103 protein-coding genes (2 of these 103 cut by a window edge) are annotated in these 115343 nt (G+C 72.7%); 65 read left to right on the top strand and 38 right to left on the bottom strand.

Features of this window, described 5'->3' with window-relative positions; all coding sequences use genetic code 11:
- The 3 genes from IE118_RS20415 to xseA all read right to left on the bottom strand — a co-directional run.
- On the bottom strand, positions 1-15 hold the start of the coding sequence (locus tag IE118_RS20415) for a malonic semialdehyde reductase (protein WP_189559405.1). It extends 576 nt beyond the left edge of the window; the window shows 15 of its 591 coding nt (coding positions 1-15); the start codon lies at positions 13-15; the stop codon falls past the left edge of the window.
- 132 nt (positions 16-147) lie between these two features.
- A complete protein-coding gene (locus IE118_RS20410) occupies positions 148-411 on the bottom strand; it encodes an exodeoxyribonuclease VII small subunit (protein WP_189559404.1) in 264 nt (87 codons plus the stop codon).
- 10 nt (positions 412-421) lie between these two features.
- Complete coding sequence (gene xseA, locus IE118_RS20405; protein WP_189559403.1) at positions 422-1630, bottom strand: exodeoxyribonuclease VII large subunit; 1209 nt, start codon at positions 1628-1630, stop codon at positions 422-424.
- Positions 1631-1695: 65 nt separating this feature from the next.
- Here xseA and IE118_RS20400 point away from each other — a divergent pair, with 65 nt between their 5' ends.
- Positions 1696-2721 (top strand): 4-hydroxy-3-methylbut-2-enyl diphosphate reductase, encoded by a 1026-nt coding sequence (locus tag IE118_RS20400; RefSeq protein WP_189559402.1) that lies wholly within the window; start codon positions 1696-1698, stop codon positions 2719-2721.
- Positions 2722-2791: 70 nt separating this feature from the next.
- Complete coding sequence (ppgK, locus tag IE118_RS20395) at positions 2792-3538, top strand: polyphosphate--glucose phosphotransferase (protein WP_189559401.1); 747 nt, start codon at positions 2792-2794, stop codon at positions 3536-3538.
- A 14-nt stretch (positions 3539-3552) separates the two neighbouring features.
- Here ppgK and IE118_RS20390 read toward each other — a convergent pair whose 3' ends face one another.
- Positions 3553-4158 carry a DUF6542 domain-containing protein gene (locus IE118_RS20390; protein ID WP_189559400.1) on the bottom strand — a complete coding sequence of 202 codons (606 nt, stop codon included), beginning with the start codon at positions 4156-4158 and terminating at the stop codon, positions 3553-3555.
- Between the two features lie 183 nt (positions 4159-4341).
- Between IE118_RS20390 and ychF the strand changes: the two genes are divergently transcribed.
- Positions 4342-5430: a redox-regulated ATPase YchF gene (ychF, locus tag IE118_RS20385; protein WP_189559399.1), complete on the top strand. Its 1089-nt coding sequence runs from the start codon at positions 4342-4344 to the stop codon at positions 5428-5430.
- Positions 5431-5758: 328 nt separating this feature from the next.
- Here the strand turns inward: ychF and IE118_RS20380 are convergent, their stop codons facing one another.
- A complete protein-coding gene (locus IE118_RS20380; protein ID WP_189559398.1) occupies positions 5759-6244 on the bottom strand; it encodes a MarR family winged helix-turn-helix transcriptional regulator in 486 nt (161 codons plus the stop codon).
- A gap of 147 nt (positions 6245-6391) precedes the next feature.
- On the opposite strand from IE118_RS20380, the gene IE118_RS20375 reads away from it, so the two are divergent.
- From IE118_RS20375 to IE118_RS20355, 5 genes are all read left to right on the top strand, one after another.
- Complete coding sequence (locus tag IE118_RS20375; protein WP_189559397.1) at positions 6392-7549, top strand: PP2C family protein-serine/threonine phosphatase; 1158 nt, start codon at positions 6392-6394, stop codon at positions 7547-7549.
- 153 nt (positions 7550-7702) lie between these two features.
- Positions 7703-8587, top strand: coding sequence for an STAS domain-containing protein (locus IE118_RS20370; RefSeq protein ID WP_189559396.1), 885 nt, complete (start codon positions 7703-7705; stop codon positions 8585-8587).
- The gene (locus IE118_RS20365; protein WP_189559395.1) at positions 8584-8991 is read left to right on the top strand and encodes an STAS domain-containing protein; all 408 of its coding nucleotides are present in this window, start codon (positions 8584-8586) and stop codon (positions 8989-8991) included. Before IE118_RS20370 ends, IE118_RS20365 begins: the two co-directional genes overlap by 4 nt.
- Positions 8988-9434 (top strand): ATP-binding protein, encoded by a 447-nt coding sequence (locus IE118_RS20360; RefSeq protein ID WP_189559394.1) that lies wholly within the window; start codon positions 8988-8990, stop codon positions 9432-9434. The genes IE118_RS20365 and IE118_RS20360 overlap by 4 nt, the downstream gene beginning before the upstream one ends.
- 282 nt (positions 9435-9716) lie before the next feature.
- Complete coding sequence (locus tag IE118_RS20355) at positions 9717-10910, top strand: PP2C family protein-serine/threonine phosphatase (RefSeq protein ID WP_189559393.1); 1194 nt, start codon at positions 9717-9719, stop codon at positions 10908-10910.
- 59 nt (positions 10911-10969) lie between these two features.
- On the opposite strand, the gene IE118_RS20350 is transcribed toward IE118_RS20355, so the two are convergent.
- Entirely contained in the window at positions 10970-11467 is a 498-nt protein-coding gene (locus IE118_RS20350) for a MarR family winged helix-turn-helix transcriptional regulator (protein WP_189559392.1), read from the bottom strand.
- Positions 11468-11919: 452 nt separating this feature from the next.
- On the opposite strand from IE118_RS20350, the gene IE118_RS20345 reads away from it, so the two are divergent.
- From IE118_RS20345 to IE118_RS20310, 8 genes are all read left to right on the top strand, one after another.
- The gene (locus tag IE118_RS20345; protein WP_189559391.1) at positions 11920-13500 is read left to right on the top strand and encodes a S8 family peptidase; all 1581 of its coding nucleotides are present in this window, start codon (positions 11920-11922) and stop codon (positions 13498-13500) included.
- 87 nt (positions 13501-13587) lie between these two features.
- Complete coding sequence (locus IE118_RS20340; protein WP_229846872.1) at positions 13588-14793, top strand: DUF4190 domain-containing protein; 1206 nt, start codon at positions 13588-13590, stop codon at positions 14791-14793.
- A 147-nt stretch (positions 14794-14940) separates the two neighbouring features.
- Positions 14941-15693, top strand: a complete 753-nt coding sequence (locus IE118_RS20335; protein WP_189559389.1) for a GntR family transcriptional regulator — start codon at positions 14941-14943, stop codon at positions 15691-15693.
- Between the two features lie 377 nt (positions 15694-16070).
- The gene (locus IE118_RS20330) at positions 16071-16259 is read left to right on the top strand and encodes an SPOR domain-containing protein (protein WP_189559388.1); all 189 of its coding nucleotides are present in this window, start codon (positions 16071-16073) and stop codon (positions 16257-16259) included.
- Between the two features lie 24 nt (positions 16260-16283).
- Positions 16284-16697 (top strand): (deoxy)nucleoside triphosphate pyrophosphohydrolase, encoded by a 414-nt coding sequence (locus tag IE118_RS20325; RefSeq protein WP_189559387.1) that lies wholly within the window; start codon positions 16284-16286, stop codon positions 16695-16697.
- A 177-nt stretch (positions 16698-16874) separates the two neighbouring features.
- Positions 16875-17282: an ATP-binding protein gene (locus IE118_RS20320; protein WP_189559386.1), complete on the top strand. Its 408-nt coding sequence runs from the start codon at positions 16875-16877 to the stop codon at positions 17280-17282.
- A 267-nt stretch (positions 17283-17549) separates the two neighbouring features.
- Positions 17550-20174, top strand: a complete 2625-nt coding sequence (locus IE118_RS20315) for a SpoIIE family protein phosphatase (protein ID WP_189559385.1) — start codon at positions 17550-17552, stop codon at positions 20172-20174.
- A gap of 141 nt (positions 20175-20315) precedes the next feature.
- Positions 20316-21467, top strand: coding sequence for a glycoside hydrolase family 18 protein (locus IE118_RS20310; RefSeq protein WP_189559384.1), 1152 nt, complete (start codon positions 20316-20318; stop codon positions 21465-21467).
- Here IE118_RS20310 and IE118_RS20305 read toward each other — a convergent pair.
- The 4 genes from IE118_RS20305 to IE118_RS20290 are packed head-to-tail and all read right to left on the bottom strand — an operon-like array spanning position 21454 to position 25338.
- Complete coding sequence (locus IE118_RS20305; RefSeq protein WP_189559383.1) at positions 21454-22218, bottom strand: succinate dehydrogenase/fumarate reductase iron-sulfur subunit; 765 nt, start codon at positions 22216-22218, stop codon at positions 21454-21456. The two genes, IE118_RS20310 and IE118_RS20305, sit on opposite strands and share 14 nt — an antisense overlap.
- The gene (locus IE118_RS20300; RefSeq protein WP_189559382.1) at positions 22215-24149 is read right to left on the bottom strand and encodes a fumarate reductase/succinate dehydrogenase flavoprotein subunit; all 1935 of its coding nucleotides are present in this window, start codon (positions 24147-24149) and stop codon (positions 22215-22217) included. Before IE118_RS20300 ends, IE118_RS20305 begins: the two co-directional genes overlap by 4 nt.
- Before the next feature lie 15 nt (positions 24150-24164).
- On the bottom strand, positions 24165-25001 hold the full coding sequence (sdhC, locus tag IE118_RS20295; RefSeq protein WP_189559381.1) for a succinate dehydrogenase subunit SdhC: 837 nt from the start codon (positions 24999-25001) through the stop codon (positions 24165-24167).
- Positions 25002-25044: 43 nt separating this feature from the next.
- Positions 25045-25338: an Rv0250c family protein gene (locus IE118_RS20290; protein WP_189559380.1), complete on the bottom strand. Its 294-nt coding sequence runs from the start codon at positions 25336-25338 to the stop codon at positions 25045-25047.
- A gap of 290 nt (positions 25339-25628) precedes the next feature.
- Here IE118_RS20290 and IE118_RS20285 point away from each other — a divergent pair, with 290 nt between their 5' ends.
- Positions 25629-27899, top strand: coding sequence for an ABC transporter family substrate-binding protein (locus tag IE118_RS20285; RefSeq protein ID WP_189559379.1), 2271 nt, complete (start codon positions 25629-25631; stop codon positions 27897-27899).
- Between the two features lie 71 nt (positions 27900-27970).
- Here the strand turns inward: IE118_RS20285 and typA are convergent, their stop codons facing one another.
- Positions 27971-29878: a translational GTPase TypA gene (typA, locus tag IE118_RS20280; RefSeq protein WP_189559378.1), complete on the bottom strand. Its 1908-nt coding sequence runs from the start codon at positions 29876-29878 to the stop codon at positions 27971-27973.
- A gap of 442 nt (positions 29879-30320) precedes the next feature.
- Here typA and IE118_RS20275 point away from each other — a divergent pair, with 442 nt between their 5' ends.
- The 10 genes from IE118_RS20275 (at position 30321) to IE118_RS20230 (ending at position 42339) form a co-directional block, all read left to right on the top strand.
- Positions 30321-31367: an ABC transporter permease gene (locus IE118_RS20275; protein ID WP_189559377.1), complete on the top strand. Its 1047-nt coding sequence runs from the start codon at positions 30321-30323 to the stop codon at positions 31365-31367.
- A 100-nt stretch (positions 31368-31467) separates the two neighbouring features.
- Positions 31468-33270, top strand: a complete 1803-nt coding sequence (locus IE118_RS20270; protein WP_189559376.1) for an ABC transporter substrate-binding protein — start codon at positions 31468-31470, stop codon at positions 33268-33270.
- 104 nt (positions 33271-33374) lie between these two features.
- On the top strand, positions 33375-34352 hold the full coding sequence (locus tag IE118_RS20265; RefSeq protein WP_189559375.1) for an ABC transporter permease: 978 nt from the start codon (positions 33375-33377) through the stop codon (positions 34350-34352).
- A gap of 10 nt (positions 34353-34362) precedes the next feature.
- Positions 34363-35424, top strand: a complete 1062-nt coding sequence (locus IE118_RS20260; protein ID WP_189559374.1) for an ABC transporter ATP-binding protein — start codon at positions 34363-34365, stop codon at positions 35422-35424.
- A 15-nt stretch (positions 35425-35439) separates the two neighbouring features.
- Positions 35440-36558: an ABC transporter ATP-binding protein gene (locus tag IE118_RS20255; protein ID WP_189559373.1), complete on the top strand. Its 1119-nt coding sequence runs from the start codon at positions 35440-35442 to the stop codon at positions 36556-36558.
- A gap of 184 nt (positions 36559-36742) precedes the next feature.
- A complete protein-coding gene (locus tag IE118_RS20250; RefSeq protein ID WP_189559372.1) occupies positions 36743-38371 on the top strand; it encodes a peptide ABC transporter substrate-binding protein in 1629 nt (542 codons plus the stop codon).
- 6 nt (positions 38372-38377) lie between these two features.
- Positions 38378-39301, top strand: a complete 924-nt coding sequence (locus IE118_RS20245; RefSeq protein WP_189559371.1) for an ABC transporter permease — start codon at positions 38378-38380, stop codon at positions 39299-39301.
- Entirely contained in the window at positions 39294-40274 is a 981-nt protein-coding gene (locus IE118_RS20240) for an ABC transporter permease (RefSeq protein WP_189559370.1), read from the top strand. Before IE118_RS20245 ends, IE118_RS20240 begins: the two co-directional genes overlap by 8 nt.
- 6 nt (positions 40275-40280) lie before the next feature.
- Positions 40281-41255, top strand: coding sequence for an ABC transporter ATP-binding protein (locus IE118_RS20235; RefSeq protein ID WP_189559369.1), 975 nt, complete (start codon positions 40281-40283; stop codon positions 41253-41255).
- Complete coding sequence (locus tag IE118_RS20230) at positions 41248-42339, top strand: ABC transporter ATP-binding protein (RefSeq protein WP_189559368.1); 1092 nt, start codon at positions 41248-41250, stop codon at positions 42337-42339. The genes IE118_RS20235 and IE118_RS20230 overlap by 8 nt, the downstream gene beginning before the upstream one ends.
- 101 nt (positions 42340-42440) lie before the next feature.
- Here IE118_RS20230 and IE118_RS20225 read toward each other — a convergent pair whose 3' ends face one another.
- Positions 42441-44579, bottom strand: a complete 2139-nt coding sequence (locus tag IE118_RS20225) for a S9 family peptidase (protein ID WP_189559367.1) — start codon at positions 44577-44579, stop codon at positions 42441-42443.
- Between the two features lie 175 nt (positions 44580-44754).
- Here IE118_RS20225 and IE118_RS20220 point away from each other — a divergent pair, with 175 nt between their 5' ends.
- Together IE118_RS20220 and IE118_RS20215 are read left to right on the top strand one after the other, a co-directional pair.
- Complete coding sequence (locus tag IE118_RS20220) at positions 44755-44949, top strand: hypothetical protein (protein ID WP_030860044.1); 195 nt, start codon at positions 44755-44757, stop codon at positions 44947-44949.
- A 221-nt stretch (positions 44950-45170) separates the two neighbouring features.
- Positions 45171-46610 carry an amidase gene (locus tag IE118_RS20215; RefSeq protein WP_189559366.1) on the top strand — a complete coding sequence of 480 codons (1440 nt, stop codon included), beginning with the start codon at positions 45171-45173 and terminating at the stop codon, positions 46608-46610.
- 52 nt (positions 46611-46662) lie between these two features.
- Here IE118_RS20215 and IE118_RS20210 read toward each other — a convergent pair whose 3' ends face one another.
- The 3 genes from IE118_RS20210 to IE118_RS20200 are packed head-to-tail and all read right to left on the bottom strand — an operon-like array spanning position 46663 to position 49673.
- Entirely contained in the window at positions 46663-48546 is a 1884-nt protein-coding gene (locus tag IE118_RS20210) for a hypothetical protein (RefSeq protein ID WP_229846871.1), read from the bottom strand.
- Positions 48547-48570: 24 nt separating this feature from the next.
- Complete coding sequence (locus IE118_RS20205; RefSeq protein WP_189559365.1) at positions 48571-48792, bottom strand: DUF397 domain-containing protein; 222 nt, start codon at positions 48790-48792, stop codon at positions 48571-48573.
- Entirely contained in the window at positions 48789-49673 is an 885-nt protein-coding gene (locus IE118_RS20200; protein WP_189559364.1) for a helix-turn-helix domain-containing protein, read from the bottom strand. The genes IE118_RS20205 and IE118_RS20200 overlap by 4 nt, the downstream gene beginning before the upstream one ends.
- A 155-nt stretch (positions 49674-49828) precedes the next feature.
- Between IE118_RS20200 and IE118_RS20195 the strand changes: the two genes are divergently transcribed.
- From IE118_RS20195 to IE118_RS20180, 4 genes are all read left to right on the top strand, one after another.
- The gene (locus IE118_RS20195; protein ID WP_373303205.1) at positions 49829-50290 is read left to right on the top strand and encodes an ATP-binding protein; all 462 of its coding nucleotides are present in this window, start codon (positions 49829-49831) and stop codon (positions 50288-50290) included.
- A gap of 84 nt (positions 50291-50374) precedes the next feature.
- A complete protein-coding gene (mshB, locus tag IE118_RS20190; RefSeq protein WP_189559363.1) occupies positions 50375-51238 on the top strand; it encodes an N-acetyl-1-D-myo-inositol-2-amino-2-deoxy-alpha-D-glucopyranoside deacetylase in 864 nt (287 codons plus the stop codon).
- Positions 51239-51255: 17 nt separating this feature from the next.
- Positions 51256-51648, top strand: coding sequence for a DUF6113 family protein (locus IE118_RS20185; protein WP_189559429.1), 393 nt, complete (start codon positions 51256-51258; stop codon positions 51646-51648).
- Positions 51649-51842: 194 nt separating this feature from the next.
- Complete coding sequence (locus IE118_RS20180; RefSeq protein WP_189559362.1) at positions 51843-54044, top strand: hypothetical protein; 2202 nt, start codon at positions 51843-51845, stop codon at positions 54042-54044.
- Between the two features lie 194 nt (positions 54045-54238).
- Here the strand turns inward: IE118_RS20180 and IE118_RS20175 are convergent, their stop codons facing one another.
- The gene (locus IE118_RS20175) at positions 54239-55093 is read right to left on the bottom strand and encodes a transglutaminase-like and tetratricopeptide repeat-containing protein (RefSeq protein ID WP_189559361.1); all 855 of its coding nucleotides are present in this window, start codon (positions 55091-55093) and stop codon (positions 54239-54241) included.
- A 17-nt stretch (positions 55094-55110) separates the two neighbouring features.
- A complete protein-coding gene (locus tag IE118_RS20170) occupies positions 55111-56124 on the bottom strand; it encodes a GNAT family N-acetyltransferase (RefSeq protein WP_189559360.1) in 1014 nt (337 codons plus the stop codon).
- A 140-nt stretch (positions 56125-56264) separates the two neighbouring features.
- Here IE118_RS20170 and fdxA point away from each other — a divergent pair, with 140 nt between their 5' ends.
- Positions 56265-56582 carry a ferredoxin gene (fdxA, locus tag IE118_RS20165; protein WP_004926152.1) on the top strand — a complete coding sequence of 106 codons (318 nt, stop codon included), beginning with the start codon at positions 56265-56267 and terminating at the stop codon, positions 56580-56582.
- 105 nt (positions 56583-56687) lie between these two features.
- Positions 56688-57785: a bifunctional succinyldiaminopimelate transaminase/glutamate-prephenate aminotransferase gene (locus IE118_RS20160; protein ID WP_189559359.1), complete on the top strand. Its 1098-nt coding sequence runs from the start codon at positions 56688-56690 to the stop codon at positions 57783-57785.
- Between the two features lie 157 nt (positions 57786-57942).
- On the opposite strand, the gene IE118_RS20155 is transcribed toward IE118_RS20160, so the two are convergent.
- Together IE118_RS20155 and IE118_RS20150 are read right to left on the bottom strand one after the other, a co-directional pair.
- Positions 57943-58272, bottom strand: a complete 330-nt coding sequence (locus IE118_RS20155; RefSeq protein WP_189559358.1) for an ATP-binding protein — start codon at positions 58270-58272, stop codon at positions 57943-57945.
- 138 nt (positions 58273-58410) lie between these two features.
- Positions 58411-59427, bottom strand: coding sequence for a heavy metal transporter (locus IE118_RS20150; RefSeq protein WP_189559357.1), 1017 nt, complete (start codon positions 59425-59427; stop codon positions 58411-58413).
- An 83-nt stretch (positions 59428-59510) separates the two neighbouring features.
- On the opposite strand from IE118_RS20150, the gene dapE reads away from it, so the two are divergent.
- Both dapE and IE118_RS20140 read left to right on the top strand, forming a co-directional pair.
- On the top strand, positions 59511-60590 hold the full coding sequence (dapE, locus tag IE118_RS20145; RefSeq protein WP_189559356.1) for a succinyl-diaminopimelate desuccinylase: 1080 nt from the start codon (positions 59511-59513) through the stop codon (positions 60588-60590).
- A gap of 140 nt (positions 60591-60730) precedes the next feature.
- On the top strand, positions 60731-61489 hold the full coding sequence (locus IE118_RS20140; RefSeq protein ID WP_189559355.1) for an LOG family protein: 759 nt from the start codon (positions 60731-60733) through the stop codon (positions 61487-61489).
- Positions 61490-61564: 75 nt separating this feature from the next.
- On the opposite strand, the gene folP is transcribed toward IE118_RS20140, so the two are convergent.
- Positions 61565-62425: a dihydropteroate synthase gene (folP, locus tag IE118_RS20135; RefSeq protein WP_189559354.1), complete on the bottom strand. Its 861-nt coding sequence runs from the start codon at positions 62423-62425 to the stop codon at positions 61565-61567.
- Between the two features lie 134 nt (positions 62426-62559).
- On the opposite strand from folP, the gene IE118_RS20130 reads away from it, so the two are divergent.
- Complete coding sequence (locus IE118_RS20130) at positions 62560-62922, top strand: DivIVA domain-containing protein (RefSeq protein WP_189559353.1); 363 nt, start codon at positions 62560-62562, stop codon at positions 62920-62922.
- The gene (locus IE118_RS20125) at positions 62919-63509 is read left to right on the top strand and encodes a DNA-3-methyladenine glycosylase I (protein WP_189559352.1); all 591 of its coding nucleotides are present in this window, start codon (positions 62919-62921) and stop codon (positions 63507-63509) included. Before IE118_RS20130 ends, IE118_RS20125 begins: the two co-directional genes overlap by 4 nt.
- A 163-nt stretch (positions 63510-63672) precedes the next feature.
- Here IE118_RS20125 and chcB read toward each other — a convergent pair whose 3' ends face one another.
- Positions 63673-64476 (bottom strand): 2-cyclohexenylcarbonyl CoA isomerase, encoded by an 804-nt coding sequence (gene chcB, locus IE118_RS20120; RefSeq protein ID WP_189559351.1) that lies wholly within the window; start codon positions 64474-64476, stop codon positions 63673-63675.
- Between the two features lie 379 nt (positions 64477-64855).
- Between chcB and IE118_RS20115 the strand changes: the two genes are divergently transcribed.
- Positions 64856-65023 (top strand): DUF3117 domain-containing protein, encoded by a 168-nt coding sequence (locus IE118_RS20115; RefSeq protein ID WP_003966491.1) that lies wholly within the window; start codon positions 64856-64858, stop codon positions 65021-65023.
- 109 nt (positions 65024-65132) lie between these two features.
- On the opposite strand, the gene IE118_RS20110 is transcribed toward IE118_RS20115, so the two are convergent.
- On the bottom strand, positions 65133-65831 hold the full coding sequence (locus tag IE118_RS20110; RefSeq protein WP_306430398.1) for an O-methyltransferase: 699 nt from the start codon (positions 65829-65831) through the stop codon (positions 65133-65135).
- 276 nt (positions 65832-66107) lie between these two features.
- Here IE118_RS20110 and sigE point away from each other — a divergent pair, with 276 nt between their 5' ends.
- The 5 genes from sigE to IE118_RS20085 all read left to right on the top strand — a co-directional run bounded on the left by sigE (position 66108) and on the right by IE118_RS20085 (position 71224).
- The gene (gene sigE / locus IE118_RS20105; RefSeq protein ID WP_189559350.1) at positions 66108-66767 is read left to right on the top strand and encodes an RNA polymerase sigma factor SigE; all 660 of its coding nucleotides are present in this window, start codon (positions 66108-66110) and stop codon (positions 66765-66767) included.
- On the top strand, positions 66764-67687 hold the full coding sequence (locus tag IE118_RS20100) for an anti-sigma factor family protein (RefSeq protein WP_189559349.1): 924 nt from the start codon (positions 66764-66766) through the stop codon (positions 67685-67687). Before sigE ends, IE118_RS20100 begins: the two co-directional genes overlap by 4 nt.
- A 101-nt stretch (positions 67688-67788) precedes the next feature.
- A complete protein-coding gene (locus IE118_RS20095) occupies positions 67789-69672 on the top strand; it encodes a trypsin-like peptidase domain-containing protein (RefSeq protein WP_189559348.1) in 1884 nt (627 codons plus the stop codon).
- A gap of 191 nt (positions 69673-69863) precedes the next feature.
- Entirely contained in the window at positions 69864-70301 is a 438-nt protein-coding gene (locus IE118_RS20090; protein WP_189559347.1) for a sec-independent translocase, read from the top strand.
- Positions 70302-70549: 248 nt separating this feature from the next.
- On the top strand, positions 70550-71224 hold the full coding sequence (locus IE118_RS20085) for a hypothetical protein (protein WP_189559346.1): 675 nt from the start codon (positions 70550-70552) through the stop codon (positions 71222-71224).
- 74 nt (positions 71225-71298) lie between these two features.
- Here the strand turns inward: IE118_RS20085 and IE118_RS20080 are convergent, their stop codons facing one another.
- From IE118_RS20080 to IE118_RS20070, 3 genes are read right to left on the bottom strand one after another with little or no spacing between them, the layout of a single operon-like run.
- A complete protein-coding gene (locus tag IE118_RS20080) occupies positions 71299-72432 on the bottom strand; it encodes an Mrp/NBP35 family ATP-binding protein (RefSeq protein ID WP_189559345.1) in 1134 nt (377 codons plus the stop codon).
- A gap of 43 nt (positions 72433-72475) precedes the next feature.
- Positions 72476-73084: a DUF1003 domain-containing protein gene (locus tag IE118_RS20075; protein WP_189559344.1), complete on the bottom strand. Its 609-nt coding sequence runs from the start codon at positions 73082-73084 to the stop codon at positions 72476-72478.
- Positions 73074-74360 (bottom strand): magnesium transporter MgtE N-terminal domain-containing protein, encoded by a 1287-nt coding sequence (locus IE118_RS20070; RefSeq protein ID WP_189559343.1) that lies wholly within the window; start codon positions 74358-74360, stop codon positions 73074-73076. Before IE118_RS20070 ends, IE118_RS20075 begins: the two co-directional genes overlap by 11 nt.
- 215 nt (positions 74361-74575) lie before the next feature.
- On the opposite strand from IE118_RS20070, the gene IE118_RS20065 reads away from it, so the two are divergent.
- Positions 74576-75349, top strand: a complete 774-nt coding sequence (locus IE118_RS20065) for a hypothetical protein (protein ID WP_189559342.1) — start codon at positions 74576-74578, stop codon at positions 75347-75349.
- Here IE118_RS20065 and IE118_RS20060 read toward each other — a convergent pair whose 3' ends face one another.
- Both IE118_RS20060 and IE118_RS20055 read right to left on the bottom strand, forming a co-directional pair.
- Positions 75350-75865 carry a hypothetical protein gene (locus IE118_RS20060; RefSeq protein WP_189559427.1) on the bottom strand — a complete coding sequence of 172 codons (516 nt, stop codon included), beginning with the start codon at positions 75863-75865 and terminating at the stop codon, positions 75350-75352.
- A gap of 43 nt (positions 75866-75908) precedes the next feature.
- Complete coding sequence (locus IE118_RS20055; protein ID WP_189559341.1) at positions 75909-77030, bottom strand: magnesium and cobalt transport protein CorA; 1122 nt, start codon at positions 77028-77030, stop codon at positions 75909-75911.
- A 505-nt stretch (positions 77031-77535) separates the two neighbouring features.
- On the opposite strand from IE118_RS20055, the gene IE118_RS20050 reads away from it, so the two are divergent.
- The 4 genes from IE118_RS20050 (at position 77536) to IE118_RS20035 (ending at position 80801) form a co-directional block, all read left to right on the top strand.
- Positions 77536-78120 (top strand): suppressor of fused domain protein, encoded by a 585-nt coding sequence (locus IE118_RS20050; RefSeq protein ID WP_189559340.1) that lies wholly within the window; start codon positions 77536-77538, stop codon positions 78118-78120.
- Between the two features lie 111 nt (positions 78121-78231).
- Complete coding sequence (locus IE118_RS20045; protein ID WP_189559339.1) at positions 78232-78873, top strand: DUF6758 family protein; 642 nt, start codon at positions 78232-78234, stop codon at positions 78871-78873.
- 305 nt (positions 78874-79178) lie between these two features.
- Positions 79179-80036, top strand: coding sequence for a PHP domain-containing protein (locus IE118_RS20040; protein ID WP_189559338.1), 858 nt, complete (start codon positions 79179-79181; stop codon positions 80034-80036).
- 159 nt (positions 80037-80195) lie between these two features.
- On the top strand, positions 80196-80801 hold the full coding sequence (locus IE118_RS20035; protein ID WP_189559337.1) for a MarC family protein: 606 nt from the start codon (positions 80196-80198) through the stop codon (positions 80799-80801).
- Between the two features lie 123 nt (positions 80802-80924).
- Here the strand turns inward: IE118_RS20035 and IE118_RS20030 are convergent, their stop codons facing one another.
- On the bottom strand, positions 80925-81077 hold the full coding sequence (locus IE118_RS20030; RefSeq protein ID WP_189559336.1) for a DUF8834 family protein: 153 nt from the start codon (positions 81075-81077) through the stop codon (positions 80925-80927).
- Positions 81078-81295: 218 nt separating this feature from the next.
- Here IE118_RS20030 and IE118_RS20025 point away from each other — a divergent pair, with 218 nt between their 5' ends.
- The gene (locus IE118_RS20025) at positions 81296-82198 is read left to right on the top strand and encodes an NYN domain-containing protein (RefSeq protein ID WP_189559426.1); all 903 of its coding nucleotides are present in this window, start codon (positions 81296-81298) and stop codon (positions 82196-82198) included.
- On the opposite strand, the gene IE118_RS20020 is transcribed toward IE118_RS20025, so the two are convergent.
- Both IE118_RS20020 and IE118_RS20015 read right to left on the bottom strand, forming a co-directional pair.
- Complete coding sequence (locus IE118_RS20020; RefSeq protein WP_229846869.1) at positions 82195-83055, bottom strand: alpha/beta fold hydrolase; 861 nt, start codon at positions 83053-83055, stop codon at positions 82195-82197. The genes IE118_RS20025 and IE118_RS20020 overlap by 4 nt on opposite strands.
- Before the next feature lie 127 nt (positions 83056-83182).
- A complete protein-coding gene (locus tag IE118_RS20015; RefSeq protein ID WP_189559334.1) occupies positions 83183-85753 on the bottom strand; it encodes a DEAD/DEAH box helicase in 2571 nt (856 codons plus the stop codon).
- Between the two features lie 479 nt (positions 85754-86232).
- Between IE118_RS20015 and IE118_RS20010 the strand changes: the two genes are divergently transcribed.
- Positions 86233-86988, top strand: coding sequence for a ferritin-like domain-containing protein (locus IE118_RS20010; protein ID WP_189559333.1), 756 nt, complete (start codon positions 86233-86235; stop codon positions 86986-86988).
- Between the two features lie 57 nt (positions 86989-87045).
- On the opposite strand, the gene IE118_RS20005 is transcribed toward IE118_RS20010, so the two are convergent.
- The 4 genes from IE118_RS20005 to IE118_RS19990 all read right to left on the bottom strand — a co-directional run bounded on the left by IE118_RS20005 (position 87046) and on the right by IE118_RS19990 (position 88929).
- Entirely contained in the window at positions 87046-87315 is a 270-nt protein-coding gene (locus tag IE118_RS20005) for a hypothetical protein (RefSeq protein ID WP_189559332.1), read from the bottom strand.
- Positions 87316-87488: 173 nt separating this feature from the next.
- A complete protein-coding gene (locus IE118_RS20000) occupies positions 87489-87716 on the bottom strand; it encodes a DUF3107 domain-containing protein (protein WP_019522837.1) in 228 nt (75 codons plus the stop codon).
- Between the two features lie 143 nt (positions 87717-87859).
- Positions 87860-88504: a TetR/AcrR family transcriptional regulator gene (locus IE118_RS19995; RefSeq protein WP_189559331.1), complete on the bottom strand. Its 645-nt coding sequence runs from the start codon at positions 88502-88504 to the stop codon at positions 87860-87862.
- A gap of 197 nt (positions 88505-88701) precedes the next feature.
- Positions 88702-88929 (bottom strand): Rv3202a family protein, encoded by a 228-nt coding sequence (locus IE118_RS19990; RefSeq protein ID WP_189559330.1) that lies wholly within the window; start codon positions 88927-88929, stop codon positions 88702-88704.
- Between the two features lie 229 nt (positions 88930-89158).
- On the opposite strand from IE118_RS19990, the gene IE118_RS19985 reads away from it, so the two are divergent.
- The 7 genes from IE118_RS19985 to moeZ all read left to right on the top strand — a co-directional run bounded on the left by IE118_RS19985 (position 89159) and on the right by moeZ (position 97882).
- Complete coding sequence (locus IE118_RS19985; protein WP_189559329.1) at positions 89159-90214, top strand: alpha/beta fold hydrolase; 1056 nt, start codon at positions 89159-89161, stop codon at positions 90212-90214.
- An 8-nt stretch (positions 90215-90222) separates the two neighbouring features.
- The gene (locus IE118_RS19980; RefSeq protein ID WP_189559328.1) at positions 90223-91785 is read left to right on the top strand and encodes a DUF3152 domain-containing protein; all 1563 of its coding nucleotides are present in this window, start codon (positions 90223-90225) and stop codon (positions 91783-91785) included.
- Between the two features lie 192 nt (positions 91786-91977).
- Positions 91978-93636: a DUF3492 domain-containing protein gene (locus IE118_RS19975; RefSeq protein WP_229846868.1), complete on the top strand. Its 1659-nt coding sequence runs from the start codon at positions 91978-91980 to the stop codon at positions 93634-93636.
- Positions 93633-94751, top strand: a complete 1119-nt coding sequence (locus IE118_RS19970; RefSeq protein ID WP_189559326.1) for a hypothetical protein — start codon at positions 93633-93635, stop codon at positions 94749-94751. Before IE118_RS19975 ends, IE118_RS19970 begins: the two co-directional genes overlap by 4 nt.
- 135 nt (positions 94752-94886) lie before the next feature.
- Positions 94887-95906: an NAD-dependent epimerase/dehydratase family protein gene (locus IE118_RS19965; protein ID WP_189559325.1), complete on the top strand. Its 1020-nt coding sequence runs from the start codon at positions 94887-94889 to the stop codon at positions 95904-95906.
- Positions 95894-96640 carry a spherulation-specific family 4 protein gene (locus IE118_RS19960; RefSeq protein ID WP_189559324.1) on the top strand — a complete coding sequence of 249 codons (747 nt, stop codon included), beginning with the start codon at positions 95894-95896 and terminating at the stop codon, positions 96638-96640. Before IE118_RS19965 ends, IE118_RS19960 begins: the two co-directional genes overlap by 13 nt.
- A 63-nt stretch (positions 96641-96703) precedes the next feature.
- Positions 96704-97882: an adenylyltransferase/sulfurtransferase MoeZ gene (moeZ, locus tag IE118_RS19955; RefSeq protein ID WP_189559323.1), complete on the top strand. Its 1179-nt coding sequence runs from the start codon at positions 96704-96706 to the stop codon at positions 97880-97882.
- 71 nt (positions 97883-97953) lie between these two features.
- Here moeZ and IE118_RS19950 read toward each other — a convergent pair whose 3' ends face one another.
- The 3 genes from IE118_RS19950 to IE118_RS19940 form a co-directional block, all read right to left on the bottom strand.
- Positions 97954-99450, bottom strand: a complete 1497-nt coding sequence (locus tag IE118_RS19950; RefSeq protein ID WP_189559322.1) for an alpha/beta hydrolase — start codon at positions 99448-99450, stop codon at positions 97954-97956.
- A gap of 145 nt (positions 99451-99595) precedes the next feature.
- Positions 99596-101143, bottom strand: coding sequence for an alpha/beta hydrolase (locus IE118_RS19945; RefSeq protein WP_189559321.1), 1548 nt, complete (start codon positions 101141-101143; stop codon positions 99596-99598).
- 81 nt (positions 101144-101224) lie between these two features.
- On the bottom strand, positions 101225-103990 hold the full coding sequence (locus IE118_RS19940; protein ID WP_189559320.1) for a lysylphosphatidylglycerol synthase transmembrane domain-containing protein: 2766 nt from the start codon (positions 103988-103990) through the stop codon (positions 101225-101227).
- 186 nt (positions 103991-104176) lie between these two features.
- Between IE118_RS19940 and IE118_RS19935 the strand changes: the two genes are divergently transcribed.
- The 5 genes from IE118_RS19935 (at position 104177) to nudC (ending at position 114588) form a co-directional block, all read left to right on the top strand.
- Positions 104177-104563, top strand: a complete 387-nt coding sequence (locus IE118_RS19935; RefSeq protein WP_189559319.1) for an MGMT family protein — start codon at positions 104177-104179, stop codon at positions 104561-104563.
- A gap of 257 nt (positions 104564-104820) precedes the next feature.
- The gene (locus tag IE118_RS19930; RefSeq protein ID WP_189559318.1) at positions 104821-108207 is read left to right on the top strand and encodes an ATP-dependent helicase; all 3387 of its coding nucleotides are present in this window, start codon (positions 104821-104823) and stop codon (positions 108205-108207) included.
- A gap of 198 nt (positions 108208-108405) precedes the next feature.
- Positions 108406-112068, top strand: a complete 3663-nt coding sequence (locus tag IE118_RS19925) for an ATP-dependent helicase (protein ID WP_189559317.1) — start codon at positions 108406-108408, stop codon at positions 112066-112068.
- A gap of 10 nt (positions 112069-112078) precedes the next feature.
- Positions 112079-113491, top strand: a complete 1413-nt coding sequence (locus IE118_RS19920; protein WP_189559316.1) for a dipeptidase — start codon at positions 112079-112081, stop codon at positions 113489-113491.
- 152 nt (positions 113492-113643) lie between these two features.
- A complete protein-coding gene (gene nudC / locus IE118_RS19915) occupies positions 113644-114588 on the top strand; it encodes an NAD(+) diphosphatase (RefSeq protein WP_229846867.1) in 945 nt (314 codons plus the stop codon).
- A 91-nt stretch (positions 114589-114679) separates the two neighbouring features.
- On the opposite strand, the gene IE118_RS19910 is transcribed toward nudC, so the two are convergent.
- Positions 114680-114937: a mycoredoxin gene (locus tag IE118_RS19910; protein WP_189559314.1), complete on the bottom strand. Its 258-nt coding sequence runs from the start codon at positions 114935-114937 to the stop codon at positions 114680-114682.
- Positions 114938-115176: 239 nt separating this feature from the next.
- Between IE118_RS19910 and IE118_RS19905 the strand changes: the two genes are divergently transcribed.
- Positions 115177-115343, top strand: partial view of an ATP-dependent DNA helicase UvrD2 gene (locus IE118_RS19905; protein ID WP_189559313.1) — the 5' portion only. It continues 2041 nt past the right edge of the window; only the first 167 of its 2208 coding nucleotides appear in the window; its start codon is at positions 115177-115179; its stop codon lies off the right edge, out of view.

Here is a 115343-nt window from a genome sequence, read left to right as displayed (position 1 = left end):
GAGAACGAGAGACATGGGTGAACCTTTGCGGTGGTGCGTCGGCCCGGGACTCCGTGTGGGGACCACGGACCTGTTGACGCACCCGACCGTACGCCCGGGAGGTTCAATGTTCAACTAAAAGCGGAACGGGGTGATCCGTTTCACGGATCAGCCCTCGCGGCCGTCCTTCCCGTCGCCCTCCCCGGCCTCCTCCGCCAGCGCCGCGTCCAGCCGCGCCCGCGCCCCCTCCAGCCAGCGCCGGCACACCTTGGCCAGCTCCTCGCCCCGCTCCCACAGCGCGAGGGACTCCTCCAGCGATGTGCCGCCCGCCTCCAGCCGCCGCACGACCTCGATCAGCTCGTCCCGCGCCTGCTCGTACCCGAGCGCCTCGCCCGCCACCTGCTCGGACCCCGTCTCCGTCTTGCTCGTCATTCCGCCCACCCTACGCATCGACCCGGACAGTGAACTCGCCCTCGGAGACCCGCGCCCGCAGGGTCTCACCGGCCTCCACCTCGCCCGGAGCGCGCACCGCGTGCCCGTCCGGCCGCTGGAGCACCGCGTACCCGCGCTTCAGGGTCGCGGCGGGGGACAGGGCCACCACCCGCGCGTGCGTGTGGGTCAGCTCGGACCCGGCCCGGTCCAGCTGGTGCCGCAGCGAGCGCCGCGTCCGCTCCAGCAGCGCCGTGACCTCCTCCGCCCGGGCCTCCACCATCCGGTGCGGGTCCTGTATCGCGGGCCGGGCCAGCGCGTGCGCCAGCCCGCGCTCCTCCCGCTCCAGCAGCGCCCCCACGCAGCGCCGCGCGCGGTCGCGCAGCATCCGCACCCGCTCGTACTCCTCACCCACGTCCGGCACCACCTTCTTGGCGGCGTCCGTCGGCGTGGAGGCGCGCAGGTCGGCGACGTGGTCCAGGAGCGGATTGTCCGGCTCGTGCCCGATCGCCGAGACGACCGGCGTACGACAGGCCGCCACCGCCCGCACCAGCTGCTCGTCGGAGAAGGGCAGCAGGTCCTCCACGCTGCCGCCGCCCCGCGCCACGATGATCACGTCCACGTCGTCGACCGCGTCCAGCTCCTTCACGGCCTGGACGACCTGCGGCACCGCGTGCACCCCCTGCACCGGCACGTTGCGCACCTCGAAGCGCACGGCCGGCCAGCGGTGCCGCGCGTTCTCCAGCACGTCCCGCTCGGCCGCCGAGGCCCGCCCGCAGACCAGGCCGATCAGCTGCGGCAGGAACGGCAGCGGCTTCTTGCGCTCCGGCGCGAAGAGGCCCTCCCGCGCGAGGGACTTCTTCAGCTGCTCGAGCCGCGCCAGCAGCTCACCCACCCCGACCGGCTTGATCTCGGCGGCGCGCAGCGACAGCTGCCCGCGCGGCGCGTACCACTCAGGCTTGCAGTGCACCACCACCCGGGCGCCCTCGCTCACCACGTCCGCGACCGCGTCGAACACCTGCCGGTAGCAGGTCACGCCCACGGAGATGTCGTACGAGGGGTCGCGCAGCGTCAGGAAGACGACCCCGGCGCCCGGCCGCCGCGACAGCTGGGTGATCTGCCCCTCCACCCACACCGCGCCGAGCCGGTCGATCCACCCGCCGATGAGCCGCGACACCTCCCCGACCGGGATGGGAGCTTCCGCAGACGTGTTGACAGCCATGCCGCGAGCGTAGTGCGCCGCACCGACAACCCACCGCGACCGGGCCCCGGGACGGGGCCCTTACGATGGGAGGCATGACCGCTTCGCCTGGCCGCCGTGTCCTGCTCGCCGCCCCCCGTGGCTACTGCGCGGGTGTGGACCGCGCCGTGATCGCCGTCGAGAAGGCCCTGGAGCAGTACGGGGCCCCCGTCTACGTCCGGCACGAGATCGTGCACAACAAGTACGTCGTGCAGACCCTGGAGAAGAAGGGCGCGATCTTCGTCGAACGGACGGAGGAGGTCCCGCCGGGCAACATCGTGATGTTCTCCGCGCACGGCGTCGCCCCCGTCGTCCACGAGGAGGCCGCGCGCGGCCGGCTCGCCACCATCGACGCCACCTGCCCGCTGGTCACCAAGGTCCACAAGGAAGCCGTCCGCTTCGCGAACGACGACTACGACATCCTCCTCATCGGCCACGAGGGCCACGAGGAGGTCATCGGCACCTCCGGCGAGGCCCCCGACCACATCCAGCTCGTCGACGGACCGGACGACGTGGCCAAGGTCGAGGTCCGCGACCCCTCCAAGGTCGTCTGGCTCTCCCAGACCACGCTCTCCGTCGACGAGACCATGGAGACCGTCGACGCCCTCAAGGAGAAGTTCCCCCAGCTCATCTCCCCGCCCAGCGACGACATCTGCTACGCCACGCAGAACCGCCAGCTCGCGGTCAAGCAGATGGGCGCCGAGGCGGACCTGGTGATCGTGGTCGGCTCGCGCAACTCCTCCAACTCCAAGCGGCTGGTCGAGGTCGCCAAGATCGCGGGTGCCCGTGCGGCGTACCTGGTGGACTTCGCCGACGAGATCGACGAGGCCTGGCTGGAGGGCGTCTCCACGGTCGGCGTGACCTCGGGCGCCTCGGTGCCGGAGATCCTGGTCGAGCAGGTCCTGGAGTGGCTGTCGCAGCGCGGCTTCGAGGACGTGGAGATCGTCAAGGCGGCCGAGGAGTCGATCATCTTCTCCCTGCCGAAGGAGCTCCGCCGCGATCTGCGCGACGAGGCCGCCGCCCTGGTGGCCGAGCGCGGCGGCACCGGGGCCGGTGGGGATTCCGCGCGGTGACGGTGGTGCGACGGTGACGGTCGCGGCGCCCGGCCCCGTGACCGTCCGTCGTACGTCGTAACGTGGAGACATGCAGATCTTCGGCGTGGACATCGGCGGATCCGGGATCAAGGGTGCCCCGGTCGACCTGGACAAGGGGGACCTGGCGCAGGAGCGCTGCAAGGTCCTCACCCCGCACCCCTCGACGCCGGACGCGGTGGCCGACGGCGTGAAGCAGGTCGTCGACCACTTCGGCTGGACCGGCCCGGTCGGCGTCACCTTCCCCGGAGTGGTCACCGACGGCGCCACGGTCCGCTCGGCGGCCAACGTCGACAAGAGCTGGATCGACACCGACGCGCGCGTGCTGCTCGGCGGCCGTCTGGGCGGCCTGCCCGTGACGGTGGTGAACGACGCGGACGCGGCGGGCGTCGCCGAGATGCACTTCGGCGCCGGACGCCACCGCAGGGGCACGGTCGTCCTGCTCACCTTCGGCACCGGCATCGGCAGCGCGGTCTTCGCGGACGGCGTCCTCGTCCCCAACAGCGAGCTGGGCCACCTCGAACTGCACGGCCACGAGGCGGAGAAGCGGGCCTCCAGCAAGGCCAGGGAGGACCACGACCTGTCGTGGGAGCAGTGGGCGCACCGGGTGCAGAAGTACCTGGCCCACGTGGAGATGCTGTTCTCGCCGGAGCTGTTCATCATCGGCGGCGGCGTCAGCCGCAAGTCCGACAAGTTCCTCCACCACATCAAGGGCATCAGGGCGGAGATCGTCCCGGCCCAGCTGCAGAACAACGCGGGCATCGTGGGCGCGGCGATGCGGGCGGCGACCGGCGGATAGGGGCGGCGGCCGGCTCAGGGCCGGGCGGGCCGCCGGCGCACCACGCGACGGTTGGCCTCCCGGACCCGGCGCACCCGGCGCACGAGCACGATCACCCCCGCGACGAGCGTCCCGCCGTAGAGCCACCCGGCCTGGGTGGCGAGACCCGTCACCATCCCCATCAGCCGGTCCGTGGTGCCCCCGCCGCCGGTGTCGGCGACCGGGACCAGCCCCACGGCGAAGGCGATCGGCACGACCACGGGCGCGATGAGCACGTCCCCCTCGCGCACCCACAGCGCGGTCAGCACGCACACCGGCAGGAACAGCACGCCGTACACCGTCTGGGACGACCCGAACAGCGCCTCGGTCAGCAGCCCCAGGGCCAGCATCACCGCTCCGCAGAACAGCCCCCCGCCCAGCCCGGTCAGCCGCGGGCGGGACGGCCGCCGGACCGCGGCCGGGGGAGCGGGCCGCCGCGGCGGCACCCGGGCGGCCCGCGCCGACCGTGCGACCCCGCCCCCCGCCGCCCGCCCCGCCTGCGGAGGCAGTGGCGGCTTGCCCGGCCGGGGCTGCCGGGGTGGCCCCGGCGCGGTGTCACGTCGTGGTCCCTGCTGCGTGGGTCGCGTCCTGTGTTGCTCCACCGGACCAACTTAGGTCGTTTTATGTGCCGAACAGTCCGTCAGACACGCCGGGATCCGAAGCCCGGCCGGGCGTTCGGTGCACCGGCCGGACGGGTGCGGGCACGCCGTAGACTGGTGGATCGGCCCACTCAGCCCCGTGGGGCCGGTCCTCGCCCCTCATCCTCACGTACGGGAAGTCGCAACGTGTCGCTCACGATCGGAATCGTCGGTCTGCCGAATGTCGGCAAGTCGACCCTGTTCAACGCCCTGACCAAGAACGACGTGCTGGCGGCCAACTACCCGTTCGCCACGATCGAGCCGAACGTCGGCGTGGTCGGCGTCCCCGACCCCCGCCTGACCAGGCTGGCGGAGATCTTCGGCTCCCAGCGGGTCCTCCCGGCCACGGTCGACTTCGTCGACATCGCCGGCATCGTCCGCGGCGCCTCGGAGGGCGAGGGCCTGGGCAACAAGTTCCTCGCGAACATCCGCGAGTCCGACGCGATCTGCCAGGTCATCCGGGCCTTCAAGGACGAGAACGTCGTGCACGTCGACGGCAAGGTCTCGCCGAAGGACGACATCGAGACGATCAACACCGAGCTGATCCTCGCCGACCTCCAGACCATCGAGAAGGTCCTGCCGCGCCTGCAGAAGGAGTCGCGGATCAAGAAGGACATCGCGCCCAAGGTCAAGGCGGTCGAGGAGGCCAAGGAGATCCTGGAGAAGGGCGACACGCTCTTCGCCCACGGCATCGTCCAGGGCACCGAGCGCAACGAGCTCCTGCACGACCTGCACCTCCTCACGACGAAGCCGTTCCTCTACGTCTTCAACGTCGACGAGGACGAGCTGACCGACGAGGACTTCAAGAACGAGCAGCGCGCCCTGGTCGCCCCCGCCGAGGCGATCTTCCTCAACGCCAAGCTGGAGGCCGACCTCGCCGAGCTGGACGAGGACGAGGCCCTGGAGCTCCTGCAGTCCGTCGGCCAGGAGGAGCCCGGCCTCGCCACCCTCGCCCACGTCGGCTTCCGCACCCTCGGCCTGCAGACCTACCTGACGGCCGGCCCCAAGGAATCCCGCGCCTGGACGATCAAGAAGGGCGCCACCGCCCCCGAGGCCGCCGGTGTCATCCACACCGACTTCCAGAAGGGCTTCATCAAGGCCGAGGTCATCTCCTTCGCCGACCTGGTCGAAACCGGCTCGGTCGCCGAGGCCCGCGCCAAGGGCAAGGCCCGCATGGAGGGCAAGGACTACGTCATGCAGGACGGCGACGTGGTGGAGTTCCGCTTCAACGTGTGAACCGCCGCCGACGGCCCGGCGTCGACGGCCGGCCGAAGAGCACCTCCCGTGGCGGTCTCGGGTACGAGGCCGCCACAGGCGTGTCCGGGGCCCGGTCCCCCGGTCGGGGGAGGTGGGGGATCGGCGGGGTGAAACAGGGGTATCCGGAGCGGGTAGGCTCCGGGGTGTCCGTTGTTTGTCGATGGACAACAATGGCCTTGGGGCAACGAAGTGGCGGGCGTACCGGACGGGGGAGCGGGTGGAGATGTCCCGGTGGGGCAGGGGTCCTTCCGCGCACCGGTCGCCGACGCCCCGCCGCGTCCGGGAGCCCGGTGGTACGGCCCCGTGGTCAGGCGGTCCGGTCGTCCGACCGCACGCCGCTGTCGTGCATCTGGAGCGCCGCCGCGTCGCAGAACGCCTCGAGACCCTCGCGCAGCGCCGCCCGCTTGTCGGCCGGCATGAGCGTCAGCACCGCCTGCAGCTCCTGCTCCCGCCGTGCGCGCAGGTCGTCCAGGAAGGCGCGGCCCCGCGTGCTCAGGTGCAGCCGGACCTCGCGGCGGTCGGCCCGGCCGACCACCCGCTCGACGAGGCCGACGGCGACCAGGCGGTCGCAGAGCCGGCTGGTGGACGGGGGGGTTGAGGCGAGGGCGGCGCTGAGCGTGCGCAGGTTGATCCCGTCCTGGTGCTCCAGGGTGAGCAGCACGCGCATCTGGGACGCGGATGCCGGGGCGGTCGAGGCGCGGCCCCACAGGACTTCCAGCAACTCTCCCGCCGTCGCGGTCACGCGGGCGACCTCGGCGGGCTCCGGGCGGGGGCGGAAAGCAGCCACTGTCACACTCTCGCAGGCACTGGGACAGCCGCCAGCGTACTAGTCGCGCGCGGCGGTTACACATGGGCGGGACGCCCCGGTGCGGCCCGTGGGCGGTGTCACGGCCCGGCCGGAGCCGCCCGCACTCTTCGAAGGATCGGTGATATCGCCATCGTGAACAGATTCGTGACCGCTGAGCGGGCTCTGCGCAGAGCGGCACCCCACGAGCTGCTCGACGCCGCCCGTCGCGTGCTGGCCGAGCTGTACGCGGCGGAATCCGCCGAGTTGTTCATGGCCGACTACGGCCTGACGGTGCTCCAGCCCGTGTCGGTGCTGCCGTACACGTCGGAGCCGGTGTCCGTGCACAACAGCGTGGTGGGCCGGGCCTTCGGCGCCCAGGAGCCGGTGGTCGAGACCGCGGGCGGCCGGGCGCGCGTGCACCTGCCGGTCAGCGTGCGCGGCGACCGGCTGGGCGTACTGACGGTGACCCTGCCGGACGAGGACGGCGCCGAGGGCGTCCTGGAGGAGCTCGCGGAGATCGCGCAGGTGCTCGGCCACGAGGTGGTCGTCGCCGAGCGCGACACCGACGTCTACCTCCAGGCGCGCCGCAAGGACCGGCTCACCCTGGCCGCCGAGATGCAGTGGCAGCTGCTGCCCGGGCGCGCGTGCGCCCGCCCCGAGTACGAGCTCGGCGCCCAGCTGGAACCCGCGTACGCGATCCACGGCGACAACTTCGACTGGTCCGCCACGGCGGACCATCTGATGCTCTACGTCACCAACGGCATGGGAGAGGGCATAGAAGCCTCCCTGCTGACGAACCTGGCCATCAACGCCCTGCGCAACGCGCGGCGGGCCGGGATCGCGCTCGCCGACCAGGCCGCCCTCGCCGACCAGGCGGTCTACGCCCACTACCGGGGCCGCTGCTACCTGTCGGTGCTGATGTTCGACTTCGACCTGGCGACGGGACGCGTCGCGGTCGTGGACGCCGGGTCCCCGCGGATGCTCCGGCTGCGGGGCGGCTCGGTCGAGCCGGTCACCTTCGAGCCGCAGCTCCCGCTGGGCATGTTCGACGAGACCGACTACGTCACCCAGGAGTTCCAGGTCGAGCCCGGCGACCGGCTCGTCTTCGTCAGCGACGGGGTGCACGCGGTCGCCGACCCCCAGGGGACGGCGTACGGGGACGCCGCGCTCGCCCGGGCGATCCAGGCCACCCGGCTGCTGCCGGCCGCCGAGGTCCCGCGCGCCATCCTCCGCGAGCTGACCGGCTACCGTGGCCGGAACCTCCCCGACGACGACGCCCTCGTCGTCTGTCTCGACTGGAACGGCCGCTGACCGGGTCCACGGCCGCTGACCCGGGCGGAGACCCCCGGACCCCGCCGTGACGAGTGACGATCCCGTGTTGTTCGCCGTGCACCGTCGGCGCTAACGTTTGCCATGAGGCAATAATTGCCTCATGGTGGGCCGCGGCCCCGTACGGAGGTGACGGTGAAGGTGTCGGAGCAGGAGGCGGTCGCGTCGGCGGCGCGGGAGCTGGGAGTCTTCCTGGAGCGCCGCAAGGAGCAGATCGCCCGGCGCTGGGCCGACGCCCCGCTCTTCCGTGCCGTCTTCACCGATTCCCGCGACGAGGCGGTGGAGGCCTGCAAGGCCGTCGTGGACGCCTTGTCCGAGGTGGCGTCGGCCGGGAGCCCGGAGGACATCGCGGCCCCCGGCTTCGACCAAGTGCGCGAGCAGCTCGGGCGCATGTCCGGGTCCCGGACCCGCACCGGAGCCGGCCCCGCGCAGATCGCGGACGAGGTGGCCGCCCTGCGGGCGCCGGTCGTCGAGCTGCTGAGGGCGGAGGCCACCGACGCGTCCGCCCCGGAGGTGGCCGAGCGCGTGCTGGCGCTGACCCTGCTGATGGGCACGCTGCGCCTGGTGGTGATGCGGACGGCCCTCGGTTCGGGCCAGGAGCTCATCGCGCGGCAGCGGGAGGAACTGCTCGAGGTGGCCACGCCGGTCATCAGCCTGCGGGAGGGCGTCGTCGTGGTGCCGCTGATCGGCACGCTGGACAGCGCCCGCAGCCAGGTCGTCATGGAGTCCCTGCTGGAGAGCATCGCCGACCGGGGCGCCCGCTACGCCGTCCTGGACATCACCGGGGTGTCCACGGTCGACTCCCTCGTCGCGCAGCACCTGATGAAGACGGTCGACGCCGCGCGGCTGATGGGGGCCGAGTGCGTCGTCTCCGGCATCCGTCCGGCCATCGCCCAGACCATCGTGCACCTCGGCATCGACCTCGGTTCCGTCGTCACCCGCGCGACACTGGCGGACGCCCTGGCCTACGCCCTCGCCCGGCAGGGCGTCGACGCCGCCCCGGACGCGGGTGCCCCGTGACCTCCGCCCACCCGGGCGACGGCCTCACGGTGCCGGTCCTGGCGCTGGGACGGACCCTGCTCGTCACCCTCCAGGGAGAGCTGCACGACCGGACGGCCGAGCGGCTCCGGCAGGACGTCAGCCACCGCATCGCGCGCAGCGGGGCGCTCGGTGTGATCATCGACATCTCCGGTGTGGACATCGTGGACTCCTACCTGGGACGGGTCCTCGCGGAGATCGCGGCGAACGCCCGGCTGCTGGCGGCCCACACCGTGGTGGTCGGCATGCGGCCCGCCGTGGCGGTCACCCTGGCCGAGCTGGGCCTCACCCTGCCCGGGCTGACCACCGCCCGCGACGTCGAGCAGGGGATGGAGTGGCTGGCGCGGAGGCTGCCGGCCGCGGACGGGCGGGGGCGGGGGATGTGACGGCGGCCCCCGGGTCCGCCGTCGCGACGTGCCTGCCGGTCGGCTCGGACACGGACCTGACCTGGGTGCGGCAGCAGATCCGCCAGGTCGCGGCCGGGCTCGGCTTCGGCCTGGTGCAGCTGACCAAGCTGGTCACCGCGGCCAGCGAACTGGCCCGCAACACCCTGGTGTACGGCGGTGGCGGCCACGTGGAGATCACTCCGCTGGAGCGGGGCACGATCCGGGGGGTGCGGCTATCCTTCGTCGACAGCGGTCCCGGGATCCATGACGTCGAGCTGGCCATGACCGACGGGTACACCAGCGGTGACGGACTGGGGCTCGGCCTCAGCGGTGCCCGGCGCCTCGTGCACGAGTTCGAGCTCGACACCGCACCCGGCCGGGGCACCACCGTCACCGTCGTCGTCTGGACCGCCGACCTGCCCGCGGCCCGCCCGGGGGAGTGATGACGCGCCCCCCGGACGTCCCGGTGCACGACCCCTTCCGGGGACGGGACACCCGCCCGCCCGCCGGGCCGGTGCCGTGATCCCGCCCGACGTCCGCGGGATCGCCACGGCGTCCGGACGTCTGCCTCCCGCTCCGCCACAGCACCGGGCCGGAGACGGCGCCCCGGCTCGTGCCCGGCCCGGGCGGGGCCCGGCCCCACGCGGTGCCGGATCCCGTACTCGGCTTCGGCGCCGGACCGGCGCCGCGATAGCGTGGAAGTCCAAGGGGAGAGGGCGGATGCCGTGAACGTGTCCGGACAGCAGCCATCCGTGGAGAGCCGCCTGCGGGCGGCGCCGCCCCATGCCCTCCCCGCCACCGCCGAGGCCCTGCTGGCGGAGGGGTTCGGCGCCCGGGAGGTCACCCTCCTGCTGGCCGACTATGGCCTCACGGTCCTCCAGCCGGTCACGCACCTGCCGCACACGGGCGAACCGGTCTCCGCGTACGACGGCCCGGCCGGCACCGCGTTCACCTCCCAGAAGCCGGTGGTCGAGATCACCGCCGACCCGGCCACCGAGGCGGTCCACCTCCCCATCACGGTGCGCGGCGACCGGCTCGGCGTCCTCTCCGTCCGCCTCCCGGCCGGCTCCGCGGACACGGCCACCGTGCTCAGGCTCGGTGAGTTCGCCACGGCACTCGGGCACGAGGTCACCACGGCCGGCCGGGACACCGACCTGTACCTGCGGGCCCGCCGCACCCGTCGCCTCACCCTCGCGGCCGAGATGCAGTGGCAGCTCCTGCCGGGGCGCGGCTGCGCCCGCCCCGAGTACACCATCGGGGCCCACCTGGAACCCGCGTACGCGATCGGCGGTGACAACTTCGACTGGTCCACCGGCGCGGACGACCTCACCGTCACCCTCACCGACGGCATGGGCCAGGGCATCGACGCGGCCCTGCTCACCGGTCTCACCGTCGGCGCCCTGCGCAACGCCCGCCGGGCCGGCATCGGCCTCGCCGACCAGGCTGCCCTCGCCGACCAGGCCGTCTACGCCCAGTACGGCGGCAAGGTGTACGCCTCGACGCTGCTGCTGCGTTTCGACCTGGACACGGGGACGGTCCGTGCCGTCGACGCCGGCTCGCCGCAGATCTACCGGCTGCGCGGCTCCGGTGTCGAACGGATCGAGCTGACCGCGCAGTTCCCCCTGGGCATGTTCGAGGAGACACCGTACGAGGAGCAGACCTTCCGGGTGGAGCCCGGGGACCGACTGGTCGCCATCAGCTCGGGCGTGCACGGCACCAGCTCGGCCACCGGGGACCTCTTCGGGGAACGCGGTCTGCGCCAGGTCCTGAGCGCGGCACGGCAGACGCCGCCGCACGAGACGGCGCGCGCGGTCATCGCCGGTCTGAGGGAGCACACGGGCGACGAGAACCTCTCCACCGACGCGGCCGTCCTCTGCCTCGACTGGGCCGGCAGACCCGGCACCGCGACGGGGCACTGACCCGGCGCGGGGGACGCGTCAGGGCCGGGAGACGGCCGGGGCGGCGTGCAGGCGCCCGGTCACAGCGCCTCCGGGGGGCGCGGCTCCCCGCCCCGGGCGGCGAGGAACGTCCGCAGGGCGTGCCGCAGCGCAGACCGCTCCGCCGGTTCCATCCGCGCCAGCACGGCCGCCAGGGCCCGCGCCCGCCGGGCGGCGACGTCGTCCAGCACGCGGTGTCCCTGGGTGGTCAGGCTCAGCCGGATCTCCCGGCGCCGCTCCGGGTGCAGCGAACGCTCCAGCATCCCCGCCGCCTCCAGCCGGTCGCAGAGGCGGCTGGCCGTGGGCGCCCCGATGCCCAGCCGCTCGGCCAGCGCGGTCAGGTTCAGCTCCGCGGCCGCCTCCAGGACCAGCAGCGCCCGCAGCTGGTGCGTGGACAGGCGCAGCGCGGCCTGCTGGGCGGCCACCGACCACAGGTTCGTCAGACTCTCCACAGCGTCGGCGATGTCCAGCGCGACAGCGTCCGGGGCGTCGCCCCGGACCTCGTGGCGGCCGTCACCGGGGCCGTCGGGACGCGTCACCGGAACGACGCCTTCATCATGCTTCGGATGCGGTGGAGACAATCCTCATTCCCTCGCTGTACCCGAAGACGGGCGGCGCAAGCCGGTTCCCGCGCCCGGCCGGGGGAGGGGCGTGCGCCGTCCCGACGCCGCAGGTGGCGGCGCCGCCCGATGCCACCGGACGCGGAGCCCGCGCGCGACTCAGGGGGCCGGCGGGGTGTGTGGGGTGGACGTGACGTCGGGGCGGCGGGCCGGCCGGCGGCGGCCCGGAGGCCGGTTGTCGCGGGTGGTGGGTGCAGGGCCCTTGTGCAATTCCTGTGGAACCCTCAATCTTTCGGCTGACGCACGACCCCGGCCGCCGATATTGACATGATCCCGTCAGTGGCTGGTTCGTTCCGCCACACGCGCAGCACGTGCGTCGTCCGCACCACCCCCCACAGCACACGCACCACCGACTGAGGAGGAACCCTCATATGGCAGTGATGCGTCATCCCCGGCGAAGACTGGCCACCCTCGGTGCCGCGGCCTCCGTGGCGCTCGTCGCGGGTCTGGTCTCCGCTCTCCCCGCGGGCGCGGCCCCGGCCGCTCCCGAAGGCCGCATCCAGTACGCGGGCGACGCGAACGCGGTCGCCGGCAGCTACATCGTCACCCTGAAGGCGGACGAGGCCCGTTCCGGCACCGCCGAGGGCCGGGCCGTCGCCGCGAGGCACGGTGCCGAGATCGAGCGCACGTACACCAAGGCCCTCAACGGCTATGAGGTCGAGGCCTCCGAGACCGAGGCGAAGCGTCTGGCCGCCGACCCGGCCGTCGCCTCCGTGGTCCAGAACCGCACCTTCCACGTCACCGGCACCCAGCCCAACCCGCCCTCCTGGGGCCTGGACCGGATCGACCAGCGCAACCTCCCGCTCAACAGCTCCTTCACCTACCCGGATTCGGCCGGTGAGGGCGTGACGGCGTACGTCATCGACACCGGTGTCCGCGTCAGCCACAGCGACTTCGGCGGCCGTGCCTCCGACGGCTACGACGCCATCGACAACGACAACACCGCCCAGGACGGCCACGGCCACGGCACCCATGTCGCCGGCACCGTCGCGGGCGGTTCCTACGGGGTGGCGAAGAAGGCGAAGGTCGTCGGCGTCCGGGTGCTCAACAACTCCGGCTCCGGCACCACCGCCCAGGTCGTCGCCGGTATCGACTGGGTGGCGCGGAACGCCGTCAAGCCGGCCGTCGCCAACATGTCCCTCGGCGGCGGCGCCGACAGCGCCCTCGACACGGCGGTCCGCAACGCCGTCGCCTCCGGCGTCACCTTCGTCGTCGCGGCCGGCAACGAGTCCACCAACGCGAACACCAAGTCCCCGGCCCGCGTCACCGAGGCGATCACGGTCGGCGCCACCACCTCCGGCGACGCCCGCGCCAGCTACTCCAACTACGGGGCGGTGCTGGACCTGTTCGCGCCCGGCTCCTCCATCACCTCCGCCTGGCGCACCAGCGACACGGCCACCAACACCATCTCCGGCACGTCCATGGCGAGCCCGCACGTCGCCGGTGCCGCCGCCCTCCACCTGGCCGCGAACCCCTCGGCCACGCCCGCCCAGGTGTCCACCGCGCTGACCTCCGCCGCCACCACCGGCGTCGTCGGCAACCCGGGCACCGGATCGCCCAACCGCCTGCTGTTCACGGGCGAGGGGGGCGACACCCCGCCGCCGCCCGGTGACCGCTTCGAGAACACCACCGACTACACCATCGCGGACCGCGCCACCGTCGAGTCCCCGGTGACCGTCTCCGGTGTCCCGGGCAACGCGCCCGCGGACCTGGCCGTGGAGGTCGACATCACCCACACCTACATCGGTGACCTCCAGGTCCAGCTGATCGCCCCCGACGGCACGGCGTACACGCTGAAGTCGTACGGCACCGGCGGCAGCGCGGACGACATCAGGACCACCTACACCGTCGACGCCTCCGCGGAGTCGGCGAACGGCGTCTGGAAGCTGCGCGTCAGCGACAACGCCACGTGGGACACCGGCCGCGTCAACGGCTGGGCCCTGCAGTTCTGACCCGCCCCCGCCCGGACGGGCACACTCACCCCCGGGGGAGGCATCCCCGGGGGTGAGACCCGTGCCACGGCGCCTACGATGCGGCTCGTGTCCATACCTCCGCCCTACGGGCCCCCGCACTCCCACGGCCCGCAGGACCCCTCGGGCCAGTACCCCGCCGGCCCGCCCCCGGGCGCCCAGCCGCCGCCGCAGTACCCCTACGGGGCACAGCCCGGGTTCGCGCCCTACGGGCTCTACGGCCCCTACGGTCCCCGGCCGCCCGTCGCCGTCAACGGGGTCGCCATCGCCGCCCTGGTCCTCGGCCTGCTGTGCTTCGTGCCGGCCGTCGGGCTGGTGCTGGGGCTGATCGCCCTGCGGCAGATCAAGCGGCGCGGGGAGCGCGGCCGGGGGATGGCCGTCGCGGGTGCCGTGCTGTCGTCGGCCGGGCTCGCCCTGTGGACGCTGATGCTCGCCACCGGAGCCGCGGCCGACTTCTGGGAGGGCGTGAAGGAGGGAGCGCGCGCGGAGAGCGTCCTCGCGCTGCGCGCCGGAGACTGCTTCAACTCGCCCACCGGACTGGAGGGCTGGGCCGACGAGGCCACCAAGGTGCCCTGCGCCCGAAAGCACGACGGTGAGGTCTTCGCCCTCGTCACCCTGCCCGGCGGCGCCTACCCCGGCGAGGACTCCCTCACCGGGACGGCCGACGAGCGGTGCTACGACCTCGTGGACGGCTACGTCATGGACCGCTGGGCGCTGCCCGACACCGTCGACGTGTACTACTACCTCCCGACCGAGGACAGCTGGCGCTTCGGTGACCGCGGGATCACCTGTGTCCTCGGCGAGCGGGACGGCCGGTCCCCCCTCACCGGCTCGCTGCGCCGCGACGAGACCACCCTGGACGCGCACCAGCTGGCCTATCTGGAGGCCGCCGGGGTGCTCAACGCCGCCCTGGACGACCACCCCGGCACCGAGTTCGCGGAGGACGACCTGCCGGGGCACACGGCCTGGGCGGACGAGGTCGCGACGGCGCTCGCCGAGCAGACCCGGATGCTGCGCGCGCACACCTGGCCCGCCGGCGCGCAGACGCCGCTGGACGAACTGGCCGACGGGCTGGCCGAGGCGGAGAAGGAGTGGGTCAGGGCCGCGGAGGCGACCGACGCGGACACCTACTACGCGCACTCCGACCGGGGGCTGACCCTCATCGACCCCCGGCAGTCGGTCACCGCACGCAAGGCTCTGGGCCTGGCCACGTCTCCACCGCGCCACGAGGAGGAGCGGGGCGAGGCGCCCGAAAGCGGTGACATGAAGGTGTGAGGGGCTCCATAGCGGGGAGAAAGTGCCTGCGTAAAGCCCTCACCCGGTAGAAGTCATCACATCGAGTGATTCTTTGGCCTCCGCTTGCCCGGCACAACCTACGGTTGCCACGCTGTAGCTGTCTGTACAAGCTGATGGGAGTGGCCCGTGACATTCGGTGAGCAGCCGGCGTACCTGCGCGTCGCGGGTGATCTCCGCAAGAAGATCGTCGACGGAAGGCTGCCCCCACACACCCGGCTCCCCTCCCAGGCGAGGATCCGCGAGGAGTACGGCGTCTCGGACACGGTCGCCCTGGAGGCGCGCAAGGTGCTGATGGCGGAGGGGCTCGTGGAGGGCCGCTCCGGCTCGGGGACGTACGTGCGCGAGCGTCCGGTGCCCCGCAGGGTCGCCCGCTCCGGGTTCCGCCCGGAGCGCGGGGCCACGCCCTTCCGCCAGGAGCAGGCCGACGCGGGCGTCCGCGGCACCTGGGAGTCCAGCAGCGAGCAGAGGGACGCCTGCGCCGCCGTCGCCGGGCGGCTCGGGATCGAGCCGGGCGACCGCGTGATGCGTACCAAGTACCTCTTCCGCGAGGCCGGTGAGCCGATGATGCTCTCCACCTCCTGGGAGCCGCTCGCCCTCACGGGCCGGACCCCTGTGATGCTGCCCGAGGAGGGCCCGCTCGGCGGCATGGGCGTCGTCGAGCGCATGCGCGCCATCGACGTGATCGTGGACAACGTCACGGAGGAGGTCGGCGCCCGCCCCGGCCTCGCCGAGGAGCTGGTGCTGCTCGGCGGTGTCCCCGGACACGTCGTCCTGGCCATCCAGCGCACCTACTTCGCCTCCGGCCGCCCGGTGGAGACCGCCGACGTGGTGATCCCGGCCGACCGCTACCGGGTCGCCTACCACCTGCCGGTGAAGTAGCGCGGTTCCGGCCCTCGCGCTCCCCGCCCCGCACCGCACTCCCGCCCCATCACTCCCTCGCGCTCCGTTCCGCGCCCCGCGCCCGCCCGAAGCTCCGGCGCGCGGCCCGGGGCCCCGGAGCCCCGCCGCCGTGGCGATCCGGCCGTTCTCGCAGGTCGTCCCCCGAAGCGGCGCGCGCCCGGCGGTATGCCGCCGACCGGATGCGCGGACCCTCGCGCACGGCGCGTCCGCCGCCGTGCGCCCCCTCCGGTCTGGCTGGTTGCGTGCCTCTTTGTGAAAAGGCGTATTCGCTCAGTGAAGGTAAGGCGTAGGCTCGGGCATATGCGGACTGGGGTTTCCTTACCGATCGGGGCGCGGACGGGAAGTGGAGGGGAGCGATGAACGACGGCACGGTGACACTTCCCTGGCTCGTCGTGCGCCAGGACGACAACGGCAATCGCTACCGGGTGGGCAGGTACGCGACCCGCGCCGAGGCGGAGCGGATCGCGGACAGCCTCGACGGGCGCGGGCACAAACAGCTCTATTGGGTCGAGCGGATCAGCCCGGGCGGAACGTCGTCCGGCTGACCCCGCTCCCGTAGGCTCCGGCGCATGAGTGAGCGGATCGTGGTGGTGGGTGCGGCCCTGTGGCACGGGGGCCGGCTGCTCGCCGCCCGCAGGAGCGCGCCCGCCGAACTGGCCGGACGCTGGGAGCTGCCCGGCGGCAAGGTCGAACCGGACGAGGCCCCCGACGCCGCCGTCGTACGGGAGTTGCGCGAGGAACTCGGCGTCGACGCCGAGGCGACCGGACGCGTGCCGGGCGAGTGGCCGCTGCGGACGCCGTACGTGATGCAGGTGTGGACCGCGCGGCTGCGCCCCGGATCCGCACCGCCCCGGCCCCTCCAGGACCACGACGAACTGTGCTGGCTCACCCCCGGCCGGATCTGGGACGTCGACTGGCTCGACCACGACGTGCCCGCCGTCCGCGACACCCTGGCCCACCTCGGCGCGCACGAGACCGGCTGAGGCACGATTCCCGCGCGCGGGCGCCGGGGTGACGGAGCGTGGGCGCCTTTCCGGGCCGCGCACGCCACGATGCGCCCTGTCCGCGGTACCCCGCCCGTGATATCGGGTATGTACCCCTTGACCCCATGAAACGGGACATGGGCGGGTTTCCTCGCTTCCTCACTCCCCCGGCGGGAAGTGGTCCGCGTGACCGACACCGACGGCACCTGGGCCGCGTGGACCTTCTCCGCGGACCCGGGGGCCGTGCGCGCCGCCCGCTCCGCCGTCCGTGACCAGCTGCGCCTGTGGGACCTCGACAGCGTCGGCGACCTCGCGGCCCTGCTGGTCAGCGAACTCGTCACCAACGCCCTCCAGCACGCCACCGCGCCCATCGGCGTCCGCCTGCTGCGCCCCTCCGGGGACGACGGTGTCCTGCGGGTCGAGGTCTCCGACCCGCTCGCCGACCTTCCGCGCGTCCGCGCCGCCCGGCCCGAGGACGAGGACGGACGCGGACTCCAGCTGCTGGCCTCCGCGTCCCGCCGCTGGGGCACCCGCCCGGGGGTCCGCGGCAAGACCGTGTGGTTCGAACTCACGCTGCCCGGATGAGCCCTCGCACGGCCGTGCGCCGGTGTACGCACCGGAGCCTTCCGTCGAGTGACCGGTTCGGGCCCGCCGAGGTTGTCGATGAGGGGGATTCGACGACGTGTCCGCTGGTTAGAAGACTGGGAGTGTTCTCACGGCGCGGACCGAAAAGCATCGGGACCGTGCTGTGATCGTGAACACCGTGTTGTGCGGCGCCGTAGTGCTGGATACTGCGGGCAGCCGCCCCCGGTGACCGGTGCCGGACGCGGTGAGCTGGAGGGGACGGTTCGCGTGAGCGAGATACCAGCGAAGGCCACGGAGTCCGAGGACTCGTCGGGCGGCGCGAGGAGCGGGGCCGTCGACGGCCCCGTCCCAGGCGATGCTCCGTCCGGCGACGGGATGTGGCAGAGCAGTCCGCCCGGCTCCATGTACGACTACATCAAGGTCGCCGCCTTCTCCATCGGCCCGGACGGGCTGGTCGACCAGTGGAGCCTGCGCGCCGAGCAGATCTTCGGCATCCCCGCGGAGCGCGCGGTCGGCATGGACCCCATAGAGGCGTTCATCGAGCCCGTCCGCCGGGAGCGCGGCCAGCGGAAGATGGCCGAGATCCTCGACGGCCGCGAGTGGACCGGTGTGGTGCCGATCCGGCTGCCGGAGTCGTCGGCGGCGGACGCGCGCGACCGGGAGGGCCTCGCCGAGGTCTACGTCATGCCGACCCGCACCGAGGAGGGCGAGAAGGCCGCCGTCTGCATCGTCGTCGACGTGCGCACCCTGCGCCGTATCGAGACCGATCTCGCCGCCTCGCAGGCCATATTCGGCCAATCTCCGTTCGGTTTCCTGCTGATCGACCCCGACCTGCGGGTCCGCCGCGCCAACCAGCGGTTCGCCTCCATCTTCGGCGGCACCGTCGACGACCACCGCGGCAAGGGCGTGCACGACTACCTGCCGCGCGGGGAGGCCGAGCGGGTCGCGGCGACCCTGCGCCGGGTCCTGGAGTCCGGCGACTCCATCACGGACATGCACGTCACGGGCTTCGTCCCGGGCTCCGACGAGCGCCGCCACTGGTCCGTCAACCTCTACCGCGTGCACAGCGGGAGCGGCCGGCCCATCGGCATCGCCTGGCTCGGAACCGACATCACCGCCCGCCGCGCCGCCGCCCGCGAGGCCGCCGCCGCACGGCGCAATCTCGCCCTCCTCAACGAGGCGGGCGCCCGGATCGGCAATTCGCTGGACCTGGAGACGACCGCGCGCGAGCTCCTCGACGTCGTCGTCCCCGGCTTCTGCGACCTCGCCACCGTCGACCTGTACCAGGGCCTGCTGGCCGGGGACGAGACCCCGCCGGGGCTCGCCGACGGCAGCGCGGAGGTGCGCAGGGTCGCCTTCGCCAGCGCGGTCTCCGACGCGCCGTTCAGCGGCACCGGGGAGCCCGTCAAGCTGGGCGCCGTCCACCACTACCCGTTCAACTCGCCCTGTGCGGACGCCCTGCGCACCGCCCGCCCGCAGAAGGTGCCGGGCGACGACGGCGGGCTGGTGCAGTCCACGCTCGCCGTGCCGATGGTCGCCCACGACACCGTGGTGGGCCTCGCCCAGTTCGCCCGCACCAAGGGCAGCGAGCCGTTCGGCGACCGCGACCGCGAACTCGCCGTCGAACTGGCCGCCCGGGCCGCCGTCTGCATCGACAACGCCCGCCTGTACCGGCGCGAGCACGAACGCGCCCTGATACTCCAGCGGTCCCTGCTCCCGCCCGGCGACCCGGAGGCCTCCGGCCTCGACATCGCCTGCCGCTACCTGCCGGGCAACGCGGCGACGGGCCGGCCCAGCGAGGTCGGCGGCGACTGGTTCGACGTCATCGAACTGCCGGGCCACCGCACCGCGCTGGTCGTCGGCGACGTCATGGGGCGCGGCCTGCGTGCGGCCGTCGCCATGGGCGAACTGCGCACCGCCGTACGCACCCTGGCGCAGCTCGACCTGGAACCCGCGGAGGTCCTCTCCCAGTTGGACGAGATCGCCCGGGGCCTCGGCACCCCGGCCTTCGCGGGAGGCGTCCAGCAGGCCACCAGAGCGGCCCGCCGTCCCCGCGAGGCGGACCTCTCCGAGGTCTACCTGGCGACCTGCGTCTACGCCGTCTACGACTCGGTGACCCGGCGCTGCACCTTCGCCAACGCCGGGCACCTGCCGCCCGTCCTGGTCGAACCCGGCGAGAACGCGCTGATGCTGGACGTGCCGCCCGGCATGCCGCTCGGCGTCGGCGGGGAGCCCTTCGAGGAGGTGGAGGTCGAACTGCCCGAAGGCGCCCTGCTCGCGCTCTACACGGATGGACTGGTCGAAAGCCGCGATCACCCCCTCGACGAGGGCCTGCAGGCCTTCGTGGGCGCCCTGACGGACCCGTCCGCACCCCTGGAGGACGTCTGCGACCACGTCCTCAACACCCTCGACACCCACCACGGCGAGGACGACATCGCCCTGCTGATGGCCCGCGTCCAGGGACTGCCCGCCGACTCCGTCGGCGACTGGACCCTGCCCCGCGAGCCGCGCAGCGTGGGCCGGGCCCGTGAGTTCGCCCGCGCGCAGCTGCTCGCCTGGGACATGGAGCCCCTGGTCGACACCACGGAGCTGCTGGTCAGCGAACTGGTCACCAACGCCCTGCGGTACGGCGAGGGCGAGATCCGGCTCCGGCTGCTCCTCGACCGCACGCTGGTCTGCGAGGTCTGGGACTCCGGCCTGGTCCAGCCGCGCCGGCGGCGGGCCCGTGACACCGACGAGGGCGGCCGCGGTCTCCAGCTCGTCGGACTGCTCAGCGCGGCCTGGGGCTCCCGCCGTACGCACCGGGGCAAGACGGTCTGGTTCGAACTCCCCCTCCCCGGCACCGACACCACCCTCACCGACCCCGCGGAGGCCCTGCTGAGCCTCTTCTGACAGCCCCGCCCCGCCGGGCACCGGCACGTGCGGCGGTCACCGGCCGCCGTCCGACCGCAACCGGAACACCCGTTCCCCTCGTCCTCCCCCTCAACATCGACCAGGGGCCGGCGGCGGGAGCCGGCGGTGAGGGGTGCCGGGATGGAACGCACGGACCCGCAGGAGGGGGCGGCCACGCCGGCCGGCCCGGCCCGGGATGCGACGCCCGGCACGGAACCGGCACCCGACGCGAAAGCGGCGCCCGGCACGGAACCGGAGGCCGGCAAGCGGCGCAGGCCCTGGGTGCGGCGGGTCAGGCTCACCGCGCTCGTCCTCGTCCTGCTCCTGGTGGTGCCGGTCCTCGCCGTCGAGACCGCCCTGCGGGTCAACTACCTGGGGGACCCGGCGGAGGGCACGTACACCCGTGACCGGGACGCCATGTGGCTCGGGCACGCCTGGGTGGACGGGCGGAAGAAGGACGCCGACGTCACCGCCCTCGCCCGCAGGCTGGAGGGCACCGGCATCCGTGACCTCTACGTGCACTCCGGCCCGCTGGAGCACGACGGCACCCTGCCGAAGTCGGCGTACCCGCGCGCCCGCTGGTTCATCGACGCGGTGCACCGGGAACTGCCGGGCGTCCGGGTCCAGGCCTTCCTCGGGGACGTCCTCGCGAACGGGGGCCCCGACGGCCTGCACCTGGACCGCGCCGCCACCCGCGCGGAGGTCGTCCGCAGCGCCGGTCAGGTCCTGGACACCGGCTACGACGGCGTGCACCTCGACCTGGAGCCGCTGCACTCCGGCGACCGGGACTACCTCTCCCTCCTGGACGACCTGCGCGCCCTCACCCGTGCCGAGGACGCGCGCCTCAGCGTGGCCGCCCACCAGATCGACCCGCTCCCGAACCTGCACTCCGTCGCCGGTCTCTTCGCCGACCACCCCAAGTGGTGGTCCCAGGAGTTCTTCGGCCAGGTGGCCCGGCGCGTCGACCAGATCGCCGTGATGTCGTACGACACCGCGCGGCCGCTGGAGAGCACCTACGGCGGCTACGTGGCGCAGCAGACCTCCCTCGCCCTGGAGGTCACCCCGCCCACCACCCACCTGCTGATGGGCCTGCCCTTCTACCACGAGAGCAACTTCAGTCACTGGGGCCATGCCGAGACCGTCGCCGCCGCCGTCCGCGGCGCCCGCCTCGGCCTCTCCCGGACGGACCCCGACCGGGAGCTCTTCGGTGTCGCCCCGTACATCGACTTCACGGCGACGGAGACGAACTGGAGGGAGTACCGGGAGGGCTGGCTGCGTCCTACCGCCTCCTGATCTTCGAGCCCAGCCACACCAGCGGGTCGTACTTGCGGTCCACCGCCCGTTCCTTGAGCGGGATCAGCGCGTTGTCCGTGATCCTGATCCCCTCCGGGCAGACCTCCGTGCAGCACTTGGTGATGTTGCAGTAGCCGAGGCCGTGTTCCTCCTGCGCCGTGCGCTTGCGGTCCAGGCCGGACTCCTCGGCGGCGTCCAGCGGGTGCATGTCGAGTTCGGCGACCCGCATCAGGAAGCGCGGCCCGGCGAAGGCCGGCTTGTTCTCCTCGTGGTCGCGGACCACGTGGCAGACGTCCTGGCACAGGAAGCACTCGATGCACTTGCGGAACTCCTGGGGGCGGTCCACGTCCTCCTGCATCATCCGGTACTCGCCCGCACCGACCCCCTCCGGCGGCACGAACGCCGGCACCTGCCGGGCCTTGGTGTAGTTGAAGCCGACGTCGGTCACCAGGTCGCGGACCACCGGGAAGGCCCGCAGCGGGGTCACGGTGATCGTCTCGTCCCGCTCGAAGACCGACATGCGGGTCATGCACAGCAGCCGGGGGCGCCCGTTGATCTCCGCCGAGCAGGAGCCGCACTTGCCGGCCTTGCAGTTCCAGCGCACGGCGAGGTCGGGGGCCTGGGTGGCCTGGAGGCGGTGGATGATGTCGAGCACCACCTCGCCGTCGTTCACCTCGACCCGGAAGTCCTCCAGGCCGCCGCCCCGCACGTCCCCCCGCCACACCTTGAAGCGGGCCTCGTAGCTGCTCACTCGTAGAGCTCCTCTTCGGCGAGGTACTTGACCAGCTCCTCCTTCTCGAAGAGGGCGAGCAGGTCGGGGCGGATGGGTTCGGTGGTCTCCCGGGTGAGGGCGATCCGGCCGCGTGCCGCCTCGCCGGCCGGAAGGCCGTCCCCGGGGTCGGTGAGGGCGCACAGCAGGTTGACGTTGCGCCAGGCGCGGTCCATGCCGGGGTGGTCCTCGCGGGTGTGCCCGCCGCGCGACTCGGTGCGTTCCAGGGCCGCCCGGGCCACGCACTCGCTGACCAGCAGCATGTTCCTGAGGTCGAGGGCGAGGTGCCAGCCCGGGTTGAACTGCCGGTGTCCCTCGACCCCGGCGCGGCCGGCCCGTACCCGCAGCTCGGCGAGCCTGTCGAGGGCCTGCTTCATCTCGGGCGCGCGGCGGATGATCCCGACCAGGTCGTTCATCGTCTGCTGGAGCTCCTGGTGCACGGTGTACGGGTTCTCCGGCGGGCCCTCGGCCGGTGTCTCCCCCTCCGCGGAGAAGGGGCGCAGCGCCTCGGCGGCGGCCGCGTCGACCTGTGCGTCGTCCACCCGGGGCCGCGCGTCGCCCGCGGCGCCCGCGTACTCGGCCGCGTGCCGGCCGGCCCGGCGTCCGAACACCAGCAGGTCGGAGAGCGAGTTGCCGCCGAGCCGGTTGGAGCCGTGCATGCCCCCGGCCACCTCACCGGCGGCGAACAGCCCCGGCACGCCGCGCGCCGCCGCGGAGTCGGAGTCGACGGCGATGCCGCCCATCACGTAGTGGCAGGTCGGCCCGACCTCCATCGGCTCCGCCGTGATGTCGACGTCCGCGAGCTCCTTGAACTGGTGGTACATCGACGGCAGCCGGCGCTTGACGACCTCGGCCGGCATGCGTGTGGAGACGTCCAGGAAGACACCGCCGTGCGGGGAGCCGCGGCCCGCCTTGACCTCGGCGTTGATGGCGCGGGCCACCTCGTCGCGGGGGAGCAGTTCGGGCGGGCGCCGGTTGTGGTCCGGGTCCTCGTACCAGCGGTCGCCCTCCTCCTCGGACTCGGCGTACTTGTCCTTGAAGACGTCCGGGACGTAGTCGAACATGAACCGCTTGCCCTCGGAGTTGCGCAGCACCCCGCCGTCACCGCGCACCGACTCGGTGACGAGGATGCCCTTCACCGAGGGCGGCCAGACCATCCCGGTGGGGTGGAACTGCACGAACTCCATGTTCAGCAGCGGCGCCCCGGCCAGCAGCGCCAGCGCGTGCCCGTCACCGGTGTACTCCCACGAGTTGGACGTGACCTTGAACGACTTGCCGATCCCGCCGGTGGCGATCACCACGGCGGGTGCCTCCAGGACGAAGAAGCGCCCGGTCTCCCGCTCGTAGCCGAAGACGCCGGAGACCAGGGGGCCGTCCTTCAGCACCCGGGTGACGGTGCATTCCTGGAAGACCTTCAGCCGGGACTCGTAGTCCCCGGTCTCGCGGAAGTCCTCCTGCTGGAGGGCGACGATCTTCTGCTGGAGGGTGCGGATCAGCTCCAGGCCGGTGCGGTCGCCCACGTGCGCCAGGCGCGGGTACTCGTGGCCGCCGAAGTTGCGCTGCGAGATCCGGCCGTCCTTCGTCCGGTCGAACAGCGCGCCCCAGGTCTCCAGCTCCCACACCCGCTGCGGGGCCTCCTGGGCGTGCAGCTCGGCCATCCGCCACTGGTTGAGGAACTTCCCGCCGCGCATGGTGTCGCGGAAGTGCACCTGCCAGTTGTCGCCGGAGTTGACGTTGCCCATCGCCGCGGCGATGCCGCCCTCGGCCATCACGGTGTGCGCCTTGCCGAACAGCGACTTGCAGATCACGGCCGTGCGGGCGCCCCGCTCGCGCGCCTCGACGGCGGCGCGCAGGCCCGCGCCGCCGGCCCCGACCACGACGACGTCCCACTCCTGTCGGTCGACCACGGACATAGGTAAGGCCCCCAGCTAGAAGAAGCGCGGATCGTCGAAGACACCGGTCGCGACGAGGTAGACGTAGAGGTCGGCGAGGGCCACGCTCAGCAGCGACGCCCAGGCGAGCTGCATGTGCCGGGCGTTCAGCCGGCCGACCCACTGCCACATCCGGTAGCGCACCGGATGCCGGGAGAAGTGCTTCAGCTTCCCGCCGACGATGTGCCGGCAGGAGTGGCAGGAGATCGTGTACGCCCAGATCAGCACGATGTTGACGAGGAACACCAGGGTGCCGAGCCCCATGTGGCCCCAGTCGTAGTCCTCGTCCCGGAAGGCGAGCACGGTGTCGTAGGTCAGGATGCAGGCGACCAGCAGCGCCGCGTAGAAGAAGTACCGGTGGATGTTCTGCAGGATCAGCGGGAAGCGGGTCTCCCCGGTGTACTTCGCGTGCGGTTCGGCCACCGCGCAGGCCGGCGGGGACGCCCAGAAGCCCCGGTAGTAGGCCTTGCGGTAGTAGTAGCAGGTCAGGCGGAAGCCGAGCGGGAAGATCAGGATGATGATCGCCGGTGAGAGGCCCCACCAGCCGCCGAACAGCTCCCAGTTGGGTCCGGCCTTCATCGGCTCGCAGTTCTCCGCCAGGCACGGCGAGTAGAACGGGGAGACGTAGGGGGCCGCGTAGTAGTCGGCGTTGGCCAGGGCCCGCCAGGTCGAGTAGACGACGAAGGCGAGCAGCCCGGCCGCGGTGGCGGCCGGGGCCAGCCACCAGCGGTCGGTTCGCAGGTGCGGGGCGGCGATCGCGGCGCGCGTGCGGGTGCGCACGCCGCCGGTCGGCGGATGGGGTTCGGTGGCAGGAGGTTCCGTGCCAGTGGCCACGTGTCCACTCCGGTAGGGGTCAGGGCGCCGCGATCGGCGGTGGTCAGGGGGCGTGACGGCCGCGGGCGCCGAGCCCTTCGTCGTCGGTGTCCACCCACAGCGAGGGGTCGTACGGCGTGTCGGAGATGGTCACGAGGTCGGGCCGCCGCTGGGGGGCCGCGGCGGTGACCGCCGTCTCCCGCAGCAGCGCGATGCTCTCGCGCAGGTGATCGGTGTCGGAGCGGACGCGGCGCATCTCCAGGCCGCCGCTGCCCATCAGCTTCTCCAGGCGCCCCACCGACCGGACCAGGTCGTCGAGGCAGCGCTGGACGGATGTCAGTTCCTCGTGCACGGACATGACGTGACCTCACTTCCACGGGTCTCCACGGCCCAAGGCGGCAACGCTCATGCGCCTGAGAGTGTTGCGCGTCACACCTTGTGCTGTGAAGGGATGTGCATCGATTGGCCGAGGCGTACGGGTGCATCGCCCGGTGCTTTGCGCCGCACGGGTGGGCTTGTCACCCAGGGCCGTCGTGTCGCCCTGAGTTGCCGAACCCTTTCCTCTTCAGTGGGCCGCATACATCGGATGAGCGCCAAATACCACCAAACGTGATCGTAACGCCCGCGGCTTCCCGGAGGTACTCAGAGATGTCCCACGACGGCGTCGGCCCGCGCGCGGCTCCGCGTTCGCTCGCCCTCCTCACCGCCGGCATCCTCGCGGTACCCGCGCTGGCCGGATGCGGCTCCGGGGACGACCCCGCGGGCGAGCCGCTCGCCGGGGCGGACATCGCCCGCGCCGACCGGGCGAAAATCTCCGACGGCGGCACCCTGCGCTGGGCGGTGGACACCGTCCCGCCCACCCTGAACACCTTCCAGGCGGACGCCGACAGCACCACCTCCCGGATCGCCCAGGCCGTCCTGCCCTCCCTGTACCGGACGGACGGCAACGGCCGGGTGGTGCGCAACCCGGACTACCTGGAGTCCGCGGAGGTCGTCGACACCGAGCCCAAACAGGTGGTCCTCTACAAGCTCAACCAGCAGGCCGTCTGGAGCGACGGCCGGGAGATCGGCGCCGCCGACTTCGCCGCCCAGTGGCGCGCCCTGTCCGGCAAGGACACCGCCTACTGGACCGCCCGCAACGCCGGCTACGACCGCATCGGGAAGATCGAGCGGGGCGGGAACAACCTCGAGGTCAAGGTCACCTTCGACCGCCCCTACGCCGACTGGAAGTCGCTGTTCACCCCGCTGTACCCCAAGGAGGTCATGGGCACCCCCGACTCCTTCAACGACGGGGCGCGCAAGAAGCTGCAGGTCACCGCCGGCCCCTTCACGGTGCGGAAGATCGACACCGAGGAGGACGAGGTCACCCTCACCCGCAACGTCCGCTGGTGGGGCGACCCGGCGAAGCTCGCGACGATCGTGCTGCGCTCGGTGCCCCGCGACAAGCGGCTCTCCGCGCTCAGCGCCGGCACCCTCGACCTGGCCGAGATCGACGCCACCGCGGCCGGCCGGGTCGGCGCCGCCGGGCCGCCCCGGAGCGACGGCGGGGCCGCGCCCCTCATGGGTCCCGGCGCGGACCGCTCCGCCGCGGACGCGCTGCGCTCCTGGGCGGTCGCCAACGGCTCCGACGAGGACGCCGCCGACGAGGAGGTCACCGCCCGCAGGAAGCTCCGCAAGAAGGCCGAGAAGTACGCCCGTCAGCAGAAGGCCCTCGCGGGCTACGAGGTGCGCAAGTCCCTGGAGCCCGCCTACACGCAGCTCGCCCTCAACGGCGCCGACGGGCCCCTGGCCGACGAGCGGGTCCGCCGGGCCGTGGCCCGCGCCCTGGACCGGGAAGCCCTCGCCGAGGCCGTCCTGAAACCGCTGGGCCTGCCCGCCGAGCCGGTCGGCAGCCACCTGGCGCTGGCCGGCCAGGCAGCCTACGCCGACGGCAGCGGTGCCCTGGGCGAGCAGGACGCCAAGGAGGCCCGGGCACTCCTCGCGGACGCCGGCTGGGTGCCGGGGGGCCCGGTGGAGAAGGGCAAGAAGGACGAGGAGAAGGCGGCCGGGTCCGAGAGCGACGAGGGGTCCGACAGCGACAACGGCTCCGGCGGCGCATCGGAGGGCGGCGACGACGGGTCCAGCGGCACATCGGAGGGCGGCGACGACGGCACGTACATCGTCGGCCAGGACGACGGGTCCGGCGGCGACGACGGCAAGGCCCCCCGCGACTCCGGCACCGGCACCCAGCAGCTCCACCAGGGCAGCGCCCCCGGCGCCTACGCCCCGAAGGGCACCCCCGCCCCGGCCCGCGCCGGCAACGCGCCCGTGGCGAAGAACGGCAAGGCGCTCACCCTCCGCTTCGTCCTGCCCTCGGGGCCCGGCTCGGACACGCTGACCACCGTGGCCGGCCGGATCTCGGAGATGCTGGAGCGGATCGGCATCCGCACCGACGTCTCGAAGGTCGACGACGACAGCTACTTCAAGGACCACATCGCCTCCGGCGAGTACGACCTCGCCCTGTACTCGTGGCCCGCGACCGCCTTCCCCGCCACCGACGCCCGCCCCGTCTACTCCAAGCCGGTCCCGGCCGCCGACGGCTCCCTGAACGTGGAGCAGAACTGGACCCGCGTCGGCACCGACCAGGTCGACCAGCTCTTCGACCAGGCCATCGGCACCCTCGACGACGCCGAACGCCACGCCCTGATCCGCAAGGCCGACTCCCGCATCTGGGCGGCGGCCGGTTCGATCCCCCTCTTCCAGCGCCCCCAGCTCACCGCGGCCCGCACGAACCTGGCCAACGCCGGCGCCTTCGGCCTGCGCACGCCGGTCTTCGAGGACATGGGCTTCCTGAAGAAGTCCGCGCAGGGCCCGTCGGGCTCGCCGGGCGACACGGGCTCACCGGGGTCACCGGGCTCCGGTGCGTCGGCCGGGGACTGACGCACCGGGTACATGAGGAAGCGGCCCACCCCGCTCGGGGTGGGCCGCTTCCGTGTCCGTGCGTGCCGGGGTCAGCCGTGCTTGGCGCGGCTCGCGGCGCGGGCGCGCTCGCGGGCGTCCAGGTTCACCTTGCGGATGCGGATGGCCTCCGGGGTGACCTCCACGCACTCGTCGTCGCGGCAGAACTCCAGGGACTGCTCCAGCGACAGCTTGCGCGGCGGGACGATCGACTCGGCCACGTCGGCCGTGGACGACCGCATGTTGGTGAGCTTCTTCTCCTTGGTGATGTTGACGTCCATGTCGTCGGAGCGCGAGTTCTCACCGACGATCATGCCCTCGTACACCTCGGTGCCGGGCTCGGTGAACAGCACGCCGCGCTCCTGGAGGTTGGTCATCGCGAACGCGGTGACCGCGCCGGAGCGGTCGGCGACCAGGGAGCCGTTGTTGCGGGTGGTCAGCGTGCCGAACCAGGGCTCGTGGCCCTCGTGGATGGAGTGGCCGATGCCCGTGCCGCGGGTCTGGGTCAGGAACTCGGTGCGGAAGCCGATCAGACCGCGGGAGGGCACCACGAACTCCATGCGGACCCAGCCGGAGCCGTGGTTGGACATGTTGTCCATCCGGCCCTTGCGGACGCCCATGAGCTGCGTGACCGCGCCCATGTGCTCCTCGGGGACGTCGATGGTCATGCGCTCGACCGGCTCGTAGACCTTGCCGTCGACCTCCTTGGTGACCACCTGCGGCTTGCCGATGGTCAGCTCGAAGCCCTCGCGGCGCATCTGCTCGACCAGGATGGCCAGCGCCAGCTCGCCGCGGCCCTGCACCTCCCAGGCGTCGGGACGGTCGGTGTCCAGGACGCGGAGCGAGACGTTGCCGATCAGCTCGCGGTCCAGGCGGTCCTTGACCTGGCGGGCGGTGACCTTGCGGTCCTTGACGGCCGCCTTGTTGTCGGCGCCCTTGCCGGTGCCGCCGCGGCCGACCAGCGGGGAGGTGTTGGTGCCGATGGTCATGGAGATCGCCGGCTCGTCCACCGTGATCAGCGGCAGCGGGACGGGGTTCTCCGGGTCGGCCAGGGTCTCGCCGATCATGATGTCGGGGATGCCGGCGACGGCGCAGATGTCACCGGGGGCGGCCTTCTCCGCGGGCTTGCGGGTGAGCGCCTCGGTCATCATCAGCTCGGAGATGCGCACGTTGGCGACGGACCCGTCACGCTTCATCCAGGCGACCGTCTGCCCCTTCTTCAGCTCGCCCTGGTGGACGCGGAGCAGGGCGATGCGGCCGAGGAAGTTGTCGGCGTCGAGGTTGGTGACGTGGGCCTGGAGCGGGGCGGCCTCGTCGTAGGTGGGAGCCGGGATGTAGTCCAGGATCGTCGAGAAGAACGGCTCCAGGCTGGTGGAGTCGGCCGGGACCGTGCCGTCCTCCGGCTTGGTCAGCGAGGCGACGCCGTCGCGGCCGCAGGCGTAGACGATCGGGAACTCGATCTGCTCCTCGTCGGCGTCCAGGTCGAGGAAGAGGTCGTAGGTCTCGTTGACGACCTCGTCGATGCGGGCGTCCGGACGGTCCGTCTTGTTGATGCACAGGATGATCGGCAGCCGCTGCTGGAGCGCCTTGCGCAGCACGAAGCGGGTCTGCGGCAGCGGGCCCTCGGAGGCGTCCACCAGCAGCACCACACCGTCGACCATCGACAGGCCGCGCTCGACCTCGCCACCGAAGTCGGCGTGGCCGGGGGTGTCGATGATGTTGATCGTGATGGGCTCCCCGCCGTCCTTGGGGTGGTACTTCACCGCCGTGTTCTTGGCGAGGATCGTGATGCCCTTCTCACGCTCCAGGTCGTTCGAGTCCATCATGCGGTCGTCGACAGAGTCGAGCTGGTGGGCGGCGAAGGCGCCGGCCTGCTTGAGCATGCCGTCGACGATGGTGGTCTTGCCGTGGTCGACGTGGGCGACGATGGCGACGTTGCGGATGTCGTGGCGCGTGGCCATAAAAGGCGTACTCCCGGGAGTGCTGAGGAATGCCCCGCACGAGCGTCTGTGGTGTGCGGGCCCTGCCGGGCTGAACATGCCTCGGCCTCACCCCATGGTACGGGCCCGTCGCGGGGTCCGCCGTCGCGAGCGGGTGCGCAGCCTGTTGCTTCCGGGAACCGGGAAGACCCGTTCGGATATCGGAGTGCACAGAAACACGTTTCGGACAAGTAAACAAAATGGTGCACCTGTTTGTCCGAAATGCCGTTTTCTGATTCTTCATGTCAAGCGCGCGAAGGTGTCAATCTTTGCAATTTTTGCTCAAAATATGGACGGTAGGGAGATCCCTATGTCTTCCGCCCTTGACGCGCGTTGACCGTCTTGGCGAAAGTTCCCCCAAACCACAGAACCTGCCGGTATCTGTGCTGCGCTCAACTCTCCAACCCCCCGGGGGACGAACACGATGACCAGTCCAATCAAGGCCGAGGACTCCGGGTCCGCGGCTGTCTTGGACCCTGAGCTCGCAGCGACCACGGAAAACGCGGTCGTGAAGGGCGAGAAGCAGCCCGAGGGTCGTTCCCCCGGCCAGTTGATGTGGCAGCGCTTCAAGCGCGACCGTACCGGGGTCGTCTCCGCGTGCGTAGTGATTTTCTTCTTCGTCGTCTCCGCCGCGGCTCCGCTCATCGCGAAGCTGTACGGCAAGAACCCCTACACGCTGTACGCCCAGGAGCCGGACTACCCGTTCCTCCTGGACGACTTCGCCATGCCGACCGGATCCTTCGGCGGCATGTCGGGCGAGTTCTGGTTCGGTGTGGAGCCGAAGCTGGGCCGTGACGTGTTCACGATGCTGCTGTACGGCATGCGGACCTCGCTGTACATGGCCGTGGTCGTCACGACGCTGTGCGTGATCACCGGCGTGGTCATCGGCATGGTGATGGGCTACTTCGGCGGCCGGGTGGACTACTGGCTCGGCCGGGTCACGGACTTCTTCCTGGCCTTCCCGCAGCAGCTGTTCTTCATCGCCTTCATGCCCGTCGTGGTCGCGATGTTCGTCGACCCGCAGGACGAAACCCCCACCTTCCTGCGGGCCGTCGCGATCACCCTGGTGATGTGGTTCCTCGGCTGGATGGGCCTGGCGCGCCTCGTGCGCAGCTCCGTACTCTCGCTCGCCGAGCGGGAGTTCGTGGAGGCCGCCAAGGTGTCCGGCGCTTCTCCGTGGCGCATCGTGCGCAAGGAGATCCTGCCGAACATCGTCACCCCGATCCTGGTGCAGGCCACCTACATCCTCCCGGGAACGATCCTCTCCATCGCCTTCCTCTCGTACATCGGCGTCGGCTTCGTCGAGCCGACCCCGGACTGGGGCCGGATGTTCGCCATCGGCGCCGACGTGTACGAGCAGGACCCGATGTTCATGTTCTTCCCGGGCGTGGCGCTGGTGGTGTTCGTTCTCTCCTTCAACCTTCTCGGAGACTCCGTCCGGGACGCATTCGACCCCAAGACCGGACGGTAATCGTCCATTGGTGGTGGGGGAGCTGCCGCCCCCGTGCCGGGCTACCGGACCGCTAGGCAGCACTCGTGGACAACTAATGACAGGTAGGTGCATCGGCATCATGAAGCCCATCAGAACGCGTACCGCGCGTGCCATCGCCGTCGCCATCGTGGCCGGCTCGCTGGCGCTGACCGGCTGCTCCAGCGACAACGGTGGCGGCAGCAAGGGCAAGGACGACTCGAAGAACCAGAAGGACGCCGCCGAGCAGCAGGATCCTGTCGCCTACGGTGACGCCGCCGCCTCCAACGGTCCGGCCGAGGAGATCACCGGCGCCAAGTCCGGCGGTTTCATCAACGTCTACATGCAGTCGGACCTGACCCACATGGACCCGGGTCAGATCTACGTCTCCGACGCGGGTCAGTTCTCCAACCTGATCCACCGCGGTCTGACGAACTACCAGGAGGACGAGAAGGGCAACCTGACCGTCGTCGGTGACATCGCCACCGACTCCGGCCAGTCCTCCGAGGGCGGCAAGGTCTGGACGTACAAGCTCAAGGACGGCATCAAGGACCAGGACGGCAACGCCATCACGTCCGCCGACGTCCGCCACACCATCGAGCGCCTGTACTCGAAGGTCATCTTCGACGGCCCGACGTTCGTCCAGTCCTGGCTCTCGGGCAACGACTACCGCAAGGCCCTGCCGGACGGCCCCTACAAGGGCAAGCACCTGCCGGACACCGTCCTGGAGACCCCGGACGACAAGACGGTCGTCTTCAAGTTCGACAAGCCGCGCCCGGACCTCCCGCAGGCCCTCGCCATGGCCGGCTACTCCATCGTGCCGGCGAAGGCCGACACCAAGGAGAAGTACGACGACGCCCCGAAGGCGCTCGGCCCCTACAAGATCGCCGAGTACAAGCCGGGCAAGTCGATGAAGCTGGTCAAGAACGACCAGTGGGACGCCAAGACGGACGCCGTGCGTCACCAGTACGTGGACGGCTACAACTTCAGCTCCACCATCGACCAGGCCAGCCAGACCAAGCGTCTGATCGCCGACCAGGGCGAGGCGAAGAACGCCATCCAGTTCACCGACTCGGTGGACCCGGCGCAGATGTCCACGGTCATCGGTGACGCCAACGCCAAGAAGCGCACCGTCCAGGGCTACCAGCCCTACGTGTGGCAGCTCACCTTCAACCTCGACCGCGTCAAGGACAAGAAGATCCGCGACGCGATCACCTACGCCATCCCGAACCAGTCCATGGTCCAGGCGGACGGTGGCCGCTACGGCGGCGAGGTCGCCGGCGGTCTGCTCGCCCCGACCCTGCCGAACTACGACCCCGAGTACGACCCGTTCGGCAAGCTGAAGAAGCCCAACGGCGACCCGGAGAAGGCCAAGGCGCTGCTGAAGGAGGCGGGCTTCAAGGAGGGCACCAAGCTGTCCTACGCCTACTCCAACACCCCGCGTGGCCAGGCGCAGCAGGTCATCATCAAGGACGCGCTCGAGAAGATCGGCTTCGACGTCCAGGCCAAGGAGATCGACCGGGCCAGCTTCTACGAGCAGGTCGGCAAGCTGAACAACCCGTACGACATCTACATGACCGGCTGGGGCCAGGACTGGTCCTCCCCGTCCACGGTCATCACCCCGGTCTACGACGGTGAGCTGGTCGCCGACGGCGCGTCCAACTACTCGCACGTCAACGACCCGCAGGTGAACGAGCTGATCCAGAAGGCCCTGGTGCAGGAGCCGGAGGAGGCCGCCAAGACGTGGGAGCAGGCTCACCACCGTCTGGTGGAGGAGATCAACCCGGCTGCTCCGGTCTACTACTCGAAGCAGATCCAGCTCTACGGTTCGAACATCGGTGGCGCCAAGTACAGCACGGAGTCGAGCTACATCGACATCAACGACCTGTACCTGAAGCAGCCGTAACCCGTCAGCTCGGCTGACCGCGGGGGTGTGCGCCAGGCGGAGCGCACCCCCGCGGACGGTACCCCCTCCCTGCCGCCGCGTTTCGAAGAGAGCATCCACCCGCCATGCTTCAGTTCCTCATCCGCAGGCTGATCGGCGCCGTCGTCATCATGTTCCTGATCGGCGCCTTCACGTTCTTCCTGTTCTATACGGTTCCTCAGGACTTCGCTGCGCTGTCCTGCGGCAAGAACTGCTCGCCCGAGAACCTCGCCGTGATCCGCGAGAACCTCGGGCTGGACAAGCCCATCACCACCCAGTTCTGGGAGTTCATGACGGGCATCGTCGCAGGGCGGGACTTCGCGACCGGTCACTGTGCCGCACCCTGCCTGGGGCAGTCGTTCAGCACCGGTGAGTTCGTCTGGGACTCGATCCTGGACCGCTTCCCGCTGACGCTGTCGCTGACGGTCGGCGGTCTGGTGATCTTCCTCATCGTGGGCCTCGGCGCCGGCCTGCTGGCCGCGTGGAAGCGCGGCACGGTGGCCGACAGGGCGGTCAGCGGCGCGTCCATCGTGCTGAGCTCGTTCCAGATCTACTTCCTCGGCCCGATCGTCCTCGGCATCGTCGTCTACCAGACGGGCTGGCTGGACAACCCCAAGTACCACCCCTTCACGGAGAACCCGCTCACCTGGGCCGCCGGCATGCTGATCCCGTGGGTGGTGATGGCGACCATCTTCACCGCCCAGTACACCCGTATGTCGCGCTCGACCATGATCGAGCAGCTCCAGGAGGAGCACGTCCGCACCGCCCGCGCCAAGGGCATGAAGCAGAGCTACGTCTTCTTCCGCTACGCCTGGCGCGGTTCGCTCATCCCGATCGTCACTATCCTGGGTATCGACCTCAGCGCGCTGCTGTCCGGCGCGGTGGTCACGGAGTTCACGTTCGACCTGGCCGGTATCGGCCGTCTCGCGGTGGATTCGTCGCTGACGAAGGACCTGCCGGTGACCATGGGCGTCATGCTGTTCGGGGCGTTCTTCATCCTGCTCCTGAACATCCTCGTGGACCTCGTCTACGCGTACATCGACCCGCGCGTGCGGCTCAGCTAGGAGAATCACCGTGACCACACTGACCAAGACCGAAGGCGAGAAGGCCCCGACCGGGCCGGACTCCTTCCTCTCGGTCCGCGACCTGCGGGTGCGGTTCTCCACCGAGGACGGCATCGTCAAGGCGGTCGACGGGCTGTCCTTCGACGTCGAGCGCGGCAAGACCCTCGGCATCGTCGGCGAGTCGGGCTCCGGCAAGTCCGTGACCAACCTGACCGTCCTCGGTCTGCACAACCCCAAGAGCACCACCGTCGAGGGTGAGATCCTCCTCGAGGGACGGGACCTGGTCACCGCCCCCGAGAAGGAGCTGGAGAAGCTCCGCGGCAACAAGGTCGCGATGATCTTCCAGGACCCGCTGACGGCGCTCTCGCCGTACTACACGGTGGGCCGGCAGATCGCCGAGCCGTACATGAAGCACACCGGCGCCTCCAAGAAGGAGGCGCGGGCGCGGGCGATCGAGATGCTGACCAAGGTCGGCATCCCGCAGCCCGAGTCCCGGGTGGACGACTACCCGCACCAGTTCTCCGGCGGTATGCGCCAGCGCGCCATGATCGCCATGGCGCTGGTCTGCGACCCCGACCTGCTGATCGCGGACGAGCCGACCACGGCCCTGGACGTGACGGTGCAGGCGCAGATCCTCGACCTGCTGAAGGACCTCCAGCAGGAGTTCGGCACCGGCATCATCTTCATCACCCACGACCTCGGCGTCATCTCCGACATGGCCGACGACCTGCTGGTGATGTACTCGGGCCGGGCCGTGGAGCGCGGCAGCGTCCGTGAGGTGCTGCGCCAGCCGAAGCACCCCTACACCTGGGGTCTGCTCAGCTCGATGCCGCGTCTCGGCGCCGACGTCTCGCAGGCCCTCAACCCGATCCCCGGGTCCCCGCCCAGCCTGCTGAACCCGCCCTCCGGCTGCCCCTTCCACCCGCGCTGCGCCTTCACCGGCGAGGTGCCGGGGGACCGGTGCAGCACCGAGCGTCCGTCGCTCGGCGAGGGCCGGGCCGCTGCCTGCCACCTGACGGCGGAGCAGAAGCAGTCCATATTCATCGACACGATCCAGCCCCGGCTGCGCTAGGGAGAGATCCGAGACATGAGCGACAACCTCACCCTCCCCGCACAGCAGGGCTCCACCGGCGCGTCCACCGAGACGCTGCTGAAGGTGGAGGGCCTGACCAAGCACTTCCCGATCTACGGCGGCTTTCCGATCAAGCGGAAGGTCGGCGCCGTCCAGGCCGTCGACAACGTCGACCTGACCGTCGGCGTCGGCGAGAGCGTCGGACTGGTGGGTGAGTCGGGCTGCGGCAAGTCGACCACCGGCCGGCTCATCACCCGGCTGCTGGAGCCGACCGGCGGCCGGATCGAGTACGCGGGCCAGGACATCACGCACGCCAAGCGCAAGCAGCTCGCACCGGTCCGCTCCGAGATCCAGATGATCTTCCAGGACCCGTACTCGTCGCTGAACCCGCGGCAGACCGTCGGCACCATCATCAAGTCGCCGATGGAGGTCAACGGGATCGACCCCGCGGGCGGCCGGGAGAAGCGGGTCCGCGAGCTGCTCGAGCTCGTCGGCCTCAACCCCGAGCACTACAACCGCTTCCCGCACGAGTTCTCCGGCGGTCAGCGCCAGCGCATCGGCGTCGCCCGTGCCCTGGCGCTCAACCCGAAGCTGATCGTCGCGGACGAGCCGGTCTCCGCCCTGGACGTCTCCATCCAGGCGCAGGTCGTCAACCTGCTGCAGAAGGTCCAGGACGAGCTGGGCATCGCCTTCCTGTTCATCGCCCACGACCTCGCGGTGGTCCGGCACTTCTCGCAGCGCGTGGCCGTGATGTACCTCGGCAAGGTGGTCGAGGTCGGCGACCGGGACTCCATCTACAACCGGCCCCGCCACCCCTACACCCACGCGCTGCTGTCGGCCGTGCCCGAGGTGGCGATGGACGACGAGACGGAGAACCGGGAGCGCATCCGCCTCTACGGTGACGTCCCCTCGCCGATCATGCCGCCGTCCGGCTGCCGCTTCCGCACCCGCTGCTGGAAGGCGCAGGACAAGTGCGCGACCGACGAGCCGCCGCTGGTGCAGATCTCCGGCAACCGTGACGGCCACCTGACGGCCTGCCACTTCCCGGAGGACCCGACGACGGAGTCCCGCGGCGAGGACGTCGTCCTCGACCCGGCGCTGAAGGCGCTGGAGGAGTCGGCCGGCAAGGACTGACACCTCGTCGTACGTCACGGCTGCCGTCCGCCCCGCAGGGGGCGGGCGGCAGCCGTCGTCCGTCTCCGGGCCGGTACCGGCATACGGCTGGTGCGCCCCCCGGACAGGTGCCCTTCATGTGCGTGATGTGCCGTGTGCGCCGATATTGGCGTAAAGGACCGGCGCACGTACGAGGAGGCACCCCATGCGCGGAGCGATGCACGCCGGATGGGCCGCTTGCGCGATGGCGGTCGCCCTCGCGGCGACGGGCTGCGGAGGCGGCGGGGACGGCGGGGGGAGTGACTCCGGGGCCGTGCTGAGCGCCTCCTGGGGCGATCCGCAGAACCCGCTGGAGCCGTCGAACACCAACGAGGTGCAGGGCGGCAAGGTGCTCGACATGATCTTCCGGGGGCTGAAGCGGTACGACCCGGAGACCGGCGAGGCCAAGGACATGCTCGCCGAGAGCATCGAGACCTCCGACTCGCAGAACTTCACCGTCACCGTCAAGGACGGCTGGACCTTCAGCAACGGCGAGAAGGTCACCGCCCAGTCCTTCGTCGACGCCTGGAACTACGGCGCCAGTCTGCGGAACAACCAGCGCAACGCGTACTTCTTCGGCTACATCGAGGGCTACGACCAGGTGCACCCCGAGGAGGGCGACCAGACCGCCGACACCATGTCCGGTCTGAAGGTGACCGGCGAACGCACCTTCACCGTCAAGCTCACCCAGAAGTTCTCCACCTTCCCCGACACCCTCGGCTACAACGCCTTCGCCCCGCTGCCCCGGGCGTTCTTCGACGACCACGACGCCTGGGTGAAGAAGCCCGTCGGCAACGGCCCCTACCTGGTCGACTCCTACACGCGCGGCTCGCAGATGGCCCTGCGCAAGTGGGACGACTACCCGGGGGACGACAAGGCGCAGAACGGCGGCGTCGACCTCAAGGTCTACACCGACAACAACACCGCCTACACCGACCTCATCGCCGGCAACCTCGACCTGGTCGACGACGTCCCCGCCGCCCAGCTGAAGAACGTGCAGAACGACCTCGGCGACCGCTACCTCAACAGCCCCGCCGGCATCATCCAGACCCTCGCCTTCCCGTTCTACGACGAGAACTGGAACAAGCCCGGGTCGGAGAAGGTCCGGACCGGCCTGTCCAGGGCGATCGACCGGAAGCAGATCACCGACACGATCTTCCAGAAGACCCGCACCCCCGCCACCGACTGGACCTCACCCGTCCTCGGCGAGGACGGCGGCTACCAGGCGGGCCTGTGCGGGGACGCCTGCGAGTACGACCCCGACGCGGCGAAGAAGCTCATCGAGGAGGGCGGCGGGCTGCCCGGCGGCAAGGTGACGATCACCTTCAACGCGGACACCGGCTCCCACCGCGAGTGGGTCAACGCGGTCTGCAACTCCATCAACAACGCGCTGGACGACGAACGCGCCTGCACCGCCAACCCGGTCGGCACCTTCGCCGACTTCCGCAACGAGATCACCGACCGGAACATGACGGGGCCGTTCCGGGCCGGCTGGCAGATGGACTACCCGCTCATCCAGAACTTCCTCCAGCCGCTCTACTACACCGACGCCTCCTCCAACGACGGCAAGTGGTCCAACCAGGAGTTCGACGACCTCGTCGACCGCGCCAACCAGGAGACCGACACCGCCAAGGCCATCGACCTGTTCCAGCAGGCCGAGGGGGTCGTCCGCGACAACATGGCCGCCATCCCGCTCTGGTACCAGAACGGCAGCGCCGGCTGGTCGGACCGGCTCTCCGACGTCAAGCTCAACCCGTTCAGCGTCCCCGTGTACGACCAGATCAAGGTGAGCTGACCGGCCATGGGACGCTATGTCGTCCGGCGGCTGCTCCAGATGATCCCGGTGTTCATCGGGGCCACGCTGCTGATCTTCCTCATGGTCAACGTGATGGGCGACCCCATCGCCGGGCTCTGCGGGGAGCGCCAGTGCGACCCGGCGACCGCCGCCCGGCTGGAGCAGGAGTTCGGCCTCGACGAGCCCGTCTGGCAGCAGTACCTGACCTACATGGGGAACGTCTTCACCGGTGACTTCGGCACGGCCTTCAACGGCCAGGAGGTCACGGAGCTGATGGCGACGGCGTTCCCCGTCACCATCCGGCTCACCCTCATCGCGATCCTCTTCGAGATCGTCATCGGCGTCACCCTCGGCGTGGTCACCGGACTGCGCCGGGGCAGCCCCGTCGACACGGGCGTGCTGCTGCTCACCCTCGTCGTCATCTCCGTGCCCACCTTCGTCACCGGTCTGCTGCTCCAGCTGCTGCTCGGCGTGAAGTGGGGCTGGATCCGCCCCTCGGTCTCCTCCGAGGCGCCCTTCGACGAGCTGATCCTGCCCGGCCTGGTGCTGGCCTCCGTCTCCCTCGCCTACGTCACCCGGCTGACCCGCACCTCCATCGCCGAGAACCGCCGCTCCGACTACGTCCGCACCGCCGTCGCCAAGGGCCTGCCCCGGCACCGGGTGGTCGTCCGGCACCTGCTGCGCAACTCCCTGATCCCGGTGGTCACCTTCATCGGGGCCGACATCGGCTTCCTCATGGGCGGAGCCATCGTCACCGAGCGGATCTTCAACATCCACGGCGTCGGCTACCAGCTCTACCAGGGCATCCTCCGGCAGAACACGCAGACCGTCGTCGGCTTCGTCACCGTGCTGGTGCTGGTGTTCCTGGTCGCCAACCTGATCGTCGACCTCCTGTACGCCGTACTCGACCCGAGGATCCGCTATGCCTGACGGACGCCACGAACCCGAGCAGGCCATCGCCGGGACGGGGATGGGCGGGACCATGGACCTGGGCGTCGACGAGGCGGAGGCCCTGGAGAAGCGGCCCGGGGGCGGGGGCGGCCCCGGACCCGAGGGCAAGCCGCGCTCGCTGTGGTCCGACGCCTGGCGGGACCTGCGCCGCAACCCCGTCTTCATCGTGTTCGCGCTGGTCATCCTCTTCCTGGTCTTCATCTCCCTGTGGCCCTCGGCGATCACCTCCGGCAGCCCGCTCACGTGCGACCTGTCCAGGGCCCAGGAGGGCTCCCGGTCCGGGCACCCCTTCGGCTTCGACGGCCAGGGCTGCGACGTCTACACCCGCACGGTCTACGGCGCCCGCACGTCCGTGGCGGTCGGTGTCCTCGCCACCCTCGGGGTCGCCGTCCTCGGCAGCGTCCTGGGCGCCCTCGCCGGGTTCTTCGGCGGTGTCGGGGACTCGGTCCTGTCCCGGATCACCGACGTCTTCTTCGCCATCCCCGTCGTCCTCGGCGGACTGGTGCTGCTGTCCGTCATCACCAGCAACACCGTCTGGCCGGTCATCGGGTTCATCGTGCTGCTCGGCTGGCCGCAGCTCTCCCGCATCGCCCGCGGCTCCGTCATCACCGCCAAGCAGAACGACTACGTGCAGGCCGCGCGGGCGCTCGGCGCCTCCAACTCCCGCCTGTTGCTGCGGCACATCGCGCCCAACGCCGTCGCCCCGGTCATCGTCGTGGCGACCATCGCGCTGGGCACCTACATCGCCCTGGAGGCCACCCTGTCCTACCTGGGCGTCGGCCTGAAGCCGCCCAGCGTCTCCTGGGGCATCGACATCTCCGCCGCCTCCCCGTACATCCGCAACGCCCCGCACGCGCTGCTGTGGCCCTCCGGGGCCCTCGCGATCACCGTCCTGGCGTTCATCATGCTCGGCGACGCGGTGCGCGACGCCCTCGACCCGAAGCTGAGGTGAGCCGCCGTGCTGCTCGAAGTGCGGGACCTGCACGTGGAGTTCCACACCCGTGACGGGGTCGCCAAGGCCGTCAACGGGGTCAGCTACGGCGTGGACGCCGGCGAGACCCTGGCCGTGCTCGGCGAGTCCGGCTCCGGCAAGTCGGTGACCGCGCAGGCCGTCATGGGGATCCTCGACATCCCGCCCGGCCGGATCACCGGCGGCGAGGTCGTCTTCCAGGGGCGCGACCTGCTGAGGCTCAAGGAGGACGAACGCCGGCGGGTCCGGGGCGCCGGGATGGCGATGATCTTCCAGGACGCGCTGTCGTCGCTGAACCCCGTGCTCAGCGTCGGCGACCAGCTCGGCGAGATGTTCACCGTGCACCGGGGCATGTCCCGCAAGGACGCTCGGGCCAAGGCCGTCGAGCTGATGGACCGGGTGCGCATCCCGGCCGCCCGGGAGCGGGTCAAGCAGTACCCGCACCAGTTCTCCGGCGGCATGCGCCAGCGCATCATGATCGCCATGGCGCTGGCCCTGGAGCCCGCCCTGATCATCGCCGACGAGCCGACCACCGCCCTGGACGTCACCGTCCAGGCACAGGTGATGGAACTGCTGGCCGAGCTCCAGCGCGAGTACCGCATGGGCCTGATCCTGATCACCCACGACCTCGGCGTGGTCGCCGACGTCGCCGACCGCATCGCCGTGATGTACGCGGGCCGGATCGTCGAGTCGGCGCCGGTCCACGACATCTACAAGGCCCCGGCCCACCCCTACACCCGGGGCCTGCTGGAGTCGATCCCCCGCCTGGACCAGAAGGGCCAGGAGCTCTACGCCATCAAGGGGCTGCCGCCCAACCTCATGAGCATCCCGCCGGGCTGCGCCTTCCACCCCCGCTGCCCCCTGGCCCGGGACGTCTGCCGCACCGACGAGCCGCCGCTGTACGAGGTGTCGCCGACGCGGGGGAGTGCCTGCCACTTCTGGAGGGAGTGCATGGATGACTGAGCCGATTCTGGAGGTCAGCGGCCTGGTCAAGCACTACCCGCTGACGCGGGGCGTCGTCTTCCGCAAGCAGGTCGGCGCGGTGCGCGCGGTCGACGGCGTGGACTTCCGCCTGGGCCGGGGCGAGACGCTGGGCATCGTCGGCGAGTCGGGCTGCGGCAAGTCGACGGTCGCCAAGATGCTGGTCAACCTGGAGCGCCCGACGGCCGGTTCGATCCGCTACAAGGGCGAGGACATCACCCGCCTGTCGGGCCGGGCCCTCAAGGCGGTGCGCCGCAACATCCAGATGGTGTTCCAGGACCCGTACACCTCCCTCAACCCGCGCATGACGGTGGGCGACATCATCGGGGAGCCGTACGACATCCACCCCGAGGTGGCCCCCAAGGGCGACCGGCGCCGACGGGTGCGGGAGCTGCTGGACGTGGTCGGCCTCAACCCGGAGTACATCAACCGCTATCCGCACCAGTTCTCCGGCGGCCAGCGCCAGCGCATCGGCATCGCGCGCGGGCTGGCGCTGCGGCCGGAGGTCATCGTCGCCGACGAGCCGGTCTCCGCGCTGGACGTCTCGGTGCAGGCGCAGGTCATCAACCTGATGGACCGGCTGCAGAGCGAGTTCGAGCTCGCCTACGTCTTCATCGCCCACGACCTGTCGATCGTCCGGCACATCTCCGACCGGGTCGGGGTGATGTACCTCGGGCGGATCGTGGAGACGGGCACGGACACCGAGATCTACGAGCACCCCACCCACCCCTACACCCAGGCGCTGCTCTCCGCCGTCCCCGTGCCGGACCCGGAGGCCCGGGAGCACCGGGAGCGGATCATCCTCAGCGGGGACGTCCCCTCCCCGACGAACATCCCCTCCGGCTGCCGCTTCCGCACCCGCTGCTGGAAGGCGCAGGAGCGCTGCGCGCGCGAGGTCCCGGCGCTCGCGGTGCCCGCCTGGTTCGAGGCGGCGGGCGGTCCGGCGGCGCACGACTCGGCCTGCCACTTCGCCGAAGAGAAGCATGTGGTGCCGGCGGAGGGACACCGTGACGGGCCGCGGGGACACGGCGACGGGCCGTGGGGACACGGCGGCGGGCCGGGGTGACATGGCTGCACCCCGGCCCGCTCACGGCACCCGCACGGCCGCACGCTGTTCAGCTTCCCGTGTCCGTATATCGGGACCGCTTCCGCGAAGTTGCCCCGGTGTTAACGCGTTTCGCCCGTGTTCGTCAGGCCCAGGGAGCGCCTGAGGAAGTCGAGCTGGAGGCGGAGCAGGTTCTCGGCGACCTCCTCCTGCGGGGTCATGTGCGTGACGCCGGACAGGGGGAGGACCTCGTGCGGGCGGCCGGCCGCGAGCAGCGCCGAGGACAGCCGCAGCGAGTGGGCGACCACCACGTTGTCGTCGGCCAGCCCGTGGATGACCATCATCGGGCGGTGCGGTTCGGCGGCGTCGACCAGTCCCGCGTCGTCGATCACCGAGTTGCGGCGGTAGACCTCCGGCTGCTCGTCGGGCAGGCCGACGTAGCGTTCCTGGTAGTGCGTGTCGTAGAGGCGCAGGTCGGTGACGGGGGCGCCCACCACGGCCGCGTGGAAGACGTCGGGGCGGCGCAGCGCCGCGAGGGCGGCCAGGTAGCCGCCGAAGGACCAGCCGCGGATCGCGACCCGGTCCAGGTCGAGCGGGAAGTCACCGGCGAGCGAGCGCAGCGCGTCGACCTGGTCCTCCACGACGACCGCCGCGATGTCGTCCCTGATGGACTTCTCCCAGGCGGGGGAGCGGCCGGGTGTGCCGCGGCCGTCCGCGACGATCACCGCGAAACCCTGGTCGGCGAACCACTGGGAGGTCAGGTGCGGATTGTGGGCGGCCACCACCCGCTGGCCGTGCGGACCGCCATAGGGGTCCATGAGCACCGGGAGAAGGGTGTCACCGGCGTAGTCACGAGGCATAAGCACGGCGCACGGGATGCGGCGTGCGCCCCCCTGGGTCAGGGTCAGCCGGAGGGACATTCCGGGGTCTTCGGCGTACGAGGGGACAGTCGCCGTCGGTTTCCCGTCACGCAGGACGACGGCCCGGGAACCTGGCCGGTCCGGGGTGGCGGACACGAGCACGGTGACGCCCCCGGCGCGCACCGCGGAGTGCACGCCGGGCTCCTGCGAGACGCGCTCCACGCCGAGTTCGTTCACCCGGTAGACGTGCACCTCGCCGGTCTCCGGGGTGGCCGCGTCCTCGCCCGCCGACGCCGAGACCAGCACGTCGTCGTCGGACACGTCCAGCACCGCCCGGATGTGCAACTGGTGCCCCGTGAGCGGTCGTTCACCCACGGCGAGTCGTCGTGCGCCCCCCTCGTCGGCGATCCGCACCAGCCGTCCGGACGGGCTCCAGCAGGGCACTCCGGGGAAAAGTTCCAGCCAAGTTGGATCTTCGTCGGCGTGCACCATCCGGGTCGCCCCGGAGTCCGGGTCCACGGCCAGGACGAGCTGCCCGCGCTGGTCGCGCGCCTGTACGAGCAGCAGCGGGGCCCCCGCGGCTGACCAGTGCACATGCGCCAGATAGGGGTACCGCACGCGGTCCCAGGAGACCTCCGTGCGCGTCCCGCCGAGGTCGATCACGAACAGCCGCACGTCCGCGTTCGGAGTGCCCGCCGCGGGATAGCGGACGTGGTGCGGCTCACGCTCCGGACGTGCGGGGTCGGAGATCCACCACCGCTGCACCGGCGTGTCGTCCACCCGCGCCACCAGCAGCCGGTCCGACTCGGGCGCCCACCAGAAGCCGCGTGAACGCCCCATCTCCTCGGCCGCGATGAACTCCGCCAGACCGTAGGTGACCTCCTCCGACTCGGGGGTTGCGAGCGCGCGGTCGTCCGCCCCCTCGGCCCCGGTCACCCGCAGCGCCCCCCGGGCGACGTAGGCGACGTGCCGGCCGTCGGGCGAGGGTCGGGGGTCGATCACCGGTCCCGCGGCGGGCAGTTCGCGCGCGGTCCCGGCCCGCAGTTCGGCCGTGAAGAGCCGCCCTGACAAGGCGAAAGCCGCCAACTCGACGGCCGCGTCGGTGGCATAGCCGACGATGCCGGCACCGCCCTCACGGCTGCGCTCGCGCCGTGCGCGTTCCTCGGCGGAGAGGTTCTCCGAGGTCCCGCCCAGGAGGGCGCGCGGGTCGGCGGCCACGCGCTCCCCGCCCTCCTGGGGGTCGAGGACCCAGAGCGAATGAGCCCGGTCGGTACCGGAGTTGGAGCGCAGGAACACGACACGCGAGCCGTCGGGCGCCACGCTGAACGAACGCGGCGCGCCGAGCGTGAAGCGCAGGGTGCGGGCGTGCCGTCGGGGGAAGGAGTCAGCCTCGGTCGTCATGCCCTGACCATATTGGCCATGCGCCCCCTTGTGCGGCCGTGCGCCGACCGATGCGCACGTACGGAAAGTTATGATCGTTAGCGCATAGTGGGTATGAACCTGCTGGCTGCTGTGTGGATTTATCTGCCCCCATATTCCTACCCCCGCGCCCTGGGATCCTTGGAGGTGAGCCGCCGTGGCACTCTCGATTTCGGCGGTGGTGCTGCTGGCGATCATCGTCTTCCTGCTGATCAAGAAGTCGGGTCTCAAGGCAGGGCACGCCGTGGTGTGCATGCTGCTCGGCTTCTACCTGGCCTCGTCGACGATCGCCCCGACCATCAGCGAGCTGACGACGAACATCGCGGGGATGATCGGCAGCATCAACTTCTAGGCGCCGTCCCGCGGTGGCGCGCACCCTCTTCCGGCCGGGGCCCCGTGGTGGGTCCCGGGACCCGGCCGGAGTCCACGTCCCGCCCGCCCTCCGCCCCCGCGCCTCCCGCGCGGGCGCGGCGGGTGATCCCGCCGACTCGTGCCCGCCGGCCCCTCGCGTGTTACCCGCCGGTAAGCAATGATGGCCGGGCCATCATCCACGCGCGCAGGGCGGAGCCGACGGTGACGACTTCCGAGGAACAGAGCGGGGAACGAAGCAGGGCGCGGACGAGGGTGCACGTCTTCCGGGACGACGCCCTCGGCGACCTGGACGCGGTCGGACTCGCGGCGGCGATCCGCCGGGGAGAGGTCGGTGCCGCGGAGGCCGCCCGTGCGGCGTCGGCGCGCGTCCGGGCCGCGGACGAGCGGCTCCACGCCGTCCAGGTCCACCTCGACCTCCCGGCCCACGGCTCCGCGCCCGACGGCGCCCTCGCCGGGGTGCCGACCTTCGTCAAGGACAACACCGACTTCCAGGGCCTGCCCACCGGTCACGGCAGCGCCGCCTTCGCGCCCCGCGCGGCCCGGCGGCACGCCCCGTTCACCCGCCAGTTCCTGAGCACCGGTGTCACGGTCCTCGGCAAGACCCGGCTGCCCGAGTTCGGCTTCAGCCCCACCACCGAGTTCGAGGGCGCCGAACCCGTCCGCAACCCCTGGCACACGGACCACTCGGCGGGCGGTTCCTCCGGCGGCAGCGCCGCCCTGGTCGCCGCCGGGGCGGTGCCCCTCGCCCACGCCAACGACGGCGGCGGCTCGATCCGCATCCCCGCCGCCTGCTGCGGACTGGTCGGCCTGAAGCCGACCCGCGGCCGGGTGGTGCCGAACGCGCAGGGCCGCCGGCTTCCCGTCGACCTGGTCAGCGACGGCGTGGTCAGCCGCTCGGTGCGCGACAGCGCGGCGTTCCTGGCCGCCGCGGAACAGCACTGGCGGAACCCGGAGCTGCCGCCCGTCGGCCTCGTCGAGGGCCCCTCGGAGCGCCGTCTGCGCATCGGCCTGCTGGTGGACTCACCGAACGGTGTCCGCGTCGACGACGACACCCGGACGGCCGTCACGGAGACCGCCGAGCGCCTCGAACGGCTCGGCCACACCGTGGAGCCGGTGGAACTCTCCATCGACCCGCACTTCACCGAGGACTTCCTGACCTACTGGGGCCTGCTGTCGTTCCTGATCGGCGTGACCGGCAGGACGATGGGCGCGGACTTCGACCGCCGCCGCATGGACGGGCTGAGCCGGGGCCTGCGGGAGATGTACGTGAGCAGGTGGCGGACCACGCCGGGCGTCGTGCGCAGGCTGAAGCGCACGCGGGAGGCGTACGCGGCGGGCTTCCGGGGCCTCGACGTGATCCTCTCCCCGGTCCTGGCCCACACCACCCCGCCGATCGGCCACCTCGCCCCGACCGTCCCCTACGACACGCTGGTCGAACGGCTCCTCGCCTATGTGGCGTTCACCCCGGTCAACAACGTGGTCGGCACCCCGTCGATCTCCGTACCCGCCGCGCACGCGACGGCGGACGGACTGCCGGTCGGCGTGATGGTCTCCGGCCGCCCGGGCGCGGAGCGCACGCTGCTGGAGCTGGCCTTCGCACTGGAGGCGGACCGGCCCTTCCGGCGCCTCCAGGACGTCTGAGGGGCCCCGCCGTCCATCCGGTGACGGGCGGGCACGGCCCCCCGGCCGTCCGTCACAGCAGGAGCAGCACCGCGGCGCCCCACAGCACCGACAGGGCCGCCAGCGGGGGCCCGACCGGCATGCCCTGCTGCCCCGCCGTCGCCTCCCGCTCCGGCCGCAGCTCCGGGTGGAGCAGCAGCGCCCGCAGTTCGTCGGCGACGCGCTCCGCGGCCGGCTCGCGGCCCAGGCGGCGCTCCAGCCACGCGAAGCCGGTGGGGGAGAGGTCCACGGAGTCGTCCTTGGCCCTTCCGACGTGGATGCCGTCCTCGGAGTGCCGCACGGACGTGATCACGTCCCACGGGACCCGCCGGACGCGCCACGCCCCGGTCACCCACAGCCCGTCCCGGTCGGCGGTGATCCGCCAGGTCAGCGCCGTCGCCACGGCCGTCACCAGCCACGGCACACCCGCGATCAGGAACAGCCAGGTCCACGACGGCTCCTCGTCGAGCATGGCCCAGATGCCGCCGCCCTCCACCAGGAGCAGGAAGAGCCCCACCGCCCGCGAGAAGCCGTGCGCCCTCCACACACGCGGGTCCGCCGTGTGCGTCATCCCGGCGGCGACCTCGCCGGCGGACCGCCGGGTCCGCTCCCGCTCACGGAGCCGCGGCCGGTGCCCGTCCCGGCCCGCGGCCGCCGGTTTCACCGCGCTGACGCTGCACTCCACGGCCACCTCGTCGTCGGCGTCGTCGCGCGCGACGAAGGCGACTTCGGCGCCGGCGTACGGGACGCCGTACAGGACGGCCTCGCGCAGTGGCGGGGCGGGGTCCTTGCCCCGGAGGATGTCCGTGAGCCTGCCGAGTCCGATGGCGGCCGCGGAGTCGTCGCCCGCCTCGGGGCCGTCCGCCTCCTCCTCCCCGTCGTCGTCGGCGTCGTCGGCGTACAGCGAGTGGAAGTGCAGGATCGGCCGGCGGCCCCCGGGGTCGTCGGCCGCGAACACCCAGGTGCGGCCGTCGTCGTGACCCTCGCGCACCAGCACGTGCAGCACCGGCAGCGGCCCGCGCCGCAGCCGCCGCGCACGGACCCGGCCCGCCACGCCGTTCACCAGGAACGCCAGCCCCGTGGCGGAGCCGCCCAGCACCAGCAGCTCCCAGCCGAAGACGTCGTACGGCTCGGCGACCAGCGCCTTCCAGTCGCCGTCCACGACGAGGTCGACCCGGGTGCCCACGGGGAAGTCCTCCGGGTACCCCGTCTCGAAGCGGTACGTGCGCCCGTCGGCCGTCACCGTGACGACGTCGGCGTCCTCGTCCCCCCGGTCCACGGCGGTGACCCGTCCGGACAGCTCCGTGGCGCCCGCGGCCCGCTCCTCGTACGCGTCGACGACCTGCTGGGCCTGCCAGAGGCCGAAGCCGGCGACGGCCAGCAGCAGTCCGCCCAGGACGACGGAGAGCCTGCCCCGGCGGAACGTCCGCGCGGCGGCCGGCAGCGGCTGTGCGCCCGGTCCGGCCGCCTCCAGGGCCAGCGACCGCTGCCGTGCCGCGGCGGCCAGACGGTGGAGGATCCCCGCGGTGATGAACGCGACGGCGAGGAAGAACGCGAGCGCGGACGGCCGGCCGCACACGGCGAGACCCTCCTCGGCGACCAGCGCCACCGACACGACCCCGAGCCCGGCGAGCGCGAGCCGCGGCTGCCGCCACACCCAGTACGGGGTCAGCACCATGACGACGGCCACCCCGAGGCCCGGCCAGTCGGTGCCGCACGGGGCGGCGGACGTGCAGGCGGGGACGGGACCCGCCTCCAGTTCCCAGACCACGGAGACGAGGTACGCCAGGACCGCCCGCAGCGGCTGGGCCCACCGGGCGGGTACGGCGGCGAGCCAGCGCCGGGCGTCGGGGGTCCGCCAGTCGGCGGTGCCGGGCGGTATGTGCTCGGCGGGCAACGGCACGGGAGGTGTGGACACCCGCGCATTATGATCACACGAGCTTCACACGCGGGATCGGCTTCCCCTCGCGTACGGCACGAAGCCGGCCCACGCGGCGGGGGCGAAGGCCAGCCGGGGGCCCCCGGCGTTCTTCGAGTCGCGCACGTGGACGGTACTGGGCTCGGTGGCGACTTCGACGCACGAGTCGCCCTCCGGGCCACTGCTGTAACTGCTCTTGAACCATGCCAGGTCGGAGGTGTCCTTGGCGGAGGCCTTGCGGGTCATGTTTCTCCCTGCAGTTGCTCGATCAGGGCCAGCGTTTCCCCGGGCGACAGGGCTTGCGCCCGGATGGTGCCATACCGCAGTTCGAGAATGCGCAGTTGCCTTGGCTCGGAGGTCGGCCGGCCGTTGAAGGCGCCATCAGAACGCCCTACTGCTGTCCCATCCTCGAACTTCAGCAACTCGATCCTGCCGCTCATGCCGGGATGGGCCACGCTGTCCATCGGCATGACCTGGAGTGAGACGTTGTTCGTCCGCCCCACTTCCAGCAGTCGTTCGAATTGCTGCTTCCGTGCCATTGTGCCCCCGACCCGGCGCCGAAGGACGGCCTCCTCCAGGACAAAACTGAGGGAAGGAGCTGGTGAGCGGTCGAAGACCGACAACCGTGCCATGCGTGCGGCCACCAGACGGTCCACCTCCTCAACCGGGTAGGGCGGCTGCCGCACTTCGAACAGTGCGCGTGCGTGCTCAGGCGTCTGCAACAAGCCCGCGATGCTGCTGCACTCATAGACCCCGATCTCGACCGCCCGGGCCTCCAGCTGCGCGAGGTCCCGCACCTTCTTCGGGTACCGGACCTTCCTCACGTCCTCCTTCATCGCCGCGATGAGGCCGCCAGCGCCCAGCACCTCGTCCGCCGTGTCCAGATACTCGGGCCGGGGGATCCGCTTGCCCGTCTCGATCTTGTAGACCAGGTCCTCGCCGTACCCCACCGCCACCGCGAACTCGGGAACCCGCAGGCCCGCGGCCTCGCGCCGGAGCCGCAACTGCCGCCCCACGGTGGCGACCACGGCGAGCGCCCAGTCGTCGTCCGGGTCCACCTCCCAGCCGGGTTCGTCCGTCTGCTCCGTCTCGGTCCTGACCCGCACCGCCCCGCCGTTCACCGACATGCGCGCCCCTCCGTAGTGCCGTGCCGTACTGTCACGCCCCACCCGCGCCGAGCCGCATCGACAGTCCGGACAACACCGGACACGTCCCGGACGGTCGCTCTACGTAGCGGGGCAATCACCTCACACGGTATGTCCGTTCGGCCACGCTGAGTGACGTGAATCAGGAAATCGCCGAGACCAGGACCCGACCCGACGGCGGGGTCCGCAACTTCAGCACGCTGCTGTCGTCCACCCCGCGCGGCGCCCGCCTCGCCCGTCTGCTCGCGGTGAACGCGCTGCGCAACTGGGGACTCCCGGACGAGACGGCGAGCCACGTCGTCGCCGAGCTGGCGGCCAACGCGGCCACCCACGGCCGCGTACCGGGCCGCAGCTTCCGCCTGACGCTCTACGTGGTCGGCGCCACGCTCCGCATCGAGGTCACCGACACGCGCGGTGACCGGCCCCCCGTGCTCCGGGAGCCCGGCACCGGTGCCGAGTCGGGGCGGGGGCTGTTCCTCGTGGAGGCGCTAGCGGACCGCTGGGGGGTCAGCGAGGGGCGCTTCCCCCGCAAGACCGTCTGGGCGGAGGTCGACCTCGCACCACCGGAACCCGGCCCGGAATCCCAGGAGGCCCCCTAGCGGGGACGTCACCGCCGGGAGTGGAGCGTCCCCGCACGCGGCCTGCCGCGCTGCCGGAACGCCGGCGCCTCATAGGGTGGACCCATGACGGAACTCCCCGCGCGGCGTCTGATGCTGGTGCACGCCCACCCGGACGACGAGTCGATCAACAACGGCGCGACCATGGCCCGGTATGCCGCCGAGGGTGCCCATGTGACGCTGGTCACCTGCACCCTCGGTGAGCGGGGTGAGGTCATCCCGGACGAGCTGCGGCACCTGAGCGGGGCCGCCCTCGGCGGGCACCGGCTCGGGGAGTTGCGGGACGCCATGCGCGCGCTCGGGGTCACGGACTTCCGGCTGCTCGGCGGGGCCGGGCGCTACTGCGACTCCGGGATGATGGGCCTCCCCGACAACGAGGACCCCGGCTGCTTCTGGCAGGCCGACGTCGACCAGGCCGCCGCCACGCTCGCCGAGGTGATCCTCGAGGTGCGGCCGCAGGTCCTCGTCACGTACGACGAGAACGGGGGCTACGGCCACCCCGACCACATCCAGACCCACCGCGTCGCCATGCGCGCCGTCGAGCTCGCCGCCGCGTCCGGCTGGGACATCCCGAAGGTGTACTGGAACCGCGTCCCGAGGTCCGTCGTCGAGGAGTCCTTCGCCCGGCTGGACGGCGACCTCGCCGGGCTGCCGTTCGACAAGGCCGGCGCCGTGGACGACGTACCGGGCGTGGTCGACGACGAGCGGATCACCACCGTGATCGACGGCACCGCGTACGCCTCCGCCAAGGCCGCCGCGATGCGTGCGCACGCCACCCAGATCGCCGTCGCCGAGCCGTACTTCGTGCTGTCCAACGAACTCGCGCAGCCCCTCTTCACCACCGAGTACTACGAGTTGGTGCGCGGGGAACGCCCCGGGGTGCGGGAGAGCGACCTGTTCGCCGGAGTCGGAGCCGGGGGAGCGTCGTGAGCGGCGAGCGGGCCCCGATGATGGCGCAGCCGCTGCGCCCGCCCTCCGCGGGGCGGGTCGTCGCCTACCTGGGGCTGCTGCTGCTCGGCGCCGTGACCGGCGTGGCGGGCGCGCTCGTCCAGCCCGCCTGGTTCCCCGGCGGACTGCTGCTGGCGCTCGCCGCCGAGGCCGGACTGGTCCTCGCGGCGGCCCGCGTGATGGGCAGTCGGGCCGGCGGCGTGACGGTCGCCGCCGGGTGGATGATCGTCGTCGTCCTGCTCACGGCCAGCCGTCCGGAAGGCGACTTCCTGTTCGCCGCGGGAGCCGGATCGTATCTTTTCCTGCTCGGTGGCATCGGTGTGGCTGTGATCTGCGCCACCCTTGGCGGGGGGCGGAAACCGGACGGCGACCCCGCCCGACTTGGCAAGTGACGTACCACTTCCCCGTGTCTGGGGGGTGCGGGTCCGGTGTGGGTTTCGCCAGCGGTACCGGGATACGGGCCGGATGTGGCCAGTAAGGTGGTGCGCGCCGCCGAGCCTCCCTCGAACCCTCGGCCTCGCCCGAGCAGGGGGGACCCCCACCGTGAGGTCGTGACGGGCGGCGGAGCCAACCGGGAGAACCTGCCTTGAGTCGTGAAACTGACACTCCGTCCTCCGGGCCCAACGGGCGCGGCGGAGCCGCCTACCCGTCGGGCACCCCGCCCTACGGCATTCCGGCGGTTCCGGACGCGGGTACGGACGCGGGCCGTTCGGCCGCGCGACCGGAGGAACGCAAGACCGAGACCACGCTGACCACCCGGATCCGGATCAACATCCCCGGGTCGCGGCCCATTCCGCCGGTCGTCGTGCGCAAGCCCGTCAAGGACGCGGAGAGCAAGGGCCCCGCGGAGGCCGAGGCGTCAGCGGCCCCGTCCCCCGCCCCGGCTCCGGCCTCCGCCGCCGAAACGGCCGCGCTTCCGGCGCTGCCCACCCGGCCCGCCCAGCCCGCCCAGTCCGCCAAGCCGGCGGCCGAGAACAAGCCGGCCAGCGACTGGTTCGCACCGCGCAAGGGCGGCTCGGGCAAGGGCACTCAGGGCGACGGCTCCGCCAACGGCAGTGGTGCGCCGAGCGGTTCGGGAGGCGCGGCGACCGGCGGCGCCCCGGCCGGCCCCGCCGCACCGGCCGCACCCGGTGGTGCGCGGCCGGGTGCCGGACGGCCGGGAGGCGTGGTCGGTGCCATGGGCGCGCCGGGCGGGCCCCGCCCCGGCGCCACGACGGGTTCCGGACCGACCGGCACGACCGGTGCCACCGGTGGCCCCGTCGCCCCCGGCCACGGCGGCGGCACCGGCTCCTTCGACGTGACCGAGGCGCTGGCCGGCGGCCCCGCGGGCAACGGCACCCGGCCGGGCGCCGACCGCGCGGAGCCGCGCCGTGACGACCCGCCGTTCGTCCCGGACGGCGGCCCCACCGCTCCCCCCGGGCAGCGCGGCCCGGGCGGCCCGGCGTACCCGGCCGGCCCGCAGGGCCCCGCCGGGCCCACCGGCGGCCCGGTGACCGGCAGCGGCCCGATGGCCCCGCCGACGGGTGGCGTTCCGGGCGGTCCCGGTCCCGCCGGAGTGCAGCAGGGCGGCCGTCCCGGCGCCCAGCCGCCCGGCGGCACCGGTCTCAGTGACGACACCGCGATCCTCACCCCCCAGCAGCCCGCCGAGCCGGGCACCCCGGGCTACGGGCCCCGCCACGACAACGTCTCCGGGCACACCGTCACCAGCGGCATCCCCGTCGTCCCCCCGAGCGCGGCCTTCGACGCGCCCGGCACCGGCCCGGCCGGCCCCCGCGCGCAGACGCCCCCCAAACGCCCCGAGCCGGCCGCCGCGCCCCCCGCGGGCTCCGCCAAGCCGCCGAAGAAGAAGGGGCGCAACAAGCTCGTCCTGCTCGGTACCGGTGTGGTCGTCGTCCTCGGTGTCGCCTACGGCGCCGGTCTGCTGATGAACAGCTCCGACGTGCCCAAGGGCACCACCGTGCTCGGTGTCGACATCGGCGGCGGCACCCGCGACGACGCCGTGAAGAAGCTGGACGCCGCCCTCGACGACCGGCTGAACACGCCGCTGAAGCTGTCCGTCGACGGCAGGACCGTGGAGCTCCAGCCGGACAACGCCGGTCTGCAGCTCGACACCGACGCCACCGCCGGCGCGGCCGCCACCAGCGACTACAACCCGGTCAACGTGATCGGCTCGCTCTTCGGCCAGCAGCGCGTCGTCGACCCGGTCATGCCCGTCGACGAGGAGAAGCTCCAGGCGGCCCTGGAGAACGCGGCCGGCGGTGCCGGTTCGGTGACCGAGGGCTCCATCACCTTCGAGTCCGGCAAGGCCGTCCCCGTCTATCCCAAGGCGGGCCAGGGCATCGACGTGGCCAAGGCGTCCTCGGTGGTGACGGAGGCGTACCGCACGCAGGTGGAGACCGGCTCCGCCGCCGCGGTGAACGTGCCGACCAGCCCCCAGCAGCCCAAGGTCTCCAAGGCGGAGGTCGACCGGATGCTGAAGGAGTTCGCCGAGCCGGCGATGTCGGACATAGTGACGGTGCAGACCGACCCGGCGCACTCCATCCCGATGAGCCCCGAGAAGTCCCTGTGGAAGTTCCTCAGGGTGCAGGCCGTGGGCGGGAAGCTGGTCGACAAGCCCGACCTGAACGCCCTGAAGGAGCTGTACGGGCAGACCTTCGACGGCGTCCTCATCACCCGGGGCAACGGCGAGAAGACGGCCGTCACCCCGCAGGACGTCTACGGCGCCCTCCGGCAGGCCCTGATGAGCAAGACCGAGCGCATCGCCGTCATCGAGACCGACCCCAGCTGACGCGGCCCCCACGGGCGCACACGGGAGCGGCGCCGCACGGGTCCCGGACGGACCCGTGCGGCGCCGCTCCCGCGTTCCGTCAGTGGGCGGCGGCGACCACCGGGGGCCTCCGCGCCCCCGGCGGCGGCCTCCTCCCGTGAGCGGCTCCTGATGCCGGCCACGGCGACCACGGCACCGATCAGGCACAGGACGGCTCAGTTCAGCATCGCCCGCGCGGCCAGCGCCTCGCCCCGCACCTGCTCGGCGGCTCCCTCGTCCACCGCCCCCACCACGTCCGCGTACGCCTCCAGCTCCCCGGCCCCCGCCGCGAACTCCCCGCGCTGCACCAGCAGCCGGGCCCGCTCGTACCGCAGCCGCGCCGCGTGCGAGGGCAGCAGCAGCGACAGGTCCACCGCCCACAGCCCCACGTCCGACCGCTCCGGCCGGGCCGCCGCCCACGCCCGCACGTTGTTCAGGATGCGCAGGACGACGTCCAGCGTCCCCGCCGGCGTCAGCATCGACGCCTCCAGCGGCGCCCCCGTCGCCCCCGCGACCAGCAGTTCCGCGTCCGCCCCGGTCAGCACCCGCCCCCCGTCGAACGGATCGGCCAGCACCTGCCCCGCGCCCGGCTCCCCGAACCCGACCACGAAGTGCCCGGGCAGGGCCACCCCGTACACCGGCGCGCCCGCCCGCCGGGCGACCTCCAGCCACACCACCGACAGCAGGATCGGCAGGCCGCGGCGCCGCCTCAGCACCTCGTGCAGCAGCGACGACTCCAGCCGCTGGTAGTCCTCCGGCCGGCCGTGGAACCCGTACCGCTCCCCCAGCAGCTCCCGCAGCGCCGACGCCCACGCCCGCGGCGACCCCGGACGGTAGGGCAGCTCACCGGCCAGCCGGTCCAGCTCCACCTCCGCGGCGTCCATGCCCGCCTCGTCCAGCGTGCCGTCGCCCTCGGCGCCCACCAGCAGGCACAGCGCGGACAGTCCGGGTCGCTCGCTGCGGGCCTCCTCGGCGAACCGCTGGCGCAGTTCGGCCGAGCGCCCGGGCGGCGGGGGGTAGGGGGAGCGCATACCCGGTTCGTGCCCGCTCACGGAGCTCCCTCACCCTCCGGGGCGCGGTAGTGGTGGTACGCGTGGTGCGCGGCGAACCCCATGTGTGCGTACAGCGCCCGCGCGCCCGCGTTGTCCTCCTCCACCTGGAGCCACGCCGCCGAGGCGCCCTCGTCCAGTGCCCGCCGGGCCAGCGCGGCCATCACGGTGGTCGCCAGTCCCTGCCGCCGCCGTGCCGGATCCACCTCGACCGCGGCGAACCCGGCCCACCGGCCGTCCACCACGCACCGCCCGATGGCGGCGGGCACGTCCGCGTCGTCGCCCGGCACCGTGGCGAACCACACCGACGGCCCGCCCGACAGCACCCGCAGGGCCACCTCGCTCACCCCCTTGCGCCGGTACCGGGCCAGCCACGCCTCGTCGGCCTCCCGCGACAGCACCACATCCGACGGCTCCCCGCCCTGGTCGGCGACCGGCGCCAACGGGCCCACCCACAGCTCGGCGGTCACCTCCCGCACCCAGCCCCGCGCCTCCAGCTCCGCGCGGAGCAGCTCCTGCGTCCCCTGCGCGCCCGTCGCGGTCTGCACGTACGCGGGCAGCCCGCGAGCCCCGTACCAGCCGCGGACGGCCGTCAGCGCCTCGTCGAGCGGCACGCCCGGGTCGCCCAGCGGCAGCACGGAGTTGGCCCGCCGGGTGAATGCCTTCGCCGCCCGCAGCTCCCACTCGCCGAGGCGCTCGCTCTCGACGGGCCGCCACGCCCGCGCGGAGACCCGTGCCAGCTCCTCGTACGAGGCGGCCGGACCGCGCCGACGCGCCGGGGCGGACGGCACCACCTTGCCCGCGACCAGCGCGGACTCCGCGATGCGGACACTTTCCCCGTCCTTCCGTGTGATTCGCAGCACACCGTGGTCCCATGATGTGAGAACACCGACCGTGTCGGTGAACTTCTCACCCGGGGGACCATGTTCGATCAAGCTCCGTACGGAGACCCGTTTCCCCACGTCAGCAGTGGTGATACGGACCTCGAGGCGCCCGGCGGCAGAGATTTCCACAGGTCAGTTCACCCCTCCTGTTCGGATCGTGCCCAGGAACGGAGATACTAGGGGCGGGCATCGACGACGCCGCGCTCCCGCGCGCCAGGCGGCGGAGCCTGAGGAGGCCCGCCAGCGCCCTATCGAGGAGGAACGACAGCGTGACCTACGTCATCGCGCAGCCTTGTGTCGACGTGAAGGACAAGGCGTGCATCGAGGAGTGCCCGGTCGACTGCATCTACGAGGGCCAGCGGTCCTTGTACATCCACCCGGACGAATGCGTCGACTGCGGCGCCTGTGAACCGGTCTGCCCGGTCGAGGCCATCTTCTACGAGGACGACACTCCCGAGGAGTGGAAGGACTACTACAAGGCGAACGTCGAGTTCTTCGACGAGCTCGGCTCGCCCGGCGGCGCCAGCAAGCTGGGCCTGATCGAGCGGGACCACCCGTTCATCGCCGCGCTGCCGCCGCAGGCGTAGCCGTCCCGCGAGCGGCCCCGCACCGACGTGCCGCCCCGGTCCCGTACGGTCCGACCGCCGTACGGGACCGAGGCGTTCGCCGTACCAGAAAGTGAGCCCCCGCCCGTGTCCGCAGTCTCCGACCGGTTGCCCACCTTCCCCTGGGACAAGCTGGAGCCGTACAAGAAGACGGCCGCCGCGCACCCCGACGGCATCGTCGACCTCTCGGTCGGCACGCCCGTCGACCCGGTGCCCGAGCCGATCCAGAAGGCCCTGACCGCCGCGGCGGACTCCCCGGGCTACCCGACCGTCTGGGGCACCCCGGAACTGCGGGACGCGATCACCCGCTGGACGGAGCGCCGGCTGGGCGCCCGTGCGATGACCCACCACCACGTCCTGCCGATCGTCGGCTCCAAGGAACTGGTCGCCTGGCTCCCCACCCAGCTCGGGCTCGGCCCCGGCGACAAGGTCGCCTTCCCGCGCCTCGCCTACCCGACGTACGAGGTCGGCGCCCGCCTCGCCCGCGCCGGGTACGAGGCCTACGACGACCCGACCGGGCTGGACCCGGCGAACCTGAAGCTGCTCTGGCTGAACTCCCCGTCCAACCCGACCGGCCGGGTGCTCTCCAAGGAGGAGCTGACCCGGACCGTCGCCTGGGCCCGCGAGCACGGCGTCCTCGTCCTCTCCGACGAGTGCTACATCGAGCTCGGCTGGGAGGCCGACCCGGTCTCCGTGCTGCACCCCGACGTCAACGGCGGCTCCCTCGACGGCATCGTCTCGGTGCACTCCCTGTCGAAGCGGTCCAACCTCGCCGGTTACCGCGCCGCCTTCCTCGCCGGCGACCCGGCGGTCCTCGGCCCGCTGCTCCAGATCCGCAAGCACGGCGGGATGATGACGTCCGCGCCGACGCAGGCCGCCGTGGTGGCGGCGCTGAGCGACGACGAGCACGTCCGCGTCCAGCGCGAGCGCTACGCGGCCCGCCGCACCGCCCTGCGCGAGGCCCTCCTCGCCCACGGCTTCCGCATCGAGCACAGCGAGGCCAGCCTCTACCTCTGGGCCACGCGCGACGAGTCCTGCTGGAGCACCGTCGCCCACCTCGCCGACCTCGGCATCCTGGTGGCCCCCGGCGACTTCTACGGCCCGGCGGGCGCGAACTTCGTCCGGGTGGCCCTCACGGCCACGGACTCCCGAGTCCAGGCAGCAGCGGCCCGCCTGACCCCCTGACGCCTGGCTGTGGGCAGTCGTTCCTTGGGGCGGAACGGGTGGACACAGCCATCAGCACCGGGGACCGACCCACGTCCGTGCCCGGCACCCCCGTCGCGGGCGGCAAAGGGAACGGGGCCCGGGGAACACCCCGGACCCCGTGGCCGTACAGCCGGCGTCAGCCGATCGGCAGCCCTTCGACCGGCAGGTTCTTCGCCGGGCCGCCACCCTTCCCCAGCGAGTCCGTCGGCAGCTCCTTCACCACCGGCACAGCCTTCTTGACGGTCGTGCCCGCCGCCGGCGCCACCTGGCCCGCGTCGGGCGTGGCCTTGCCGACACCCTTCGACACGTTGTCGGTGGCCCCGTCGAGGGCGTTCAGCCCGAGGCTGGGCGCGGCCGGCAGCTGCGGAGCCGCGCTCGCGGATCCGGCCGCGCCGACCCCGGCGGCCGCTCCCGCAGCGACGAGCAGCGCGGCACGGGCGATCCGACGGGTCAGGGGGAGGGACATGGTGCTCCTTAGACGGCAGAGAACTCGGACGCAGTGACTACCGCTCCACCGCCGGGAAGGTTGCGGCGCGGCCACGCAAAGAGTTGGCAATGCGCCGCGTGACGGGCCGAGTTCAACGCCTGCGGGGGACGTCCCGCACTACTGCACGGTCGTGATCCTGACCGCCCCGGCGCCGCCGTCCCCGTCCTCCGCCGGCGCCTTGCCGTCGTCCTGCCGCCACTCACCGTCGGTCGTCCCGGCGACCCACTCCCGCCCGGCGTACGACACCCGCTTTATGCGCAGCTCGGAGGCGTTGGCCACGGCCCAGTGGGCGAGCTGCCAGCCCCGCGCCCCGGCGCTCCGCCCGGCTCCCGCACCGGCGGCGTCCCCGGCGACGGGAATCGTCACCGTCCGCCCGTCGGTCCCACCGGTCCCGTCGGCCCCACCGGCCTCACCGGAGGCGTCCGCGGACGGCGAGGACGCCTCCGAGCCCCCCACCTCCGCACCGGCCGGCTCCAGCACGTCCCGCCCGAAGTCCCGCGCCAGTGCGGCGCGTACCCCGTCCGTGCCCGACGCCCGCTTCGCCGAGGGACGGCCCTCGCAGGTGAGCGTCGCCGCCGAGCGCCCGGTGAGGGCGGCGGCCAGCAGGGCCGCGTCCGGCTCGTGCTTGGCGTACGCCTGCGGGAAACCGCTGCGCTGCACCCGCTGCGCGGCGACCGTGAGCGGCAGCCGGGTGTAGCCCGGCACCTCCTCCAGGTGCTCGTAGAACTTGTCCGCCGAGTACACCGGATCCATGATCTCCTGCGGCGTGCCCCAGCCCTGCGAGGGACGCTGCTGGAACAGGCCCAGCGAGTCGCGGTCGCCGTAGTCGATGTTGCGCAGCGCCGACTCCTGGAGCGCGGTCGCCAGCGCGATCGTGACGGCCCGCTCGGGCAGGTCGCGCGCGGTGCCCACGGCGGTGATCGTCGCCGCGTTCACCGCTTGCTCGGGGGTGAACTCGTACGTCGCGCCGTCGCCCCTGCCGGAGACGACCTTGCATCCCGGGCCCCGGGTGCCCCCGGTGTCGTACTGCACCGCGACGTACCCGGCGACCGCGGAAAGCACCACGAGGCCCGCGCTCCAGCGGAGAACACGGCCGCGACGCGTGCGCTTGGAAGGAAGGGACGGCTCTGGCACGCGTACAAGGTACTGGAGAGTACGGTTCGCTGTGAGCCGGGTGCGCACCGTGCGCGGACGCCCGGCGGGTTAGGGTCGAGGCCATGGCCGACACCCCGCTTGACCTCACGCTGGACGCCGCCCGGCTGACCGCGCAGCTCGTCGACTTCCCGTCCGAGAGCGGCACCGAGAAGCCCCTCGCGGACGCGATCGAGTCCGCGCTCCGCGCACTGCCGCACCTGACGGTCGACCGGTACGGCAACAACGTCGTGGCCCGGACCCGGCTGGGGCGCGCGGAGCGGGTGATCCTCGCCGGCCACATCGACACCGTCCCCATCGCGGACAACGTCCCCTCCCGGCTCGACGCCGACGGCACGCTCTGGGGCTGCGGCACCTGCGACATGAAGGCGGGCGTGGCCGTCCAGCTGCGCCTCGCGGCCACGGTCCCCGCGCCCAACCGCGACCTGACCTTCGTCTTCTACGACAACGAGGAGGTCTCCGCCGACCTCAACGGTCTGAAGCACGTCGCCGAGGCGCACCCCGAGTGGCTGGAGGGCGACTTCGCCGTGCTCCTCGAACCGTCCGACGGCGAGGTGGAGGGCGGCTGCCAGGGCACGCTGCGGGTGCTGCTGAGGACCACCGGCGAGCGCGCCCACTCCGCGCGCGGCTGGATGGGCTCCAACGCCATCCACACCGCCGCCCCGATCCTCGCCCGTCTGGCCGCCTACGAGCCGCGCCACCCGGTGATCGACGGCCTGGAGTACCGCGAGGGCCTGAACGCGGTCGGCATCTCCGGGGGAGTGGCCGGCAACGTCATCCCCGACGAGTGCGTCGTCACCGTGAACTTCCGCTACGCCCCCGACCGCAGCGAGGAGGAGGCCCTGGCACACGTCCGTGAGGTCTTCGCGGACTGCGGGGTGAGCGACTTCGTCGTCGACGACCACAGCGGCGCGGCCCTCCCCGGCCTCTCCCACCCGGCCGCGGCCGCCTTCATCGAGGCGGTGGGCGGCACCCCGCAGCCCAAGTACGGCTGGACGGACGTCTCCCGCTTCGCCTCGCTGGGCATCCCCGCGGTCAACTACGGCCCCGGCAACCCGCACTTGGCGCACAAGCGGGACGAGCGCGTGGACACGGCGAAGATCCTCGCCGGCGAGGAGCGGCTGCGCGCCTGGCTGACTGCCTGAGCCCGCACGGACCGGCTCCGCACCCGCACCGGCCCAGGGGCGTTTGGAACTCCCTCCCGTGGACATGCTGACGTCCCCCGTACGTAACCCGCGTGGATCTACGCTGAGGCGGTACGACCTGGCAATCGGAGGGAGCGCACATGGCTACGGGAAACCCGGAGGGCAAGCGGCAGCCGCCGGAGGAGAAGCGACTGGGACCGGTGCTCCGCCGGCGCGACCAGGTGCAGGGCAGTACCACCGACCAGCGGCTGCTGGACGAGCGCGCCCCGTCGGACTGGGTGCACACCGACCCCTGGCGGGTGCTGCGCATCCAGTCCGAGTTCATCGAGGGCTTCGGCACGCTGGCCGAACTGCCCCCCGCCATCAGCGTCTTCGGCTCGGCCCGCACACCGGCCGACTCACCGGAGTACGAGGCCGGGGTGCGGCTCGGCAGGGGTCTGGTCGAGGCCGGCTTCGCGGTGATCACCGGCGGCGGCCCCGGAGCCATGGAGGCGGCCAACAAGGGCGCCCTGGAAGCGGAGGGCATGTCGGTCGGCCTGGGCATCGAGCTGCCCTTCGAGCAGGGCCTGAACCCCTACGTCGACATCGGCCTGAACTTCCGGTACTTCTTCGTCCGCAAGCTGATGTTCGTGAAGTACGCCCAGGGCTTCGTGGTCCTGCCCGGCGGCCTCGGCACGCTCGACGAGCTCTTCGAGGCCCTGACCCTCGTCCAGACCCAGAAGGTCACCCAGTTCCCCATCGTCCTGTTCGGCACGGAGTACTGGGGCGGCCTGGTCGACTGGCTGCGCGACTCGGTCATCGCCACGGGCAAGGCGGCGGAGAAGGACCTCCTCCTGTTCCACGTCACGGACGACGTGGAGGAGGCGGTGGCCCTGGTCTCCAAGGAGGCGGGCCGCTAGCGAGGGCCCCGGGCACGGGAGCGGCGGCGGGGCGGGAGCAGCGCGGCGCCCCCGCCCGCCGGCCCCGGCCGGCCCCTACGCAAGTCCCCGCCGTGCCACGGCCGGCTCCCGCTCCCCGGCGATCGCGGACACCATGTCCAGCACCTGCCGCGTCTCCGCGACCTCGTGCACCCGGTACACCTGCGCCCCCAGCCACGCCGACACCGCCGTCGTGGCGAGCGTCCCCACCACCCGCTCCTTGACCGGCCGGTCCAGCGTCTCCCCGACGAAGTCCTTGTTGGACAGCGACACCAGCACCGGCCACCCGGTGTCCACCATCTCCCCCAGCCGCCGCGTCGCCTCGAGACTGTGCCGGGTGTTCTTCCCGAAGTCGTGCCCCGGATCGATCATCACCGACTCCCGCGCCACCCCCAGCGACACCGCCCGCTCCGCCAGCCCCACCGTCACGTCGAGGATGTCGGCCATGACGTCGTCGTACGCCACCCGGTGCGGCCGCGTCCGCGGCTGCGAACCGCCCGTGTGGGTGCACACCAGCCCGGCCCCGTACCGCGCGGCGACCTCCGCGAGCCGCGGGTCGACCCCGCCCCACGCGTCGTTCAGGACGTCCGCGCCCGCCGCGCACACCGCCTCACCGACCTCGTGCCGCCAGGTGTCCACGCTGATCACGACGTCCGGGAAGCGCCGCCGCACCTCGGCGACGAAGCCGACGGTCCGCCGCGCCTCCTCCTCCGCGGACACCTCCTCGCCGGGGCCGGCCTTCACCCCGCCGATGTCGATGATCGCGGCACCCTCCGCCACGGCCTGCTCCACCCGCGTGAGCGCCGGCTCGTCGCGGAACGTGGCGCCCTGGTCGTAGAAGGAGTCCGGGGTCCGGTTCACGATCGCCATGATCACCCGCTCGTGCGGTGCGAATTCCCGCCTGCCCAGCCTGAGCATCCCTCGTGACCTCTTCCTCGTGCGTCCGTCCCGGGCCGGCCGCGTCCGCCCGGCGGCCCCGGGTGTCAGACTCGCATGGCACGATCGGAGCCACACATCCGACTCCGACTCATCCGACCGTGGGGGCCCCGGCGATGGTTATGTTCCTCTTCCTGGTCGTGGCGCTCGCCGTCGTGGTCGCCGCGGTGACCCTCGCCGTGGTGGGCGGCGGCGACAACGGCCCGCTGCCCGACGCCGCCCCCGAGCGTCTGGTCGACCACCTCCCGCCGGACCGGCCGGTCAGCCGCGCGGACGTGGACGGCCTGCGCTTCCCGCTCGCCGCCCGCGGCTACCGCATGGCCGACGTGGACGACGCCCTCGGCCGCCTCGGCGCCGAGCTCGCCGAGCGCGACGCCCGGATCGCCGACCTGGAGTCCGCGCTGGCCGGCGCCCGCGCCGCGGCCGCGCACATGTCCCTGGAGAAGCCCGCCCCGCACCACGAGGACGAGCAGCCGTGACCGGGGCGGCACAGGCCCCCGCCGGCCCGGACGGTCTCCCGCGCTGCCCCTGGGCCCTGTCCACCCCGGACTACGTGGCGTACCACGACGAGGAGTGGGGCCGCCCGGTGCGCGGGGACGACGCCCTGTTCGAGCGGCTCAGCCTGGAGGCGTTCCAGTCCGGCCTGTCCTGGATCACCATCCTGCGGCGCCGCCCCGGCTTCCGCGCCGCCTTCGCCGGCTTCCGGATCGCCGCGGTCGCGGAGTTCACCGACACCGACCGCGAGCGCCTGCTGGCCGACACCGGCATCATCCGCAACCGCGCCAAGATCGACGCGACGCTCGCCAACGCGCGCCTGTTGGCCACGTGGGAACCGGGCGCCCTGGACGCCCTGGTCTGGTCGTACGCCCCCGACCCGGCCGGCCGCCCCGCACCGAAGGCCCTCACCGACGTCCCGGCGGTGACCCCCGAGTCGACGGCGCTGTCCAAGGACCTCAAGAAGCGGGGCGTGCGCTTCGTCGGCCCGACCACGGCGTACGCCCTCATGCAGGCCTGCGGGCTCGTCAACGACCACCTGGAAACCTGCGCGATGAGAAGCACCCCCTGAGCACCTGAGACGGCGCCGCAGCCCCTCAAGGGGCGCGGGGAACTGCGCGCCCGGCCACGACGAACCCGCACTCAGAACGGCGCCGCAGCCCCCCAAGGGGCGCGGGGAACTGCGCGCCCGGCCCCGAACGGACCCCACCCCACGACAGCGCCGCAGGCACACCTCACCGGCCCAGGTACCGCGGCTTCTCCTTGTTCACGAACGCCCGCACCGCGATCGCGTGGTCCTCGGAGGAGCCCGCCCGGGTCTGCAGCTCGTCCTCCTTCTCCAGCGCCTCCTCCAGCGAATGGCTCAGCCCGTACGCCACGGACTCCTTCAGCGCCGCGTACGCCACCGTCGGCCCCTCGGCCAGCGCGCGGGCCACCTTCTCCGCCTCCGCGCGGAGCTCCGCCGCCGGCACCAGACGGTTGGCGATGCCCAGCTCGTACGCCTCCTGCGCGGAGATGCCGCGCGGGAAGAGCAGCAGGTCGGTGGCGCGCCCGGGGCCGACCACCCGCGGCAGCGTCCAGGAGATGCCCGAGTCGGCGGTCAGCGCCACCCCCGCGAACGAGGTGTTGAACGCCGCCGTGTCCGCGACGATCCGGTAGTCCGCCGCCAGCGCGAACCCGAAGCCGGCGCCCGCCGCGACCCCGTTCACCGCCGCGACCACCGGCTTCGGGGCCCCGGCGATGGCCTTCACGATCGGGTTGTAGTGCTCGCGCACCGTGCTCATGGTCTGCCCCGAACCGGTCTCCCGGTCCTCGATCAGCAGCCCGATGTGCTCCTTGAGGTCCTGCCCCACGCAGAACGCCCGGTCACCGGCCGCGGTCAGCAGCACGGCCCGTACGGCGTCGTCGGCGGCGGCGGAGCGGACCGCGTCCCGGAGGGCGACCTTCGCCGCGACGTTCAGCGCGTTCATCGCCTCGGGGCGGTTCAGCGTGATCGTCGCGAGTCCGTCGCTCACCTCGTAGAGCACGGTGTCGGCCATGGTGTATCCCTCCGTGTGCGGCTCGGGACGTTCCGGTGCACGCGTCCCCGTCTGCTGGACAGCATGACGGAGATCACCGGCCGTGGCGCACGCCCTCCGTGTGAGCTGCGTCAAACGATCCGGGCCCGTTTCCGGTCGCCCGAACGGAGTGCGGCGGCGAAGTATCGCAGTCACATCGCCGCTTTGAGTGGTTTTGCTCGCGCGCGTTGCCCAAGCGATGCCTACTGATGTTGGTCATCGGGTCCTGCCATGCGGGATAATGGCCTGGAAGCAATGTGTTCGATGCCGGTGGCGTGTGTCCTGCTTCAAGGACCGCAGGTGCCCTTCAATGGGCCGTCGGCTCAGACGGTTTAGCCGGGTTTCAGGAAGGGGAACGAGCATGGCGGCCATGAAGCCGCGGACGGGTGATGGCCCGCTCGAGGTGACCAAGGAGGGGCGGGGCATCGTCATGCGCGTTCCGCTCGAAGGCGGCGGTCGGCTCGTCGTCGAGCTGACCCCGGACGAGGCCGACGCGCTCGGCGACGCCCTCAAGAAGGTCGTCGGCTGACGCGCAAGCGACCATACCCTTTCAGCCGCCCCGGTGCCGCACGCGGTGCCGGGGCGGCTGTTTCGCGTACGGGCGCGGGGCGCGCCGGGATGTCACCGGGGCCGGCCGGTCACCGTTTGACGGCGCACAGGAGCCCGTCCCCCACCGGCAGCAGGGACGACACCAGTTCCTGGCTCTCGCGGACGGTGCGCACCAGCTCGCGCAGCCGCAGCACCTCCGAGGGCTGCGGGCCGGAGTCCACCGTGCGTCCGTTCGCGAAGAGGCCTTCGAAGGCGACCAGGCCTCCAGGGCGCAGCAGACGCAACGATTCGGCGAGATAGTCCTGGTACTCCTGCCGGTCACCGTCACAGAACACGAGGTCGTAACCGGCGTCCGCGAGGCGGGGCAGCACGTCCAACGCCCGGCCGGGGATGAAACGGGCCCGGTTGCCGGCGAAGCCGGCCTCGCGGAACGCCTGACGGGCGGACTGCTGGTGCTCCGGCTCCTGGTCGACCGTGGTCAGCACGCCGTCCGGCCGCATGCCGTGCAGCAGGTGGATCCCGGAGACGCCGCAGCCGGTGCCGATCTCCGCGACCGCCTTGGCGTCCACGCTGGCGGCGAGCAACCGCAGGGCCGCGCCCGTGCCGGGCGACACCGAGCGCAGGCCTGCGTCGCGGGCCCGGTCCCGGGCCCAGTGCAGCGCCTCGTCCTCGGCGACATAGGCGTCGGCGAACGCCCAGCTCGTCTGCCGGTTGGCGGTAATGACCCTCTCCTGTCCCCGTGGTTGCCTGGGCGTGACTGTATCCGTTGGCGTCGGGAACCCGCAGATGGGACCGGTCGTTTAAAGGGGTGAGGACGCGGTGCGTGCCATGACGGGGGGCAGGTAGTGGACGAGGACGCCGAGCAAGTGCTGACGCAGTCGTACGAGCCGTGGCACCCCAGATCAAATTCTCGTAAAACCGCTTATCCGGAGCTAACGGGCGAGGTGGCTATGGTAGGGGCTCCACTGGACACCACCAGAGCCGACAGGGGAGGTGCGGCTGCACCTGTGGATCGCGGAGGAGTGCTGCGGCGCATCCTCGGATCGGCGGGCAGGCCGAAATCCGTGAACGACACCGCAGCTGACCACGACCGCGCCGGCGACCCGGCCCAGACCGCCACCTTCTCCGGCGACGCGGACGGGCAGGCGTGGACTCCGCCCACCTGGGAGGAGATCGTCAGCATGCACAGCGGCCGGGTCTACCGGCTCGCCTACCGGCTCACGGGCAACCAGCACGACGCCGAGGACCTCACCCAGGAGGTCTTCGTCCGCGTCTTCCGCTCCCTGTCCACGTACACGCCGGGCACCTTCGAGGGCTGGCTGCACCGCATCACCACCAACCTCTTCCTGGACATGGTCCGCCGCAAGCAGCGCATCCGCTTCGACGCGCTCGGCGACGACGCGGCCGAGCGGCTGCCCAGCAAGGAGCCCACGCCGCAGCAGGCGTTCAACGACGCCCACTTCGACGCGGACGTCCAGCAGGCCCTCGACACCCTCGCCCCCGAGTTCCGCGCCGCCGTCGTGCTGTGCGACATCGAAGGGCTGTCGTACGAGGAGATCGCGGCCACCCTGGGCGTGAAGCTCGGCACCGTCCGGTCCCGGATCCACCGCGGCCGTTCCCAGCTGCGCAAGGCCCTCGCGCACCGTTCGCCCAAGGCACGCGCGGAGCGCCGCTCCTTCGTGCCGCGTGTTCCCGCACTGGGAGGAGGGGGCGCGAGCGCGTGAGCGGTTCACAGCCGAAGTCGGCCGAGGGACACCTCGCAGAGCAGCACCTGGGAGACCGACTCTCCGCCCTGGTGGACGGGGAGCTCGGTCACGACGCGCGTGAGCGCGTCCTCGCGCACGTCGCCACCTGCGCCAAGTGCAAGGCGGAGGTGGACGCGCAGCGCCGTCTGAAGAACGTCTTCGCGGAGGCGGCCCCGCCGCCGCCCTCCGAGAGCTTCCTGGCCCGCCTCCAGGGGCTGCCCGGCGGGGGCGACCTCGGCGACGGCGGCTCACCGCTGGGCGGCGCAGGGCTGCCCGGCGGCGCCTCCGGCCGTTTCGGCGCGTCCGGGGTCTTCGGGCCCAGGCGCGGCGAGCGCTTCGAGTTCGCCTACACGCCGGTCCGGCGGCACACGCCGGTGGCCGCGGCGGCCGGCGTGCACGACGTCGGCCGGCACGAGACCGACCGGCCGTCCTCCCGGGGACTGCGGTTCGCCTTCGTCGCCGCCGGAGCGGTCTCGCTGGCCGCGATCGCCCTGGGCGGCGTCACCGTGAGCGGACCCGTCGACGCGGAGACGCGCGGCTCCGGCAAGGGCAGCAACGTGACGCCCGTGCGCACCCAGGGCGCCGGCGCGGCGACGACGACTCCCGACACCCGCCGTCGCGGCGTCGGGCCGCTGCTGGGGCAGCTGGCGGGCCACAGCGGGACGGGACACACCCCCGTCGCGCCGATCGCCGTCGGCGCACCCCTGCTGCCCGGCCTCCCGGCACCCACCACGGGCGGCGCGACAGCCGTCTCCCCACTGATACGTCCGCTCGGCACCACCCCGCCGCTCACCCTGACCGCCTGGGCCGCGTCCGCCGGTCTCCGGGCACCCGGGCCCGTCACCGCCGCCACGACGCCGGCCCCGGCGCCCACCGCCACCTCCCGCACGGCCCGCTGACGGTTCACTGCGCAGGGGCGCGCGAACCTGGTTGAATTCCCGGTGGCGCGCCCAGGCCCCTCCGGCCGGGCGCCGAGCCAGTGTCCAGCTGTGGGGAGAGCATGAACCAGGGGAAGCCGGGCCCACCGGGGGATGAGCCGACCGTGCGTCCGGAGCCACCCGAGGGGGACTTCGAACTGCCGCGCCCGGCTGCCCGGGCAGCCGCCCCCGACGAGGGCGACTACGAACTCGAACGCCCCCAGCCCCCCGCACCCGCCCTCCCCGCCCACGGGACCGCCCCCGCGGCCGCAGGACCCGGGGCGCCGGACGAGGGCACCGCGCCCCTTCCCACCGCCGCCGACGGGGCCGACGGGACGGTCGCGCCCGGCCCCGGGACGGCCGCTCGGACGCCCGCCGGAGCCGCGGCGGACACGTCGGGCACCGACGAACACCCCGCGGGCCCCGCGGCCGCGCGGGGCGGCCTGAGCGACGCGCAGGGCGGGCCGGCGTTCGAAGAGGCAGGCGCGGGCGCCGGGGCCGGGCCGGCCGAGGGCCATGTGCGGCCGTTGCACGACCCCGACCCCTACAGCACCCCGCCGTACGGCGAACCGGGCCCCTGGGCGCCCGCGCCGCCCGTGCAGCACCCCGGGAACACACCCGCGCACGGTGTGCCGGGTGCCGCCCCGCCGCCGGTCATGGACGCGGCCCCGCCGCCGGTCATGGACGCCACCCCGCCCGTGCCCGCCCCGGCGCACCCCGACCCCGCGGCCGCCGCCCCGGCCGCCACCCCGGCCGCCGACCCCTGGGGCCGCTACGACCCCTGGGCGGCCGCGGCGGCGGTGACCCCGTTGCAACAGGCCGAGCCCGTCCTGATGGGACGCGAGCAGCGGCGCGGACGCACCCGGCGGACGCTGGTCGCGGGCGCCCTGCTGCTCGCCCTCGTGTCCGGCGGCGTCGGCGGCATCGTCGGCGCCCACCTGGAGCGCAACGGCGGCATCGGGACCGTGGAACTGCCGCAGGCCGCCAGGAACGACGCCGGGCGCGACCCCGGCAGCGTCGCCGGGATCGCCGCCCAGGCCCTGCCCAGCGTCGTCACCCTGCACGTCAGCGGCGGCGGCGCGGCCGGCACCGGCACCGGGTTCGTGCTCGACGAGCGCGGCCACATCCTCACCAACGACCACGTCGTCCAGCCCGCCGGCGACAACGGCGACATCACCGTCACCTTCCACAGCGGCGACACCGCCGAGGCCACCGTCGTCGGCCGGGACAGCGGCTACGACCTCGCCGTGGTGAAGGTGAAGGGCGTCCGCGGCCTCGCCCCGCTGCCCCTCGGCAACTCCGACAACGCGCGCGTGGGCGACCCCGTCGTCGCCATCGGCGCCCCCTTCGACCTGGCGGGCACCGTCACCTCCGGCATCATCAGCGCCCGCGAGCGGCCCATCACCGCCGGCGGCGAGAAGGGCGACGGCAGTGACGTGTCGTACGTCGACGCCCTCCAGACCGACGCGCCGATCAACCCCGGCAACTCCGGCGGCCCCCTGCTCGACACCGAGGGCCGGGTGATCGGCATCAACTCCGCGATCCGCTCCGCCGACGGCAGCGACGACCCCGACGGCGGCGGCCGGGCCGGTTCCATAGGGCTCGGCTTCGCCATCCCGATCAACCAGGGCAAACGCGTCGCCGAGGAGCTGATCAACACCGGGAAGGCGACCCACCCGGTGATCGGCGTCACCCTCGACATGGAGTACGGCGGTGACGGCGCGCGGGTCGCCGCCGAGGGCAGTGACGGCGGGCCCCCCGTCACCACCGGAGGCCCCGGCGCCCGGGCGGGCATCAAGGCCGGTGACGTCATCACGGAGGTCGACGGCCGCCGCGTCCACTCCGGCGAGGAACTCATCGTCAAGACCCGCGCCCACCGCCCCGGCGACCGGCTGGAGCTCACCGTGGAGCGCGACGGGAAGGAGCGGAAGGTCTCCCTGGTGCTCGGTTCCTCCGGCGGCGGCTGAGCGCGGCTGCTGAGCGCGAGGAGGGAGCGCGGGGAGGGAGCGCGGGACCGGCGCGCGGACCGAGCCACGAGGGGCCCGGGACAGTACCGGTCATACGGGGTGGGCGGGTACCGTGGACCCGGCCCGGACCACGGAGAGAGCACAGGCCGGCACCGGGGGCCGAGGACCGAAGGCATCACGAGGAGCTTCAGGTGTTCAATGACATAGGACCACTCGAGCTGGTGACGCTCATCATCCTCGCCGTGCTCGTCTTCGGTCCGGACAAGCTCCCCAAGGTCATCCAGGACGTGACCCGTACGATCCGGAAGATCCGGGACTTCTCGGACAGCGCCAAGCAGGACATCCGGGAGGAGCTCGGCCCGGAGTTCAAGGACTTCGAGTTCGAGGACCTCAACCCCAAGACGTATCTCCGCAAGAAGCTGGACAGCGACGACCTGGGGCTGAAGGAGATCCGCAGCGGCTTCGACCTGAAGAAGGAGATGGCCGAGGTCACGGACGCCGTCCACGGCCGCGAGAGCGAGGCCGCGCCGGCCCCCGCCGACTCCGCGGGTGGCCGCGTGGACATGACCAAGAAGCCGGAGCGCGCGGCCGCCGACGACCGCCCGCCCTACGACATGGACGCCACCTGACGCTGCGACCCGGCGGCCGCGGGCCCGGCGGGGACGGCGGGTACGCCCCCGCGCACGTGACGCGTTTCATACTCCACACGGGCCCCGTGCGGCCCGATCCGGACCTCCGAGCGGCCCAAGCGCCGGGCGGTTTCCCGGCCCGTGGCCACAAGGTGACTATGCTGCCGACGTGTTGTGCGGAACGGACGAGTACGCCCGAAGGGGGGCGGGCCGCCCGGTCCGACGAGAGCGAGGAGGCGTCCGGGCACATGGAGACGACGAGTTCGGCGGTCGCGCAGGCGCCGGCCGCGGAGGACGGACAACACGTCCCCTCCGCCCGGCGTACCGTCGACGGATACCTGCGCGCACCGTTCCCCTGGTACGGCCTCGACGAGGCGTTCACCGGACCGCGCTGGCTGATGCAGGTCGGACTGGCCGCCGACGGAGCCGTCGAGCACGGATCGGTCGGACACGGCGACGAGCCCTCGGTGCGCAGCGAGGTCGTGGCCGGCGGTGACCCCGAGGCCAAGGAGAAGTTCGCCGTCGTGGTGACCGTGGCCGCCAACCCGGTCCGCCGCAGCGCCGACGGCACCGGACTGCTGGAGGCCACCTCGGTCTCCTCCGCCGCCTGGCTCGCCGGTGTGGGACTGCTGTCCTTCACCTGGCCCGGCCAGATGGACCACTCCCTGCGCGACGACTGGCTGGAGCAGCAGACGGAGACGGCCTGGGCCCTCGCCGACGACCTGGAGAGCGAGGACTGGTCGACCCTGTCCCTGCCCGTGGACGGGGTCCCGACCCCGTTCCACTACCGGGAGTCCGAGTTCGGCTGGGTGCTCGCCGGTTCCACCCGGGCCGGCGTGCACGTCGGCGCGTACGGCCGGGGGATGAGCGCCTACGGCCTCGGTTTCGCCGTGGTCGAGGACATCGCCTCCTACGACGACTGAGCGGGCCCGGGGGCCGAGTGCGTACGCCGGAGGGCGCCGTCCACGCGGACGGCGCCCTCCGGCGTCATGAACCCTCAGAACTTGTTGCGCGGGGTGATCCCCAGGGACATGCCCGACAGGCCCCGCTGACGGCCGCCGAGCTTGCCGGCGATCGAGCGGAGCGCCGCACCCGCGGGGGAGTCCGGGTCGGACAGCACCACGGGCCGGCCCTCGTCGCCGCCCTCGCGCAGCCGGACGTCGATCGGGATGGCACCGAGCACCGGAACGTTCGCACCGGTCGTGCGGGTCAGGCCGTCGGCGACCGTCTGACCGCCGCCGGTGCCGAACACGTCGACCATCTCGCCGCAGTGCGGGCAGGGCAGCCCGGACATGTTCTCCACCACGCCGACGATCTTCTGGTGCGTCTGCACGGCGATGGAGCCCGCGCGCTCGGCCACCTCGGCCGCCGCCTGCTGGGGCGTGGTGACCACCAGGATCTCCGCGTTCGGCACCAGCTGGGCCACGGAGATCGCGATGTCGCCCGTGCCCGGCGGCAGGTCGAGCAGCAGCACGTCCAGGTCGCCCCAGTACACGTCCGCCAGGAACTGCTGGAGCGCGCGGTGCAGCATCGGGCCGCGCCACACCACCGGGGCGTTGCCCGGGGTGAACATGCCGATGGAGATGACCTTCACGCCGTGCGCCGACGGCGGCATGATCATGTTCTCGACCTGGGTGGGGCGCCCGTCGGCGCCCAGCATGCGCGGCACCGAGTGGCCGTAGATGTCGGCGTCCACGACACCGACCTTCAGGCCGTCGGCCGCCATCGCCGCCGCCAGGTTCACCGTCACCGACGACTTGCCGACGCCGCCCTTGCCGGACGCCACCGCGTAGACCCGGGTCAGGCTGCCCGGCTTGGCGAAGGGCACCTCGCGCTCGGTCTGGCCGCCGCGCAGGGCGCTCGCCAGCTCCTTGCGCTGCTCGTCGCTCATGACGTCCAGCGTGACCGAGACACCGGTGACGCCCTCGACCCGGGAGACCGCGTCCGTCACGCGCTGCGTGATGGTGTCGCGCATGGGGCAGCCGGACACCGTCAGGTACACGGTGACCGCGACCGCACCGTCCGCACCGATCTCCACCGATTTGACCATCCCCAGCTCGGTGATGGGCCGGTTGATCTCGGGGTCGTTCACCGTCGCCAGTGCTTCGCGCACCGCGTCTTCCGTAGCCATACCGACGATGGTACGGCGCCGGGCACACCCGCCGGTAAGGACGTCAGCGGTCGTCTGCGTCACGTCCCGGAGGCCGTTCCGCCCGCATCGCCGGGAACGACCCGTGCTGGTCCTTGTGCCCGTTCTGCCGCGCCTCCATCTCCTTGACCATGTCCTGCAGCTCGGAGCGGATCCAGTCCCGGGTGGCGACCTCCCCGAGCCCGATCCGCAGCGCGGCGATCTCCCGGGTCAGGTACTCGGTGTCGGCGATCGACCGCTCGTTCTGCTTGCGGTCCTGCTCCAGGTTGACCCGGTCGCGGTCGTCCTGCCGGTTCTGCGCGAGCAGGATCAGCGGGGCCGCGTAGGAGGCCTGGAGGGACAGGGCCAGGGTCAGGAAGATGAACGGGTACTCGTCGAAGCGCAGCTCCTTCGGCGCGGAGACGTTCCACAGCACCCACAGGATGATGACGAACGTCATCCAGACGATGAACCGCCCGGTGCCCAGGAACCGCGCCACGCTCTCCGACAGCCGCCCGAAGGCCTCCGGGTCCCACTCGGGCAGGAGCCGGCGTTTGGGGGGCCGCGGCTGGTCCAGCCGGGGCGTGCGCGGCCGTCCGGCCGCCGTGGCGCCCGCGGGCAGCCGCTCCCGTGCTCCGTCGCGCTCAGCCGCCATCGGAGGCCACCTCCTCGTCGTCGAGGTGGAACTCGGTCTCCCGCCAGTCGTCGGGCAGCATGTGGTCCAGGACGTCGTCCACCGTCACCGCGCCCAGCAGCGACCCCGACTCGTCGACCACGGGCGCCGCCACCATGTCGTACGTGGCGAAGAACCCGGCGACCACGGGCAGGGCCGCGTCCGGGTCCAGCGGCTGCAGATCGTCGTCCAGCATCGAGCCGACCAGCGTGTACGGAGGGTCGCGCAGCAGCCGCTGGAAGTGCACCGTGCCCAGGTACTTGCCGGTCGGCGTCTCCTCGGGCGGGCGGCAGACGTACACCTGCGCGGCGTGCGCCGGGGACAGGTCGGGCTCGCGGATCCGCGCCAGGGCGTCGGCGACGGTCGCGTCGGGCCGCAGCACGATCGGCTCGGTCGTCATCAGACCGCCCGCCGTGTGCTCCTCGTACGACATCAGGCGCCGCATGTCGGCCGCGTCGGCGGGCTTCATCAGGCTCAGCAGGCGCTCCTTGTCCTCCTCCGGCAGCTCACCGAGCAGGTCGGCCGCGTCGTCGGGGTCCATCGCCTCCAGGACGTCCGCGGCGCGCTCCTCCTTCAGCTTGCCGAGGATCTCGATCTGGTCGTCCTCGGGCAGCTCCTCCAGGACGTCGGCGAGCCGGTCGTCGTCGAGGGCGGCGGCCACCTCCGCCCGCCGTTTGGCGGAGAGGTGGTGCAGCACGTTGGCGAGGTCGGCGGGGCGCAGCTGCTCGAAGGTGGCGAGCAGGTTCTCGGCGCCCTGCGCGTCCTCCTCCAGGGAGAAGCCGGTGACGGCCGACCACTCCACGGTCAGCGCCTCGCCCTTGCCGCGCCGGAACGCCCCGCCCTTCTTCCCCTTGCGCACGAAGACCCGGTCGATCTCCCACTCGCGGCGGGCCTGCAGCTGATGCACCGACAGGTCCAGGACGGTGACCTCCTCTCCGCTCTCCACCAGCGTCACCCGCCGGTCGAGGAGCTCGCCGAAGACGAGCCGCTCGGTGGGCCGCTGCTCGAAGCGCCGCACGTTGAGCACCCCGGTCGTGATGACCTGGCCGGACTGCACCGCGGTCACCCGGGTCATGGGCAGGAAGATGCGGCGGCGGGTGGAGAGTTCGACCACCAGGCCGAGCAGCCTGGGCGGTCGCCGGCCCGGCCGCAGGATGACGACGAGATCGCGCACGCGCCCCACCTGGTCGCCGGCCGGGTCGAAGACGGCGACACCGGAGACATGTGAGACGAAGAACCGGGGGGCACCCGCTGCCATGGCGGCGGCTCCTTTGCGTGCGGGGTCTTTCGTGGCCGTGTACTGCCTGCTGCGTTCGATTTCCGGATTGCCCGCTCGGGTGGGCTTCAGGCTAGCCCGTCCCGATCGGCCGTGCGTCCGCGGCCGGTCCGGACGGACTGGCTCCGCCCGGCCGCGCGCGCCCCGGTACTCTGCGGTACGCCGTTCAGGTCCCCCGTAAGAGAGGCAGCCCACCTGTGATTCCGATCTCCCAGGGCCGATCCCGCAGGGCCGCGCTGGCCGGCGCCGTGTGCGCACTGCTCGTCACGGGGACGGCGCTCACGGGATGCTCCGAGGATCCGAACGAGGGCACCAACGGGGTCGGCAGACTGCCCGCCGACCAGATCCAGAGCAGGGCCCAGAAGGCCGCGGAGTCGGTCGGCACGGTGCGGCTGCACGGCAGCGTGGTCACCAGCGGGCGCACGTACACGCTCGACATGCGGCTCAAGGAGAAGGGCGGCGTCGGCTCGGTCACCACCAAGGGGGCGACGTTCCGCCTGCTGCGCATCGGGGACGAGCTGTACCTGAAGGCCGACGCCGGTTTTTGGGGCCAGGGGGCGGACGGCGCCGGGGGCGGGGCCGCCGAGGAGGGGGACGCGGCGGACGCGGCGGCGGCCGAGAAGCTCGCCTCGAAGTACGTGAAGGTCCCGCAGGGCGACCCCTCCTACAAGAAGTTCATCGGCTTCACCGACAAGAGTGTGCTGCTGGGCGGTCTGCTGACGCTGCACGGCGAGCTGGCCACCGACGGCCACCACGAGCAGGCCGGCGTGCGTACCATCCGGGTCACCGGCGACGAGGGCTCCGGCGGCACCCTGGACGTCTCGCTCGAGGGAAAGCCCTACCCCCTGCGCCTGGTGCGGGCCGGGGAGGCGGGCACCCTCACCTTCTCGGCCTGGGGCACCGACTTCCCGCTGGAGGAGCCGGCCGAGGACGAGACCCTGGACTACGGGAAACAGCTCCCGACGTCCTAGCTAGCGCCGGCGGCGCTTCCTCCCCAGCAGCAGCCGGGGCAGGGCCGCCGGGACCGGACGCCGGGTCGTCGCCGGGGTGGGCAGCGGAGCCTCGGCCAGGGAACCGTCGGGGAGCGGCGACGTCGCCCCCGTGGGCTCCAGCCGCAGCACCCGGCACTCGCGGGCCCAGCGCTCGGGCATCGTCTCCGCGTCGGGCGCGTTGAGCCGCTTGCCCTTGAGTTCGCCGACCGCCGCCGTCCACGCCTCGGAGCGCGGAGCCAGCTCCACGACCGTCGCGGCCCACGACACCAGCCGGCCGCCCTTGTCCTTGCTGCGCACCGTCACCTCGGCGGTTCCGCCGTCGGCCAGCCCGGGCAGCGGCTGCTCCCCGGGCCCGTCGCCGACGACGCAGGCGGCACCCTCGTGCCACACGTGCCAGAGCGCGCGGGCCGGTACGCCGGGTGCCTCCACCCAGACGAGGCCGGACTTCTTCGTGGCCTCCTCGATGAGGGCCCGGTCGAGCAGCGCGCCTGTCATGGGAGTCATGGGGGCAGCCTATCCAGGCCCGCCCAGGGTGCCCTCACAGCCAGCCGTTGCGCTTCAGCGTGCGGTGGATGCCGAGGCAGAGCGCCACCGTGACACCGAGGACCACCGGGTAGCCGTACTTCCAGTGGGTCTCCGGCATGTAGTCGAAGTTCATCCCGTACACCCCGCACACCATCGTCGGCACGGCGATGATCGCGGCCCACGAGGTGATCTTCCGCATGTCCTCGTTCTGCGCGACGGAGGCCTGGGCGAGGTTGGCCTGGAGGATGGAGTTCAGCAGTTCGTCGAAGCCGACGACCTGCTCCTGCACCCGGGCCACGTGGTCGGCGACGTCCCGGAAGTACTTCTGGATCTCCGGGTCGACCAGCCGCACGGGCCGCTCGCTCAGCAGCAGCATCGGCCGCAGCAGGGGCGCCACGGCCCGCTTGAACTCCAGTACCTCACGCTTGAGTTGGTAGATCTCACCGGCGTCCGTACCGCGCGGGGTGCCCTTGCGGCCGGGCGAGAACACCTTCGTCTCGACCTCGTCGATGTCGTCCTGCATCGCGTCGGCGACCGCGATGTAGCCGTCCACCACGTGGTCGGCGATCGCGTGCAGCACGGCCGAGGGTCCCTTGGCCAGCAGCTCGGGGTCGTCCTGGAGGCGGTGCCTGAGGGTCCGCAGGGAGCCCTGGCCGCCGTGCCGGACGGTGATGAAGAAGTCCCGGCCGGTGAAGCACATCACCTCGCCGGTCTCGACGACCTCGCTGCTGCCGGAGAGCCGCTCGTGGTCGAGGTAGTGGACGGTCTTGAAGACCGTGAACAGCGAATCGTCGTAGCGCTCCAGCTTGGGCCGCTGATGGGCCTGCACGGCGTCCTCCACCGCCAGCGGGTGCAGCCCGAACTCCCGGGCGATTCCCGCGAATTCGGCTTCGTTCGGCTCGTGCATGCCGATCCACACGAAGCCCCCGTCGCGGCGTACGAGACGCATCGCCTCCTGGGGGGTGAGCGGGCCGCCCCCGGTCTCCAGGCGGCGGCCGTCGCGGTAGACGGCGCAGTCCACCACGGCGCTGGCCGTCGCGGTGTCACGGGTGAGGTCGTAGGGGCCGCTCTCCTTGCGCAGCGAGATGCGGGAGGAGGGACGGACCACGGCGCGCAGGTCGCGGATCATCGACATGGCGGGCTCCTTCGCGGGCAGGCAACGAAAGGCGCCGGAACGACGGGTGGAACAACCCGGAATGAGGACGTCCTGGACTGTGCGTGCGGGGCACGTCCACAAAGCGGGGAGCACCGCACCGTCGCGGTGGCGAGCTTCGTCGCTGATTCAGCTACTGGGGCAGATCAGGCAGAACGAAACGGAGTGCTCTTCCGATGGAGACGCGCGCGGAGAGTGAGACGGCTGCGGCGGCAGCCGGACGGGGGGCGACTACATCAGTGCGCGGAAGAGCGGGTGCTACTGCACGGTCGACTTCGGTCCATGCGAGCCCCACCTCCTCCGGCCGGTCCCCCGTGAGGGACGATCCACGATCCCCTGCGGGGACTTCCCCTTGACTGGGGAGTGTCGTACAGCGTTCGGGACGATCGGACGCCGAGTGCCGTCCGAATCACCGGGCAAGCGTATCAGCCGACTGCCGTGTCAAGGCCGCGCTTTGCCCCGTACCGACGAGTTCTATGCTCGCCGCATGGCTGATGTTCTTCCTCTGGTCGAGGCCCGGCTGCGCACGGCGCTGGGCGAACCGGACGCCCGCGCGGCGGTCACCTTCCTGGGCACGGACCGCATCGAGGTGCTGCGCTTCCACGAGGGCGACATCGCGCGCTACGCCACCCTCGGCATGTCCGCGCAGCCCATGACCGACCCCACGGCGGTGGTCGCGGACCCGGTCAGGGGGCCGCGTGCCGAGCTGGTGCTTTCGGTGCGGGCCGGCGTCGCGGACACCGACAAGGTGCTCCGCCCGCTCGCCGTCCTGGCTGCGTCCCCGCAGGTCGAAGGCGTGGTCGTGGCTCCCGGCGCCTCGCTCGACGTGGGCGGACCGCTGTGGCCCGGCGCCCCCTTCACCTCGGTGCTGGTCGCCGAGCCGGGCGGCTTGGTGGAGGACCTCGAGCTCGACGAGCCGCTGGACCCCGTCCGGTTCCTGCCGCTGCTGCCGATGACGCCGAACGAGGCCGCCTGGAAGCGCGTGCACGGAGCCCAGGCCCTCCAGGAGCGCTGGCTGACCCAGGGCACGGACCTGCGTGACCCGGTCCGCAGGTCCGCCTCGCTGGACTGAGCCGGGCGGCCGGCACAGCGCCGTGATCCATGTGCTCATGGCACAAGATGACTGCGCTGGACGGGTGATCGTCCTTGACGTGGCGCGGCAGAGCTAGGACCGTGGGGCTCTATGAGGGGCGAACCCAGTTGCCCGAAGTGCGGTGGCCGGGTCAGGGCTCCCGGCCTCTTCTCGGATGCCTGGCAGTGCGACGCACACGGCACCGTGCACCCGGTACAGCCCGTGATACCGCCGAGCGTCGAGGCCCTCGAGGTCGTCGTGCACCGCACCAGAGTGCCGGTGTGGATGCCGTGGCCGCTCCCGGTCGGCTGGCTCTTCACGGGCGTGGCCAGCGCGGGTGACGACCGCAGCGGGGGCCGGGCGACCGCCGTCGCCTGTACCGGTCCGGGACCGCTCGGCGGCATGGGTGAGCTGATCCTGGTCGCCGAGGAGCTCGGCGTCGGCCTCGGCGCCCGGTACGCGGGCACGGAGGGCCCGGACCCGGGTCCGTACATGAACGTCGAGAAGCCGCCCCAGGCGAAGGTGCTGGCCGCCGGCCGGCCGACCCCGCTCTGGCACGTCTCGAAGACACCCGACGACCGTGCCGTGTTCGCCGGCGAGGCGCTCGGCATGTGGCTGTGGGCGGTGGTGTGGCCGGAGCAGTCGGGCCTGCTGATGTACGACGAGCTGGTCCTGACCGACCTGCGGGACGCGGGGGCCGAGGTGGAACTGGTGCCCTGCGGGGCGCTGTCCCCGCGACTGCTGGAGGTGTAGGACACCTCCTCGGCGTGGTCGCCGGCGGCGGACCCGCGTGGTGCGGCGGGTCGGCGGAGTGTGGCGGGTCGGCAGGGTGCGGTGGTCGGTGCCTACGGCGGATCGGGCGGTGGGGCGGGTCGGGGGTGCGGCGGGTCCGTGGAGGCCGGCGGATCGGTGAGCTCGGCGGCGCGGTGGAGGCCGGCGGATCGGTAGGGGGCACTCGGTAGGGGGCGCAGAGCGGGTTCGGGTATGACGAAGGAGGTCCGGAGTCCGGCTATCCTGAAGCGTCCCCGTCCGTCCGGAACCGCTTGGAGTAACGCGTCGTGCGTATCGACCTGCACACCCACTCCACCGCGTCCGACGGTACGGACACGCCCGCCGACCTGGTCCGCAAGGCTGCCGCCGCCGGTCTGGACGTCGTCGCGCTGACCGACCACGACACCACCCGCGGGCACGCCGAGGCCCTCTCCGTGCTGCCGGAGGGGCTCACGCTGGTCACCGGGGCCGAGCTCTCCTGCCGGCTCGACGGCATCAGCATGCACATGCTGGCCTACCTCTTCGACCCCGAGGAGCCCGCCCTGCTCGCCGAGCGCGAGCTCGTCCGGGACGACCGGGTGCCCCGGGCGAAGGGCATGATCGCCAAGCTGAACGCGCTGGGTGTCCCGGTCACCTGGGACCAGGTCGCCCGGATCGCCGGCGACGGCTCGGTGGGGCGTCCGCACGTGGCCTCCGCGCTGGTCGAGCTGGGGGTCGTGCCGAGCGTGAACGACGCCTTCACCCGGGAGTGGCTGGCCGACGGCGGCCGCGCGTACATGGAGAAGCACGAGACCGACCCCTTCGAGGCCCTGCGGCTGGTCAAGGACGCGGGCGGGGTCGCCGTCTTCGCGCACCCCGCCGCGACCAAGCGCGGCCGGACCGTACCGGAGTCCGCGATCGCCGCGCTCGCCGAGGCCGGCCTCGACGGCATCGAGGTCGACCACATGGACCACGACCCCGACACCCGGGCGCGGCTGCGCGGCCTGGCCGGGGAGCTGGGTCTCCTGGTCACCGGGTCCAGCGACTACCACGGCAGCCGCAAGACCTGTGTCCTCGGCGAGTTCACCACCGACCCCGAGGTGTACGGCGAGATCACGCGCCGCGCGACCGGGGCGTTCCCCGTGCCGGGGGCCGGAGGAGTCTGAGCCTCCCCCCCCGGGTCCGGCGCCGATGTGCCCGGGTCCGGCTCCTCACCCTCTCGACCCACCCCTTTGCCCGCGGCGTTCCCGGTCGTGCGCGCGTACCGCCGCGCGCGCCCTCGTGCGCCCCCGTACGTCCCTCACCGGTTCTTCAGCAAGGCAGTCATGTTCGACATCGCCGTCTTCGGCTCTCTCTTCCTCACCCTGTTCGTCATCATGGATCCCCCGGGGATCACCCCGATCTTCCTCGCCCTGACCGCCGGCCGGCCCGCCAAGGTGCAGAAGCGGATGGCCTTCCAGGCCGTCTGCGTGGCCGGCGGTGTCATCACCGTGTTCGGGCTGCTCGGCCACCAGATCCTGGCCTACCTGCACGTGTCGGTGCCCGCGCTGATGATCGCGGGCGGGCTGCTCCTCCTGCTGATCGCCCTCGACCTGCTCACGGGCAAGACCGACGAGCCCCAGCAGACCAAGGACGTCAACGTCGCGCTCGTCCCGCTGGGCATGCCGCTGCTCGCCGGCCCGGGGGCGATCGTGTCGGTCATCCTGGCCGTGCAGAAGGCCGACGGCGTCACCGGGCAGGTCTCGGTGTGGTCGGCGATCCTCGCCATCCACGTCGTGCTGTGGCTGGTGATGCGGTACTCGCTGCTGATCATCCGGGTCATCAAGGACGGGGGAGTGGTCCTGGTGACGCGCCTGGCGGGCATGATGCTGTCCGCGATCGCGGTGCAGCAGATCATCAACGGCGTCACCCAGGTGATCCAGGGCGGCTGAACGCCGTACCGGCGCCGGACATACGCGGAGCCCCCGTACCGATGGCGGTACGGGGGCTCTCGAAGCATGCGTACCGGGCCCCGGCCCGTGTGGCCGGTGTCCGCGCGCGAGGAGTCTTACGCGTTACGAGGCCGGTGTGTCGGCCGGGCGGATCCACAGGCGCTGCCCGATGGCGGCGGCCTGCTGCACGATGCTGTTGACGGAGGCGGCGTCCACGACGGTCGAGTCCACGGGCGTGCCGTCGACGTCGTCGAGTCGCATGATTTCGAAGCGCATAGGGCTTCTCCCTTCGTCTGGTCATCCTCCTGAAGGAGAACTACTCGGTGGGTGGCCCACGGGCATCCGGGCCCGTGTCCCTGAAGCGTTCAACGACATGCCCCGTGCAAACATTCCCTACGCTAAAGAAAATGTTCGATCGACTAAATACTGACGAGTAAGGGTTTCGAAGGAGACCGACCGGGACCGGTTGTGTTCACAGCGTGACCACCGGGACAATGGAAGTGATGAACGACGACCTCGCGGCCCTGCACGCCCGTATCGACCGCACCAACGAACTGCTTCAGCGCATGCTCGCCGAGGTGGCGAAGACACCCTCGACCCATGCGATCTTCGTCGACGCCGGGTACCTGTACGCCGCCGCGGGCCGGCTCGTCGCCGGGACGGAGGACCGCCGGGCGTTCGACCTCGACGCCGAGGGACTCATCGACGCGCTCATCGACCGGGCCCGCACCGTCTTCGCCGACAGCAGGCTGCTGCGCGTCTACTGGTACGACGGGGCCAGGCGCCGCATCCACACCGCCGAGCAGCAGACCATCGCCGAACTGCCCGACGTCAAGGTCCGCCTCGGCAACCTCAACGCCAACAACCAGCAGAAGGGCGTCGACTCCCTGATCCGCACCGACCTGGAGTCGCTGGCCCGGTACCGCGCCATCAGCGACGCGGCCCTGCTCGGCGGCGACGAGGACCTCGTCTCGGCCGTCGAGGCGGCGCAGGGGTACGGCGCCCGGGTCCACCTGTGGGGCATCGAGGCGCCCGAGGGCCGCAACCAGGCGGAGCCGCTGCTCTGGGAGGTCGACAGCCAGCGCACCCTGGACCTCGACTTCTTCAAGCCCTACGTATCCCGGCGCACGGCACCGGCGTACGAAACCGGCACGGGCCGGCCCACCCGTGAGGACGTCCGGTTCGTCGGCGCGCAGATCGCCGCGAAGTGGCTCGTCGCCCGTGGCCGGGAAACCATGGCGGAACTCCTCCCCGGCCATCCGTACCTGCCCGGGTCCGTCGACCAGGACCTGCTGGTGGAGGCGGAGAGCCTGCTCCAGTACTCCCTGCGCGGCCAGGCGGACCTGCGCCGCTCCCTGCGGGACGGCTTCTGGGCCCATCTCCAGGCGCAGTGCTAGCGGGAGGCGTCCCAGAAGTCGGCGAGGGCCCGGGCGGTCGGCCCGGGCCGGTCGACGGCGGGTGAGTGCTCGGCCCCGTCGACGACCGTGCGGTGCGCACCCAGCCGCCGGGCCATCCGGTCGAGGTCCGGCACCGGCCAGGTGTCGTCGCGCTCACCCGACAGGACGTGGAACGGCAGCGGCACGGCGGCCAGTTCGGCGACGCGGTCCGGCTCGACGCACAACTGGCGCCCGGTCGTCAGTAGTTGTGCGGGCTGGGTGCCCAGCCAGCGTTCCCTGAGCCACTCCTGGCCGCCGATCCCGCGGGCCGGGCCGCCGACCTCCTCCGGCGGGCCCATGGCGAGGATCGCCTCCCAGCACTCCGCCATCGACATCACCGCGAGCGCGTCCCGCAGCAGCTTCACCCGCTGCTCCTGGGAGACGGAGATCCGCGCGGGACCCGAGGAGACGAGGGTGAGGGTGCGGAAGAGGGAGGGATCGAGGAGGACGGCGGCCCGGGCGATCTGGCCGCCGAGCGAGTGCCCGACGAGGTGCACGGGCGCGTCGAGCGCCGCCGCCTGGGCAAGCACGTCCCGCGCCAACTCCTCCTGGGCGTAGGCGGTTTCGTCGTCGGCTGGCCCCTCGGACTGGTACTGCCCCCGTCCGTCCACGGCGACGGTGCGGTAGCCGCGCGCGGCGAGCGGCTCGTGCACCAGCGTGAAGTCCTCCTTGCTGCCGGTGTACCCGGGCAGCAGCAGCACGGTCCCGCGGGCCGTGACCCCGGAGGCGGGCGGCACGTCCACGACGGCGAACTCACCGCGGGCGGTACGCAGCCGGCGTGCGCCGGAGGACGGGGCGGAAGCGGAGTGGCTGGTCACGAGGCCGAGGGTAGCGGGTACGCCCACACCGACGGCCGGCGCGGGGCGGGGCGTCCGCTGTGGACGGGCGGACATGCCGACGGCCCGGTCCCGCGTGGGGGACCGGGCCGTCGGCGTGGGTGGTGCGTCAGCTCTCCGCGGGTTCCGCGGCGGCCGTGGCCTTCCGGGTACGGCGGGCCCTGGGCTTCGCCTCCCCGGCTGCCTCCGTCTCCGGCGCGGACTGCGCGGGAATGTCGGCGGCGGCCTTGCGCGTACGGCGCGGCTTGGCCTCGGCGGCCTCGACCGGGTCACCGGCCGTGGCGGCCGCTGCCGTCTTCCGCGTGCGCCGGGGCTTGGCCTCGGCGGTGTCCACGGCGGCCTCCGCCTTCTTGGCGGCGGTCTTGCGCGTGCGGCGCGGCTTGGCCTCCGCCTCCCCGCCCTCCGGCGCCGTCTGTGCCGGGATCTCGACGGCGGGGGCCGGCTCCGCGGACTCCGCCGTCTTGCGGATACGGCGGCGCGGCGCGGCCTCGGCGGCGTCGACCGTGTCGCCGGCCGCGGTGGCGGCTGCCGTCTTCCGCGTGCGCCGGGGCTTGGCCTCGGCGGTGTCGACGGCCTCCTCGGCCTTCGCGGCGGCGGTCTTGCGCGTGCGGCGCGGCTTGGCCTCCGCTTCCTCGACGACCGTCTCGGCCTGGGCGGCGGTCTTGCGCGCCCGCCGGGGCTTGCTCTCCGTCGCCTCGACCGCCTCGGCGGTGTCGACCGCGGCCTCGGCCTTCGCCGCCGTCTTGCGGGTGCGGCGGGGCTTGGCCTCGGCGGCCTCGGCCGGCGCGGTGTTCGCCCCGGCGGTGTCGACGGCCTCCTCGGCCTTCGCGGCGGCGGTCTTGCGGGTGCGGCGCGGCTTGGTCGCGACGGCCTCCGCCGGCCCCTCCGCGTTCGCCTCGGCGGTGTCGACGGCCTCCTCGGCCTTCGCGGCGGCGGTCTTGCGGGTGCGGCACGGCTTCGCCTCCGCGGCCGGCGCCTCGGGCTCCGGGGCGACCGGGGTCGCGACGGCCACCGCGGGCTCCTCGGCCGGGGACGGGGCGACGGAGGTCACCGTGTCCACCGCCGCCGTCTCCGCGGACCTGCGGGTCCGGCGGCGGCGCGGCTTCGCGGCGGCCTCGGCGGTGTCCACCGTGCCCTCGGCCGTGTCGACGGCGGACTCCGCCGCCTCCACGGGCTCCGTGATCTCCACCGAATCCGCCGTGACCGCCGACGGGGCGCCCGACGCGGCACCGCCGCGCGTACGGCGGCGACGGCGCGGGATGCGCGGGGCCGTACCGGCCTCCGCCTCTCCGGTGCCCTCACCGGCGCCTTCGGCGACCGGGTTCGCGGGCTGCTGCGCCGCCTCGTCCAGCGGCGTACCGCCACGCGTGCGGCGGCGGCGCCGCGGCGTCCGCGCGGAGCTCTCCCGCTCCTCGGGACGCGAGCCACCGCGGCCGTCGCGGCCACCTCGTCCGTCCCGGCCACCGCGCCCGCGCGGAGCGCGGCCGCCCGGCTCGCCCAGGTCCTCCAGTTCCTCCGCGTCCAGCCCGGCGCGGGTCCGCTCCGAGCGCGGCAGGATGCCCTTGGTGCCCTCGGCGATACCCAGGTCGGTGAACAGGTGCGGCGAGGTGGAGTAGGTCTCCGGCGGGTCGCTGAAGCCCAGGTCCAGCGCCTTGTTGATCAGCTGCCAGCGCGGGATGTCGTCCCAGTCGACCAGCGTGATCGCCGTACCCTTCGCCCCCGCGCGGCCGGTGCGGCCGATGCGGTGCAGGTACGTCTTCTCTTCCTCGGGGGACTGGTAGTTGATGACGTGCGTGACGCCCTCGACGTCGATGCCGCGGGCGGCGACGTCGGTGCAGACGAGCACGTCCACCTTGCCGTTGCGGAACGCGCGCAGCGCCTGCTCACGGGCACCCTGGCCGAGGTCGCCGTGGACCGCGCCGGAGGCGAAGCCGCGCTGCTTGAGCTGGTCGGCGAGGTCGGCGGCGGTGCGCTTGGTGCGGCAGAAGACCATGACCAGGCCCCGGCCCTCGGCCTGCAGTATCCGCGCGACCATCTCGGGCTTGTCCATGTTGTGGGCGCGGTAGACGAACTGCGTCGTGTTCGCGACCGTCGCGCCCTCGTCGTCCGGCGTCGTGGCGCGGATGTGCGTCGGCTGCGACATGTAGCGCCGGGCCAGGCCGATCACCGCGCCCGGCATGGTGGCCGAGAACAGCATCGTCTGGCGCTTCGCCGGAAGCATGTTGATGATCTTCTCGACGTCGGGCAGGAAGCCCAGGTCGAGCATCTCGTCGGCCTCGTCGAGGACGAGCGCCCGCACGTCCTTCAGGTTCAGCTTCTTCTGCCCGGCGAGGTCGAGCAGCCGGCCCGGGGTGCCGACGACCACGTCGACACCCTTCTTCAGGGCCTCGACCTGCGGCTCGTAGGCCCGGCCGCCGTAGATCGCCGTGACGCGCACGTTGCGCACCTTGCCGGCGGTCAGCAGGTCGTTCGTGACCTGCGTGCACAGCTCACGGGTGGGGACGACGACCAGCGCCTGCGGCGTGTCGGTGAGGTCCTCGGGCCGCGCGCGGCCGGCCTCCACGTCCGCGGGGACGGTGACGCGCTCCAGGAGCGGGAGGCCGAAGCCCAGCGTCTTGCCGGTGCCGGTCTTGGCCTGGCCGATGACGTCCGTGCCCGTCAGGGCCACGGGGAGCGTCATCTCCTGGATGGGGAACGGAGTGATGATGCCGACGGCCTCCAGGGCCTCGGCGGTCTCGGGAAGGATTCCGAGCTCTCGGAACGTCGTAGTCAGGATGCTGCCTCTTCTGTGTGCGCGGTGCGAGGCGAGCGCGGGGGTCGTGTAGGGACCGTGCCGGGGACGTCGGCTGCCTTACGGGCGGGGCCGAAGGACACGGGACCACTGCCGACGCTCGAGCGTTCGTACCGCTGAGGTGTCCCTCCGGATTCCGTACGCACTGTGCCGTACGACCGAGAAGGCTGTCGGGTCGGAGCCGATCGGGCCTCCGACCGGGCATCCTCATACTTGCGGCCCGTCGAGTACGTCAGAGTGCTCAGCAGGCGCCTTACCACCATACCCCGGATTCGCGCACACGCCATGGCCGATCTCGTCACGTAGTCGTCGTCACACTGATCGGCCGGGACCTTCCGGTGTGGGACAAGCGGGCTATTGTGCGCTTCATGACGAGCTCTGACAAGCCTGACAACGCCGCGGACACCTCCGACACCACCGCCGGACACACCGGCGTCGCCGCCATGGACTGGGCGGCCGCCTCCGCCGACCCCCAGTACCGTGCCGCCGTCGTGGACCTGCTCGGCGCGCTCGCGTACGGCGAACTGGCGGCGTTCGAGCGGCTCGCGGAGGACGCCAAGCTGGCGCCCACGCTGGCGGACAAGGCGGAGCTGGCGAAGATGGCCTCGGCCGAGTTCCACCACTTCGAGCGGTTGCGCGACCGGCTCGCCGGGATCGGTGAGGAGCCGACGCTCGCCATGGAGCCCTTCGTCGCCGCCTACGACGGTTTCCACAAGCAGACGGCCCCCTCCGACTGGCTGGAGGGCCTGGTCAAGGCCTACGTCGGCGACTCCATCGCCAGCGACTTCTACCGGGAGGTCGCGGCCCGGCTGGACTCCGACACCCGCGCCCTGGTGCTGGCCGTGCTCGACGACACGGGGCACGGCGGCTTCGCCGTGGAGAAGGTGCGCGCGGCGATCGACGCGGACCCCCGCGTCGGCGGGCGGCTCGCCCTGTGGGCGCGGCGGCTCATGGGTGAGGCGCTCTCGCAGTCCCAGCGGGTGGTCGCGGACCGGGACGCGCTGTCGACGATGCTGGTGGGCGGCGTGGCCGACGGCTTCGACCTCGCCGAGGTCGGCAGGATGTTCTCCCGGATCACCGAGGCGCACACCAAGCGGATGGCGGCGCTCGGACTGGCCGCCTGAGGGGTCCCGGACCCCGTCGGTGTCCGGATCACCCCCGGCGCCACCGACGGCGACCGGTCAGGCGGTCGCCGATCGGCGGCGCAGTCTTCCCGCGGGGCGGAGCAGCAGCGACAGCGACGCCACGGACACGATCACCGCACCGAGCAGTATCGTCAGGAAGTTCCCGGCGTCCAGCGCGGTGTTCATGACGAAGGCGCCGGACAGCGCTCCGGCCACACCGGTCGGCAGGACCAGGGCGCGGGCGGGGAGACGGTGCGGCAGGCGGTGGTACGCCGCCCACGCCAGGGTCAGGCCGAGGATCGCGGAGCTGAACGCTTCCAAGAGCATGCTGGGGTCCCTCCCACATGGCCGGCCTGCTCACATCGGTCCTAGCCCGTACTACCCCTGACCTGCGAAATCCAATCCACCCCCGCGGGGGACCCGTGTTCCCTCGTGCGGGAACGCGGAAGGGCCCGGCGGTACGGAACCGCCGGGCCCTTCTCGTGCTGTCCGGTCGTCGCCTAGAGCGCGCCGAAGCCCACCTTGCGCGGGGCCGGCTCGCCGATCTCGACGTAGGCGAGGCGGTCGGCCGGGACCAGGATCTTGCGGCCGTGCTCGTCCACGAGGCTCAGCAGCTGCGACTTGCCGGCCAGCGCCTCGGCCACCACACGCTCGACCTCCTCGGCGCTCTGACCGCTCTCCAGAACGATCTCGCGGGGCGCGTGCTGCACGCCGATCTTGACCTCCACGGCTATGTCCCTCCGACGGTCAGTGAAGTGCGCGACCTTCCGCGCCGTACCAGCACACATTAGCCCGGTGAGGGGACGTACATGCCGCGCCCGGCCACGCCAGGAGCGAACAGCCGACGGGAACACACGCCCGCCGCCGTCCCTCAGTGCTGCTGGTCGGTCCCGTGCAGCGGGAAACCGGCGATGCCCCGCCAGGCGAGCGAGGTCAGCAGCTGCACCGCCTGGTCGCGCGGCACACTGCGGTCGCTGTGCAGCCACGACCGCGCCACCACCTGGGCGAGACCGCCGAGGCCCGACGCCAGCAGCATCGACTCCGCCCGCGACAGCCCGGTGTCCTCGGCGATGACGTCGCAGATCGCCTCCGCGCACTCGTTGGTCACCTTGTCGACACGCTCGCGCACGGCGGGCTCGTTCGTCAGGTCCGACTCGAAGACCAGGCGGAACGCGCCGCCGTCGTCCTCCACGTACGCGAAGTAGGCGTCCATGGTCGCCCGGACGCGCTGCTTGTTGTCCGTCGTCGACGCCAGCGCGTGGCGCACCGACTGGATCAGCGCCTCGCAGTGCTGGTCCAGCAGCGCCAGGTAGAGGTCGAGCTTGCCGGGGAAGTGCTGGTACAGCACCGGCTTGCTGACACCGGCGCGCTCGGCGATGTCGTCCATCGCCGCCGCGTGGTAGCCCTGCGCGACGAAAACCTCCTGGGCGGCGCCCAGCAACTGGTTCCGCCGGGCCCGGCGCGGCAGGCGTGTACCCCTCGGGCGTACCGCGTCCGTCTGCTCGATGGCTGTCACGCCGCCTCCCAATGTCGTCCCTGTGCGGAGTGAGCCGCGCCGCCATCGTACTTTTCGGTAACCGTGGTGTGCGCGGTGAGAGGGCAGAATTTCACGGACCGGACGGAGGCGAAAGCCGTACCGACGGTTTCAAAAGCTGTCAGAGCGGGCAGGGATGGTCCTCTTCTCGCCCGGCGGTATTCCGGCAGACGTCCTCCTCACCGGTAGTCGTCCTCGTCGAGGGAGACGACCCGGGCCTGTTCCACCAGGTCGGCCTCGTTGCCATGCGCCGGGTCGACGCCGGTCAGCGGGTCGTCGCGGTCCGGCGCGACCTCGGCCTGCTGCTCCGCCGCGTCCACCTCGGGCGCCTCGACGTCGTACTCCTGGCCCTCGGACACGTCCTCGTCCTGCGCGAACGTCTCGGGGTCGGTCGGGTCTACGGCCATGCTGGGCTCCCTTCCTACGGATGTCCCTGGGGATGCAGGGGCCACATACGGGTGCCCTCTCCACGAGCCTAGGAGACACCCGATCCGGATGCCATGCGATCCGCGACCGGAACGTGACAGGGCGCGCACGCCGGTGCACAGGGGCGCGCGCCCGGACGCGCGCCGGTCTGGGGCTCCCTGTGACGCCGAACACGTGAACCAGTACGTGATCGTCTCGTAACATTGCCGCATGTCTTCGCCCGAGCTGCCGTCCGTGCCGCCCGCCAACGTGCCGCCCGAGGGCGCGGACGTCAGGGTCGCCGAGGGCGAGCGGCTCCGGTCGGTGGAACTGCCCGGCGTCACGCTCTCGGTGCGGTCCAGGCAGCCCGCGCGCGAGGGCCTGCCCCCCGCGCTCTACGTCCACGGACTCGGCGGCTCCTCGCTGAACTGGTCGGCCCTCATGCCGCTGCTGCACGACGTCGTCGACAGCGAGGCCGTGGACCTGCCCGGCTTCGGCAACTCCCCGCCGCCGGACGACGGCGACTACTCCGTCACCGCGCACGCCCGCGCGGTGATCCGCTACCTCGAGTCCTCCGGCCGGGGCCCGGTGCACCTCTTCGGCAACTCGCTGGGCGGCGCGGTCGCGACCCGTGTCGCCGCCGCGCGCCCCGACCTGGTGCGCACCCTCACCCTCGTCTCGCCGGCCCTGCCGGAACTGCGGGTGCAGCGCACCGCCGTCCCCACGGGACTGCTGGCGCTCCCCGGAATCGCCCTGCTGTTCACCCGCATCACCCGGGAGTGGACGGCGGAACAGCGGGTCCGCGGGGTGCTGAAGCTCTGCTACGGAGACCCCGCGCGGGTGTCGCCGGAAGGATTCCGCAACGCCGTGCAGGAGATGGAGCGGCGGCTGCGGCTGCCGTACTTCTGGGACGCCATGGCGCGCTCCGCGCGCGGCCTCGTCAGCGCGTACACGCTGGGTGGCCAGCAGGGACTGTGGCGCCAGGCGGAGCGGGTGCTCGCGCCGACGCTGCTCGTCTACGGCGGCCGGGACCAGCTCGTCGGGTTCCGGATGGCGCAGCGGTCGGCACGCGCCTTCCGCGACTCCCGGCTGGTGACCCTCCCGGACGCGGGCCACGTGGCGATGATGGAATACCCCGAGACCGTGGCGCTCGCTTTCCGCGAACTCCTCACGCGGGCAACGGATCCCGCCGATGAGGGGGATACTGGGCAGCCGGGAGCGCAGGGCGCTCCGGGTCCGCCCGCCGACACCGGTGGCGGAGCCACCGCAGACGACAAGAGGGGCTGAGGCGCGACGTGGGACGCCACAGCCGTCGGGGACCCGCCCCCAAGGGCGACACCGCGGACACCACCGCAGCACGCCGGGGCCGGGCGCCCCAGGCTCCGCCGGCCCAGGGACCGCTTCAGGCCGGGCGGCCGGCCGCGGGCGGGCCCCAGGGCTACGGGACTCCGTACGGGGACCCGGCCGGGGGAGCGCCGCGCTTCCCGGACGGGACGCCCGCGCACGGTGTGCCGCGCCTGCCGGACGGATGGGCCCCGCAGGGAACCCCGGCGCACGGTTACCCCCGTCTGCCCGACGGGACTCCGGCACACGGTGTGCCGCGGTTCACCGACGGGACTCCGTCGGGGGGTGTTCCGAGGCTGCCCGACGGCACCCCCGCCGAGGGTGTTCCCCGGGCCCAGGCCCGTGGCGGGCACCCCGAGCAGCGGGAGGCCGGGGGCGGCTGGGGCGCGGTGCGCGGCCGGACGGCGGGCGGGCCGGGACACGGCAGACCGGCCGCCGGGCCGAACGCGCCCCTCCCCAGACAGCGGCAGGCGCCCCTGGCGGACCCCAGGGGCCCGCACGGCCCGCACGGCCCGCGCCAGGACTACCTGGACGCCTTCGGTGAGGACGTCGACCTCTTCACCCCGCGCACGCCCGTCCCCGCCCCCCGCCCGCCGGACTCCGCGCACCCGGCCGGCCTCCGCGCCACCGTCACCGGCCGGGACGACGTCCCGGCCGCCGGCGCGGACGACGGTCACCAGTCGCCGGCCGGTGTGCCCGCGCAGCCCAGGGGCGGCAAGGGGCGCGCGTTCACCGGCATCGCGGCCGCCGCCGTCACCACGGTGCTGGCGGTCGTCGTGGCCGGCCAGGTCACCGAGGAACGGGAGGCCCCCGGCGCCCAGGCCCGGTCCACCGGCGAACAGGCCCGCGACGTGCAGGGTTCCGCCTCGCGCGGGGACGAGCGGGAGACACCCGTCGTACCCTCCGCCGAGCCGCTGACGTACGAGCAGAAGATGGACAGGACGTACCCGTTCGCCGCGACGCGGGCGGGCACCGGGAAGTTCGACGCCGTCCCCGGCATCGTCAAGGCGCCCGGCAAGGGAGAGAAGATCACCTACCGGGTGGACGTGGAGCAGGGGCTCGGCCTCGACGGCGAGCTCTTCGCCGACGCCGTGCACAAGACGCTCAACGACGACCGCAGTTGGGCGCACAACGGCGCCCGCACCTTCGAGCGTGTCCACTCCGGCCGCGTCGACTGGGTGATCACCCTCGCCAGTCCCCGCACGACCGCCGAGTGGTGTGCCAGGTCGGGCCTGGACACGACCGAGGACAACGTGTCCTGCGACTCCGCCGCCACCGACCGCGTGATGATCAACGCCTACCGGTGGGCGCAGGGATCGGAGACCTACGGCGACGAGATCCACGCCTACCGGCAGATGCTGATCAACCACGAGATCGGCCACCGCCTCGGCTACAACCACGTCACGTGCGACAAAAACGGCGACCTCGCCCCGGTGATGCAGCAGCAGACCAAGTTCCTCGAACACGACGGGATCAGCTGCCGCCCCAACCCCTGGGCCTACCCGAACGCCTGATCATCAGCTGATCGCACGCTGACCCCCAGCGTCTCGAACGCGTCTCGCACGGGAAAGTTACGCCCGTTCACCCCTTTTGGTGGCGTGATGGACAACCGTCCGTCGCGCCACCACCTCTTCCGCTTACGTTCGTCCCGCTGTGAGCCGCCGGACCAACGGCGGCTCCCCACACGGGAGATCGGGGGTGCACACGTGCGCATCGGACTGCTTACGGAGAGTGGCTACCCGTATGTGGGCGGTGAGGGAGGGCTCTGGTGCGACCGTCTGGTGCACGGACTCGACCGCCACGAGTTCGACGTCTACGCGTTCAGCAGCGGCGAGGCCCAGGAGGACGCCGGCTGGGTGCCGCTGCCGCCCCAGGTCCGCAGGGTGCGCACCGCGCCCCTGTGGGCGGTGGAGGACGACGGGGTGGTGTTCGGCCGCCGCGCGCGCCGGCGCTTCCGGGAGCACTACGGCGACCTGACCGCCGCCCTCTGCGCCGCCGACGACCCGGCCACACCGGAGGCGGACCGTTTCGCCACCGCGGTCCACGGCCTCGCCGCACTCGCCCGCTACGAAGGCGGCCTGGTGTCCGCACTCCGCTCCGAGACGGCCGTACGCGCCCTGGAGCGCGCCTGTCGCGCGCCCGGCGCCCGACGCGCCGCACGGGAGGCCCGCGTCCCCGATCTGCTGACCGTCGCCGCACACCTGGAGTGCGCCCTGCGCCCCCTCTCGCTCGACTGGTACGAGGAGGACGGGCTCGGCGCGGTGGACCTGTGCCATGCCACCGCCGGGGGAGCGGCGGCCCTCCCGGCCCTGCTCGCACACCACTTCTTCGGCATCCCCTTCCTGGTCACCGAGTACGGCGTACGCCTGCGCACGCACTACCTCACCCGCCCCGACTCCCCACCCGCGGTCCGCTCCCTGCTCGCCGCCTTCCACGGCGGGCTCGCCGCCGAGACCTACCGCCGGGCCGCGTTCATCACACCGGGCAACACCCACGCCCGCCGCTGGCAGGAGCGCTGCGGTGCCGACCGGGCCAAGCTGCGCACGGTGTACCCGGGCATGGACCCCGCCCCCTTCGCCGACGTCGGAGAGTCCCCGCGGGAGGCGGACCCGCACACCCTGGTGTGGGTCGGCCGGGTGGAGCCCGCCAAGGACCTGGTCTCCCTGCTGCACGCCTTCGCGGAGATCCGCGCGGCGGAGCCGAAGTCCCGCCTGCGGATCATCGGCGGTCCGTCCGGCCCCGAGGGCGCCGCCTACCTCGGCCACTGCAGGGCGCTGGCCGCACAGCTCTTCCCCGACGAGGCCGACGGACCGCACGCGGTCGGCGACAACCCGGTGTCCTTCGAGGAGCTCGGCGGCCCCGGTCCGGCCACCTCCGCCGACGCCCACGCCGCCGGGGCGGTGACGGTCCTGTCGAGCGTCGTCGAGGGCTTTCCCGTGGGCCTGGTCGAGGCGATGCTCTGCGGGCGCGCCACGGTCTCCACGGACGTCGGCGCCGTCGTGGAGGCCATCGGCGGCACCGGGCTCGTCGTACCCCCGCGCAATCCGCGGGCGCTCGCGGGTGCCTGCGTCTCCCTGCTGCGCGACCCCGAACGCCGCTCACGCCTCGGCGCCGCGGCCCGCGCCCGCGCACTCGAACTCTTCACCGTCGACCAGAACGTCGCGGCCTTCGACGGCCTCTACCTGGAGACCGTCGCCCGCACCCCGGTCCGCCACCTCGTCCTCGACCACACCGGCGACCCCCTCCCCTTCGCGGCACCCGCCGAGGCCCACGTCCCCGGCCACTGGACGACCGACCCCGGCCCCCGCGCCGTCCCCCGATGGGCCATGGACACGCCCGTACCCGCGACGGAGACAGCACGATGAGCGACCTCGGCGAACTGAACCGCGGCACCGTCCCGGGCGCGGCCGACCCGGTCAGGGCACTCCTGCACCGCCACCACGACCTGTGCCGGCGGGCCGTGGACCCCCTGGAGATCGCGGCCGGCCTGGAGGCCCACGGCATCACCGACCGCACCGCCGCCCGCTTCCGCCACCGCGACGTCTTCTCCCTCGCGGAGGAGCTCTACGCCCGGGTCCCCCGCGACGACGACCCCCCGCACCCCGTCCCCCCCGGCGCCGCCCCCCGGGACCGCGCGGCCCTCCTCCTCCCCCTCCTGCCCGGCGCCGTGTGCGCGGCATCCGTGGCCGCCCTGCGGCACACCGACGGCGAGACCCGCCTGTACGCCGCGGCGGGCGGCATCCTCGCCCTCACCCTCGCCCTCCGCGCGGTACTGCGCCGGGGCCCGCTGAGCACCCCCGCCCACGCGCCACGCCCGGCCGCCACCGCCTCCTGGACCTGCTGGCTCATCGGCTACGCCCTCCTCGGTGACGGACTGCTGCACCTGGCGATCACCGGCGGCCCCGACGGCCCACCCGACGGCACCGGCGGCGGTCACTGGCCGCTCGCCACCGCGCCGGCCCTGGCACTCGCCCTCGCCTGCGCGCCCGCCGCCTGGACCACCCAGCTCTTCACCGGCCGCGCCCGCCGCAGGCTGGGATCCAGCCGTGGTCTTGAGGACTTCACCGCCTCGGTGCGCCCCGTGCTGCTGGGCACCGTCGCCCTGTTCCTGCTCGCGCTGACCGCCCTGCTCGCCACGGCGTCCGCTCTCCTCGACGAGCCCTTCGCGCTCCCCGGGACGCTCGCCCTCGGCGCGCTGCTCTTCCTCGCCCGCCTCCTCACGGTCCACGGCTTCACCCACGCCCCGAAGGTCATCCTCATGATCACGGCCGGTGCCCAGGCGACGGCCCTCGCGACGGTCTTCGCCGCCCGCCTCCCCGGCTGCGCCGACCTGTCCGCACCGGTGGAGACCCTGACCGCCTGGCACCCGGCGGCCGTCCCCGCCCTCACCTGCGGCGCAGCCGCCCTGACCCTCCTCGTCCACGCCTCCCGCAGGCTGCCCCGAGCCTCGGCCCACCTCCCGCCGGGCCGGGCCCGGTGACCGGCCGGCACTCCGGCCGCACCCCGGGAACAGCGGCACCGGGACGCCGCGCGGCGCACGTGACGACCCCACCCGAAGGAGAACCCGCATGACCCCCCGCCCCGCAGCTCCGCACCACCCCGAAGGAGCCCCCCGATGAGAGTCCTGCTGATCGGAGCCAACGGCTACATCGGCCGCTTCGTCGCCGACCGCCTCCTCGCCGATCCCGCCGTCCAGCTGACCGCCCTCGGCCGGGGCGACGACGCCGACGTGCGCTTCGACCTGGCCACCGGCAGCCCCGGCGCCCTCACCCGCTTCCTCGACGCCGTCCACCCCGGCGTCGTCGTCAACTGCGCCGGTGCCACCCGGGGCGGCGCCCGCGAACTCACCCGCCACAACACCGTCGCCGTCGCCACCGTCTGCGAGGCCCTCCGGCGCAGCGGCTGCGGCGCGCGGCTCGTGCAGATCGGCTGCGGCTCCGAGTACGGCCCCAGCCAGCCCGGCTCCTCCACCGCGGAGGACGCCGTCCCCCGCCCCGGCGGCCCCTACGGCGTCAGCAAGCTCGCCGCCACCGAACTGGTCCTCGGCTCCGGCCTGGACGCCGTGGTCCTGCGGGTCTTCTCACCCGTGGGCCCCGGCACCCCCGCCGGGTCCCCCCTCGGCCGCCTCGCCGAGGCCATGCGCCGGGCCATGCAGTCCGGTGACGCCGAACTGAAGCTCGGCGGCCTGGGCGCACAACGGGACTTCGTCGACGTCCGCGACGTGGCCCGCGCCGTCCACGCCGCCTCCCTCTCCGCCGCCCAGGGCGTCATCAACATCGGCTCCGGCCGCGCCGTCCGCCTCCGTGACGCCGCCGGAATCCTCGCCCGCGTGGCCGGCTACGGCGGAGCCCTCAACGAACTCGACACCGTACCCGGCGCGCACCACGCCGCCGCCCCCCACATGAGCCACGCGACCGGCGCCCCCCACCTCAGGCCCGCCATCGGCCACCCCCGCCCCGATCCCGACCACCCGCACGCCGTCGGCTCGCCCGCCGCCTTCCCGTACCCCGACGGCTGCGGCACCTGGCAGCAGGCGGACGTCCGCACCGCCCGCGACCGCCTCGGCTGGCGCCCCCGCATCAACCTCGAGGAGTCCCTGGCCGACATCTGGATGGAGGCGGCATGCCGTATCTGACCAGCACCAGACCGGGCACCGCGGGCACGGACGTCCGCACCGGCTTCGGCATCCCCGGCCTCGCCCACCCCCTCCTCGCCCCCACCGAGTGGCACAGGCTCACCCACCCCGGCACGCCCCTGCACTGGGTGGTGCTCAACGTGGCCGACGGCCCCGGCGTCCAGCCCGACCCGCACTGCCTGGAGGCGGCCGGGCGGCTGCGGAACGCCGGTGTCCGTGTCCTCGGCCACCTCGACACCGCCTACGGCCTGCGCTCCTTCGGGGAGGTGATCTCCGACGCCCACCGCTTCCTCGACTGGTACCAGGTCGACGGCTTCCTCCTGCACCGCTGCCCCGCCGACCGCGCCTCGCTCCCCGAGGTCCGGCGCACCGTCGGCACGCTGCGGATGATCCACGAGGACGCCCACGTCGTCCTCGGCCACGGCACCCACCCCTGTCCCGGCTACGCCGAGTACGCCGACCAGCTGGTCACCTTCTCCGGAGCGTGGAGCGACTACCGCTGGTCGCAGGTGGCCGAGTGGACCGCCGACCACCCGCCCGAACGCTTCTGCCACTTCGTGCACGGAGTGCCGCGGCCGCACCTGGACGAGGCGCTGCGCATCGCCCGCTGGCAGGGCGCGGCGACGATCTGGTTCACCGACCACGCTCCCGGCCGGCACACCGACCCCTGGGAACCGATGCCCGGTTACTGGGACGACATCGTCTCGCGCATCGGGACGGGTGTCTCGGAATGAAAAAGCGCATGGCAGTGTTGAGCCGAGAACAACCGTAGTGATAGACCGACCAACGGAGTCCCCGTGTCGCTGCCACCCCTGGTCGAGCCGGCCCCCGAGCTCACCGTAGACGAGGTCCGCAGGTACTCCCGCCACCTGATCATCCCTGATGTGGGGATGGACGGGCAGAAGCGGCTGAAGAACGCCAAGGTGCTCTTTGTGGGCGCCGGCGGCCTGGGTTCCCCGGGGCTGATGTACATGGCCGCGGCGGGCGTGGGCACGCTCGGCATCGTGGAGTTCGACGAGGTCGACGAGTCGAACCTGCAGCGCCAGGTCATCCACAGTCAGGCCGACATCGGCCGCCCCAAGGCCGAGTCCGCGCGGGACACGATCAAGGGCATCAACCCGTACGTGAACGTGGTGCTTCACGAGGAGCGGCTCGAGGCCGACAACGTGAAGGACATCTTCAGCCAGTACGACCTGATCGTCGACGGTACGGACAACTTCGCGACCCGCTACCTGGTCAACGACGCCTGCGTGCTGCTGAACAAGCCGTACGTCTGGGGCTCGATCTACCGCTTCGACGGCCAGGCCTCCGTCTTCTGGTCCGAGCACGGCCCCTGCTACCGCTGCCTCTACCCGGAGCCCCCGCCGCCGGGCATGGTCCCGTCCTGCGCCGAGGGCGGCGTCCTCGGCGTGCTGTGCGCGTCCATCGGCTCCATCCAGGCGAACGAGGCCATCAAGCTGCTCGCCGGCATCGGTGAGCCCCTCGTCGGCCGCCTGATGATCTACGACGCCCTGGAGATGCAGTACCGCCAGGTCAAGGTCCGCAAGGACCCCGACTGCGCGATCTGCGGCGAGAACCCGACCGTCACCGAGCTCATCGACTACGAGGCCTTCTGCGGCGTCGTGTCCGAGGAGGCCCAGGCGGCGGCCGCAGACTCGACGATCACTCCCAAGCAGCTCAAGGAGTGGATCGACGACGGCGAGAGCATCGAGCTCATCGACGTCCGCGAGCCGAACGAGTTCGAGATCGTGTCCATCCCGGGCGCCCGCCTGATCCCCAAGAACGAGTTCCTCATGGGCAACGCCCTGGAGAGCCTGCCGCAGGACAAGAAGATCGTCTTGAACTGCAAGACGGGTGTCCGCAGTGCGGAAGTCCTCGCGGTTTTGAAGGCAGCGGGCTTCGCCGACGCCGTCCACGTCGGCGGCGGCGTGATCGGCTGGGTCAACCAGATCGAACCGGCGAAGCCGGTCTACTGAGCGACGCCGGCCACCACCGAGGCCTAGGCGGGGGCTCCGGGCACCACGGGTGCGCGGAGCCCCCGCCGTCGTCATGAGCAGACCTTGCCGTCCTTCGGCACCGTGCCGTCCAGCAGGTACGCGTTCACCGTGGAGTCGACGCAGTCGCTGCCGCTCCCGTACGCGCCGTGGCCCTCGCCCTTCCAGGTGAGCACCACGCCGACGCCCTCGCCCAGCTCGTCCGCCATCTTGCGGGCGCCCTCGTACGGGGTGGCCGGGTCGCCGGTGTTGCCCACCACGAGGATCGGCGGCGCGCCCGGCGCGCTCACCTCCGGGGTGTCGAACCGGCCCGGTACCGGCCACTCGTGGCACCAGCCGGCCGTGTCCCAGCCGAGGAAGGCGCCGAACACGGGCGAGATCTCCTCGAATTCCGGCAGCAGCTGCTTCGTCTCCTCGACGGTCGGCCGCTGCTTGTCGTCGAGGCACGATATGACCCGCTGCGAGTGGGTCGTGGTGCCGTAGCGCCCCGAGGCGTCGCGTTCGTTGTATCCGTCGGCCAGGGCCAGCAGCTCCGTGCCGTCCCCGTCCTGCGCCGCGTCCAGCGCGCTGGTCAGCGCCGGCCAGCCGTCCTTGCTGTACAGCGGCAGTACGATGCCGGTCAGGGCCAGCGACTGGGTCAGCTCCCGTCCGGAGGAGGACGTCGGCAGCGGCTCGGCGTCGATCCGGTCCAGCAGCTCCGCGATCTCCCGGGAGCCCTGCTCCGGGTCCCGGCCGGTGGACTTCAGGTAGTTGTCGAGGGCCGTCTGGAAGCCGCGCGTCTGGTTCTTGGCGTGCCCCACGGTGTCCGCGGTCGGGTCGACCACCGCGTCGAGCGTCAGCCGGCCCACCTTCTCGGGGAACAGGTGGGCGTAGACGCCGCCGAGTTCGGTGCCGTAGGAGATGCCGAAGTAGTTCAGCCTGTCGTCACCGAGGACCTGCCGGATGCGGTCCATGTCGCGCGCGGTGTCGGTGGTCGAGACGTGGGCCATCAGGTCACCCGCGGACTCCTGGCACCCCTTGCCGAAGTCGGCCGCGTCCCGGAGGTACGCCTTCTCCTCGGCCGGGGTGTCCGGGGTGCCGTCCACCGTCGACTCGGCGGCCTGGATGTCCTCGTCGTCGCGGCAGCGGACGCCCTCGCTGGCGGCCACGCCCCGCGGGTCCCAGCTGACCAGGTCGTACCGCTCGTGCAGGGCGGAGACCGCGGGGGCGTAGGACGGCATCATGGAGACGCCCGAGCCGCCGGGGCCGCCGAAGTTGAACAGCAGGGAGCCGAGCCGGTCGTCGCCCGTGGCCTTGGCCCGGATGAGGGCGAGCCCGATCGTCGGGCCGTCCGGCTTCGCCCAGTCCAGTGGAACCGGGAGGGTGGCGCACTGCCAGTTGCCGCCCGGCGCGGGCTCGTCCCCCGAGGCCTTGCAGCGTCCCCAGTCGAGCGCCGTGCCGTTCCTGCCGTCGTCCGCGGAGTCGTCGTCCGGTGAGCCGCCGCCGGTGCAGCCGGCCGTCAGCAGCGCGGCGGCGGCCGCCAGGGCCGCCCACCGTGTGAAACGGGTCATGTGCCGATTTCCCCCCTCGCTTGCCGTCCGCACCGTGCCACGGATGGCGGTCGTGCCATGGTAGGCAGATTCGCCACTCACCGTGACAGCCTGTGGAAAAGCCTCTGACCTGCGGGGTTACGAAGGGGCGCGGCAGGGTCGCTCCTCAGCGGCAGACGGTCCCGGCCGCCGGCACCTTCCCGTCCAGCAGATAGCCGTGCACCGCCCGCTGCACGCACGCGTCCTCGCTGTTGTAGGCGCCGTGTCCCTCGCCCTCGTAGGTCAGCTCCACGCCGACCCCCTCGCCGAGCGCCCGCACCATCCTGCGTGCCCCCTCGTACGGCGTGGCCGGGTCGCCGGTGTTGCCGATCACCAGGACCGGGGCGGCGCCCGGGGCGCTCACGTCGGGACGGTCGGCGGCACCCGGGACCGCCCAGTCGGTGCAGCCGATCATGCCCCAGGCCAGGAAGTCGCCGAACAGCGCGGACGCGGAACGGAACGCCGGCAGGCTGCGCCGCACGTCCTCGGGGCTGTAACGGGGCTTGGCGTCGGCGCAGTTGATGGAGGTGTTGGCGGCGATCAGGTTGCTGTACTCGCCGTTCTCCCCGCGTCCGTTCATCGAGTCGGACAGCAGCATCAGGATCGTGCCGTCACCGTCGTACGCCTGCTCCAGACCGTCGGTGAGGAACGGCCAGAAGTCCCGCGAGTAGAGCGCCTGCATGATCCCGCCGGTCGCCGTGCTCTGGGTCAGCCGGCGCGGGAAGACCCCCGGCACGGGCCTGCCGTCCAGGTCCTTCAGCAGCCCGGCGATGCGGTCCTTCACGTCTTGCGCGCTCTCCCCGACGGGGCACCCCTCGACCTGGGAGACGCAGTCCTCGGCGTAGTTGTCGAGCGCGAGCTGGAAGCCACGGGCCTGGCCGAGCGCGCCCTGCTCGGCCGTCAGGGTGGGGTCGACGACCGCGTCGAACACCGCCCGGCCCACCTTTCCCGGGAACAGGTGGGCGTAGACGCCGCCGAGTTCGGTGCCGTAGCTGAAGCCGAAGTAGTGCAGCTGTTCGTCGCCGAGGACCTCACGCATCAGGTCCAGGTCGCGGGCGGCGTCGGTGGTGCGCACGTGCGGCAGGATCCGTGCGGAGTTCGCCTCGCAGGCCGCGTTGAAGTCCTCGGTGCTGCGCAGGAGTTCGCGCTGCTCCGCGGCGTCGTCCGGAGTGGCGTCCTGCTGGAGGAGCGCATCGAGCTGCTGGTCGTCCTCGCAGGCCACGGGTGCGCTGCGGCCGACCCCGCGGGGATCGAAGGCCACCAGGTCGTAACGGGTGCGCAGGGTCGCGTACAGGTCGCCGAAGGCGGGCAGCGTGGTGACACCGGAGACACCCGGGCCGCCGAAGTTGAAGATCAGGGAACCGATGCGCTCGTCCGCCGGGCCGCTCGACCGGGCGCGGATCAGGGCGAGGCCGATGGTGTCGCCCCCGGGGTCGTCCCAGTCCAGCGGCGCCCTCATGGTGGCGCAGGACCACTCGCCCCGGTCACCCGGCAGCGGGGACGGGGGAGGTCCGCCGCCCTGGGCCTCGGAGGGGGCCGGGCAGCTCTTCCAGTCGAGCTCCTGCCGGGTCGGGTCCGCGCCCTCGTCGTCCCCGCCGCAGCCCGCCAGCAGCGCGGGGAGCAGCACGGCGCAGACGGTCAGGGCGGCGGCACGCGGGCGGAAGGGGCGGGGCATGATCCCATCCTGCGGTCGCCGGGGGCGGGACGCGCGGGGCGCGGGCCGTACGAGGGAGGGGCACCGGGGCCGGGCCGTTCCTTACAAGGCCGCCTTGCGCGTGAGGTGGTTGAAGGCGATCCACCCCGGCAGCACCGGCAGCCACAGGGTCAGCAGACGGAAGAGCAGCACCGCCGGCGCGGCGACCTCCTTGGGCAGGCCGACGGCGATCAGACCGACCGTCAGGGTCGCCTCGACCGCACCCACGCCGCCCGGCGTCGGCGCCGCCGACCCCAGCGCGTTGCCGGCGAGGAAGACCACGGCGACGCTGGCGAGGCTGACCGAGGTCGTCTCGTCGCCGAACGCGCGGATCGAGGCGTCCAGGCACATCACGAAGCACGCCGTCAGCAGCAGCATGCCGCCGATGCCGGTGACCAGCTTCTGCGGCCGCTGGAGCACGTCGAGCATGCGCGGCACGACGCCCGCGAAGAGCGACCGCACGCGGGTGACGACGAACTTCCGCAGGAACGGCACCGACGTCACGACCAGGACCAGCACCGCCACGGTGAGCAGGCCGCCGATCACCGTGCGGGACGGCGAGAGGGAGGGCGTCTTCTCGGTACCGGTCAGGTACCCGAAGGCCAGCAGCATCAGGATGTGGCAGCCGAGCCCGAACAGCTGCGAGGCGCCGACGCTCGCCACCGCGAGACCCGGTCGCACCCCGGCGCGCTGGAGGAAGCGCGTGTTCAGGGCGACGCCGCCCACCGCCGCGGGGGCGACGATCTTCACGAACGACCCGGCGACCTGCGCCGCCACGGTCCGTACGAAGGGCACCCGCTCCGGCACGAACCCGAGCAGGGCCATCGCCGCCGCGACGTAGCTGGCCGCCGAGAACAGCACCGCCGCGGCCACCCAGCCCCACTCCGCGTTCGCGATCAGCGGGCCGAACTCGATGTGGGTGAGCTGCGTGAGCAGGAAGTACGCGCCGATCGCGCCGGCGATGAGACTGATCAGCGTCCGCGGGCGCACCCGCTCCAGACGGGCCGGCTCGACCGGGGCCTGCGGCCGGATCCGCAGCACCTCGTGCCGGATCTGGGTGAGCAGATCCTCCTCCCGCGCCTCCTCCAGCGCCTCGTCGATGGCCCGCTTCTCGGCTCGCTGCTCCGCGCGTACGGCCTTCTTGTCGGACCGCTCGGACCGCTCGGACCGCTCGGACCGCTCGGACCGGTCGGTCCTGTCGGCCGTCCCGTCGAGCGACGCCCGTTCGGCGGCGGCGTCGTGGGAACCGCTCAGCTCCGCGCGGACCGGCCTGGGCTGCCGGGAGGCCTCCAGCACCGCCTCGCGTTCGCGTTCGGCGCGCTCCCGGGCGAGCCTGCGCAGGGTCGCGCGCGTGGACCGGCTCAGCGCGATGGGCTGGAGCATGGGCAGACAGTCCGCCACGGCGTCGGGGCCGAGGACGCTCAGCGCGGAGGCCACCGCGCGTTCCGCGCCCACCCTGAGGCCCAGTGTCACCAGCAGCTGGGAGACGTCCATGCGGAGCAGCAGTTCACCGGCCGCGATCTCGCCGCCGCGCAGATCGGTGAGGATCACCGTGCCCGAGGGGTCCACCAGGATGGCGTCGCCCACCAGTCTGCGGTGCGCGATGCGGCGGGACTGCAGGGCCCGCACCTGGTGCCAGGTGTCGCGCAGCAGCTCGTCGGTGATCTCCTCGTCCGGCAGCGAGTCGAGCGTGCGCCCGCCGCTGTGCTCGTAGACGAGCATCACCGCGTCCGGCCCGAGTTCGGAGGTCGCGATCAGCTTGGGCGCGTTGGCGCCGGCCGCGATGGCCGCGTACGCCAGCAGCGCCTCCTGCTCCAGCGCCTGGCGCAGCGACTGCAGGCTGCTGCGGGTGGCGAAGCCGCGCAGGGCGAGATTGCGCCACGCGCGATAGAAGAATCCCTGTGCCTGCTGTTCCCGGTCGACCACCGTCACGTCCAGCGGCGGCCCGTCCTCCAGGGTGACGAAGTACCGCCGTCCGCGGTCACCGGTCTCGGAGGCGTCCGGCGCCTCCTCGCGGGAGGCGGTCACGGGGCGGAAACCGACGGTGCGCAGGCCCGCCATCAGGGTGCGTCCGGTGGGGCGCACGTTGGGTGACCCCACGGCGTAGAGGGTGCCGTAGGCGACGGTCCAGCCGATCAGCACCGTGAGGATGATCGAGAACGGAGTCGTGTACCCGGTGACCAGCATCGAGAAGGCGTCGAGGAGCAGCACCACCCACAGCACCGCGCGCCAGCGGGGTCTGCGGGACATCCCGACGGCCGTCATGTAGGCGATCACCGGTGCCAGATAGCCGTGCACCGGGTCGGTCAGGGCGTGGATGTCGCCGGGGGAGGGCTGGGTGAGCGCGTCCTGGATCGAGTCCGGGGCGGCACGCGCCACCCACAGGTCGGTGGCGAGCGTCACACCGTGCGCGAGGACGGCGGCGAGCACGCCGTCGGCGATCCGCAGCCCGTCCCGCTTGATCAGCCGTTCGATGGCGAAGGCCACCGGCACCAGGAGGATCGCGATGCTGGAGGCCAGACCCGCGATCTTGATGAGCAGGTCGGGCGCCTGTCCGGTGCCCTTGGTGATGTCCTGCTCCAGCCCCGAGGTCGTGCCGTGGGCGAACGCGGCGATCGCCAGCAGCACCACGACGGCGAGTACGCCGCCGAGGAGCCGCATGAGATCCGAGGGGCGGTGCACACGTGCCGGGAGCAGCGGCTCGTCGCCCTCCAGCTCGTCGATGTGCGCCGTGTCGGGGTCCGGGCGGCCGGGTTCCGCGGTGTCCGGGCGCGACGAGGCGTCAGGGCTGCCCTCTGCGTCCCCCGGGTGCGCGCCCTGCTGCTTCATCGTCTCTTCTCGATCTCGTATCACCGGTCACCGCCCGCACGATGGTGGCATGCCGTATCGGCACAAGGGGGCATCAGGGTCGAAAAGCGGGGCGGCACAGTCTGCCCGAAGCGCTGCCTCCGGGCGAGTCGTGCGCACGCGCGTGAGCGCGCCGCGTTGTCGGTGGCGTGGGGCAGGATGGGACGGATGAGTCAGGAAAGCCTGGCGCCGGACGGCGGCCCGCCGGGTCCGGACGCCCTGCCCGAGTACGCCGAGCGGGTCCTCGAGGTGGCCGAGCTGATCCCGCCGGGACGCGTCATGACGTACGGGGACGTGGCCGAGTGGCTGGGGGAGGGCGGCCCCCGGCAGGTGGGGCGCGTGATGGCCCTGTACGGGGGAGCCGTGCCCTGGTGGCGCGTGGTCCGCGCGGACGGCGTGCTGCTGCCGGGACACGAGCTCAGAGCCCTCGGCCACTACCGCGCGGAGGGCACGCCGCTGAAGGAGGCGAGCCGGGCGGCGCAGGACCATGTGCCGCGCCTCGACATGAGACGTGCGCGATGGGACGGCGGCGGGGACGGCGGGGGTCACACCTGACAGCCTCCGCCATCGCGCGCACCGCCGTGTGACCTGTGATCCGTTCCGGGGAAAGGGAGCACATCCGTGGCATGACGTACGTTCGTGAGGTGAGGGACATGTGCGCCGTGAGCGGCCGGAGGGAAGAAGCGGAAGTTCTGCTTCCACTGTTTCCCCCGGCGTAGCGTCGGCAGCGCGCATCCCCTTCACCACCCGCCCACCGCCCCGCACGCGCGGCGAACGGCCCCACAGCACACCCACCAGGACCGGCGAACCACGTGAGCTCCTCTTCTTCCATCAGCGGCCTGTCGCACCCCCCGGTGCGACGGGGGAACCGTGGCGCTTACCGACTGGTGCGTACCCCGCCGGCTCACGTGGACCCCCCTGAACTGGACGCCGCGCAGCGCTCCGTGGTTGAGCACACGACCGGCCCGCTGCTCGTTCTCGCAGGTCCCGGTACCGGGAAGACCACCACGCTGGTCGAGTCCGTGGCCGCGCGGATCGCCCGCGGCCAGGACCCCGAGCGCATCCTGGTGCTGACGTTCAGCCGCAAGGCGGCCGTCGAACTGCGGGACCGCATGGCCCTGCGCATCGGGGCCGCGCACGCCCCGCAGGCCACCACCTTCCACTCGTTCTGCTACGCCCTGATCCGCGCCCACCAGGACAGCGACCTTTTCGTCGAGCCGCTGCGGCTGCTCTCGGGCCCCGAGCAGGACGTCACCGTCCGCGAGCTGCTGGCCGGCCAGGTGGACCTGGAGCGGCTCGGGCTCGCCCACGTGCGCTGGCCGGACGAACTGCGCGCCTGCCTGACCACCCGGGGCTTCGCCGACGAGGTCCGCGCGGTGCTCGCCCGCAGCCGTGAACTGGGGCTCGGGCCGGACGCCCTGGACGCCTTCGCCCGCCGCATCGGACGCCCCGACTGGCGGGCCGCCTCCGCCTTCCTCGCCGAGTACCTCGACGTCCTCGACCTGCAGGGCGTCCTCGACTACGCCGAACTCGTCCACCGCGCGGTGCTGCTCGCCGGCCGCCCGGAGATCGCCGGGCAGCTCGCCGCGCGGTACGACGCCGTCTACGTCGACGAGTACCAGGACACCGACCCCGCACAGGTACGGCTGCTGCACGCGCTGGCCGGCGGCCGCACCCTCGTCGCCTTCGGCGACCCCGACCAGTCGATCTACGCCTTCCGGGGCGCGGACGTGGGCGGCATCCTGGAGTTCCCCCACGCCTTCCCCCGCCCGGACGGCCGCCCCGCACCGGTCGAGGTGCTGCGCACCTCCCGCCGCTCCGGCGCCGCCCTGCTGGAGGCCACCCGGCTGATCACCCGGCGCATGCCGCTGCCCCGGCTCCCCGCCGAGAAGGTCCGCGCGCACCGGGAGCTGACCCCGGCGCGGGACGGCGGCCGGGTCGAGGTCCACACGTACCCGACGTCCGGCACCGAGCTGGACAACATCGCCGACATCCTGCGCCGGGCCCACCTGGAGGACGGGGTGCCCTGGAACGACATGGCCGTCCTGGTACGGGCGGGCTCCCGCACGCTGCCCACGGTCCGCCGTGCCCTCACCTCGGCGGGCGTCCCCGTGGACGTCGACGGCGACGACCTGCCCCTGCGCCACGAACCGGCGGTGGCACCGCTGCTGACGGCCCTGCGCGCGGTGGCGACCGCCGAGGCGGACGGACGGCCCGCGACCGCGCCCGGGGTCACCGCCGGGGCCGGCGCCGACACGGGCACGGAGTCCGGTACCGGCGCCGGCGCGGAAACCGGGCCTGCCCCCGACACCGGCGCGGATGCGTGCTGGCTCAGTACCGAGACCGCCCTCACCCTGCTCACGTCCCCCCTCGCCGGCATGGACACCGCCGACCTGCGCCGCCTCGGGCGGGCCCTGCGCGAGGAGGAGCGCGCCGGGGGCAACCCGCTGCCCCCGCCCTCGGACGAGCTGCTCGCGCGCGCACTGGCCGAACCGGAGCGGCTCGCCGTGCACGACCCGGTCTACGCGCGCGGCGCCCAGCGGCTCGGTTCCCTGCTGCGCCGGGCCCGCGAGCGGCTGGCGGGCGGCGGCACGGCGGAGGAGGCCCTGTGGGACCTGTGGGACGGCACGCCGTGGCCCCAGCGCCTGGAACGCTCCGCGCGGCGGGGCGGCGCGGCCGGCCGCAACGCCGACCGTGACCTGGACGCGGTGTGCGCCCTGTTCGCGACCGCCGCACGCGCCGAGGAACGCACCGGCGGCCGGGGCGCCCTGAACTTCCTGGAGGAGATCGAGGCCGAGGACATCGCCGCCGACACCCTCACCCGGCGCGCCGCCCGCCCCGACGCGGTGCGCCTGATGACCGCGCACCGCTCCAAGGGCCTGGAGTGGCGCCTGGTCGTCGTGGCCGGTGTCCAGGAGGGCCTCTGGCCCGACCTGCGCCGCCGCGGCTCCCTGCTGGAGGCCGACCGCATCGGCCGCGACGGGCTCGCCGAACCCCTCACCCCCGGCGCGCTGCTCGCCGAGGAACGCCGCCTGTTCTACGTCGCCGCCACCCGCGCGCGCGAGCGTCTCGTCGTGACGGCCGTGAAGGCCCCCGCCGACGACGGCGACCAGCCCTCCCGCTTCCTGACCGAACTCGGCGTCGAACCCAAGGACGTCACCGGCCGTCCCCGCCGGCCCCTGGCCGTCGCCGCGCTGGTCGCGGAACTGCGCGCCACGACGGTCGACCCCCGGGTCTCCGACGTCCTCCGCCAGGCCGCCGCCCGGCGGCTGGCCCGGCTCGCCGCGCTCGCCGACGAGGACGGCCGCCCGCTCGTCCCCGCCGCGCACCCCTACCGCTGGTGGGGCATGTTCGAGCCGACCGAGAGCAAGGTGCCGCTGCGCGACCGCGACCAGCCCGTCGTCCTCTCCGGCAGCGCCCTCGACCAGCTCGCCAACACCTGCGCCCTCCAGTGGTTCCTGGGCCGGGAGGTGAAGGCCGACGCGCCCGCCACCGCCGCCCAGGGCTTCGGCAACGTGGTGCACGTCCTCGCCGACGAGGTGGCCTCCGGACGCACCCCGGCCGACCTCGCCGTCCTCATGGAACGCCTCGACTCCGTGTGGAACGCGCTCGCCTTCGACGCGCCGTGGAAATCGGCACAGGAGAAGGAGAACGCGCGCGTGGCGCTCGAACGCTTCCTGAAGTGGCACGTCATGGACCGCACCGGACGCACCCCGGTCGCCAGCGAACACGACTTCGACGTCACCCTCGAAGCGGGTGACTACGCGGTGCGCATCCGCGGTCAGATGGACCGCGTCGAAGCCGACGGCGAGGGACGCGCGTACGTCGTCGACTTCAAGACCGGCAAGCAGGCGCCCAGCTCCAAGGAGGTCGACCGCCACCCCCAGCTCGCCGTCTACCAGCTCGCCGTCGGCGAGGGCGCCGTCGACGAGGTCTTCGACGGAGCGCGCCCCGAACCGGGCGGCGCCGAACTCGTCCAGCTCCGCCAGGGCGCCGCCCAGCGGGACGGCGGCGAGACCCTGCCGAAGGTGCAGGCCCAGGAGCCGCCGGAGGGTGAGTGGGTCGGTGACCTGCTGGCGACCGCCGCCGGCAAGGTCCTCGACGAACGGTTCACCCCGACCGCGGGCCAGCACTGCGCCCACTGCGCCTTCCGCGCCTCGTGCAGCGCCCGCCCCGAAGGCCGGCACGTCGTCGAGTGACGACACGTGGTGGAGTAGGCGGAGTGGTGGAGTGGTGGAGTGGTGGAGTGACGGGCGTGACACGTCGTCGGGCGACGGGCGAACACGGCGTCGAGTGACGGGCGTGACGCATCGCACCACCCGCTCCGACCTGCGGTTCCGTACGGCCGGAGCGCTCCGTGGGGCACCGCTGTCAGTCCCCGCCGCTAGATTCTCTGTGTGCCCGCCCGTATCACCGATCCCGATCAGCTCAAGGAGCTCCTCGGGATCCCGTTCACCCCGGAGCAGACGGCCTGCATCACCGCGCCGCCCGCCCCGCAGGTGATCGTGGCCGGAGCCGGATCGGGCAAGACCACGGTCATGGCCGCCCGCGTGGTGTGGCTGGTCGGCACCGGCCAGGTCGCCCCCGAACAGGTACTCGGACTCACCTTCACCAACAAGGCCGCCGCCGAACTCGCCGAACGCGTCCGCAAGGCACTGATCAAGGCCGGCGTCACCGACCCCGACGCCATCGACCCGGACGACCCCCCGGGCGAGCCGGTGATCTCCACGTACCACGCCTTCGCTGGCCGCCTGCTGACCGACCACGGACTGCGCATCGGCCTGGAGCCGACCTCCCGGCTGCTCGCCGACGCCACCCGCTACCAGCTCGCCGCGCGCGTCCTGCGTGAGGCCCCCGGCCCCTACCCGGCCCTCACCCGTTCCTTCCCCGACCTGGTCGGGGACCTCCTCACCCTCGACGGCGAGCTCGCCGAACACCTCGTACGACCCGAGGACCTGCGCGCCCACGACACCGAACTGCTGCGCGCCCTGGACGGCGTCAAACTCACCAACGCCGACCTGCGCAAGGTCCCCGAGGCGGCCGCCGCGCGGCGTGAGCTCGCCGGGCTGGTGCTGCGCTACCGGGAGGCCAAACGCGAACGCGACCTGCTCGACTTCGGCGACCAGATCGCGCTGTCCGCCCGCCTCGCCGCCATCCCCGAGGTGGGCCGGATCCTGCGCGACGAGTTCCGCGTGGTCCTCCTCGACGAGTACCAGGACACCTCGGTCGCCCAGCGCGTCCTGCTGGCCGGACTGTTCGGCGACGGCACCGGACACCCGGTGACCGCCGTCGGCGACCCCTGCCAGGCCATCTACGGCTGGCGCGGCGCCTCCGTCGCCAACCTCGACGACTTCCCCGAACACTTCGCCCACGCCGGCGGCCGCCCCGCCACCCGCCAGTCGCTCAGCGAGAACCGCCGCAGCGGAGGCCGCCTGCTGGACCTCGCCAACGGCCTCGCCGAACCCCTGCGCGCCCTGCACGAGGGCGTCGAAGCCCTCCGCCCCGCCCCGGGCGCCGAGCGCGACGGCACCGTCCGCTGCGCCCTGCTGTCCACCCACGCCGAGGAGATCGACTGGATCGCCGACTCCATCGCCCACCTCGTCGGCACCGGCAAGGCGCCCGGCGAGATCGCCGTGCTGTGCCGCACGGCGACGGACTTCGCCGAGATCCAGGGCGCCCTGGTCGCCCGGGACGTCCCCGTCGAGGTGGTGGGCCTGTCCGGGCTGCTGCACCTGCCCGAGATCGCCGACCTGGTCGCCGTCTGCGAGGTCCTCCAGGACCCCGGCGCCAACGCCTCCCTCGTACGGCTGCTCACCGGCCCGCGCTGGCGCATCGGCCCCCGCGACCTCGCCCTGCTGGGGCGCCGCGCCCGGCGCCTGGTCTCCCACGCGCGCGTGGACTCCGGCGACGACCCCGACCGGCGGCTCGCCGAAGCCGTCGAGGGCGTCGACCCGGCCGAGGTGATCTCCCTCGCCGACGCCCTGGACACGTTCCTGGAGACCCCGCTGGACGGCCGCGGGGACGACGACGGCCTGCCCTTCTCACCCGACGCGCGCGTCCGCTTCGCCCGGCTCGCCGCCGAACTGCGCGACCTGCGCCGCTCCCTCGCCGACCCCCTCATGGACGTCCTGCACCGCGTCCTCGCCGTCACCGGCCTCGAGGTCGAACTCTCCGCCTCCCCGCACGCCCTGGCCGCCCGCCGCCGCGAGACCCTCTCCAACTTCCTCGACGTCGCCGCCTCCTTCGCCGCGGGCGACGGCGAGGCCACCCTGCTCGCCTTCCTCGGCTTCCTGCACACCGCCGCCCAGTACGAGAAGGGCCTCGACAACGCCCTGCCCGGCGGCGAGAACACCGTCAAGGTGCTCACCGCCCACAAGTCCAAGGGCCTCGAATGGGACGTCGTCGCCGTCCCCGGACTGGTCACCGGCACCTTCCCCAGCGGCCAGGGCCGCGAGAAGTGGACCGCGCAGGGCAAGGTGCTCCCGCACGCGCTGCGCGGCGACGCCGACACCCTGCCCGATGTCGCGTCCTGGGACTCCCGCGGCCTGAAGGCCTTCCACGAGGCCATGAAGGACCACCAGCACACCGAGGAGCTCCGCCTCGGCTACGTCACCTTCACCCGCCCCCGCTCCCTCCTCCTCGGCTCCGGGCACTGGTGGGGCCCCAGCCAGAAGAAGCCCCGCGGACCCTCCGACTTCCTCCGTGCCCTCCATGACCACTGCGCCGCCGGGTACGGCGAGATCGAGGCATGGGCGGACGAACCCGCCGAGGACGAGGAGAACCCCGCCCTGCACCGGGCCGGCGACCACCGGGCGTGGCCGCTGCCCCTGGACGACGCCGCCCTCGCCCGCCGCCGCGCGGCCGCCGAGACGGTCCTCGCGCACCTCGACGGCCTCGCCGGCCCGCCGGACGGCCCCGCCACCGCCGTGCACGACCCGGACACCCACGACCACCCGGACTGGCCACCGCCACCGGACGACGACGACCCCTTCACGGACGAGGCCCCGTTCCCCGACGAGGACCCCTTCTCCGCCGAGGCGGCTCCCCGGGACGAGGAACCCTTCCGCGACGAGGGGCCCTTCGACGCCGAGGGCCGGCTCCGCGACCGGGACTCACTCCCCGATGAGGACCGGCTCCACGACGAGGACCGGCTCCCCGATGAGGACCGGCTCCACGACGAGGACCCCTTCGCCGACGCCGACCCGGACGACTGGGACTCCTGGAGCACCGACCGCCCCACCGTCCCCCACCAGGCGACCGCCCCCGAGGCGACGGAACGCCCCCGCGCCCGGCGGCACCGGCCCGTGCGGGCGCCGTCGGGTCCCCGGCTCACCCCGGAGGAAGCCCGCACCGTCGCCTCCTGGGACCGGGACCTCGACGCCCTCACCGGAGAACTGCTGCGCACCCGCGCGGCCGTCACCGACGTCCCGCTGCCCGCCTCCCTCACCGCGTCCCAGCTGCTCCGCCTCGCCGAGGACCCCGACGCCTTCGCCCGGGAGCTGGCCCGCCCCATGCCCCGCCCGCCGCAGCCCGCCGCGCGCCGCGGCACCCGCTTCCACGCCTGGGTCGAGGCACGCTTCGAGGCGCTGACGCTCCCCCTGCTCGACCCGGACGAGCTGCCCGGCAGCGACGCCGAGATCGACGACGAACGCGACCTTGAGGCGCTCAAGGAGGCCTTCGAGCGAACGGAGTACGCCCACCGGACGCCTCACCGGGTGGAGGCACCCTTCCAGCTGTCGATCGCCGGCCGCGTCGTCCGCGGCCGTATCGACGCCGTCTACAGGGTGGAAGGCGACCACGGCACGACGTACGAGATCGTCGACTGGAAGACCGGCCGGGGCCGCACCGCCGATCCGCTCCAGCTCGCCGTCTACCGGCTCGCGTGGGCCGAGCAGCAGGGGATCGAGGTGGAATCCGTCACAGCGGCCTTCCTCTACGTACGCACCGGCGAGGTGGTCCGCCCCGGCTCCCTGCCCGGACGTGACGGGCTCGAGAGGCTGCTGCTGGAGGAGCCCTCCGGTGAGATACCGCACTCGGAGGACACCCCCGCGGGCCGATAGGCTCGAAGTCATGAGCCAGCCCGTTGACAGTGCCGTCAGCGCCGTCCGTACCTTCATCGAGCAGCACCGCGCCGTCTTCCTCGACGACCTCGCCGAGTGGCTGCGCATCCCGTCCGTCTCCGCCCAGCCCGACCACGCCCCCGACGTGCGCCGCAGCGCCGACTGGCTCGCCGCGAAGCTCAAGGAGACCGGCTTCCCCACCACCGAGGTCTGGCCCACCCCCGGCGCCCCGGCCGTCTACGCCGAGTGGCCCTCCGCCGACCCCGGGGCTCCCACCGTGCTGGTCTACGGCCACCACGACGTGCAGCCCGCCGCCCGCGAGGACGGCTGGGACACCGACCCCTTCGAACCCGTGGTCCGCGGCAACCGCCTCTACGCACGCGGCGCGGCCGACGACAAGGGGCAGGTCTTCTTCCACACCCTCGGCGTCCGCGCCCACCTCGCCGCGACCGGCCGCACCACCCCCGCCGTCCACCTCAAGCTGCTGATCGAGGGCGAGGAGGAATCCGGGTCCCCGCACTTCCGGGACCTCGTCGAACAGCACGCCGACCGGCTCACCGCCGACGCCGTGATCGTCTCCGACACCGGCATGTGGTCCGAGGACACCCCGACCGTGTGCACCGGCATGCGCGGGCTCGCCGAGTGCGAGATCCGGCTGTTCGGCCCCGACCAGGACATCCACTCCGGCTCCTTCGGCGGCGCCGTCCCCAACCCGGCCACCGCCGCCGCCCGCCTGGTGGCCGCCCTGCACGACGAGCAGGCGCGCGTCGCGGTTCCCGGCTTCTACGACGGCGTCGTCGACCTGACCGACCGCGAACGCGAACTCTTCGCCGCCCTGCCCTTCGATGAGGACCGGTGGCTGCGCACCGCCCGGTCGCACGGCACCCTCGGTGAAGCCGGGTACAGCACCCTGGAACGCGTCTGGGCACGCCCCACCGCCGAGGTCAACGGCATCGGCGGCGGCTACCAGGGCCCCGGCAGCAAGACGATCGTCCCGTCCTCCGCCACGGTGAAGCTCTCCTTCCGGCTGGTCGCCGGACAGGACCCGGAGCACGTGGCGAACGCCGTCCGCGCCTGGGTGCCCGGACACCTCCCCGACGGCATCCGGCACGAGATCTCCTTCAGCCCCGCCACCCGCCCCTGCCTGACACCGCTGGATCACCCCGCCCTCCAGTCCGTCGTCCGGGCGATGGGCCGCGCCTTCGGCAAACCCGTCCTGTTCACGCGTGAGGGAGGCTCCGGCCCCGCCGCGGACCTCCAGGACGTCCTCGGGGCACCGGTGCTGTTCCTCGGCATCTCGGTCCCGTCCGACGGCTGGCACGCCCCCAACGAGAAGGTCGAGCTGGACCTCCTCCTCAAGGGCGTCGAGACCAGCGCCCACCTGTGGGGCGACCTCGCCGAGCACTGGCGGCACGCCCCCTGACCGCACCACGCCGTCCGCACCCGACACCCGCGCGGGACACCCGGAACCGACCCACCGGCACCCCGCCGCGCCGGATCCCGCCCCTCCCGCCGCACGCCCCGCCGAACCGCCCGCCGACCCAATCCGTTCCACCGGGGGAGTTGGAAGCACCCGTGACCACCTGGACCGACCACACCGCCGACCGCCCCATCTCGCTCACCGCCCCGAGCGGCATCGACCGCGCCGCCCACCACCGGCTCGACGAGGCATGGCTCGCGGCGGCGTGGAGTCACCCCTCCACCCGCTGCTTCGTGGTCTCCGGCGGCCAGGTCCTCATCGACGAGACGGCGGACGGCCGCACCGAACTCGTCATGACCCCGACCTTCGAGGCCCCGCTCACCGAAGCCCACCGCTACTTCCTCGGCACCGACCAGGACGGCGTCAGCTACTTCGCCCTCCAGAAGGACTCCCTGCCCGGCCGCATGGACGACTCCGCCCGCCCTGCGGGCCTGCGCGAGGCGGGCCTGCTCCTGTCCCCGCGCGAGGCGGGCCTGATGGTGCACGCGGTCGCCCTGGAGAACTGGCAGCGGCTGCACCGCTTCTGCTCCCGCTGCGGAGAGCGCACCGTCATCGCCGCCGCCGGCCACATCCGCCGCTGCCCGGCCTGCGGCGCCGAGCACTACCCGCGCACCGACCCCGCGGTGATCATGGCCGTCGTCGACGACCGCGACCGCATCCTCCTCGGCCGCCAGGTCCACTGGCCCGAGGGCCGCTTCTCCACGCTCGCCGGCTTCGTGGAGCCCGGCGAGTCCATCGAGCAGTCGGTGCGCCGCGAGGTCCACGAGGAGGTCGGCATCACCGTCGGTGAGGTCGAGTACGTGGCCAGCCAGCCCTGGCCCTTCCCCTCCAGCCTCATGCTGGGCTTCACCGCCCGCGCCACCACGACCGACATCGACGTCGACGGCGACGAGATCCACGAGGCCCGCTGGTTCTCCCGCGACGAACTCGGGGCCGCGTTCGCCTCCGGCGAGGTGCTCCCGCCCTACGGCATCTCCATCGCGGCCCGCCTCATCGAACGCTGGTACGGCAAGGACCTGCCGACCCGCGGCGCCTTCTGACCGTCCGCGCGACGCGACGGCCCGCACCGTCCCGGAAAGCGCGCGCCCCCTCCGGTCGTGTCGACCGGAGGGGGCGCACCCGGGCCCGGGGTCAGGCGCCGAGAGCCTGCTTCACCTGGGCGAGGCTCGGGTTCGTCATCACGACCTCCGCGCCACCGCCGGAAGGAACCACCTGGACGGTCGGCACCGTCTGGTTTCCGCCGTTCGCCTTCTCCACGAACGCCGCCGACGCCGGGTCCTGCTCGATGTTGATCTCGGTGTACGCGATGCCCTCACGGTCCATCTGGCTCTTCAGCCGGCGGCAGTAACCGCACCACGTGGTGCTGTACATCGTCACAGTGCCCTGCATGCCTCTCGCGCTCCTTCGGCGGCTCGGGGAAGTCCTCGTCGTGGGAGGAACGTACGAGACGGCGCCGGCATTCCCACCGGCGGGTGCGGCCGCCGGGCGATCCGCGGGCGGCCCGCGGGCGGTGTTCCGCAGGACGCCTGCCGCACGAGGGCGTGACGCCTGCCGCATTAGTACGACTGCGAGGCCCTCCCTGTGGACAACCGGCTCACCCGTCCCGCGCGACCTGGCAGCATGGCTGTGTGACAGCAGCAACGCACTCCACCCTCTTCCCGCAGGCACCGGACTCGGCCGACGCGGTGCTCGAAGGGCTCGACCCCGAGCAGCGGGCCGTGGCCACCGCCCTGCACGGTCCGGTGTGCGTGCTGGCGGGCGCGGGCACCGGCAAGACCCGGGCGATCACCCACCG

This window comes from Streptomyces pilosus (assembly GCF_014649835.1).
In the GTDB taxonomy this organism is placed as follows: Bacteria; Actinomycetota; Actinomycetes; order Streptomycetales; family Streptomycetaceae; genus Streptomyces; species Streptomyces pilosus.
This window is presented reverse-complemented; position numbering and strand designations above follow the sequence as displayed.

Excerpts from the sequence above, each read along its gene's own strand:
- chcB (WP_189559351.1), bottom strand. The coding sequence starts at position 64,476 with ATGGCCGACACCGTGCTCTACGAGGTGAGCGACGGACTCGCGACGATC.
- folP (WP_189559354.1), bottom strand. The coding sequence starts at position 62,425 with ATGCTCAGGCTGGGCAGGCGGGAATTCGCACCGCACGAGCGGGTGATC.
- IE118_RS20010 (WP_189559333.1), top strand. The coding sequence starts at position 86,233 with ATGACGAGCTCTGACAAGCCTGACAACGCCGCGGACACCTCCGACACC.
- IE118_RS20400 (WP_189559402.1), top strand. The coding sequence starts at position 1,696 with ATGGGAGGCATGACCGCTTCGCCTGGCCGCCGTGTCCTGCTCGCCGCC.
- IE118_RS19920 (WP_189559316.1), top strand. The coding sequence starts at position 112,079 with ATGAGCCAGCCCGTTGACAGTGCCGTCAGCGCCGTCCGTACCTTCATC.
- IE118_RS20345 (WP_189559391.1), top strand. The coding sequence starts at position 11,920 with ATGGCAGTGATGCGTCATCCCCGGCGAAGACTGGCCACCCTCGGTGCC.
- IE118_RS20025 (WP_189559426.1), top strand. The coding sequence starts at position 81,296 with ATGGAAGTGATGAACGACGACCTCGCGGCCCTGCACGCCCGTATCGAC.
- IE118_RS20130 (WP_189559353.1), top strand. The coding sequence starts at position 62,560 with ATGGTTATGTTCCTCTTCCTGGTCGTGGCGCTCGCCGTCGTGGTCGCC.
- IE118_RS20030 (WP_189559336.1), bottom strand. The coding sequence starts at position 81,077 with ATGCGCTTCGAAATCATGCGACTCGACGACGTCGACGGCACGCCCGTG.
- IE118_RS19940 (WP_189559320.1), bottom strand. The coding sequence starts at position 103,990 with ATGAAGCAGCAGGGCGCGCACCCGGGGGACGCAGAGGGCAGCCCTGAC.
- IE118_RS20005 (WP_189559332.1), bottom strand. The coding sequence starts at position 87,315 with ATGCTCTTGGAAGCGTTCAGCTCCGCGATCCTCGGCCTGACCCTGGCG.
- IE118_RS19960 (WP_189559324.1), top strand. The coding sequence starts at position 95,894 with ATGCCGTATCTGACCAGCACCAGACCGGGCACCGCGGGCACGGACGTC.
- IE118_RS19965 (WP_189559325.1), top strand. The coding sequence starts at position 94,887 with ATGAGAGTCCTGCTGATCGGAGCCAACGGCTACATCGGCCGCTTCGTC.
- IE118_RS20060 (WP_189559427.1), bottom strand. The coding sequence starts at position 75,865 with ATGACAGGCGCGCTGCTCGACCGGGCCCTCATCGAGGAGGCCACGAAG.
- IE118_RS20080 (WP_189559345.1), bottom strand. The coding sequence starts at position 72,432 with ATGGCTACGGAAGACGCGGTGCGCGAAGCACTGGCGACGGTGAACGAC.
- IE118_RS20275 (WP_189559377.1), top strand. The coding sequence starts at position 30,321 with ATGACCAGTCCAATCAAGGCCGAGGACTCCGGGTCCGCGGCTGTCTTG.
- IE118_RS20410 (WP_189559404.1), bottom strand. The coding sequence starts at position 411 with ATGACGAGCAAGACGGAGACGGGGTCCGAGCAGGTGGCGGGCGAGGCG.
- IE118_RS20285 (WP_189559379.1), top strand. The coding sequence starts at position 25,629 with ATGTCCCACGACGGCGTCGGCCCGCGCGCGGCTCCGCGTTCGCTCGCC.
- IE118_RS20300 (WP_189559382.1), bottom strand. The coding sequence starts at position 24,149 with ATGTCCGTGGTCGACCGACAGGAGTGGGACGTCGTCGTGGTCGGGGCC.
- IE118_RS20055 (WP_189559341.1), bottom strand. The coding sequence starts at position 77,030 with ATGTCGATGATCCGCGACCTGCGCGCCGTGGTCCGTCCCTCCTCCCGC.
- IE118_RS20245 (WP_189559371.1), top strand. The coding sequence starts at position 38,378 with ATGGGACGCTATGTCGTCCGGCGGCTGCTCCAGATGATCCCGGTGTTC.
- IE118_RS19935 (WP_189559319.1), top strand. The coding sequence starts at position 104,177 with ATGAGTCAGGAAAGCCTGGCGCCGGACGGCGGCCCGCCGGGTCCGGAC.
- ppgK (WP_189559401.1), top strand. The coding sequence starts at position 2,792 with ATGCAGATCTTCGGCGTGGACATCGGCGGATCCGGGATCAAGGGTGCC.
- IE118_RS20175 (WP_189559361.1), bottom strand. The coding sequence starts at position 55,093 with ATGCGCTCCCCCTACCCCCCGCCGCCCGGGCGCTCGGCCGAACTGCGC.
- IE118_RS20095 (WP_189559348.1), top strand. The coding sequence starts at position 67,789 with ATGAACCAGGGGAAGCCGGGCCCACCGGGGGATGAGCCGACCGTGCGT.
- IE118_RS20225 (WP_189559367.1), bottom strand. The coding sequence starts at position 44,579 with ATGACGACCGAGGCTGACTCCTTCCCCCGACGGCACGCCCGCACCCTG.
- IE118_RS20185 (WP_189559429.1), top strand. The coding sequence starts at position 51,256 with ATGATGGCGCAGCCGCTGCGCCCGCCCTCCGCGGGGCGGGTCGTCGCC.
- xseA (WP_189559403.1), bottom strand. The coding sequence starts at position 1,630 with ATGGCTGTCAACACGTCTGCGGAAGCTCCCATCCCGGTCGGGGAGGTG.
- IE118_RS20015 (WP_189559334.1), bottom strand. The coding sequence starts at position 85,753 with ATGACGCTCCCCGTGGCCCTGACGGGCACGGACGTCATCGGCCAGGCC.
- typA (WP_189559378.1), bottom strand. The coding sequence starts at position 29,878 with ATGGCCACGCGCCACGACATCCGCAACGTCGCCATCGTCGCCCACGTC.
- IE118_RS20140 (WP_189559355.1), top strand. The coding sequence starts at position 60,731 with ATGGCTACGGGAAACCCGGAGGGCAAGCGGCAGCCGCCGGAGGAGAAG.
- IE118_RS20050 (WP_189559340.1), top strand. The coding sequence starts at position 77,536 with ATGGCTGATGTTCTTCCTCTGGTCGAGGCCCGGCTGCGCACGGCGCTG.
- IE118_RS19970 (WP_189559326.1), top strand. The coding sequence starts at position 93,633 with ATGAGCGACCTCGGCGAACTGAACCGCGGCACCGTCCCGGGCGCGGCC.
- IE118_RS20085 (WP_189559346.1), top strand. The coding sequence starts at position 70,550 with ATGGAGACGACGAGTTCGGCGGTCGCGCAGGCGCCGGCCGCGGAGGAC.
- IE118_RS20250 (WP_189559372.1), top strand. The coding sequence starts at position 36,743 with ATGCGCGGAGCGATGCACGCCGGATGGGCCGCTTGCGCGATGGCGGTC.
- mshB (WP_189559363.1), top strand. The coding sequence starts at position 50,375 with ATGACGGAACTCCCCGCGCGGCGTCTGATGCTGGTGCACGCCCACCCG.
- IE118_RS20325 (WP_189559387.1), top strand. The coding sequence starts at position 16,284 with ATGAGTGAGCGGATCGTGGTGGTGGGTGCGGCCCTGTGGCACGGGGGC.
- IE118_RS20290 (WP_189559380.1), bottom strand. The coding sequence starts at position 25,338 with ATGTCCGTGCACGAGGAACTGACATCCGTCCAGCGCTGCCTCGACGAC.
- IE118_RS20070 (WP_189559343.1), bottom strand. The coding sequence starts at position 74,360 with ATGGCAGCGGGTGCCCCCCGGTTCTTCGTCTCACATGTCTCCGGTGTC.
- dapE (WP_189559356.1), top strand. The coding sequence starts at position 59,511 with ATGGCCGACACCCCGCTTGACCTCACGCTGGACGCCGCCCGGCTGACC.
- IE118_RS20205 (WP_189559365.1), bottom strand. The coding sequence starts at position 48,792 with ATGACCCGCAAGGCCTCCGCCAAGGACACCTCCGACCTGGCATGGTTC.
- IE118_RS20115 (WP_003966491.1), top strand. The coding sequence starts at position 64,856 with ATGGCGGCCATGAAGCCGCGGACGGGTGATGGCCCGCTCGAGGTGACC.
- IE118_RS19985 (WP_189559329.1), top strand. The coding sequence starts at position 89,159 with ATGTCTTCGCCCGAGCTGCCGTCCGTGCCGCCCGCCAACGTGCCGCCC.
- IE118_RS20265 (WP_189559375.1), top strand. The coding sequence starts at position 33,375 with ATGCTTCAGTTCCTCATCCGCAGGCTGATCGGCGCCGTCGTCATCATG.
- IE118_RS20230 (WP_189559368.1), top strand. The coding sequence starts at position 41,248 with ATGACTGAGCCGATTCTGGAGGTCAGCGGCCTGGTCAAGCACTACCCG.
- IE118_RS19945 (WP_189559321.1), bottom strand. The coding sequence starts at position 101,143 with ATGCCCCGCCCCTTCCGCCCGCGTGCCGCCGCCCTGACCGTCTGCGCC.
- IE118_RS19910 (WP_189559314.1), bottom strand. The coding sequence starts at position 114,937 with ATGCAGGGCACTGTGACGATGTACAGCACCACGTGGTGCGGTTACTGC.
- IE118_RS20035 (WP_189559337.1), top strand. The coding sequence starts at position 80,196 with ATGTTCGACATCGCCGTCTTCGGCTCTCTCTTCCTCACCCTGTTCGTC.
- IE118_RS19950 (WP_189559322.1), bottom strand. The coding sequence starts at position 99,450 with ATGACCCGTTTCACACGGTGGGCGGCCCTGGCGGCCGCCGCCGCGCTG.
- IE118_RS20200 (WP_189559364.1), bottom strand. The coding sequence starts at position 49,673 with ATGTCGGTGAACGGCGGGGCGGTGCGGGTCAGGACCGAGACGGAGCAG.
- IE118_RS19990 (WP_189559330.1), bottom strand. The coding sequence starts at position 88,929 with ATGGCCGTAGACCCGACCGACCCCGAGACGTTCGCGCAGGACGAGGAC.
- IE118_RS20270 (WP_189559376.1), top strand. The coding sequence starts at position 31,468 with ATGAAGCCCATCAGAACGCGTACCGCGCGTGCCATCGCCGTCGCCATC.
- IE118_RS20255 (WP_189559373.1), top strand. The coding sequence starts at position 35,440 with ATGAGCGACAACCTCACCCTCCCCGCACAGCAGGGCTCCACCGGCGCG.
- IE118_RS20155 (WP_189559358.1), bottom strand. The coding sequence starts at position 58,272 with ATGTCCCTCCCCCTGACCCGTCGGATCGCCCGTGCCGCGCTGCTCGTC.
- IE118_RS20045 (WP_189559339.1), top strand. The coding sequence starts at position 78,232 with ATGAGGGGCGAACCCAGTTGCCCGAAGTGCGGTGGCCGGGTCAGGGCT.
- IE118_RS20330 (WP_189559388.1), top strand. The coding sequence starts at position 16,071 with ATGAACGACGGCACGGTGACACTTCCCTGGCTCGTCGTGCGCCAGGAC.
- IE118_RS20240 (WP_189559370.1), top strand. The coding sequence starts at position 39,294 with ATGCCTGACGGACGCCACGAACCCGAGCAGGCCATCGCCGGGACGGGG.
- IE118_RS20075 (WP_189559344.1), bottom strand. The coding sequence starts at position 73,084 with ATGGCGGCTGAGCGCGACGGAGCACGGGAGCGGCTGCCCGCGGGCGCC.
- IE118_RS20310 (WP_189559384.1), top strand. The coding sequence starts at position 20,316 with ATGGAACGCACGGACCCGCAGGAGGGGGCGGCCACGCCGGCCGGCCCG.